Source organism: Pectobacterium betavasculorum (assembly GCF_000749845.1).
Lineage (GTDB): Bacteria > Pseudomonadota > Gammaproteobacteria > Enterobacterales > Enterobacteriaceae > Pectobacterium > Pectobacterium betavasculorum.
The window spans coordinates 115343-196785 of sequence record NZ_JQHM01000004.1 but is presented as its reverse complement, the minus strand read 5'-3'; the positions used below and the strand labels follow the sequence as shown (position 1 = coordinate 196785).

At 53.6% G+C, this 81443-nt stretch carries 70 protein-coding genes and 3 pseudogenes (1 of these 73 cut by a window edge); 29 read left to right on the top strand and 44 right to left on the bottom strand.

Features of this window, described 5'->3' with window-relative positions; translation table 11 throughout:
* Window positions 1-22 precede the first annotated feature (22 nt).
* The 3 genes and pseudogenes from KP22_RS12995 to KP22_RS12985 form a co-directional block, all read left to right on the top strand.
* Window positions 23-522 (top strand): annotated as a pseudogene (locus tag KP22_RS12995) (tyrosine-type recombinase/integrase); the annotation flags it as partial.
* A gap of 38 nt (window positions 523-560) precedes the next feature.
* Window positions 561-1063: pseudogene (locus KP22_RS12990) on the top strand (TetR/AcrR family transcriptional regulator).
* A 62-nt stretch (window positions 1064-1125) separates the two neighbouring features.
* Complete coding sequence (locus KP22_RS12985) at window positions 1126-2286, top strand: IS30 family transposase (RefSeq protein WP_039324627.1); 1161 nt, start codon at window positions 1126-1128, stop codon at window positions 2284-2286.
* Window positions 2287-2519: 233 nt separating this feature from the next.
* Here KP22_RS12985 and KP22_RS12980 read toward each other — a convergent pair whose 3' ends face one another.
* Window positions 2520-3170: a TetR/AcrR family transcriptional regulator gene (locus KP22_RS12980; RefSeq protein WP_039324626.1), complete on the bottom strand. Its 651-nt coding sequence runs from the start codon at window positions 3168-3170 to the stop codon at window positions 2520-2522.
* Between the two features lie 729 nt (window positions 3171-3899).
* Between KP22_RS12980 and KP22_RS21770 the strand changes: the two genes are divergently transcribed.
* Both KP22_RS21770 and KP22_RS12970 read left to right on the top strand, forming a co-directional pair.
* Window positions 3900-4091 (top strand): hypothetical protein, encoded by a 192-nt coding sequence (locus KP22_RS21770; RefSeq protein ID WP_244880029.1) that lies wholly within the window; start codon window positions 3900-3902, stop codon window positions 4089-4091.
* A gap of 377 nt (window positions 4092-4468) precedes the next feature.
* Window positions 4469-5332, top strand: a complete 864-nt coding sequence (locus KP22_RS12970) for a class I SAM-dependent methyltransferase (protein WP_039298598.1) — start codon at window positions 4469-4471, stop codon at window positions 5330-5332.
* 104 nt (window positions 5333-5436) lie between these two features.
* Here the strand turns inward: KP22_RS12970 and KP22_RS22430 are convergent, their stop codons facing one another.
* The gene (locus KP22_RS22430) at window positions 5437-5604 is read right to left on the bottom strand and encodes a hypothetical protein (RefSeq protein ID WP_156103702.1); all 168 of its coding nucleotides are present in this window, start codon (window positions 5602-5604) and stop codon (window positions 5437-5439) included.
* On the opposite strand from KP22_RS22430, the pseudogene KP22_RS22780 reads away from it, so the two are divergent.
* Window positions 5562-5837 (top strand): annotated as a pseudogene (locus KP22_RS22780) (hypothetical protein); the annotation flags it as partial. The gene KP22_RS22430 and the pseudogene KP22_RS22780 sit on opposite strands and share 43 nt — an antisense overlap.
* On the opposite strand, the gene KP22_RS22950 reads toward KP22_RS22780, so the two are convergent.
* The 5 genes from KP22_RS22950 to KP22_RS12940 all read right to left on the bottom strand — a co-directional run bounded on the left by KP22_RS22950 (window position 5790) and on the right by KP22_RS12940 (window position 9342).
* Window positions 5790-5945: an AraC family transcriptional regulator N-terminal domain-containing protein gene (locus tag KP22_RS22950; RefSeq protein ID WP_342342027.1), complete on the bottom strand. Its 156-nt coding sequence runs from the start codon at window positions 5943-5945 to the stop codon at window positions 5790-5792. The pseudogene KP22_RS22780 and the gene KP22_RS22950 overlap by 48 nt on opposite strands.
* Window positions 5946-6451: 506 nt before the next feature.
* Window positions 6452-7342: an oxidoreductase gene (locus KP22_RS12955; protein ID WP_039298591.1), complete on the bottom strand. Its 891-nt coding sequence runs from the start codon at window positions 7340-7342 to the stop codon at window positions 6452-6454.
* Window positions 7343-7411: 69 nt separating this feature from the next.
* The gene (locus tag KP22_RS22185) at window positions 7412-7687 is read right to left on the bottom strand and encodes an EamA family transporter (protein ID WP_231566819.1); all 276 of its coding nucleotides are present in this window, start codon (window positions 7685-7687) and stop codon (window positions 7412-7414) included.
* A gap of 154 nt (window positions 7688-7841) precedes the next feature.
* Window positions 7842-8516, bottom strand: a complete 675-nt coding sequence (locus tag KP22_RS12945; RefSeq protein ID WP_039298588.1) for a glutathione S-transferase family protein — start codon at window positions 8514-8516, stop codon at window positions 7842-7844.
* A 79-nt stretch (window positions 8517-8595) separates the two neighbouring features.
* Window positions 8596-9342 carry an SDR family oxidoreductase gene (locus KP22_RS12940; protein WP_039324624.1) on the bottom strand — a complete coding sequence of 249 codons (747 nt, stop codon included), beginning with the start codon at window positions 9340-9342 and terminating at the stop codon, window positions 8596-8598.
* Window positions 9343-9479: 137 nt separating this feature from the next.
* On the opposite strand from KP22_RS12940, the gene KP22_RS12935 reads away from it, so the two are divergent.
* Entirely contained in the window at window positions 9480-10382 is a 903-nt protein-coding gene (locus tag KP22_RS12935; RefSeq protein ID WP_039298582.1) for a LysR family transcriptional regulator, read from the top strand.
* 153 nt (window positions 10383-10535) lie between these two features.
* Here KP22_RS12935 and KP22_RS12930 read toward each other — a convergent pair whose 3' ends face one another.
* From KP22_RS12930 to KP22_RS12910, 5 genes are all read right to left on the bottom strand, one after another.
* Window positions 10536-11780, bottom strand: a complete 1245-nt coding sequence (locus KP22_RS12930) for a multidrug effflux MFS transporter (protein ID WP_039324623.1) — start codon at window positions 11778-11780, stop codon at window positions 10536-10538.
* 124 nt (window positions 11781-11904) lie between these two features.
* Window positions 11905-13194, bottom strand: coding sequence for a beta-ketoacyl-ACP synthase II (fabF, locus tag KP22_RS12925; protein ID WP_039324622.1), 1290 nt, complete (start codon window positions 13192-13194; stop codon window positions 11905-11907).
* Window positions 13195-13270: 76 nt separating this feature from the next.
* On the bottom strand, window positions 13271-16360 hold the full coding sequence (locus KP22_RS12920; protein WP_039298575.1) for an efflux RND transporter permease subunit: 3090 nt from the start codon (window positions 16358-16360) through the stop codon (window positions 13271-13273).
* Window positions 16357-17466: an efflux RND transporter periplasmic adaptor subunit gene (locus tag KP22_RS12915; protein ID WP_039298572.1), complete on the bottom strand. Its 1110-nt coding sequence runs from the start codon at window positions 17464-17466 to the stop codon at window positions 16357-16359. Before KP22_RS12915 ends, KP22_RS12920 begins: the two co-directional genes overlap by 4 nt.
* A 76-nt stretch (window positions 17467-17542) precedes the next feature.
* Window positions 17543-18157 carry a TetR/AcrR family transcriptional regulator gene (locus KP22_RS12910; RefSeq protein WP_039324621.1) on the bottom strand — a complete coding sequence of 205 codons (615 nt, stop codon included), beginning with the start codon at window positions 18155-18157 and terminating at the stop codon, window positions 17543-17545.
* A gap of 86 nt (window positions 18158-18243) precedes the next feature.
* Here KP22_RS12910 and KP22_RS12905 point away from each other — a divergent pair, with 86 nt between their 5' ends.
* From KP22_RS12905 to KP22_RS12895, 3 genes are all read left to right on the top strand, one after another.
* Window positions 18244-19716 carry an efflux transporter outer membrane subunit gene (locus KP22_RS12905; protein ID WP_039298568.1) on the top strand — a complete coding sequence of 491 codons (1473 nt, stop codon included), beginning with the start codon at window positions 18244-18246 and terminating at the stop codon, window positions 19714-19716.
* 78 nt (window positions 19717-19794) lie between these two features.
* Window positions 19795-20580, top strand: a complete 786-nt coding sequence (locus KP22_RS12900; protein ID WP_039324619.1) for an SDR family NAD(P)-dependent oxidoreductase — start codon at window positions 19795-19797, stop codon at window positions 20578-20580.
* A 396-nt stretch (window positions 20581-20976) separates the two neighbouring features.
* Window positions 20977-22476 (top strand): SulP family inorganic anion transporter, encoded by a 1500-nt coding sequence (locus KP22_RS12895; RefSeq protein ID WP_039324617.1) that lies wholly within the window; start codon window positions 20977-20979, stop codon window positions 22474-22476.
* On the opposite strand, the gene KP22_RS12890 is transcribed toward KP22_RS12895, so the two are convergent.
* The 6 genes from KP22_RS12890 to KP22_RS12865 are packed head-to-tail and all read right to left on the bottom strand — an operon-like array spanning window position 22462 to window position 29075.
* On the bottom strand, window positions 22462-23412 hold the full coding sequence (locus tag KP22_RS12890; protein ID WP_039324615.1) for an ABC transporter ATP-binding protein: 951 nt from the start codon (window positions 23410-23412) through the stop codon (window positions 22462-22464). The genes KP22_RS12895 and KP22_RS12890 overlap by 15 nt on opposite strands.
* Complete coding sequence (locus tag KP22_RS12885) at window positions 23409-24404, bottom strand: ABC transporter ATP-binding protein (RefSeq protein ID WP_039324613.1); 996 nt, start codon at window positions 24402-24404, stop codon at window positions 23409-23411. The genes KP22_RS12890 and KP22_RS12885 overlap by 4 nt, the downstream gene beginning before the upstream one ends.
* Window positions 24405-24406: 2 nt before the next feature.
* A complete protein-coding gene (locus tag KP22_RS12880) occupies window positions 24407-25270 on the bottom strand; it encodes an ABC transporter permease (RefSeq protein WP_039324611.1) in 864 nt (287 codons plus the stop codon).
* 1 nt (window position 25271) lies between these two features.
* Window positions 25272-26228: an ABC transporter permease gene (locus KP22_RS12875; protein ID WP_039324609.1), complete on the bottom strand. Its 957-nt coding sequence runs from the start codon at window positions 26226-26228 to the stop codon at window positions 25272-25274.
* 12 nt (window positions 26229-26240) lie between these two features.
* On the bottom strand, window positions 26241-27806 hold the full coding sequence (locus tag KP22_RS12870; RefSeq protein WP_039324606.1) for an ABC transporter substrate-binding protein: 1566 nt from the start codon (window positions 27804-27806) through the stop codon (window positions 26241-26243).
* Between the two features lie 51 nt (window positions 27807-27857).
* Complete coding sequence (locus tag KP22_RS12865; RefSeq protein ID WP_039324605.1) at window positions 27858-29075, bottom strand: M20 family metallopeptidase; 1218 nt, start codon at window positions 29073-29075, stop codon at window positions 27858-27860.
* A gap of 397 nt (window positions 29076-29472) precedes the next feature.
* Between KP22_RS12865 and KP22_RS12860 the strand changes: the two genes are divergently transcribed.
* Complete coding sequence (locus KP22_RS12860; protein WP_039324604.1) at window positions 29473-30654, top strand: mandelate racemase/muconate lactonizing enzyme family protein; 1182 nt, start codon at window positions 29473-29475, stop codon at window positions 30652-30654.
* A 346-nt stretch (window positions 30655-31000) separates the two neighbouring features.
* Entirely contained in the window at window positions 31001-31834 is an 834-nt protein-coding gene (locus tag KP22_RS12855) for a transporter substrate-binding domain-containing protein (RefSeq protein ID WP_039324602.1), read from the top strand.
* A gap of 35 nt (window positions 31835-31869) precedes the next feature.
* On the opposite strand, the gene KP22_RS12850 is transcribed toward KP22_RS12855, so the two are convergent.
* Window positions 31870-33279: an MmgE/PrpD family protein gene (locus KP22_RS12850; protein ID WP_081926246.1), complete on the bottom strand. Its 1410-nt coding sequence runs from the start codon at window positions 33277-33279 to the stop codon at window positions 31870-31872.
* Window positions 33280-33430: 151 nt separating this feature from the next.
* On the opposite strand from KP22_RS12850, the gene KP22_RS12845 reads away from it, so the two are divergent.
* Genes KP22_RS12845 through KP22_RS12830 form a run of 4 tightly spaced genes read left to right on the top strand, consistent with a single transcriptional unit; the run spans window position 33431 to window position 36546 of the window.
* Entirely contained in the window at window positions 33431-34108 is a 678-nt protein-coding gene (locus tag KP22_RS12845) for an amino acid ABC transporter permease (RefSeq protein ID WP_039324598.1), read from the top strand.
* Between the two features lie 8 nt (window positions 34109-34116).
* Entirely contained in the window at window positions 34117-34782 is a 666-nt protein-coding gene (locus KP22_RS12840; RefSeq protein WP_039324596.1) for an amino acid ABC transporter permease, read from the top strand.
* A 23-nt stretch (window positions 34783-34805) separates the two neighbouring features.
* Window positions 34806-35600, top strand: coding sequence for an amino acid ABC transporter ATP-binding protein (locus tag KP22_RS12835; RefSeq protein WP_039298527.1), 795 nt, complete (start codon window positions 34806-34808; stop codon window positions 35598-35600).
* Window positions 35601-35628: 28 nt separating this feature from the next.
* On the top strand, window positions 35629-36546 hold the full coding sequence (locus tag KP22_RS12830; RefSeq protein ID WP_039324593.1) for an aminotransferase class IV: 918 nt from the start codon (window positions 35629-35631) through the stop codon (window positions 36544-36546).
* A 40-nt stretch (window positions 36547-36586) separates the two neighbouring features.
* On the opposite strand, the gene KP22_RS12825 is transcribed toward KP22_RS12830, so the two are convergent.
* Window positions 36587-37843 carry an alpha/beta fold hydrolase gene (locus tag KP22_RS12825; RefSeq protein WP_039324592.1) on the bottom strand — a complete coding sequence of 419 codons (1257 nt, stop codon included), beginning with the start codon at window positions 37841-37843 and terminating at the stop codon, window positions 36587-36589.
* A 126-nt stretch (window positions 37844-37969) separates the two neighbouring features.
* Here KP22_RS12825 and KP22_RS12820 point away from each other — a divergent pair, with 126 nt between their 5' ends.
* Window positions 37970-38860, top strand: coding sequence for a LysR family transcriptional regulator (locus KP22_RS12820; protein WP_039324590.1), 891 nt, complete (start codon window positions 37970-37972; stop codon window positions 38858-38860).
* 407 nt (window positions 38861-39267) lie between these two features.
* Window positions 39268-39600: an EmrE family multidrug efflux SMR transporter gene (locus KP22_RS12815; protein WP_005969762.1), complete on the top strand. Its 333-nt coding sequence runs from the start codon at window positions 39268-39270 to the stop codon at window positions 39598-39600.
* A 337-nt stretch (window positions 39601-39937) separates the two neighbouring features.
* Here the strand turns inward: KP22_RS12815 and KP22_RS12805 are convergent, their stop codons facing one another.
* On the bottom strand, window positions 39938-41026 hold the full coding sequence (locus tag KP22_RS12805; protein ID WP_039324588.1) for an NADH:flavin oxidoreductase/NADH oxidase: 1089 nt from the start codon (window positions 41024-41026) through the stop codon (window positions 39938-39940).
* An 87-nt stretch (window positions 41027-41113) separates the two neighbouring features.
* Here KP22_RS12805 and KP22_RS12800 point away from each other — a divergent pair, with 87 nt between their 5' ends.
* The 3 genes from KP22_RS12800 to KP22_RS12790 all read left to right on the top strand — a co-directional run bounded on the left by KP22_RS12800 (window position 41114) and on the right by KP22_RS12790 (window position 44161).
* Window positions 41114-41419 carry an ArsR/SmtB family transcription factor gene (locus KP22_RS12800; protein ID WP_039298513.1) on the top strand — a complete coding sequence of 102 codons (306 nt, stop codon included), beginning with the start codon at window positions 41114-41116 and terminating at the stop codon, window positions 41417-41419.
* A 169-nt stretch (window positions 41420-41588) separates the two neighbouring features.
* The gene (locus tag KP22_RS12795) at window positions 41589-43136 is read left to right on the top strand and encodes an FGGY-family carbohydrate kinase (RefSeq protein ID WP_039324586.1); all 1548 of its coding nucleotides are present in this window, start codon (window positions 41589-41591) and stop codon (window positions 43134-43136) included.
* Entirely contained in the window at window positions 43133-44161 is a 1029-nt protein-coding gene (locus KP22_RS12790) for a 2-hydroxyacid dehydrogenase (RefSeq protein ID WP_039298506.1), read from the top strand. Before KP22_RS12795 ends, KP22_RS12790 begins: the two co-directional genes overlap by 4 nt.
* Before the next feature lie 13 nt (window positions 44162-44174).
* On the opposite strand, the gene KP22_RS12785 is transcribed toward KP22_RS12790, so the two are convergent.
* Genes KP22_RS12785 through KP22_RS12765 form a run of 5 tightly spaced genes read right to left on the bottom strand, consistent with a single transcriptional unit; the run spans window position 44175 to window position 49676 of the window.
* A complete protein-coding gene (locus KP22_RS12785) occupies window positions 44175-45116 on the bottom strand; it encodes a carbohydrate kinase family protein (protein ID WP_039298502.1) in 942 nt (313 codons plus the stop codon).
* 40 nt (window positions 45117-45156) lie between these two features.
* Complete coding sequence (locus KP22_RS12780; RefSeq protein WP_039298498.1) at window positions 45157-46155, bottom strand: ABC transporter permease; 999 nt, start codon at window positions 46153-46155, stop codon at window positions 45157-45159.
* On the bottom strand, window positions 46152-47144 hold the full coding sequence (locus KP22_RS12775) for an ABC transporter permease (RefSeq protein ID WP_039298495.1): 993 nt from the start codon (window positions 47142-47144) through the stop codon (window positions 46152-46154). Before KP22_RS12775 ends, KP22_RS12780 begins: the two co-directional genes overlap by 4 nt.
* A complete protein-coding gene (locus KP22_RS12770) occupies window positions 47141-48688 on the bottom strand; it encodes a sugar ABC transporter ATP-binding protein (RefSeq protein WP_039298493.1) in 1548 nt (515 codons plus the stop codon). The genes KP22_RS12775 and KP22_RS12770 overlap by 4 nt, the downstream gene beginning before the upstream one ends.
* A gap of 4 nt (window positions 48689-48692) precedes the next feature.
* Complete coding sequence (locus KP22_RS12765) at window positions 48693-49676, bottom strand: sugar ABC transporter substrate-binding protein (protein WP_039298490.1); 984 nt, start codon at window positions 49674-49676, stop codon at window positions 48693-48695.
* 237 nt (window positions 49677-49913) lie between these two features.
* Between KP22_RS12765 and KP22_RS12760 the strand changes: the two genes are divergently transcribed.
* Both KP22_RS12760 and KP22_RS12755 read left to right on the top strand, forming a co-directional pair.
* Entirely contained in the window at window positions 49914-50435 is a 522-nt protein-coding gene (locus KP22_RS12760) for a 1,2-dihydroxy-3-keto-5-methylthiopentene dioxygenase (RefSeq protein ID WP_039298487.1), read from the top strand.
* Window positions 50436-50519: 84 nt separating this feature from the next.
* Window positions 50520-50984 (top strand): YehS family protein, encoded by a 465-nt coding sequence (locus tag KP22_RS12755; RefSeq protein WP_039298484.1) that lies wholly within the window; start codon window positions 50520-50522, stop codon window positions 50982-50984.
* A 102-nt stretch (window positions 50985-51086) separates the two neighbouring features.
* Here the strand turns inward: KP22_RS12755 and KP22_RS12750 are convergent, their stop codons facing one another.
* The 8 genes from KP22_RS12750 to KP22_RS12715 form a co-directional block, all read right to left on the bottom strand.
* Complete coding sequence (locus KP22_RS12750; RefSeq protein WP_039298481.1) at window positions 51087-52019, bottom strand: Rpn family recombination-promoting nuclease/putative transposase; 933 nt, start codon at window positions 52017-52019, stop codon at window positions 51087-51089.
* 155 nt (window positions 52020-52174) lie between these two features.
* Window positions 52175-53008, bottom strand: a complete 834-nt coding sequence (gene cobA, locus KP22_RS12745) for a uroporphyrinogen-III C-methyltransferase (RefSeq protein ID WP_039298479.1) — start codon at window positions 53006-53008, stop codon at window positions 52175-52177.
* A 25-nt stretch (window positions 53009-53033) separates the two neighbouring features.
* A complete protein-coding gene (locus tag KP22_RS12740; protein ID WP_039324585.1) occupies window positions 53034-55742 on the bottom strand; it encodes a nitrate reductase in 2709 nt (902 codons plus the stop codon).
* Entirely contained in the window at window positions 55739-59926 is a 4188-nt protein-coding gene (gene nirB, locus KP22_RS12735) for a nitrite reductase large subunit NirB (RefSeq protein WP_081926245.1), read from the bottom strand. Before nirB ends, KP22_RS12740 begins: the two co-directional genes overlap by 4 nt.
* Before the next feature lie 19 nt (window positions 59927-59945).
* Window positions 59946-60740 carry an ABC transporter ATP-binding protein gene (locus tag KP22_RS12730; protein ID WP_039298473.1) on the bottom strand — a complete coding sequence of 265 codons (795 nt, stop codon included), beginning with the start codon at window positions 60738-60740 and terminating at the stop codon, window positions 59946-59948.
* Window positions 60741-60750: 10 nt separating this feature from the next.
* Window positions 60751-61665, bottom strand: a complete 915-nt coding sequence (gene ntrB / locus KP22_RS12725; protein WP_039298470.1) for a nitrate ABC transporter permease — start codon at window positions 61663-61665, stop codon at window positions 60751-60753.
* Window positions 61666-61677: 12 nt separating this feature from the next.
* Entirely contained in the window at window positions 61678-62937 is a 1260-nt protein-coding gene (locus tag KP22_RS12720; RefSeq protein ID WP_039324584.1) for a CmpA/NrtA family ABC transporter substrate-binding protein, read from the bottom strand.
* A 659-nt stretch (window positions 62938-63596) separates the two neighbouring features.
* Window positions 63597-64886, bottom strand: coding sequence for a nitrate regulatory protein (locus tag KP22_RS12715; RefSeq protein WP_039298465.1), 1290 nt, complete (start codon window positions 64884-64886; stop codon window positions 63597-63599).
* 146 nt (window positions 64887-65032) lie between these two features.
* Between KP22_RS12715 and KP22_RS12710 the strand changes: the two genes are divergently transcribed.
* Window positions 65033-65398: a YidH family protein gene (locus tag KP22_RS12710; protein ID WP_039298462.1), complete on the top strand. Its 366-nt coding sequence runs from the start codon at window positions 65033-65035 to the stop codon at window positions 65396-65398.
* 3 nt (window positions 65399-65401) lie between these two features.
* Window positions 65402-65728, top strand: a complete 327-nt coding sequence (locus tag KP22_RS12705) for a DUF202 domain-containing protein (protein ID WP_039324583.1) — start codon at window positions 65402-65404, stop codon at window positions 65726-65728.
* Between the two features lie 53 nt (window positions 65729-65781).
* Here KP22_RS12705 and fdhE read toward each other — a convergent pair whose 3' ends face one another.
* The 8 genes from fdhE to KP22_RS12665 form a co-directional block, all read right to left on the bottom strand.
* Window positions 65782-66711, bottom strand: a complete 930-nt coding sequence (fdhE, locus tag KP22_RS12700; protein ID WP_039324581.1) for a formate dehydrogenase accessory protein FdhE — start codon at window positions 66709-66711, stop codon at window positions 65782-65784.
* A gap of 394 nt (window positions 66712-67105) precedes the next feature.
* Complete coding sequence (locus KP22_RS12695) at window positions 67106-68545, bottom strand: aminotransferase-like domain-containing protein (protein ID WP_039324580.1); 1440 nt, start codon at window positions 68543-68545, stop codon at window positions 67106-67108.
* A 108-nt stretch (window positions 68546-68653) separates the two neighbouring features.
* The gene (locus KP22_RS12690) at window positions 68654-69376 is read right to left on the bottom strand and encodes a glutamine amidotransferase (protein ID WP_039324579.1); all 723 of its coding nucleotides are present in this window, start codon (window positions 69374-69376) and stop codon (window positions 68654-68656) included.
* Window positions 69377-69596: 220 nt separating this feature from the next.
* Complete coding sequence (locus tag KP22_RS12685) at window positions 69597-70073, bottom strand: YlaC family protein (protein ID WP_231566818.1); 477 nt, start codon at window positions 70071-70073, stop codon at window positions 69597-69599.
* A 158-nt stretch (window positions 70074-70231) separates the two neighbouring features.
* Complete coding sequence (locus KP22_RS12680) at window positions 70232-70861, bottom strand: NAD(P)H-binding protein (RefSeq protein ID WP_039324578.1); 630 nt, start codon at window positions 70859-70861, stop codon at window positions 70232-70234.
* Window positions 70858-71358, bottom strand: coding sequence for a heme utilization cystosolic carrier protein HutX (gene hutX / locus KP22_RS12675; protein WP_039324577.1), 501 nt, complete (start codon window positions 71356-71358; stop codon window positions 70858-70860). Before hutX ends, KP22_RS12680 begins: the two co-directional genes overlap by 4 nt.
* A gap of 14 nt (window positions 71359-71372) precedes the next feature.
* Entirely contained in the window at window positions 71373-72686 is a 1314-nt protein-coding gene (gene hutW / locus KP22_RS12670; protein WP_039298441.1) for a heme anaerobic degradation radical SAM methyltransferase ChuW/HutW, read from the bottom strand.
* A 392-nt stretch (window positions 72687-73078) separates the two neighbouring features.
* Window positions 73079-74671, bottom strand: coding sequence for an ABC-F family ATPase (locus KP22_RS12665; RefSeq protein WP_072012581.1), 1593 nt, complete (start codon window positions 74669-74671; stop codon window positions 73079-73081).
* A 117-nt stretch (window positions 74672-74788) separates the two neighbouring features.
* On the opposite strand from KP22_RS12665, the gene KP22_RS12660 reads away from it, so the two are divergent.
* The 4 genes from KP22_RS12660 (at window position 74789) to treC (ending at window position 80148) form a co-directional block, all read left to right on the top strand.
* Window positions 74789-75685 (top strand): PhzF family phenazine biosynthesis protein, encoded by an 897-nt coding sequence (locus tag KP22_RS12660; protein WP_039324576.1) that lies wholly within the window; start codon window positions 74789-74791, stop codon window positions 75683-75685.
* Between the two features lie 13 nt (window positions 75686-75698).
* Entirely contained in the window at window positions 75699-76274 is a 576-nt protein-coding gene (locus KP22_RS12655) for a GNAT family N-acetyltransferase (RefSeq protein WP_039324575.1), read from the top strand.
* Between the two features lie 698 nt (window positions 76275-76972).
* A complete protein-coding gene (gene treB / locus KP22_RS12650) occupies window positions 76973-78391 on the top strand; it encodes a PTS trehalose transporter subunit IIBC (protein WP_039324573.1) in 1419 nt (472 codons plus the stop codon).
* Window positions 78392-78456: 65 nt separating this feature from the next.
* The gene (treC, locus tag KP22_RS12645; RefSeq protein WP_039324571.1) at window positions 78457-80148 is read left to right on the top strand and encodes an alpha,alpha-phosphotrehalase; all 1692 of its coding nucleotides are present in this window, start codon (window positions 78457-78459) and stop codon (window positions 80146-80148) included.
* 181 nt (window positions 80149-80329) lie between these two features.
* Here treC and elaB read toward each other — a convergent pair whose 3' ends face one another.
* Window positions 80330-80641: a stress response protein ElaB gene (elaB, locus tag KP22_RS12640; protein ID WP_039298430.1), complete on the bottom strand. Its 312-nt coding sequence runs from the start codon at window positions 80639-80641 to the stop codon at window positions 80330-80332.
* Window positions 80642-80833: 192 nt separating this feature from the next.
* A protein-coding gene (nuoN, locus tag KP22_RS12635; RefSeq protein WP_039324569.1) for an NADH-quinone oxidoreductase subunit NuoN crosses the window boundary here: on the bottom strand, window positions 80834-81443 show its final stretch. 848 nt of this gene lie beyond the right edge of the window; 610 of the gene's 1458 nt are visible here — the last part of the coding sequence; the start codon falls outside the window, past its right edge; it ends in the stop codon at window positions 80834-80836.

Below are 81443 nucleotides of genomic sequence, written 5' to 3'. Positions count from 1 at the left end.
TCGATGACGGAGTGACCCCCAAATGTCTCTTAACGACTCAAAAATCCGCAACTTAAAACCATCAGCAAACGCTTCAAAGTTTCCGATTCTCACGATCTGTACCTTTTAGTTAATCCAGCCGGTTCACATCTCTGGTATCTCAAATATCGCATCAATAGAAAAGAATCACGCCTCGGCTTAGGTGCCTATCCTGATGTCTCTCTGGCTGATGCTCGTCAGCAGCGTGACGGTATCCGCAAATTGCTGGCGCAGAATACCAACCCCGCACAGCAGCGCTCTGCTGAAAGAACCACTTCCTCACCAGAAAAAACCTTCAAGACCGTGGCATTGAGCTGGCATAAAAGCAACCGCTCATGGTCAGAGAACCACTCCGCCCGTCTGCTTGCCAGCGTGAATAACCACATCTTCCCGACCATTGGACACCTGCCGGTCACAGAACTGAAAACTCGCCACTTCATCGACCTGCTGAAAGGGATTGAGAAAAAAGGTTTGCTGGAAGTGGTGGCCCGTACCCGACATTATCGTGGCGGAGCGTCAAAGAACAGGTTCGCGAAAACAGGATGCGAATTGTTGAAACAGCTTCAGAGCTTTTTCGTGAGCGCGGTTACGATGGCGTAGGAGTAGCGGAACTGATGTCAGCGGCAGGGTTGGGTTCTACAAGCACTTTGGTTCCAAAGCTGATTTATTGTCGGAGGCAATGAGCTGTGGTTTTACGCGATCCGCAAAAAGTACGGAGGATGTAGTTCGGGAAAAATTTGTTGAATATTACCTCTCCCGGCGACATCGTGATGACAGGAGAAAAGGTTGTGTGATGTCGGTTCTGGGTACTGATGCAGCGCGTCAATCTGAGTCAATCAAGGAGACGTTTGCGGCCGGAATTGAACACCAACTGGCAGTTTTAGGAAATGAAAATGGTACGCGCGCTGACCTGATAGATACCATCGCGCATCTTGTCGGCGCTCTGGTGCTGTCCCGTGCCTGCCCGGATAATTCCGTTCTGGTTGATGAAATCCTGGATGTGTGCCGCGCGCGTCTTAACAGACATGACGCCCGTAAGGATTGAAATTGCCGTGTGAGTTCAATGGGTCGATGCAACGCTATCCTTAATCAAGGGGGGACGTTGCCATGAAACGAAGAACTCGGATTAACTACACGCCAGAGCAGAAGGCGATTATCTGGGACAGATATAAGCAAGGTGATTCCCTGCATGATATCGCCAGAATGTTCGACAGATTTCATTCTTCTATCATGCCCACAATCCACCAGACAGGTGGCTACCGTCCTCCCGTGCGAAAGCGGCATCGATTAGCGCTTACGCTTGATGAAAGAGAGGAGATATCCAGAGGACTGGTAGCAAAACTCAGTATCAGGGACATCGCTGCCAAATTATCAAGAGCCCCCTCAACGATTAGCCGCGAGGTCAGGAGGCACGGAGGTGCCAGGCAATACCGTGCAGCAAAAGCCGATACTGCTGCGTGGGAAAATGCTCTGAGACCAAAACCTTGCAAGCTAATTGAAAGCCCCACATTGTGTAAAATCATTGCAGAGAAGATGCATCAGAACTGGTCGCCGGAACAGATCGCCGGTTGGCTGAAACGCTGTTATCCGGATAATCAGGAAATGCATGTGTCACACGAAACGATTTATAAAACGCTTTTTATACAAACCCGGGGGGCATTAAAAAAAGAGCTGCAGCAATGCCTCAGAAGCGGAAGAGCGGTTCGTAGATCCCGAACGTCATCACTTAAAGGGAAAGGATTAGGGAAAATCCCGAATGCGATACCTATCAGCGAAAGGCCACCGGAAGCCGCAGACAGAGCCATACCTGGTCACTGGGAAGGTGATCTGATCCAAGGCTCGAAAAACTCCTATATCGTCACCCTCGTAGAACGCCATTCCCGCTTTGTTATGTTGGCCAAAATCAGGGACAACAAGACCATAACGGTTATATCTGCACTCATCAGACAAGCCCGGGAATTGCCTGTTGAGCTTTATAAAACATTAACCTGGGATCGGGGAGCTGAAATGACCAGCCACACCCGGTTTACTGTAGCAACAGACATCCAGATTTACTTCTGTGATCCTCAATCTCCCTGGCAACGTGGCTCAAATGAAAATACGAACAGGTTGCTCAGACAATATTTTCCAAAGGGAACTGACTTATCGGTTCACAGTCAGCAGAGACTAAACAGCGTTGCCAGACAGCTCAACGAAAGACCGAGAAAAACGCTAGACTATGAATCACCCGCAGAACGGTTCAATAAGTGTGTTGCGTCCATCAGTTGAACTCACAGGGAGAAGCGGACATCACTTAAGTAATTTATAAGTTGAACAAAACACGAGAGAAGCGTCGCCTTCATCCTGATGGCAACCTGGACCTCGAAAAATACGTGCGTCTTCTTATTGTTGAGAGAAAAATGAGGTATCGCGATCGATGCCAGCTTCGACGCGCGTGACGACCCAATACGGCAAAGCATCAGGACAACGGATTAGAAGAAAATTAATTACTAAACAGGGTATTAACTACCTCTGCGATCGTTGCTGCCGTGCGCGGCTATGAACATGGCGACGGCCGACCGGCAATAGGATTCGATTTCGTTATGATCCTCTGCTTTCGCCTCATCGAAACGAGCGATCATCAGGAGATCGGAGCCTTTGAAAAGTGCGGCAAATAAGCGGGCAGACCGGAGAGGATCGGGCACGTTCAGAGCCGCCTTCGCGTGCAACTGACGCAACAGAGCCTCGATCTGGGCGATGACATAGGCGGGGCCAGCTTCGTAATGGAGCTTGCTTAACGACTTTTGATTCGTCTTGTCGGCCATGATCGTGGTTTCGACACGGCGGACGTCCGGGCTCAACAACGTGCGAAGCAGGGATGTTCCCACCGCCATGAGCTGATCTGCCGCCGAACCGCCGATGCCTTCAATAAGGGCCTGTGGCGCAAACTGATGGCAGTGGGCCGCGATGGCCGCGCTGAACAGCGTCTCCTTGTTCTCGAAATGCCGATAGATGCTGAGCTTGGATATCCTCGCTCGCTTGGCGACCTTGTCTAAGGTCGTCGCCTGAAAACCCAATTCCATAAAGAGTTCGCCAGCAACATCGACTATCGTTTTGCCAAGCGCCTTGTTGGCAGGTCGGCCACGTCGGCCCTGGCTGGTTTTTTCAGTCACAACAATTACAGTCCTTGGCAGTATCAAAATCAATCAATTATGATACCAGTTAGTTTCGCAATTTGTAAGTCAACGGGTGCCTATTTCTAACAGCTCCTTCTGAACTCGCCGTCCCGACTTGGTCCGGACGTGCAGGAGCGTGGCGTTGCAAAGGAGGCCTGGAGGTTGAACTCATGACGAGTCGACGAAGACTGCTTCAGCGAGGCTGTCCGGTCTCAAAAGCGTGCGAAGCAGGGATGATCCCATCGTCATGAGTCGAACCGGCGGAACCTTCAAAAAGTCTGCGGTGCGAACTTGGCAGTGGGCCACGATAGCCGCGCTGAACATCGCCTCCTGGGATAGATGCTGAGTCTGGATATCTTCGCTCACTGAGCAACTTGGTCTAGGGTCGTCGCCTGAAAAACCAATGCCACAGAGAGTTCGTGCGCGGTATCGGCTGTCGTTTGGTCAGGCGCCTTGTTGGCGGAGCGGCCGCACCGGGCCTGATTGTTTTTGCTCGCGCCAATTAGAGTCCTTGGCAGTATCATTAATTATTTATTAGGATACTACTCAGTTTCATAAGTGTGTATGCTTAAAACTGAATCTTATTCTGGCCTCCAAATCAAGCTTCCCTGAACCGTCCGCCGATATCGAATATGGCATCATCCGGCCGGTCAAGACGGTGATAGGCAACTTTCTCGCCGATCCCAAAGCCCAATCTCCTACATCCACAACCTGGAGTACAACACCATGAATGACGTTATCATCATCGGCGGCAGCGTTGCCGGCCACTCGCATGGCCTGCTCGGTCACGATCACAAGCCACCGCTGGATATCCGCCGAGGCTCGGCAGCAGCCTGTGCGCTATCCCTCGATCAGGCTGGTCAGTGCCCAGGCCGAGAGCGTCTCCGGCACCATCGACGATTTCTCCGTCCTCACTGACGATGGCGGCAGCCTCAGGACGCGCCGTCCCCAACGGCAGAGCCTTTCGACTTCGCTGCACTCACCAGCGACGTACTGGCGCTGATTGATCTCTGGTCTCTCGGGCGCCACGTGGAATTGATTGGTCACGACTGGGGTGCCCCTGTTGCAGCTTTACGGTGCCAACGATGGCTGCATCCTCACTGCTCAGGTCGATGACCGACATCGGTTCGCCTCACGACGCGTGATGGAGGTTGTTCCCAATGTAGGCCACTTCCTTCACATAGAGGCCCCCATGGCGATAGCAGAAAGGATTCAGTATGGTGCGATCAACGCCATTTCCCCCAGCCCCAATAAAAGGGTAGGTCATTGAAAGCGTATAAGAATAAGGGGAAAGCATGAAAGAGCAAAGTGCATATCAGGCCACCGACTGGAATGGCCAAAGTGGGGAAAGCTGGGTCACTAACCAGGCCCGGCTCGACGCCATGCTGGCGGTGTTCGGCCAGGCCGCGATCGAAGCCGTCGCGCCCGAGGCCGGCGAGCGCGTGCTGGACGTTGGCTGCGGTGCCGGCGCATCGAGTATGGCTCTGGCCGCCCGCGTCGGTGCGTCGGGTCAGGTGCTGGGTGTTGACATATCCGAACCGCTGATTAGCCGGGCTCGCGCGCTTTCACCACAGGAAACATCGACCCTGTTCCAGGTGGCCGATGCCAGCAGGGCCGAGCTGCCCGAGGGGGCGTTCGACATCCTGTTTTCGCGTTTCGGGGTAATGTACTTCGATGATCCTACAGGGGCGTTCCTCCACTTGCGACGTGCGCTCCGGCCCGGCGGTCGGGTCGCTTTCGTCTGCTGGAGGGGGGCGAGCGAAAACGACTGGGTACGCCTGCCCATGGATGCGCTCAGGAGCATCGTCCCGCCGATTGCCCTCCCCGACCCCGAAGCGCCCGGCCCATTCTCGTTCGGCGACCAGGAACGCGTGGCACGTATCCTGACAGCGGCCGGCTTCACAGATATCGCAATTGCGCCCTTCGATGCTTCCATCCCGTTTGGCGTAGGTGAGACGCGGGATGCGGCTATCGACGACGCGGTGAAGATGGCCTTCGAGGGCGGCCCACTGTCGCTTGTGCTCGCTGATCAGCCCGACGACATCCGTGTCCATAGCTGGGCCACAGTTCGTACAACCTTCGCGAGCCTATCCGGTGAACGTTCAGTAATGATCGACGGCGCGGCGTGGATCGTCATGGCAAGTAATCCGACATGCTGATATGTATTGGCATGGGAGACACACCCGCTCGGTTAAGCAGGTGTGTCTTTGGCAGATTGGATTTACCCCACAGCGGTTCCTTGACGCGACATGCAACAGATACGTCAGGCTATCGGCATCCCTTCAGAAGAAAATAGCCACCACTGAATCTTGCGGTCGTCGAGCAGGTGATTAATCAATGTCCGCTTCGCCCCCTGAGACATTCGACAAGCTTTTTTACGACATTCATCCGGTAGTGGAAAAGGAGCAACGGGCATCAGCCAGAGAACCATGGTTGATATTTACCAATACGGATAAATTCCCCCCTAAGAAAATCATGAAGCTCTACAGAGGGCTTTATCTCCACTATCAGGCAAACAGCGCTAAAAGCTGAAGGGTCATATCGTTTCTGACATTAGCGGGAAATGTATTGCGACATTCTCCGCGAATATTAAAGCGGGTAGTGTTGGTAAATATTTTAAACCAACTCGCCAGCACCTACCGAAGTATGGTGCTGGTTTATTAGTGGTGGATTTGTGGGGATCCCGCAGCCCTGCGGGAGAAGATAAAGCAATTCCCGTTCGAGCATGGGGCCAAGAACCGGGATATCGTCAGGCGTATCAAGCAACGCCATCACTTCGCTACCTTATTTAAGGACTCAAATGCTAAACGCTCAACTGACGCTCATCAGCTACCCTTTGTGCCCGTTCGTTCAGCGAGCGGCAATTGTACTGCTGGAAAAAACGTATCCTTCGAAAGGATTGACGTCAACCTCGAGGCGAAGCCAGACTGGTTTCTGACGCTTTCGCCGACGGGCAAGTTACCATTGCTCAAGGTAGAATTCGCAGATAATTCTGATATGGTCCTGTTCGAGAGCGGACCATTTGCGAATATTGCAACGAAACGCAGGCTGGAGACAGCCTTTCATAAAGCAGAATATCTCGATGCCCGCCGTGCAATGATGCAGTGATGGTCGAATTATCTGGATACGTGCCGGGTAGCCTATGTACCGCCGTATATCCCAGGCACGGAAATAACATTAAACTGCATAATTCTGGATAAAAGCCGTATCATTATCCTGCGTTCTTATTGAGGCTTGTGACAGAGCAAGGGGTGCCAGTTTATAATCTGTCAGATCGATCAGCCCGGCCCGTCGCTGCCTGCGGCAAGCAGCGGAACGATGACATCGCTGATCGGCGTTGGGATGCCATGCTTCCGCCCGTATCGCTGCACCACCCCGTTACGAACATCCCATTCAAGGGGGCGGTTCGCCTGCCTATCAGCAAGGATTGAGGTACCTAAATCAGCCGGAGCGCGATGGAATCCATCCACGATCTCCTGCGGAACATCAGCGCCCAACGTTGCACCTTCGGCACGCGCGACGGCAAGGCATTCATGCAAATAAGCCAGCGCAAGCCTGGTGATATCCGGACGCATATACATGCCGGCACGGCGATTCGCCAGCACCATCAGTCCTGCCACCGCGTTCTGGAGTAGCTTGCGCCAGGCGACAGAGGTGAAATCAACCGCCAGCTCGACGGTGCACCGGGTGCCGCTTAACGCGTTTAGCACTAGATTCGCCTCAGGAGAATCCGGCAGGGTGATGCGCGGCCTGGCCCGCAACCACACAGACGCATCCGGCTCCCGTTGTGCCGGGAACCAGACCACAGAAGGCAACACCGTGGCACCGCCAGCGCACAATGCCAGTTGGTTTCGTTGTTCGACGCCATTTTGCAGGGCGCAGACCACCGAATCTTTGCCACATAAGACCGCAAGCCACGGCGCTATCGCCTCAGTCTGCGTCGCTTTTACGGCAACAAAAATCAGATCAAATGGTCGGGTTATCTCCGTTGGATTGACGAGTACAGGACCCGGGACTACTATCCGTCCATCATCATGCCGTAGCTCTAGTTGAGGATATGCAGTACGACCGCAGAGAACGGGGGTTCGCCCCACTTCATGCAATGCCGCTGCTATGGTGGTCCCGATAGCACCTGGGCCAATAAGCGCAACAGATAGATTCAACGACATCGTTTTATTCTCCTTAGTATTTATTACTGAGCCGCTACAGTCGAGTTGCCATATTCTGGGCGGTAACCCTCAGCCAATCAGTATTGTACCGGTAACAATCATGGTGCATGCCATGATTTTCCTTATGGACCGAGATTCACCAAGAAACACATAACCTATCACTGCCGCAAATAACACGCTGGTTTCACGTAATGCTGAAACGGCCCCCATTGGTGCACCTGACATGGCGTAAATAACGATGCCATAGGCCAGCAGCCCCCCACAAAGCACACATCCACGCGGTGTAAGCAACTGGCTCACCGGATTGACGTGCGCCGAGACCATTAATAATGGTATATGCTGCAATAAAACATCCTGTTGCCAGCGAGTAGTAAAGACTCGGTATTACAAGCCTGCGGCCTCTGAAAGCAAGCAAAATAATCCCAATGGATATAAGCGCCACACCAGATAATGTGCTCTTGCCGAATTTATATATACAGCGGTTGCACAGTTAATAGCTTCAAGCAGCGAGAATTGCAGAATGCTGACGGAGATGATTTTGGAAAAGTTCTGCATAATCTGATGATACAGCGGCTTTTACGCTTTCCCTTTCCGCAAGTGCAGCTTTCCATGCGCAAGCACGCGGAAGTCCCTCAAAAATCGCCTCAGATACGGATGCATCGATGATGGAGAAGTAACGGAAAATAGGGGCGCAGGCCGCATCAACCATACTGAATTCAGCACCAGAGAAATAAGGCCCTAAGCTCAATTCAGATTCAATACGCTCAAGTTGCTCACGGAACACCGCGCGTTTGCTGTCTGCAATGGCCTGATCAGTCGCATTTAAAAATTGCCATGCATTTCCAAGCATTGATGTAGAGAACTCGATCCATGCGCGCTGTCTGGCCCTTACTAATGCATCGTCAGCATACATCGAATCACCGTCTTGCGTTTCATTAAGGTACTCGCCGATCGCCATGCTCTCGAAAATAATGGCATCTTCACCGTTTGCCTGACGCACTTTAAGTAGCGGTACCTTGCCAGTGGGTGACAGAGCAAGAAACCAATCAGGCTTCGCCGATAGGTCTACATTTACGCGTTCAAATGGCACATTTTTTTCGAGAAGAACGATCGCTGAACGCTGCACAAAGGGACATAGTGGGTGGCTAATAAGTGTTAAGTCATGGGTAGACATCTTAAACTCCAGATAAAATGATAGCCCGCCGCCATAAAAGATGGCGGGCTTGATGAACTGTAAATCTTATTTTGGTGGCTTAGATTGAAACGCCGCCGTCGATGATGATTTCTGAACCCACAGTCCAGGCAGACTCATCAGATGCGAAGTAAAGCACCGCTTGCGCTACTTCTTGAGGCTTACCAAAACGACCTGCTGGGATGGTAGCAACGATATCTTTCATCACTTGATCATGATATTCCACTGGAATCCCCGCCTTATCGTAAAGCGGTGTGTCAACTGGGCCTGGGCTCACTGCGTTGATACGAATTCCACGAGAAAGTAACTCATTAGAAAGTGTTTTTGACATGTTCAGCAATGCCGCTTTGGTTGAACCATAAACGGAAGAGTTCTCAGGCCCGGTGTGAGCATTTATAGATGTATTAAAGACCACTGATGCAGAGCTTGCGAACACTGGCAGCAGTGCCTGCATTAGGAAGTAAGGACCTTTAACGTTGATATCATAAATACGGTCGAACATCTCTTCTGTCCATACCTCGATTGGCATATACATTGATATACCAGCATTCAGGAAAGCGATATCCAGTTCACCAAAGTGTTCCTTAACCGTTTGAGCCAAAGCTTTCTGTGCATTCACATCAGCGGAATCAGCGCGCACTACTAACACATCATTACCAAGTTCTACTTTCGCCTTTGCGATAGAATCAGGGTTAACACCAGTAACAATTACGCGTGCACCTTCTGCAACAAACAGCTTCGCTGTTTCAAGACCAATACCACTTGTTCCACCCGTAATCAGTGCGCGTTTACCGTGTAATCTAGACATGTAAAAATCTCCTGTTAGTTTTAACAACTAATCGGCGAATGACCGATTTGATAGCCACTATAAGCTCATGCCCATATAGTGATAAGATTGTATTCTTAAATATGTTTCATGCATTAAAAGCATAAATGGGTTTCAGGATGGATAGATTACTTTTGATGACATGCTTTGTCCGTACCGCTGAAACAGGCAGCTTTTCCGCTGCCGGTAGGGATTTAGGCTTAGGGCAACCGAACGTGAGTCGTCATGTTGCAACCCTCGAAGAGCATTTGCAGACCAGATTACTTCACCGATCAACCCGCAAGCTTTCCCTCACTCCTGAAGGAGAACGTTATTATTTGGAAGCAAGGCGTATTCTGGAAGCCGTCGAAGAGTCAGAGTCTTCTTTCAGAGAAAATGTTACACCCACAGGACTATTACGCGTTGCTTGCCCCACAGCATTGGCTCACACATTCTTAGTCCCGCACATCCCAGATTTTTTAGAACGCTACCCTGAACTAACACTCGAACTACAGATTAATGACCGCTATATCAACCTCGTTGATGAAGGAGCTGAGCTGGCAATCCGCATTGGGCACCTGGAGGACAGTGCTATGCGTGCCCGCAGACTTGGCATGTATGAGCGAGTCTGTGTTGCCAGTAGCAAGTACTTAGCTAAACACGGAACCCCTAATACCCCAGAGGATTTAAAAAAACATAATTGTTTGATCTATACCTTGCTAACAACAGGAGCTACCTGGAGATTTCAGGATACCAATGTTCCTATTTCGGGTCGGCTCAGGGTCAATTCACCAGAAGCAGTACAGAAATTTGTCAATGCAGGGGTTGGGATCGCACAGGGCCCAGAATGGCTGTTCGAGGAGGGACTGGAAAATGGCAACTTACAATTATTACTGACTGATTACACTGCACCGCCCGTTCCCATTCAAGCCGTTTATGTTGCTAATCGACTTTTACCAAAACGGGCGATTGTGTTCATGGATTTTGTTGCTGAAATTTTTGAAAAAAATCCCGCATTCAAAGTTTACAACGCAATGAAATAAGCCTGAGAAAACGAACATATCTGAATCATTAGTAAAATTTTGTTAACACCATTCCGATGCAGGGAGCCAAATTTGAAAATCCCGCTTAAGGAAACTTAAGCGGGATTTCAGACTAATGACAAAGTCTGAGAAACGTATACTTAGGCCGGATATTTAAACACCGACATTATTCATATTTGCCTGTGAACGACAGCGAAATAATACCAGTGCAATCAGGCAGGCCGCTGCCTGTATGCCGCCCAGTGTAGTGACGGCGGGAAACGTCAGTACCGAGCCGAGCCAGGTTGTCATCGCAGCCATTCCCATCGTCAAAAAACCGAGCAGAGCAGAAGCCAAACCCGCTTCCTTGCCAAAGGGACCCATTGTAATCGCCGTTCCCAGTGGGTTGGCTAAGCCCATTCCCCAGAGGAACACGACCATGGACAAGGTATACCAGCTCAAACTCGGCGCTTCCGGCCCAACCAGTAGCAAGCACCCACCGACTAACGCGGCAGCGAGTCCCGCCGAAGCAATCCTTCGCGAGCCATAACGGCGAGCCAGTCGCGGCGCAGCCATGCCTGCCCCAAAGACAACAAATACGGTGGAAGCAAAGTACAGCCCGGTCTGAAGCGATGATAGGCCAATCCCAGTCATCAGAATCGCCGGTGCCGCACCAAAAGAAGCAAACAGTCCGCTCATCAACAGACTCATCGACAGCGCCGGGAGGATAAATTCACCATTCACAACCAGCTTGCCGTATGCAACTATCACGCTCGGAATTGAATATCGGCTCCTACGCTCCGCGGGGTGCGTTTCCCCCAGTCCATGAGCATAGAAAACCGCGATGACAAAGGCAGTAAGACCCACCAGTATAAAGATCGCTCTCCACCCCAGAGTAGTGGTCAGTACGCTACCCACTAGTGGTGAAAATCCGGGGGCCGCCGCCGTCGCGATCATCGTCAGAGATAGCGCACGCGCTAGCGTTTCACCGTCAAACAAATCACGTGCAATTGCGCGCGCTAACACCGCAGCAGCGCATATACCCAACGCCTGAATGACTCTTCCAACAACCAACGTTTCAAGTGAACCGGCAAGGCCGCCAACTACCGTGCCAACGATAAATATTGACAGCCCCCCCAACACAAGTTTCTTGCGTCCGTAGCGATCTGCCAACGGGCCGACCACCAACTGCGCCAGTGCGAAGGTGATAAAAAAGCTAGAGAGGGTAAGTCCAAGCTCGCGGGCAGATACTCCCAACTGCTCCCCGATATCCGAGAATGCGGGAAGAATAATGTTAGTAGACAGTATACTGATGGCCGAAAGCCCCGCCAGTAACGCGACAATTCTCCCAGTTAGCGGCTGCCCCTCTGACAAATGGGTCTCAGGCGCGATTACTGTGGGAGAGTTTTCTGGATTCATGATAAACGCTCATGAAAAGAAATCGACGATCTGAGTAAGAAAGACACGTCATTCACTGGATTTTTAACCGCCACCATATCTTCTGCTGCACGAGTAAAGCCCGGGATTAACCGATGAAACCCACTCATGCCGTCGCTTCCCATCGGCGAAAAAGCACACTTGCATTGACGCCACCGAAACCGAAACCGTTGGATAAAGCATACGTTATCGGAGCGTAGCGTGCCTTTAACGCGACAAAATCCAGACCACGTCCCGCCTCGTCCACGTTACACAGGTTTAGCGTGGGCGGAATAACTTGGTCACGCAGGGCAAGCACAGTAAATATCGCTTCAATGCCACCTGCCGCCCCCAGAAGATGGCCAGTAGCTGATTTGGTCGAACTGACCGCCACGCCAGATTCACAACCAAATACTGACTGAATCGCCGCCATCTCTCCTCTGTCACCTACCTGAGTCGACGTTGCATGGGCATTGATGTGCTGTATCTCATCGGCATTGATCCCTGCCTGGCCTAAAGCCAACGCCATCGCCCGTCGGGCACCGCTACCATCTTCCGGCCCGGCAGTCAGGTGCCATGCATCGGCACTGGTACCATATCCCACTAGTTCCGCCAGTGGCGTAGCACCGCGCGCCAGTGCATGCTCAAGGGACTCAATCACTAATAATCCAGCACCTTCCGCCATAACAAACCCGTCACGATCACGATCAAAAGGCCGCGACGCTTCTTCTGGCTTATCTGCAAACCCGGTAGAAAGCGCACGTGCAGCGGCAAAGCAGCCTAGCGTGACACGATCAATGGCGGCTTCTGTGCCACCGCAAATGGCAATGTCCGCTTCTCCACTTCTGATAAGGCGAGCCGCATCACCAATAGCCTGCACACCAGCCGCACATGCTGTAATGGGTGCGCCAAGCGGTCCTCTGAACCCCTGCTGGATCGAGACTTGGCCTGCTGCCATATTGGCCAGAAATGAAGGCGCGGTGAACGGTGACAACCTCCGAGGACCGCGCGTATCGGTAGTGCGAACGGCTTCAGCAATAGCACCAAATCCTCCCACTCCCGATGCGATAATTGTCGCCGTCCGCTGCCTATCCTGTTCATTAGCCGGGTGCCAGCCGGCCTGCGTCACAGCCTCCTGGGCGGCGATAAGGGCAAACTCTATGAAGCGATCCATTTTCTTGCGCTCTTTAGCCGGTATAAATCGCTCTGGCTCATAACCTGCTTCAGGGTCTTCCAAGAGCCCAGGAACCTGCCCTGCTACGGAAATACCTGTACCTTCACTGATATCAGCAGAAAGTGTTCTTATGCCCGATCGCCCTTCCAGCAGCCTGCGCCAGACTATCTCTGTACCGCATCCCAGAGGACTGATAATACCGCAACCAGTTACGACTATTCGCCTATGACTTTTTACCGTCATGGTTAAATCCCCATCATTTCAGTCGATGTATTTAGGGCCGCCGAGTCGTAGTACGGCGGCCACATCCGCGTCAGCGTCACGCCGTAGCCTGTTGTTCCGCACGCTTCTGGTCATCAGGACGTATTTTGAACCAGATGGCGTACATCGCTGGCAGGAATACCAGCGTGATGATAGTCCCACCAAATGTCCCGCCAATCAGGGTATAAGCCAGCGTTCCCCAGAAGACAGAATGCGTCAGCGGGATAAACGCCAGTATGGCGGCCATCGCCGTGAGCAACACTGGCCGGGCTCGCTGCACTGTCGCTTCCACCACCGCGTGGAACGGCTCCAGCCCTTCCTGCTCGTTGTGATGGATCTGCCCTATCAGGATCAAGGTGTTACGCATCAGGATGCCCGACAACGCAATCAGTCCCACAAGCGCATTGATGCCAAACGGCTGATTGAACAGCAGCAGCGTTGGCACCACTCCAATCAGCCCCAGTGGCGCGGTGAGGAAGACCATCACCATCGCCGACATCGAACGCACCTGCAGGATGATTATCAACAGCGTCATGGCAATCATGATAGGGAATAGTGGAGCCATCGCCCCGGTGGCTTTTGCTGACTCCTCAATTGGCCCGGCCTGCTCAATACGATATCCGGCCGGTAGTGTATCGATGACGGGCTGTAACTGTTTCAAAATCGTCGTCGAGACATCCGGCGGTTGCAGATTTTCAGCGATATCACCACGCACGGTAATGGTCGGGGTACGATCACGGCGGCGCAGAATAGGATCTTCCATATTCACACCGACATCCCCTATCTGTGACAAAGGAATTCGCTGACCAGCAGAACCCACCAGTGTAAAGCCTGCTATTTTTTCAGGATCGAGTCGAATATCCCCCGCAGCGCGCGCCATAACTTGCACCGAACGGATGTCTTCACGCACAAACGTGATCGGAACGCCCGATAGCAGGAACTGAAGCTGCTGAGCGACGGCATTCGATGTCAATCCTACCGCCTGGAGGCGGTCCTGATTAAGCGTAAAATGCAACGTCGGCACCTGCGTGCCCCAGTCAGTGTTAACGGTTCTCATCATCGGGCTATCCAGCATCACCTTTTCTACCTTGCTTGCAATCTCACGCAGTTGTGCCGGATCAGGCCCCATGACACGGTAGGCCACCGGATAGGGAGAATACGGGCCAAACACCAGTTGCGTCACACGAACCAACGCTTCAGGTACCAGGCCCTCAGCAACGACTTCACGAAGTCGGAACTTCAGCGCCTCGCGCGCTTCCGGGTTATCCGTACGCACAATAATCTTCGCAAACGACGGATCGGGGAGTTCTGGTGCCATGGCCAGGAAAAAACGTGGTGAGCCCTGCCCAATATAGGACGTAACGATTTTTGCCTCTTCCTGCTTTCTCAGCCAATCTTCTATCTTCGCCGCCGCCGCACCGGTCTGTTCAATGGAGGTGCCATAAGGCATCTGCACTTCGACCAAAACCTCTGGGCGATCGGAGGTCGGGAAAAATTGTTTTTTCACCAGTCCCATGCCTAAGATCGCGACAGCAAAGACGGCGATCACTGTGCCCGCCACCACCCATTTACGGGCAATGACGTGCGCCAGCAATTGGCGAAAGCGGTTGTAATGACGCGTGTTGTAGATGGCGGCGTGCCCACCTTCAACCGTTTTGATGTTTGGCAACATCTTCACGCCCAGATAAGGCGTAAACACCACCGCTACAACCCACGATGCAATCAGAGCTATACCCACAATCCAGAACATGTTACTGGTATACTCGCCAGCGGTGGATTGCGCGAAACCGTTGGGCATAAAACCCACTGCAGTCACCAGCGTGCCGGCCAGCATCGGTGCCGCCGTGTGGCTCCAGGCATAGGCAGATGCTTTGATACGGTCGTAGCCCTCCTCCATCTTCACCACCATCATTTCGATGGCGATAATGGCATCATCCACCAGCAGACCCAGCGCCAGGATCAAAGAACCCAGCGTAATACGGTCGAAGTTTTTGCCGGAAGCCTCCATCACCACAAAGACAATAGCCAGCGTCAACGGCACCGCTGCCGCAACAACAACGCCCACACGCCAACCCATACTGATGAAGCAAACCACCATCACCACGAGCAGCGCGACGAAAAATTTGATCATGAACTCGTCGACGGACGAACTGATATTCACTGACTGATCGGTGACTTTCGTAAACGTCATGCCAAGTGGCATACCTTCATTGATTTTGGTCGTCTCAGCATCCAGTGCCTTACCCAAATCCAGGCCATTCCAGCCCTCACGCATCACGATGCCCATTAACAGCGCTGGCTCGCCCTGATTACGCACGAAAAAGGTTGCAGGGTTTTCGTAGCCACGCTCAACTGTCGCCACATCTGAGAGTTTCAGTGTTCTCCCCTGCGCGACTATCGGCGTTTCTCGAATCTTCTCCAGCGTGTCAAAGGCACCATCCAGGCGGATAAAGACCTGCGGCCCGCTAGTATTAATCGAACCGGCAGGCGTCAGTACGTTCTGATTGTTCAGCGCGGAGAAAATATCCTGAGAGGAAATGCCCAGCGTCGCCAGCCGGTCATGGGAAAACGAGACAAAGATGCGTTCGGCCTGCTCCCCGATGATATTGACTTTTTTCACACCAGGGACATGAAGCAGGCGCTGGCGCAACGACTCAGCATCGCGGACGAGCAGGCGCTGTGGTTCCCCTTTCGCCTTCAGCGCAAAGAGCGCAAAGGTCACATCGGAGAATTCGTCGTTAACCATTGGTCCGATTACACCTGCTGGAAGATTCTTCGTCTCATCGCCAAGCTTCTTACGCGCTTGATAAAACTCTTCCTGCACTTGTGAAGGCGGTGTACCGTCCTGCAATGACAGCATGGTAAAAGCCAGCCCAGGGCGCGTGTAAGTCTCACTTCGGTCATACCACTTGAGTTCCTGCATACGTTTCTCAAGCGGTTCAGCTACCTGATCCTGCATTTCCTGTGCGGTAGCGCCCGGCCAGGCAGAAATAATCGTCATCTGCTTGACCGTAAACGGCGGATCTTCCGCTCGGCCCAGTTCGAAGAACGAAAGAATACCGGCCACGGTAATCAGGATGATAAGAAATAAGGTGATTGAGCGCTCGCGGACGGCGAGTGCTGAAAGATTGAATCGACCGTCGCTCATGGTTGGCTCCCGGCGACACTGACATCACCTTGTGCAACCGTTCGGACTGCCTCACCGTCGTGCAACAGATGTGCACCTAAAGCCACAATCTGTTCACCGGGCTGTAGGTCGCCAGTCACCCTCGCCGTGTCATCCCCCAATCCAATCACCTGAACAGGGTGCCACGATACTTTGGCTGGCTTGTCTAAAATACCCCATACCCCCGGCCCTTTTCCCGCATCATAAATAGCGGCGATGGGCACCTGAAGAACCTGCTCAGGTAACTTACCTTCAGCAATATTGAGTGTGACGGTGGAGCCAAGCGGTGCGCTCGCCAACGCGCCTTCAAGCACATATCTTGCTTCAAACGTGCGCGTCTGAGGATCGGCCGCGTCGGACAGCAGTCGCAGTTTCGCTGGAATTGACGGTTTAACGGCACCGTATAGCATTGCCATGGCCTCACTGCCGACCACCGGGCGTAGCGTCTCAGGCAAATGTACTACAGCCTCCCGTTGCCCCGCGCGCGCCAGTCGGACGACAGGCTGCCCTGCACTAACCACCTGCCCCGGTTCAGCCAGCGTATCTACCACCACGCCATCGGCGTCGGCCGTCAAAACGGCATACCCCGTAGCATTACGCGCCACATCGGCCTGTGCTTGCGCTGCGCTCAGGTCCGCTTTTGCCGTCTCGGCAGCAGCCTTTATCTGATCGTAAGCTGAAGCCGATATAGCACCTGCGGCAACCAGACCTCGATAGCGTGCTTCATCATCGGTAGCCTGTCTGGCACGAGCCCGAGCTGCGGTAACGGCCTGCTGCTGGGCTTGTGCCTGCAAGCTGAGATCGATAGGGTCCAAACGCATCAAAGGCTGGCCACGTTTAACGCTTTCGCCCGTATCGACCAGACGTTCAAGGATTTTGCCTTGTACCCGAAAACCAAGGTCACTTTGAATTCGGGCGACGACGACGCCAGTAAACGAGCGAGAAATCTCAGCGGCGCTCACCACAGTAGCCGCTCTCACCAGAGGAGGCAGATTGCGGGGATCGTCGACGTCAGAAGCGTCGCCACACGCCACCAAGGCGAGAGGCAACAGGCAAACAGCAATAGTGGCAGATTTGAGCCGAAGCATGGGTTCCCTTATCAAATTAGCAGGACAGTAACCACATTCTCTAGCCAGTGACTAAATTTGTCAATGGTCACAATTTTTAAGGTGCTAAGCTCCGTAATATCAACGACGGTAGTAACACCGCCGCTGTCGCTGCCGTATCCAAATTATATTGTAGTTGAACAGGACAAACATAAGGGCGCATGACCAGATAGATGGCATATGTCGCCTCATCCAGCGGCGTCTTGCGTTCAAATTCTCCGGACTGTCGCCCCTCAAGAAGAATTTGCTGAACAACCTGGCGTAGATTTTCTTCATATACCACTGCTGAAGGCCACCGGTCGCGAGAGGATACCGCGGCGATGTCATAAAGCTTGCGATCGTGAAAAAATAAGTCGCCGCCCGCGTCTATCAAGGCTTTGAACAGGCGTCGCAGTTTTTCTGAAGCCGTTGGCGCATCCGCAATCGCTGAATTGACAATATCCATAATCATTGCCAGTCGATTAGCGCAGATCATCTCACCGATCGCCTGTTTGGAATCAAAAAATTTGTAGATGTACGCCTTAGAAAACCCAATCGCCTTGGCCAGATCGGACACGGTTGTCTTCTCATAGCCAAAGTGTCCGAAGTGCTCAGTGGCAGCTTCCACAACCTGATCTCGGACGCTATGGTCCGACGGCCCACGTGGGGGATGTGTATTCATATGTTTAGTCATTTTTCAAGCTTATCTCACCGAGCCCTGATTGACAACAAGTGACCAATTGATAATATGGTCACAATCATTAAACTCAAGGAATTACTATGTTACCCCTTCGCACCCTTGCCTTGGTTGTGACCACTAGCGTAATGGCGGGTTGCGCGGTTGGACCGGATTATCATCGTCCGGACGCGCCACTCGCAGATCGTTATCAGGCGCAATCCGCCGCACAGCAATCCATCGCAAAACAAGGAAACACAAACCAGACTGCCAACATTGCCGTCTGGTGGGAAAGCTTTAGTGATCCCTTACTGAGTGAGTTAGTTTCAAGGGCTCTCGTACAGAATCTTGATTTAGCCCAAGCGTCCGCACGGATGACTCAGGCACGTGCTGGGCTTGGCGCGGCAACAGCGGCTCTGCTGCCATCAGGTAACGTCAGCGGACAGGCTACGCGTGCGTATCAGTCGGTTGAAACCGCACAAGGCCAGTTGCTCAACTCGGTTCCTGGCTATAATCGCTACGGGAATGCCTATGAAACCGACCTTAACGCAAGCTGGGAGATTGACGTTTTCGGCGGTCTGCGACGCGGTCGCCAGGCAGCTCTGGCTGACTATCAGGCCTCTGAGGCAGGCGTTGCCGCGACCCGCCTTGCCGTCGCGGCTCAAACTGCCGATATCTATATCACCCTGCGCGGATTACAAACTCGTCTTGCGGTAGCAAACAGGCAGGTCAACACACAGCAAGAACTGCTGGATAAGATACAGTTACTTCATAGCAAAGGGCTCGCCGCAGAGTATCAAGTCCGCCAGGTCGAGGGGTCGCTTTCACAAGTTCAGGCAACCGTGCCGATTCTCCAGACGGGTATCGATGCCGCGATGAACGCACTGGACGTTATGCTCGCGACACCTCCCGGCACCCATCGTACTCAGTTGGCTGCTTCGAGCACCATTCCACAACCCCCACAGCTCATATCAACAGGTACACCTGCCGATCTGCTGCGTCGTAGACCCGATATTATCGTAGCCGAACGTCATCTCGCGGCGTCCAACGCGCGCATCGGGGTAGCCATCAGCGAGTACTATCCTAAATTCTCACTCAGCGCATTACTCGGCAGCGCAACGTCAGTGTCGAGCGGCAACCTGTTCTCCAACGGTGCCAACCAATCGGCGGGCATATTGGGGTTGCGCTGGCGGCTCTTTGATTTCGGCCGCATTAACGCTCAGATCGATCAGGCTAAAGGGCAGGAAGCCGAAGCACTGGCAGCTTACCGCCTGTCAGTATTAAGCGCGACCGAAGACGTTGAGAACGCGTTCTCGGCACTGTTCAATCGCGAGACGCAGACAGCAACATTAATCACAGGTGAAACTGCGTTGGCTAGCGCACGCCAGTCATCTTTCATCGCTTATCAGAAAGGGACAGCTAGCCTGATTGACGTCCTGCACAACGATGAAACCTTGTTGCAGACTTCCGACGCCAGAGCGCAGGCCCAGACGGAATCTGCACGCGCTGCGGTCTCTGTATTCAAAGCGCTTGGCGGTGGCTGGCAGCCTCCAGAAGCCGCGGCGAAGATGCCCTAAGATCCCCATGTACCGATACGTAGATATGCCATCGACTAGCACCTGTACCGTTCACAATAAAAAACCGGAGTTATTGACATGACAGCAAAAAACAATGCATGGGTGCTCATCACAGGGGCTTCAAGCGGATTTGGTGAAGAGTTCGCGCGTCAATATGCCGCGCAGGGCAAATCACTCATTCTGGTGGCTCGGCGGCTCAATAAACTTGAATTGCTGGCAGCGGAATTGCGGGAGCGTTTTAACATTGATGTGCTGGTTGAACAGGCCGATCTTTCCGTGATGACCGCAATTAGCGATCTGCACAGTCGACTGCGGGAAAAAAATATTGTGGTTGATATATTAATTAACAATGCCGGCCATGGTTTGCAAGGCAACTTTTTGGATCAAACGCTCGATGACGCGCTGGACATGATTAATCTGGATATCGCAAGTTTGACAGCAATGACTCGGCTCTTTGCTGAAGATATGCGCGCCAGGCGTAAAGGACATATTTTGATGGTCGCCAGCCTGTTGTCCTATCAGGGCGTAAAGAATTTTGCCGTTTACTCAGCAGCGAAAGCATATGTGCTCAGGTTCTCCGATGCTCTGCATCGTGAGCTTAAAAACGACGGCATCATTGTCACCGCGCTTTGTCCAGGTATGTCTGATACCGGGTTTGCTGCAACCGCCAGGCAGAAACTCACTCCTGCATTAAAAGGGGTAATGATGCAGCCTAAGCCTGTTGTGCAAGCTGGCATCCGAGCGCTTCAGGCTGGGCGAATGAGCGTGGTTCCGGGTATGGGAAATAAGGCAATTACATTGCTGACCTGGGCCACTCCACGCTGGTTACATCAGGCCATCATGACCCGTGTGATGGGCGTATAAAGATAACACCGGAAAGCCAACAAGAGCGAACAGCCATCGTAATGGAATACACCTCTCTATCTTCGTGTATTGAATATACGCCAGTGCACCGCTGCGCGCGCTGGTTTTTAATTCACATTACGATCCCTATCAGGGCGCTATCATGCACGTGCATGATACAGCGCGGCGCGGGGAATTTATCAACATGCAATATCTCGATAACAGCCTCGTGGCACTTGATACCTAGTTATTGAGGGAGAAACACAACGAACGGACGGATAAGACAACATGCTATCCGTCCCTTCATTTCCCCACAGCTTTTCCTTGTCCGCCAACACAGGGCAGTATCTTTTATATTGCCGATAATTTATTCTCTCCCGCCTTTCTTCATTGACTATAAAAATTAAGCCTGCACCTATGATCTCATCATCCGACGCAACGCCGTCGCCGGTTCAATCAGCCACGTCAACGCTTGCCGCCTTACGCTCGCCTTCGCTGCTGATGCGTGAAATTTTAGCGGGCACCATCACCGCACTGGCGCTTATCCCCGAGGTGATCTCGTTTTCTATCATCGCGGGCGTAGATCCGAAAGTCAGCCTGATTGCCTCTATTGTCTTGTGCTTCACCATGTCTTTTCTCGGCGGTAGGCCAGCAATGGTTACCGCTGCCGCGGGCGCCGTGGCGCTGGTTATCGGCCCGATGGTGCACGCTCACGGTGTGGCCTATATTCTGCCTGCGGTGATTATGGCGGGACTGATCCAGATTCTGTTTGGGCTGGCTGGGTTGGCGAGAATGATGCGCTACATCCCCCGCTCGGTGATGATCGGTTTCGTGAATGCGCTGAGTATCCTGATTTTCGCCGCACAGGTGCCGCATGTTTTCGGCCAATCCTCACTGGTCTGGCTGCTGTTTGCGTTAACGGTAGCGATCGTTTTGCTGTTGCCTTATGTGGTGAAAAGTATTCCCGCCCCGCTGGTCGCGATTGTGACCGTGACGGCGATTGCCATGTTTACCGGCATCACGGTGCCTAACGTTGGCGACGCTGGCCCTATGCAGCCCGGATTGCCGAGCTTCACCCACTGGCTGGTGCCGTTCAATCTTGAAACACTGCGCATCATCTGGCCAACCGCGCTCAGTATTGCCTTCGTCGGCCTGATGGAATCACTACTAACCGCCAAACTGGTAGACGACATCACGGATACCCCGTCCAGCAAGCGCCGCGAATGCTGGGGACTGGGCGTTTCGAATATTTTCGCCGGATTCTACGGCGGCATTGCCGGGTGTGCGATGATCGGGCAAACCGTGGTCAACGTGGAGTTAGGGAAAGCGCGTACACGTATCTCTACCCTCGCCGCCGCACTGGTGCTGTTACTGCTGGTGACTGGACTGAGCGAGATCATGGCTAAGATTCCGATGGTGGTGCTGGCAGGGATTATGATGATTGTCGCGTTGAAAACGATGAACTGGCATAGCCTGCACCCCACCACGCTAAAACGGATGCCGCTGTCGGAAACGCTGGTGGTTATCGTGACGGTGATCGCCACCGTCTCGACGGGGAATCTGGCTATCGGCGTGGCGGGCGGCGTGATCTTTGCCATCCTGTTATTTGCACGTCGCGTGGCGCACGTCATTCACGCTGAGCGTCACGTAAGCGAAGACGGGCAGTCGGTGCACTATACGGTACGTGGGCCGCTATTTTTCGGCAGCAGTAACGATCTCTTCGAGCACTTCCTCTATGCACAGGACCCGCAGAACGTCACCATCGATCTGACGCATGCCCAGATCTGGGATGCCTCCAGCGTAGCCGCGCTCGACGCTATCGAAACCCGCTATCACCGCTACGAGGCGAACGTCTCGATCATCGGGCTGGATAACCACAGCAGCAAAATTCACCAGCGCCTGTCAGGGCATCTCTGATCGCACGCAGGCGACGCGATGCTCTGCATTAATCCAATATTCTTGCGTTGGATGTATGCGGCACCGCGCCAGTGTGCCGGGTGTGGGGTCGTCAAACTGACACTCGCCATCTTGCCTGGGCTGCATATCGACCTGAACAGTCCGTTTTAACCGTGGATGAGCCGGCGGAATCGATGCCAACAGAAAGCGCGTATACGGATGACGCGCCTGTGAAAAAAGCGTCGCCACAGGCGCTTCCTCGACAATACGCCCGCGATACATCACGCCAATACGGTCGGCGATATGGTGTACCACGCTCAGGTCGTGCGCGATAAACAAATACGCCAGCCCTTGCTCTCGCTGCAATGCCAAAAGCAGGTTCAGAATTTGCGACTGGATAGAGACATCCAGCGCCGACACCGGTTCGTCACACACAATCAATTTGGGCTCCAGTACCAGTGCGCGGGCAATCCCGATACGCTGGCGCTGCCCACCGGAAAACTCGTGTGGAAACCGTCTGGCATCCGCAGCGGTAAAACCGACTCGCGTCAGCATCCTAACTACCTGCGCCTTGCGCCATTGGCTGTCGTGTATGCTGTGGATAATCAGCGGTTCTTCAATGCTATACCCCACGCTACGCTTGGGATCGAGCGAGGAGAGCGGGTCCTGAAAGATCATCTGCATGTCACGCCGCAGTTGCCGCAGCGATTCAGCATTCTGCTGTCGGAGATCGTGACCAGCAAAGTGCAGTTCACCCGTATCAGCAGGCGTCAGCCCTAAGATGCTCCGCCCCGTGGTGCTTTTGCCGCTGCCCGATTCGCCGACCAGTGCGTACGTTTCACCGGGGAAAATATGGAAGCTGACATCATCCAACGCCACCCGCATTTTTTTGCGCCATCCCTGCCCAACCCGAAAGGTCTTACGCAGGTTTTTCACCCGCAATAACGGCTCATTCATATCCCACTCCCGAGGCTTTCCGCTTTCCAGCAACGCACGCGATGCCCCGATTCATCAGCAGTGGAAAGCACAGGCGGAGAACGGTGACAACGTTCATCCGCCAGCGGGCAGCGTGGAGCAAAACCACAGCCGGCAGGCGGATGGGACAACGGAGGAACACTGCCGGTTATCTCTGGCAGCTCGCTTTTACGCGGCGCATCAAGGTTAGGCACCGCACGCAACAGCGCCTGCGTATAGGGGTGACGAGCGTTGTCAAACAGCGTGAGCACATCCGCCTGCTCCACCACTTCCCCAAGATACATAACCAGCACGCGTTGACACATCTGTGCCACCACCGACAGATCGTGAGTAATCAGCACGATGCCCATGTCGGTTTCGGCTTTTAACTTATCCAACAGCGAGAGAATCTGCGCCTGAATGGTGACGTCGAGCGCCGTTGTCGGTTCATCAGCAATCAGCAACCCCGGCCCGCAGGCAATGGCGATAGCAATCATCACGCGCTGGCGCATTCCGCCGGATAGTCGATGTGGGTAGCTCACAGCACATGCAGAAGGGTCATGCATCCCCACCTGAGTAAGCAGTTCATGTACCCGCGCTTTCCGCGCCTGACGCGATAACGCAGTGTGCTGTCGTAGGCTTTCCTCTATCTGTTCACCCACGGTATAAACCGGATTAAGACTGGAGAGCGGATCCTGAAAAATCATTGCCAACGCATTACCCCGCAGGCGTCGTCGCTCCTCATCCGACAGCGACAGCAGCGGCTGACCGTTCAGACTGACCTCGCCGCCAACGCGGCTAGTACGTGCAGGCAGCAGCCCCATTAGCGCATCGGCGGTGACGCTTTTACCACAGCCAGATTCACCGATGATGCCCAGCGTCTCACGTGATTTCACCTCAAAAGAGATCCCTCGAACGGGATGCAAGAGGCCAGACGGTGCGGCAAACGTGACGCTCAGGTCTTTTACCGACAGTAGCGGTGTTTCACTCATCATATTCACTTTGAGGTCGTTGCCGCTTTCAGCAGACGGGTAATCCGGCGTGAAAGTGGCTTAAGCGTGGGGTCAGAGATATCGCGCAGGCCGTCTCCAATCATATTCAGAGACAGGATCAAAAGCACAATGGCAATACCGGGAAAAAAGGTCATCCACCAGGAGGTAAAAATCACTTTTTTCCCTTCTAACAATAAATTACCCAGACTGGGCGTTGGTGCAGGGATCCCCGAACCTAAAAAACTCAGCGCCGCCTCGGTGAGGATCGCGACCGAGAAGATCCACGACACTTGAACGATTAGCGGCGAGACCACGTTGGGCAGGATGTGCAACCAGATAATCCGGCGACTCGTTGCACCCTGAGCACGCAGCGCCTCGATGTAATTTTTTTCCTTGATCACCAGCGCCGCTGCTCGCATCACGCGAGCCACCGACGGCACATACACCAGCGATAGCGCCAGCACAACATTGGCAGGGTTGGGGCCAAGAATACCGACAATGGAAATCGCCAGCAGCAGAGAAGGGAAAGCAAACAGACCGTCACAAATCCGCATAACGATCGCATCGAGCAGACGATACCAGGTGCACAGCAGCCCAATCAGCGTACCAATTGCCCCAGAAATCAGCGCCACTGCTCCCCCAACGGACAGCGAGATCTGTACCGCAATCGCCACCCGTACGAACACATCACGGCCAAAATTATCGGTGCCAAACCAGTGCTGAAGCGAAGGTGAAGACAGACGAGCCAGAGGATTCAGCGCATAGGGATCGTAAGGGCTAAGAAACACGCCCCCTATCGCGACAACAAGGATAAGCAGCAGGATAGCGACACCCGTGGTCAGGAGTGAATTGGAAAACAGCGCTTTCATGTCACTCTTTCTCCCCTGATAGCGATATACGCGGGTCAACGGCATGCCCCAGAATGTCCACCACCAGATTAATCAGAACGTAACTGATGGTAATCAGCAGTACCGCCCCCTGAATCACAGAGAAATCGCGCCGCTCGATAGAATCCACCACCAGCGACCCTACGCCGGGAATACCGAACACGCTTTCAATCACAATCGTTCCCGTCACAAGTGAACCGAAAGATTCACCGCAGATGGTTAAAATAGGCAAGAGTGCATTTTTCAAACCGTGGCGTAGTAGAACGCGGTATTCCGATACACCTTTGGCACGGGCCGTTTTAATGTAGTTTTCGCTCAACACGTCGAGCATGACCGCTCGCGTCATGCGGGCGATCAGCGCGGCAATGCGCAGCCCTAATGCCAGCGCAGGGAGCGTCATATACCAGAGATTTACCAGCACATCGCCGCGCGTCGAGCTATATCCGACGACCGGAAACCAGCGTAACTGCACGGCAAAAAAGAAAATCAGAAACAGCCCAAGTAGAAAGCCGGGAATCGACATCCCCACCGCCGCTAGCCCCATAATCACACGATCCAGCAGCCGTCCCTGCTGCGACGCACTGAGCACGCCGGCAGCCAGACCAAGCAGTAGCGCTAACCCTTGCGCATAGAGCGCCAGTGCCAGCGTAGGTTGCAGATGCTGCAAGAAAAGCGACATTACGCTGGCATTCATGAACAGCGAGCGACCGAGATCGCCACGCAACACGGCACTAAACCACACGATGAACTGCGTCAGCAGGGGTTGATCCAGCCCCATTTGCTGACGCAACGCGGCGACATCTCCCGGACTGGCATCATTGCCCAGGATAACCAGTACCGGATCGCCCGGTGCCAGATGAACCAGACAAAACACCACGATAGAGACCACCAGCAGCACCGGTATCAACGCCAGCAGTCGATGGAAAATAAACCATCCCATTCACTTCTCCGCTTACGGTTTTGTGATGCTGACGTTCCACAGCACGGGACCGATTAAATCCCGGTAGCCGTGAACAGGGTGCTTGATGGCGACCGCATCAGGCGTGGTGCGTCCTAGCACAATGACCGGCAGATAGGTCCAGGTTTGAACGTGGAGTTTATCCACTAATCCTCTTGCTGCCTGTAGCGACGGCGCTTGCTTGATATCATCCAGCAACGCATCAATTTCTGGGCTGTTGCTCAGGCCGGGGAATTTGGCGCGAGAATCAAGGAAAGGATACTGATGCAACACCTGACGCATGGAGAATTCCAGCGCACACAGGTCGAAGTTTTTAGGATCCTGACGCCGTTGTAATACCGTGGCCCAATCGTAGACATCAAGACGAGATTTCACCCCAATCTGTTTGAGTACCTGCTGTGCGACAATCGCCAGATTGTACAATTCGGCGTATTCCTTGGTGGCGATGATCACCACTTCTTCACCGTTATAGCCGGATTCTTTCACCAGCTTTCTGGCCTCGTCCAATTTGTGCTGATTCCAATAAGGCTTACCGGCTTCACTGTGCCAGTCTACCTGCTCAGGAAAACCTAACGACGAATCTTCCCTGAAAAAGCGTGGATCGCTGTAGCCCGCCAACAGTACCTGATGGACATCAAGCGCCAAATTGAACGCCTGACGTAGTTTCACATCGGCAAACGGTCCCCGATTCTTGTTGAACAGGTAGGTAATAAGCGACCCTCCGGCTTCGGGGCGGTACAGCTTCACATCGCGGGCACTATTGAGCGCGTCAATATTGTCTTTCGGCAAATCAAAAATGACGTCATATTCACCAGTCAGTGCGCCTGCCAGTCGGGTAGACTCATCCGTAATATAGCGAAACCAGATGTCTTTCACTTCTGCCTTCTTCTGACCCGACAGGCCGTTCGCCGGCTCGCTACGCGAGACATAACCGTCATAACGCGTCAGGTGCAGATAATCTCCCTGTTTGAATTCCGCCAGTTTGTAAGGCCCGGTGCCAATCAGTTCACTGACTGGCTTCTTGCTGGCATTGGCTTCATCAATAAGGCGCTTGGGCATAATGGAAGGCAGGTTTTTCAAATCGGCCAAGACATTCAGGGTAATGAGGGACGGTGTCTGTACCGTCAGTTGCACCGTACGATCGTCAATCCGGCTAAACTGTGCGCCCGGCAGATTGGCTTTTCCCTGCGTAGAAACAGCCAGCCAGCGATTCATCGAAGCCACCACATCATCGGCTGTCAGCGCCTGACCATCATGAAAGCGAATACCATCGCGCAGCACAAAGGTATAAACCTTGCGATCGTCACTCAGCGAATAGCGTTCAACCAATTCCGGCACCGGTTCAAACCGATCGTTAATCGTAAAAAGCTGTTCAAAAATGTGGCGTACCACATCCGTGGTCGCGCTGTTGGTTGTCAGGTAAGGATCGAGCGTACCCGGTCGTTTACCATAAGCGATATTCAGCGTTGCCTCGCGATTGACGGTTTCCGCCAGCGCGATCCCCCAGGGTAAACTGGCCGCCAGCAAAAGTGCGGCAGCAGGAAAATGAAACCATTTCATTGATGGGAAACTCCACTATTTTTATGCTATTCAGTCAATTAAGACGCACGTTCAGGCAGCGTCAGTCACCGCATGCCGGCCCGCGAACTCGTCCTTGGCATCCTGCAACGCACGAGCATCCGTCAACAGTCGTAAACCGGTTCGAGCCAGAACCTGCGCGCCCGTCAGCAGCGCGGCGTAACCAAGTGGAGAATTTGCCGCTTCACGGAATGGCACGGTGTGGCCGATCAGATCGTCAGGGCCGATTTTAATGGTGGGGTGTGCCGTCGGCACCGCGTGACTGATATCTCCCGCGTCCGTCGAACCAATGCCCTCTTTCGCGTTTTGATCGACCACCTCCCCTGCGGCGGTGAACTCTTCCAGCAAGACAGCATTCAGCGTGTGATTGATCAGGAAATCGCGCGGGCCAACCTGATGTTCAATCTTTACCGTCGTCCCCGTCGCCAGCGCGACGCCATCCGCAATCGCGCGAATGCGTGGCTCCAGCGCCAGCACGTCTTCACGCGTTTTGGCACGGATGTAATAGTGGGCGGAGGCGTATTCTGGAATCACATTCGGTGCCTGCCCGCCGTTAGTGATAATGCCGTGAACCCGAACGCCGTCCGGCAGTTGCTGGCGCAGCACGCTGATCCCGTTGTAAAGCAGCACCAGTGCATCCAGCGCGTTCACGCCTTTATGTGGTGAACTTCCTGCGTGGGAGGGTTTACCGTAAAAATGGAAATAGAGGTGATTATTCGCCAATGACGGCCCGGTGAGCCGCGTTTTTCCGGCTGGATGCACCATCAGCGCGACATCGACCTTATCAAGGAAGCCATGTTCGACAAAACGCGCCTTCACGTTGCCATTCATTCCGCCTTTCCCGCGCAGGCCACCTTCTTCGGCAGGCGTCCCTAATACCACTACCTTGCCTCCGGTCTGATCGATTACCTCAGCCAACGCAATCGCCGCCGCAATACTGGTTACTCCGATGATGTTGTGACCACAGGCGTGGCCAATATCAATTAACGCATCGTATTCAGCGAGGTAAGCAATGGTCGGCCCCGATTTACCGCTATCCTTTTCGGCATAAAAAGCCGTTTCGTGTCCGGCAACATTCAGCGTTACCGTGAAGTGATGTTTCTTTAATAAATCCGTTAATAGCCCGCTGGCGTAATATTCATTATTTCCTGTCTCAGGATGCGCATGAATATCCTGGGAAATCGCAATATATTCTTCGCGATGCTGCTCAATACTGCTGGTAATACGCTGCTGTAATGCGTTAGTTCCCATCTTGCTCACCTTTCTATTTGTTATGGATATATCACGCAATAATCCTGCCTTTATTCCACACGTTTTAGAGATAAAGACGCCCGCCCGCCGATAGCGGCAGGAAATAACAATCAATTCAGCGTTGTTTACGATGAATACCCGCGATGCCGAGCATTTATCAAACGATGATCAAAATAATAAGCGTGCTTCTAATGACTTGTTTCACCATCACTATAACGGTAACCGATCATTTCCTTTATAGAGATTCAGGATAAGGATATCTGATAAACGGTATTGCCCGATTGTCTGGCTCGAACGTGCAACGCGCAGATGGCTGACTGACCAGCGCGCCATTGACAACCCGCACGTCGCTGTGATTAGACTCAATGCTAAGCAGGCTAACTTAAGGAAAGCATTGATGAAAATTACCGATGTGCGCGTAATTTTAGCGAACCGATATATGTTTGTTGAGGTCACCACCGACGAGGGGCTGACGGGGATTGGCGAATCCGGAGCATGGGGCTTTCTGGATGCATCCAAAGGCGCGGTGGAGGCATTACGCACTTATCTGATCGGGCAAGATCCGCTACGTATTGAGCACCATTGGCAATATATGTACCGCTGCTGGCATTTTCGTGGTGCCGCCATCATGGGTGCTATCAGCGCCATTGATATCGCTCTGTGGGACATCGCGGGCAAGTATTACGATACGCCGGTTTATAACCTGCTGGGCGGCCGCTGCCGCGACAAGGCGCGCGTTTATGCCCACGCGGGAGGACGCACTACCGAAGAAACCATCGCCAATCTGAAAAAAGCCAAAGCTGACGGTTTTACCGCGATTGGTCATCTGACGCCTTTTCTGGATGAATCGCGCGATACCCCCTATTTCACCACCCACGCCAAAGAGATCGGTGAAGCCATCGAGCGCATCGGCCTGTATCGGGAAGCGGTCGGTAACGATGTCGACCTGTGTATCGAAGTCCATCGTCGCCTAAAGCCCGCCGATGCCGTGGTATTCGCTCGCGGCATTGAGCAATTCTATCCGTATTTTATTGAAGACCCGATCGGCGCGGATAACTTCGACTCCATGGCGGAAGTAGCCGACAAAATCAATATTCCTATCGCCACCGGTGAACGCCTGAATAATCCGCAAGAGTTCGCGATGCTGATTCGCCGTAATGCGGTCGCCTATGTGCGTCCTGACGTCTGCATGTGCGGCGGAATTACCGGAGCGAAAAAAGTCGCGGCATTGGCAGAGGCCAACGATTTGATGGTCGTGCCGCACAACCCGCTTAGCCCCGTCTCTACCGCTGCTTGTTTACAGATCGCCGTCAGCATTCCGAATTTTGCACTGCTGGAGTATCCGGGGGATGACCAACCCGCGCTGTCGGAAAAATTTGGTGCGACGGGCGTCGAGAACGGCGTGCGGAAAAAAGATGTCGTGAAGAACACGTTCAAATGCGTAGAGGGATTTATGGAGATACCGACGCAGTCCGGTATCGGCATTGAGCTGGCGGACGATCTGGAGAACCGCTTCCCTTATCGTCGTCGCGGCCTGAAAACCCGACTGCACGTCGACGGTTCCGTCGTCGATCAATAAAGCGCAGCAACATCGCCATACACCGTCTGCCAGACAGCATGCCGCTGGTCAATAACCAATAATGAGAAAGCATAGCGAAATTATTGCTATGCCGTCTCCTCGGTGAAAAACACGGGAAATACTGCAATACTCATCCGCTCAATGATGAGACCAATGCCATCACCCCAGATTCCACGCCCTACGGCGAGGCACACCGCTGTGCAACACGGTTTTTGTCTTGCCTAACACTTATATTCATCTGGAATGAGATAAGGCGAAAAAGACTAATTTCGCTATAAGTATTTCGTTACTCTGCATGAGCGAAATATATCGCCTCGATTAAAGCTCAATCATCAGGGTAACTATTATGAAACGTTCTCTTCACCAGGTATTCATGGCGTTGACGCTGGTTAGTGCCTCCTTTTTCAGTCAGGCTGCGGAAACACAGCCATCAACATGGCAACACATCAAACAAACCGGTGAATTACGCATCGGCGTGGCACAGGGCGAGCCGTGGTATTTTAAAAATCCGTCGACGGGAGAATGGGACGGCATCGGCTATAACATCGGCAAAGAGTTAGCCAACGATCTTGGCGTGAAGCTGGTGACGGTAGAAACCACCTGGGGTAACGCCATTGCGGCCTTACAAACCGGTCAGATCGATACCATGCTGGTACTCGACCCGACGGAAGAGCGGAAAAAAGCGGTCGATTTTCCTGAACAGCCTTTCTTTTGGTATGCGCAAGGGGTGTTGATTCGCGACGGCATTGCCGTCACCAACTGGGACGATCTCAATCGGGAAGATGTCAAAATCGGCGTCACGCTGGGTTCCAGCCCGGATTTGATTCTGACCAAACGTCTGCCAAAAGCACAGCTAGTGCGTTTCCCGAATATGGATGAGGGCGTAGCCGCATTCTATGCTGGCCGTGTCGATGCACTGTCGTATTTCCATCCGGCTCTGGCGCTGCAACAGGCTAAAGTCGGCAAGGGAAATCTGATTCTGCCGAAGCCGATTATTGAAGTCAGCACCAGCGGCGCAATCCGTAAAGAAGCCGACCAGACCTTCCACAACTTCCTGAATGACGAGTTTGCCAAGCTGTATAAGTCTGGTAAAACCCAGCACTACTATGAACAAGCTCTCAAACTGCGTGGCGTGGACGTCAGCAAAGTGCCGTCAGTCATTAAAGAAGACTGGAAATAAGCGGAATTCGGATAACAGAACGGTCCTGAACGGATTCAGGACGTCTGCATCAGCGGCGTAACCAGTGCAGCTACATCCTTGCATTGTTCAATCTCAGAGAGCGCCGCTACTGCCTGTGCAATATCAGCAGGGGCAAGCCGTGACGAGAGATTCTCCGCAAATTTCTCCATGATGTTGCTTTCCGTAAGCGGGTGTTCCACACAGCCCAGCGGAAACGCAATGCGTTCACCTGCCACAACGTTTCCTCGCGTGACGACGTCAACCTGCAACACCGGGCGACGCGCCTGCGCCATAAGTTGGTCAAGCTCGGGAGAAACCTCAACGCGAACCTTATCGGCTAACGCCAGAAGCATAGGGTTGGTTAAGGTATCGTCCACACTCCAGCGGTGGCGCGGAATACGATAAGCCAGACAAGCCAGCGCAAACGGCAGGCTGAACTGCGCATCCGTCGCATTTTTCGGTCGTGCATCCATGAAATCAGCGGCCAGCCTCTGGCTGCCTTTGACCTGAATCCGATCAATAGCCTGCGGCGACAGCGCCAGATCGTGCTGTACGCGCTCGAAGGATTCCAGTGCGGTGTGTATCCAGCGGCAGGCCGGATACGCCTTAAAACTGGCATGCTGGATCGCCCACGCCTTTCCTAGCCCATCCAGCAATGCCGCTTCATCAAAGCGGTCAGACCCCATCATGCGCCAGAATCCCTGCTCGCCGGACAGCACATCTCTTGGGCCGATAATCCCGCCGTGGTGTAGCTCAACACCACGGACGCCCGCTTCTGCGGCTGGCGCGTTGTAATCCTTAAAGGAAACCAGCGGTCGCTGCTGCCAGTTGTATTTGTGCAAGCTGGGCAACGGCGTCAGCGACGCCGCCAGACCGATGGCGTTCTCTAATCCTTCGGCATCACACCCCGTGAGTAAACCGTAGGCCACTGCCGCCCCGATGGATTCATGCTGGCACACGCCATAGACCTGCTGAAAACGTGCCGGACTCGGCTGCTGAGACTGAATGATCCGGCCATTGATTTCATACGCCGCAGCCAGCGCACAGATCAGCGTTTCGCCGTCGATCGGCCGCTGTTCCAGCGCCGCCAGCGCGGCGGCAACCAGCGAGGCACCGGGATGCCCCATGCCACGTCCTGCCACTTCATATCCGTCATCGTAATCCAGCGCATTGATCGCCGCCGCATTCAAAAACGCCGCGCCGATGGCCGCCAACGGCGCGCCGCCATCCGATACCGGGCTATTGCCCGCCGCATAGTGCAGGCGGGTGACACGCGCGCAATCCTGCACTACCTGACTCTTTGCACCTGCAATGCCGCAGCCCAGACTGTCGATAAAATGCAGCGCAACCTTTCTTCTTAATGCGACAGGAATGTCCTGAATCGTCAATCGACAGGCAAAGGTCGCGAGGCGCAACGTCAGAGGGAGTTCAGCAGCGTGAGACATCGGCATACCGCCATTCTTTTATAAATAAAAGGAATATTAACACCACGTTTTATTATTTATTTATCATTTTTTCGACCTGCTAAGATGCAGAGGTTCTAACAAAATAAGAAATCTGTTTCCTAATTACGCTGTTTCCAGGGGTTCTGCATCTATGTCGTATCAGTGGGATTTTTCCGCCATCTGGCCTTACCACCAGTTGCTGTTGGAGGGGCTATGGGGAACGATAAAGATCGGTGCCACCAGCATCCTGATCGGAATGGTGGCAGGCATGGTGCTCGCCACGATGAAAATGTCGCCTCGGTTGCTATTGCGTCTGCCCGCCGTGATGTTGATTGGCTTCTATCGTAATACGCCCGCGATTGTGCATTTTTTCTGGATTTACTACGCCCTGCCCGTTATTACGCCCTTAACGTTTTCGCCTTTCACCGCCGCCGTCATCGCGCTGTCGGCACAGTCCGGTGCCTTCTATGCTGAGGTCTACCGTGGGGCGATTTCCTCTATTCACTCAGGGCAATGGGAAGGGGCAAAAGCGCTGGGCATGCTGCAATCGACGGCATTGCGCCGTGTCATTCTCCCGCAGGCGTTACGCAGGATGATCCCGCCTTTTATCGAGCGTTCGTTTGAACTCATCAAATCCACCTCGCTGGCTTCCTCACTGGCCTATAGCGAACTGCTTTATCAGGCGATGCAGCTAAACAGCCAAACCTACCGACCGCTCGAAGTCTACAGTCTGGTAGCCGTGATGTATTTCACCCTGCTGCTGCTGATTAGCCTGTTCAGTCAACATATTGAGAAACGGCTGTCGTTGGCAGACCGTCGGCTCGCGTAAGGAACATCATGCACTATCAATGGGATTTCTCACTGGTCTGGGACAACATTCCGGTGTTGCTGAAAGGCCTTGGCGTCACGCTCGAACTGTGGCTGATAGCAGGCGTGCTGGGAGCCGCTCTGGGGCTGGTTTTGGGTATTTTTCGCGTGTTTGGAAAGCGCTGGCTGTCATTGCCCGCCAGACTCTTTGTCGAAATATTCCGTAATACCCCCGTCCTGATCCAACTGATCTGGTTTTATTACGCGTTCCCAGTTCTGGTCGGTGTGCAGTTTAGTACCTTTGCCGCCGCCGCGCTGGCTCTGACGCTGTATAGCGCCGCGTACTGCACCGAAATTTTCCGTGCCGGACTGCAATCCATCGACCACGGACAGTGGGAAGGCGCAAAAGCGCTGGGCATGCGGCACACGGTGATCCTGCGACGCGTGGTTCTGCCACAGGTATTACGCAACATGCTGCCCGCCTTAACTAACCGGATGATCGAGCTGGCTAAGGTCACCTCGCTGGCCTCCATACTGGCCGTCAATGAACTGATATACCAAGGGCGGCTGCTGAGCAGCACCTATTATCGTCCGCTGGAAATCCTGACGGTGGTGGCACTGCTCTATTTCGTTTTGATCTGGCCGGGGAGCTACCTTGCCGCACGACTTGAACGTCGTTTCCGTTCAACCCCCTAGCCTGACAGCGACACAGGATTACTATGCGTGAAGATATTGCTTTAAGTGAAGATACCGTTCTGCGTATTCGCGGACTCCAAAAGCGCTTCGGTGCCGTTGAGGTGTTGAAAGGTATCGATCTGGATATACGACGCGGTGAAAAGATTGCCATTATTGGCGGCAGCGGATCGGGGAAAAGTACGCTATTGCGATGCCTGAATTTCATGGAAATTCCCAGCGCTGGCACCATCGAACTGGATGGTGTGGTTTTGGGAAAAACAGACGCTAAAGGTCAGCGCGACTACCCAGAGAAACAGCTTTGTGCCGTGCGGGAACGCGTGGGGATGGTGTTTCAGCAATTCAACCTGTTTCCCCATCTCACCGTGCTGGAAAATGTGCGTGAAGCACTGATATCGGTGAAAAAAATACCGCGACATGACGCGGATATCATCGCCAAAGCCCAGTTGGAAAAGGTTGGACTCAGCAATAAGCAAGACGCTCGTCCCAGCAGCCTGTCCGGCGGTCAACAGCAACGGGTGGCGATAGCCCGTGCGCTGGCAATGTCGCCTGAAGTGATGCTGTTCGATGAGCCAACATCGTCACTGGATCCCGAACTGGTCGGCGAAGTGCTGCACACCATCCGCGCGTTAGCGGACGAAGGTCGCACTCTTCTGTTAGTTACTCATGAACTGGGGTTTGCCTATCACTTCGCTGACCGCGTCGTGTTTATCGAAAATGGCGTGATCCATGAAATGGGCAGCGCCGAACAGGTGCTCAAAAACCCGCAGCAGCCCCGTACACAGGCTTTTCTTGCCCGCTTTGCCGAGCGAGCCTTTTAATTCATCATTCATATTCAGGGACACCACAATGCAACCGACGTTATCCAGCCAAAGCAGTCAGGCCTATTTGCAAGATCCGCGTAACAACGACGTACAGGTGTATGTGAATGGGGAATTTGTTCATCGCGACAACGCGGTGGTGTCGATCTTTGATTCTGGCTACGTGTGCGGTGACGGCGTATGGGAAGGATTGCGCCTGGTTAATGGCCGCCTGATTGCGCTGGATGCCCATCTGGATCGATTGTTTGACGGTGCTGCCGCGATCCGACTGGCTATCGGCCAGAGCCGAGAGGCGCTGACCGCTATTCTTTATAAGACATTGGCAGTCAACGGGATGACCGATGGCGCACATATTCGCCTGATGATTACCCGTGGGAAAAAGCATACCCCGAATCAGGATCCTCGCTTCATCATCGGCGGTGCAACCATCGTATGCGTGGCGGAATACAAGGTCGTCGATACGGCGGCGAAAAAGCGCGGGCTGACGTTGTTTACATCCACTTACCGCACCAGCACGCCGGACGTCTTCGATCTGCGACTCAATTCGCACAGCCGACTCAATCTTATTCAAGCGCTGCTACAGGCGTTGCAGGCTGGTGCAGACGAAGCGCTGATGCTGGATCCGCACGGTTTTGTCGCCAGTTGCAACTCCACCAACTTTTTTATCGTCCGCCGCGGTGAACTGTGGACGTCATCGGGGCGCTACTGCTTCAATGGTATTACCCGCCAGACCCTTATCGATCTCGCTCACGCCAACGGACTCACGGTCAAGACTCAGGATTTTACGCTGGCAGAAGCGCTCACCGCCGATGAAGCCTTTGTTACCGGCACGCTGGCAGGCATCACCCCGGTAAAAGCGCTGGATGGCCACTCGTTTAACGCCGAACATCGCCCAGTAACCGAGCAGCTTAGTCGCTGGTATGAGGCGTACCTGCACGCACAGTGATAGCGACGCATCGTCGTGATAACACTGACAAGTGAGGAGATTAGTGATGATTAGAACATTCCAATTCCAGGAATTCTGCAATCGCAGCCGTGACTGCCTGCGCCGCTTCAGTCGGAGGATGATGACCTGTTTTAGCCAAAATGAGTATACTCGCCTCAGCGATCAGAGAAGCTATCTCCTGACTCAGCTCAACAGGTGTTGCTGTATCCTGTTCCCCACAGATGATCAGTGTCGGAGCACTGATGTCAGCCAGTAGTCCTGTTATATCACCCCGTTCAAAAACAGCAGCATCCAATGCAAGCGCTAATCCTGTGCGATCGTGAGACAGCATAATACGACGCTCTCGGGCAGCCTCTCCCTGATTATTCTGCAACCACGCTTCATTATTGATATGACCCTGAATTTTTTTGAATAAATCTTCACGCGCATGTTCTGAACCGGTGAGCAGAATGTCACGCTGCCTGTGCCAGTTTTGCAGACGTTCAGGAAATTCCGCTCTGGCACTGGTGCCGATCAGAACCAACCCGGACACCAGTTGCGGATAATGGGCTGCAAGTCTGATGGCAACCATTCCGCCCTGACTCTGTCCAATAAATGTCACTTTGCCGAGTGACAGTTCCTGAATCATTAACGCTAAATCGCGGCTCAGATCGTCAAGTTTCCAACCAGCGGGATCGTATTCGCTCAGGCCGTGTCCCGGCATGTCCAAGACAATACAACGATACGACTGACTCAGTACCTGAAATTGTGCAGAGAAAATTTCATGATTTGCGAACAGTCCGTGAGCAAAAATAAGCGTCGGTCCTTCGCCAATATCGCGATAACGATACAGAGTGCCATTAATTCTAACCTGCTGAAGCTGCCATTCATCACTGGCATCAAAAGCCCTGCTAAGTAGAGCTGAATCTTCAAACATTTGATAACGGGTAATTTTCGACCCTGATACCTTAAAATGAATGATCATATCGCTGCCAACCGCATTTCCCGTACTCAGTACGGTATGACGAAAACGCCCCAGTACCAGAACGCTGTCATTATGGGCAATAATGTCACTGATGGAAAAATCCAATGGCCTGAAGTTCAGCGGGAAATTTTGCAGCCAGCGCCTGACCCGGCTCGACCCCTGTAACAGCCCAACGGTAGACACCCCTGGCTCACCATCGATATGCCACACGACATTGTCATCAAGCAGGCTGACGATATCATCCAACTTTCCTTCAGCAAATGCCGCCAGATAAGCCTCGACCGTCTTTCTTGCGCTCAGCCCCTGTATATCATGCGTATTTGTTGCTTCCATATTATTGTCCTATTTAAGAAATAATGCGTTGTCACTGGCAAACGCCATGAGAGAGAGTTTATTTGTTCCATATTTTGAAAACTATAGATAAAATCGACAAATTGTTTTCCAAAAATAGAAAACTTTATGCGTGAAATAAACATGGACTGGAACGACTTACGCTTCTTTTTGGAAGTCGCGCGAACAGGCAGCCTCACCAAAACTGCCACTAAGCTGAAGGTCAGCCAGTCAACAGTATCAAGAAGGATTGGCGCACTTGAAAGCAGTTTAAAGACCTGCCTGTTCCTCCATCATCAGACCGGATATTTTCTTACTGATGTTGGCAAGGAAGTTCTCAAATATGCTGAAGATGTGGAAGGTAAAGTAGGAACACTGGAGAAAAAAATCTCTGGACGGGATCTGGCTCCTGCCGGAATAGTCCGCCTGGCTACAGCAGTGACGCTGGCAAACCACCTGATTATTCCTCAGCTACCACGCTTTATGGCCTGTTATCCTGACATCATTCTGGAGCTCGTCACGGGTGTAAATACCGTATCAGTAGTACGAAATGATGCCGATATTGCGCTGCGGCTTGTCCGTCCTGAGCAGAATTCCTTGAAGATACGAAAGGTTGGTGTTGTGGCTTCTGCGGTGTACGGTTCAGAAACCTATGTCCGCGAGCATCCTGCGCCCGAAGATAACCCGATAATAGGCCGAAGTTTTATCACATGGGACAAGTCGTTCAGTCATCTCCCCTCTGCCAGATGGCTCAATGAACACGTCCCTGACAGTACGTCGAAATTAGCCTTGACCAGCCTTGTAACACAGATTGCCGCAGTAAACGCTGGCTTAGGACTCGCAGTTTTACCCTGCTTCATTGCCGCGCAGAACAGCGACCTGGTGGAGGTCATCCATACCCAGCGTGTGTTTTCTGAAGACCTCTGGTTGGTCAGTCATACCGACCTAATAGCATCTTCACGGATCAGGGTAGTGGCTGACTTTTTAATGGAAATTATCGCTGAAGCTCATCTGGCATGACCTTTCTGAGTTATTGCTATCAAGCTCAAAATGTCCGCTTAGGCACGAAGCAAACGTCATGCCTTTTGGGCCTGCAAGGTCCGAATATTCGCTTTCACACGATTACGATATGCCCGTTGAGTGACTCTGTTGTTTTACCATCACAGCGCTGTGGCACACGACTGTAATGATAGAAGTGCCACTATGCAAAACTCTCCAGTATCTGCTTTGCGTGAAGGTATTTGTAAGACGTAACTTAAATCTTGTTGTCACTAAGATCGCAGAAATACACGGACATAAATACATCGTGGTCACTGAAAAATGTGAAACACGTTTCGATGAGAACGGAAAACAGACCGCTCCCGGCCCTAACGGCTGCGTATTTCCGAAATGGGAGTATGAACGCTGATCTCTATGGATAAACTGCTATGAACACCTACATTCTTCTTGGCCTAGCCATCGTTGCAGAAGTAATTGGCACAACGATGATGAAATACTCTGAAGGGTTTAGCCGCTTATGGCCCTCCGTGGGGACAATTTCCTGCTATGCCGCCGCGTTCTATCTGCTTTCGCAGACACTGGCACACATCCCTACCGGGGTGGCGTATGCCATCTGGTCAGGTGCGGGGATTGTGCTGATCAGTTTGCTGGGCTGGTTGGTCAGCGGACAGAAGCTGGATCTGCCTGCCATACTGGGAATGGGGTTGATTTGCGCGGGTGTGCTGGTGATTAATATCTTTTCGAAAGTGGCACCGCATTGAGTGAGGTTATCTGGAGGCTGGTGCTTTCCATTACGCGCTGGCTGGGATAAAGATCAGTCTCAACATCTGCTCAGGGAGATGTTGTTACGTGGTGATGAGCGAGAATCGGCCGTCGTGGCGCCCGGATAGGTTGCATTTAGCGATTCATTATTACAGATTTCAGGATGATGCCTTTTCCATCAGGAAATTCTATGCTGACGATGACGTCTGCAACGGGTATAACAAGGAACGCTTTAAGGGCAGCATTATCGCCAAAAAAACCAGGTTATTAGAGCGCCAGCAATTGGGCGCCCTAAGTCGGTTGTGACACCAAGGCCACAGAGATACTTATCAGTAATTAATAGCGTTCCAGCCAGTGAGCGTACGGCGTTGGCAGCGTCCACGAGGCGCGCTCGATGCCCAGTTCGCGTGCAGCTTGATAGCTCCAGTGCGGGTTCGCCAAATGCGCTTTCCCTACCATGACCAGATCCAACTGACCCGATGCCACGGCCTGCTCAGCCAATTCCGGCGTCCCGAAGCCCCAGGCAGAAGACACAGGAAGATCGGCCTGTTCACGCACCTGTTGAGCAATCGGCCCCATAAAGGCAGGTGCCCATGGAATGTTGGCTTCCGGCGTAGAGAAACCAATGCTAACGCTCAGCATATCCAACCCTGCGGCTTTGAAGCGGCGCGTCAGTTCGATGGATTCCTGCAACGTTTCTTCATCGCGGCCGTCAAATTCAATCACGCCGAAACGGGCAGTCAGCGGCAAATGTTGTGGCCAGACATCGCGAACGGCAGCCAGCGTTTCCAGCAGGAAACGGCTACGGTTGTCAAAGCTACCGCCGTACTGATCGTTACGCTTGTTAGAGTGAACGGAGAAGAAACTCTGTGCCAGATAGCCGTGAGCAAAGTGCAACTCCAGCCATTCAAACCCAGCGTCCAACGCACGGCGAGCGGCAGCAACAAAGTCATCACGGACGCGGGCGATATCTTCCAGCGTCATTTCCTGCGGCTGCTTAGGCAAATTCGCACCGAAAGGCACGGCGGAAGGGGCAATCGTCTGCCAACCATTCGGCTCGCCAGCGGGGATATGGTCATCACCTTCCCAGGGAATATTGGCGCTGGCTTTGCGTCCGGCGTGCGCAATCTGAATACCTGGTACAGAGCCTGCATCCTTAATGGATTTGGCAACCTTGGCAAACGCCTGCGCCTGCTCATCGTTCCAAATTCCGGTACAGCGTGGAGAAATTCGGCCTTCGGGCGCAACCGCTGTCGCTTCAACGATAACTAACCCGGCACCACCGCGCGCCAGCGACGCATAATGCACTTCATGCCATTCGTTGATCAGGCCATCATTAGCGGAATAGGTACACATCGGTGGAACAGCAATACGGTTACGTAACGTAATATCTTTCAGTTTGAAGGGCTGGAACAGTGCGGACATAATATTTCCTATTTCATCTGTTAATTTCGATAATTCGATATTAATCGAACAATGGATTTTAGACAACCCTATCGCTATAATTCGTCTATGAGACCCTTTAAGCACCCGTCCCCTGAAGAATTTACTCTTGAGCGCGTCCTGTACGCCTTGAGCGATCCGTTACGCTTAAGCATTGTGCGGTGTCTATCCGTACAAGAAGAAGCGACGTGTAGCGAACTCGACGGCGGTCGCCCGAAATCCAGCGTGTCGCACCATTTTCGCGTTTTACGCGATTCGGGCCTGCTACATACCACCAACAGCGGTACCACCCACATCAACCGATTGCGCCGCAGCGAAATGCAGCAGCGCTTCCCAGGCCTGCTCGACGCGATTCTGTCTCAAGCCGACGAATAAACTTTCTCATCAATAACAACTATTTATGCCCTTTCACATTCATCTCCGTTCCACATACGCCGCTATTCCACAATTGACGCTTTGCTTTGCACTTCTATGAATATAGCGGTGGCTGTTTTTCCCTTATTCTGATGCTGATACGGGTTTTACGCAGCAGGGTCAGAACAGCATGGATTACTACATTGGCATAGATATCGGGACCTCAAAGGTTAAATCGGTGTTATTCGATGCCGATTTTAACGAGCTTCAGATTGCGTCAGCCAACACAGTGACCTACTCTCCGCTTCCCGGCTACGCCGAGCAAAATATGTCCCACGTGTGGGATGGGGTGCTTTCAACGTTGAAAACGCTGGCAACCTCACTTCGGTTGCATCACGGTCATGTACGCGCTATTGGACTAGCCGGACAGGGCGAAGGCGTCTGGCTAAGCGATCGTCACGGGCAACCGGTACGACAGGCCATCCTCTGGAGTGATACCCGCACGGCGGAACAGGTTCATCAGCTTAAACAGCGCCCGAATCTGGAAGCGACACTCTTTCCCGAAACGGGTTCTCCCCTGCTCCCCTGCAACAGCGCGCAGCAGTTACGCTGGCTGACACAACATCAGCCAGATGCGCTGAGCGACGCCGATTACTTCTTTTTTGCCAAAGACTGGGTACGCTTTCGGCTAACGGGACAGGCCAATCTGGAACTGACGGATGCGGGTACGTCGCTGCTGGATCTGCATAGCGAGACGCTGTCAAAAACCGTGCTGGATAAGCTGGATTTACACGCGATCAGGCCACTTTTTCCGCCGTTGCTTTATCCCGATGACATTGCCGGAACGCTTAGCGACACCGTGGCTGCACTGACAGGTTTACCCGTTGGCATCCCCGTTTGTGCAGGCGCGTTGGATGTGTCTGCCGCCGCGTTAGGCATCGGAGCCATTCACGATGGCGACATTTTTACTATTCTCGGCACCACCTGCTGTACCGGGATTGTGTGCCGTGGCTTAACTCAGGTGAGCTTGCAAACCCGCTTTGTCGCGCACGCCTGGCCGGGGCATTATCTCAACCTGTTTGCCATGCAGTCTGGTACGCCGAACATCGATTGGGCGTTAAGCACCTTAGCCGGCGATGCCGATTTTCAGACGATTGGGGCGCGTATTTCCCACGTCCCACCCGGCAGCGGCGGCGTTTTTTATCAGCCTTACCTTAATGGCGAGCGTGCGCCGTTTTATAGCACATCGGCGCGAGCGGGATTTTTTGGTATCGGGCAATCCACCACCAACACCGATTTACTCCGCGCAGTCTTTGAGGGACTGGCCTATGCGATTACGGATTCGCTCAGTGGTTACCCTGCACACGGCGATCTCTATATCGCCGGTGGAGGTGCCGCTTCGGCGATCTGGTTACAGATCATTGCAGACTGTACCGGACGACGAGTGATCGCCAGCTCAGTCAAAGAGTTGAGCGCATGCGGTGCTGCGCGTCTTGCCGCCCTGTCCGTTGGCGAAAGTGCCAACATGATGCCTTCATCCCACCCCCAGACACTGACGTTTTTCCCTGATGCCGACGCGCATCGACGCTATCAAATATTGTTTCCGGTTTTTCGCCAACTACGCGATCAGCTACAGCCGCTCTGGCAGGCACGGGCTCACGCGCTCAATGTACTAGATCATCACAACGCAGCACATTCACACACGGCATACACCTCACAGGAAAACATTGCCTCATGAAGATCGTGTTTACCGCCGAATATGGCGGCAGCCTTGATGCCTTTCAGGCGCTCGGGGAATTAATTGTGGATGGCTGGGCCATCGGTCAGCCCAAACTGAGCGAAACGGCGCTGATTCATCTGGCGGAGAACGCCGACGTCATTATCACCAGCTATGATGATATTACCGCCCGCGTTATCGAGGCTTGCCCTCATCTGCGGCTTATCGCCTGTACTCGTGCCAACCCGGTCAACATCGATGTTGAGGCCGCACGCCGCCGGGGTATTCCGGTACTTTACACCCCCGGTCGCAACGCCGATGCCGCCGCAGAATTAACGCTGGCACTGATGCTAAATGCCACACGCCACATCCCTCAGGCACACAGCGCACTGAAGCGCGGTGAGTTCACACGCGATAGCGACGCCGCCTTACAGACACAGGCGGGATTGCGACAGGATGTAGTATGGGATGTGGACAAACACAGTCCATATGAAATTTTCAAAGGCGGCGAACTGCGTAATAAGACGCTCGGTCTCGTCGGCTATGGCAGTATTGGTCGTCGCGTCGGGAAACTGGCACGTGCCTTTGGTATGCAATTGCTGATTGCCGATCCCTATGTCGCGGCCGAAGAAATTGATGAGCCCGGCGTGCGGAAAGCCACGCTGGACGAGCTATTCTCGCAATCCGACTTCGTCAGCCTGCACCTTAATAGCACGCCGCAAACCAAGGGGCTGGTCAACCTCGACAGGCTGAAGACGATGCGTTCTGGCGCCTATCTCATCAATACCTCTCGTGCTGCCGTCGTTGTCGAAGCTGACCTGATCACGGCACTACGTGAAAGATGGCTGGCGGGTGCTGCACTTGACGTTTACGACAGCGAACCCCTTTGGCGTCATCATCCGTTCATTACCGAATTTGATAATGTGGTACTCACGCCGCATATCGCTGGCGCGACACGAGAAACGCTGGTGAAACACACCGCAATGATCGCAACCGATCTACAGCGGTTCATCCGTGGCGAACCGCTGCTATATGAATGGAAATAGACGTAACACCGCTCTAATAGGTTGGCGTCTCAGCCATAAACCGCAGCGTGTGTTCCCAGTCAATCACACCCGCGTCAGAACCCAGTCCCGTGGCAACCAACCCTGAAACGGCCGAGCCGAGCTGACAGGCTTGTTCCACTTCCCAACCTTTTGCCAGGCCAGCAATAAAGCCGCCACAGTAACTGTCTCCGCAGCCCGTCGTATCTGATACCGGCACGCGATAGGCGGGAATACGCAACGAGAACTCTGGACCAAACACGTAAGAGCCTGCCGCTCCCGCTTTGAAAATACAGGTGCCGACGCCACGATCGAGAAAGAAAGCCGCGATCTCGGCCGGTATCGTCTGGCCGGAAATAAACGCCGCCTCTTCCAACGAGGGCATAAAGTAGTCGACGTCCGGTAGCAATGGCGTCAGCAGTGACAACGTTTCCCCATTCGGCGCAATCAGATCGAAGCTGGTCGTCAACCCCTTCTTTTTAGCGTGTCGAAGCAGGCGGGCGCTCTGCCCTTGATCCATTTTCGCCAGTAGACCCGTACCGCCGTGGTGTAAAAAACGCGCGTTGCACACGGCGTCAAAATTTTGCTCATCGATGAACAAATGATCCGATGCGCCACGATAATGCAGTGCCGGGCGTTCACCGTCCGGGCGAATAGCCAGAATTGTCGCTGACGTCGATGCCGCTGTCGTGCGCTGCACCAGCGAACAGTCAATGGCGAGTTTGTGATAGGCCGCCAGAATAAAATCTGCCTTTTCATCCTCGCCGAGACAGGCCACCGTCGCCGTGCTGATGCCAAGTTTGGCTGCATTCATCGCTGCTCCGCTAGCCGTACCTGCGGGATTAAGACGGATCTCGTCAATAAAGTGTACACCGCCCCCTTCAGGTAAGCCGGTGACGGGTCGACCGGCCACGTCCAGAATGGTTAATCCGACAAAAATCGCATCAAACTGACTCACGCTCACTCCTTCACATTCTATTTTTTTTGGTATCAGACAGTTATTGCCGCTGGCGCAGTCGCCCTTGCAGAAAAGAGAGGGCCAGCGCCAACACTAAAATCACGCCGCTTAACGCATCTTTTACGATGAAGTTCAGCCCCATCAAATTCAAACCGTTGGCAATCATGCCGAGAAACAACACGCCGATTAGCGTTCCCACCACGTTAGGCCGCCCCTGCGCGTGGAACGCGGTACCGATAAAAACAGCGGCAATCGCGTCCATCAGGTAAGCCTGTCCGGCCAGCGGCGTAAACTGACGCAGATTGGCGGATAACACTACGCCACCGACGGCACACGTCACCGACGTGACAATCAGTAGCCAGAACGTCATTCGCCGCACATTAACGCCAGCAATCAGCGCCGCAGGCGCATTCAACCCCATGGCGTGGATGCGTTTACCGGCAATTGTCCGTTCAAAAAATAGGTAATAGCTGAGCCACAACGCTGCCACAATCACAATCGGCACCGGAATGCCCCACAGATCGCCCACGGCAAGCTCGTGATACTGCGGTGCCATCCGGCGATAGGCAATTGGCCCGCCCCCTTCGGTATAAATACGTTCGATACTGCTGCCAATAAACCACGTTCCCAACGTCGCCAAAAACGGCTTAATCCGACAATGAATAATCAATATCGCATTAAGCAACCCCACCAGCGCCCCACCCACCAGTGCGGCCAACACCGCGGCCTGCCACGGCAGACCATAGACTTTGAGCGCTACCAGCGCGAAGGCTGCGCCAAAATCCAGTGCAACTCCCACGGATAGATCGATACCGCCAGCCGTCACGACCAGCGTCATTGCCAACGCCACAACCAGCAACACCGCACTGCCCTGGAGCAGGTTCCCCCAGTTATCTAGCGTCAAAAATATCGGATTTTGTAGCGAGAAAAACACCAAAAAAGCCAGCAGAATGACCAGAAAGCCATAGCGAATAAAGAATGACAGCCCTGACTTATTGCCCGGCAGCGCTGGCTGCACCGCCAAAGAAGGACTCTTCATATACGACCCCTTTGCCTGCGTAGCGAGGCGGCGGTCAGCACCACCAGAATCAGTATTCCCTTAATCGCCCCAACCCAGAAGATATCAACCCGTAACAGTGCCAGGCCGTTCGACAAGGCATTAACGAGTAACGTTCCCAGCAGCGCCCCCCAGATGGTGACCACTCGACGACGAGAAAACGCAGCACCGAGGAACGTCGCCAACACCATCTCCAGCAACAGTGGTTCGGCCGTACCGGGGGAACTGCCAGAGCCTTGCGCCACCAGTGTCAATGAGGCCAGTGCCGCCGCCAGCGCACCTAACAGATACGAACCAATTACCAACGGCGTATGGGAAATGCCCGACAGTTGCGCCGCCTCGCGGTTTCCACCAGCAGCCTGCAAATGCTGCCCCCAGCGGCTATGGTGAACGATAAACTGAAACACAAGGAAGACCAGCAGCATAAACCAGACCGCCAGCGGGAGACCAAGCAGGCTACCATCGCGAAATGCCACAATCACCGGATCGCTGACGCTGATACGCCGCTGCTGGGTCAGTAAATTGGTGAGTCCAATAACGGCCACGGAACAGGCTAATGTCGCCAACAGCGGCGGTAGCCGAATCGTCACCACCAGCACCGCATTCACTGCGCCTGCCAATAGTGCTGCGCCCGCTACCAGTAAAATTAGCCATGGATAGCTAATATTCGCATTCGTCAACCCGTCGCTGATTATCGCCACCGCGAGTACGGCAATTGCCGGCAGCGAGAGATCGATACCGCCAGAGACAACATCGTCACCGCCGCCCGTAATGACGCAGACCAGCCCGAAGCACAGAATCGCCAACGGTGCACTTTGCCGCAAAATAATGGTGATATTTTGCCAACTGAGGAAGTAAGGCGCGCTCAGGCAGAGAAACAGCAGCAGCGCCGCAAAGAGCAGTAAGGGGATATGATTGAGAAACCAGAATAAGCGTGATGCAGAGCGAACGGATTGTAGGGTACAAGTCATACCGCCTCCTGCGTTCGACCGCTGATAGTCAACGCCAGCAAAGTATCTAGCGAGAGGCGCTCGGTTGGCACATCGGCGATAAGTTCGCCGCGCCACATCACCAGAATACGATCGCAGAGTCCCAAAAGCTCACCGTCATCGCTGGAAGAGACAATGACGGCACGCCCCTCGGCGGCTAACTGCCGGGTAAGCTGATAAATTTCCGCCTTCGCGCCAATATCGACACCCAGCGTCGGTTCATCAAGCATGAATAGACGGGTGTCCGTCTTCAGCCAACGCGCCAGTATCACCTTCTGCTGGTTGCCACCGCTTAAACTACGCACGGGCAGGCTAACATCTCGCGGCCGAATATCCAGCGCCTGAGCAAGATGGTTCGCCTGTGCTGCGGCTTTTTTACGTCGTAGCCAGCCGCGCCAGGCGACCGCGGGCAAGGAAGCCAGATTGATATTGTCCGCCACGGATAACGGTAAAATCAGCCCGTCATGGCGACGATCGCGCGGCACAAGCGCCATTCCCTGTGCGATGGCCTGTACCGGTGAACGCGGCCGCAGCGCCTGACTATTCATCACGATATGCCCATCACGGGCAGGTGTTATGCCATAGAGCGCATCAATCAGCGCCTCACGTCCCGATCCCAGCAGCCCCGCAATGCCGACGATTTCACCTGCGGCGACCTGAAAACGTATCGGCTGAAAATGTTGTCGATCGGTGAGCTGTTCAACCTGCAACAGCGGTGCCTCTGTGAACGCCCTCTTTTCCCCTCTGGGAAACAGGCTGGCGATCTCTCGCCCAACCATCAAACGAATCATCGTGTCGATATCTTTTGTCTCGGGAAAATCCAACGTCGTCACGCTCTTGCCATTGCGTAAAACAGTGACACGATCGCAAATATCCGCAATTTCGTTGAGATAGTGGGAAACATAAATAATGGCGATACCACGTTGTTTCAGCGTCTGAAGCGTATGCAGCAACTGTGCAGCTTCACGAGCCTCCAATGGAGCCGTCGGTTCATCAAACACCACCAGGCGCGCCTTGCCATCAATCAGTGCACGTGCGATTTGTACCAGTTTGCGTTGCGCCAGACTTAAATCTCGAATGAGCTGGTTGGCATCGATCGTTAGGTTGAAGGTGTGCTGAAAAAATTGTTCCGTTTCACGTCGCATCGTCCGACGATCGACGCTCCGCCAGCGGCCAATACGTTCCTGACCGAGAAACACCGATTCCGCCACGGTAAAATGAGGAATCAGATGCAGTTCCTGATGGATAAAACGCACACCGTGCGCGTGGATTGCCGCAGGCGTCACGGGGGTCAACCGCACTCCATCAATGGCGATCTCACCGCTTTCTGGCGCATAAACGCCAGCCAACACCTTGATTAGCGTCGATTTCCCCGCACCATTTTCCCCGATCAGGCCAAGAATTTCGCCCGGTCGAACCGTCAGCGATACGTTGTCCAGCGCGGGAATACCCGCAAACAACTTGCTAATGTGCGCCATTGCCAGACCGCCGCCAGACGGCGACGGAGCAGAGTCATATCCCTCCATAGACTTATTTCAGTTCGCCGTAGCCAAGCTGCTTATAAACCGCTTTGGCTTCTGCCTCCCCGTTGACGGGCAACACGGGTACAAACGTCTGCGGCAAGAGTGTCGTCCCTGCGAAATAGCGTGCAACATTTTTCGCCGATGTCGTGCCAATCAAACGCGGCTGCTGCGCGACGTTGGCAACAAACGGGCTACCTTTTTCCGCCATAATCTCCAGCGTTTCCGGGCCAGCATCAATCGCCGTGACTTTCACATCCTTATCGCGTCCGGTTTCTTCCAGTGCCTGTACCACCCCGATTGCTGGCTGATCCCAGCAGGCAACGTGGATCGCATCCAGCGTGCCTTTCGGATGCTGACTCAGCAGCTCCAGAGTTTTCTTACGCGCGTCTTCCGGCGAGTTGGAATATTGTTCAGCCAGCTCAGGCTGAATGATTTTGATCCCCGGATAATCTTGCAGGACATATTTCCACAAATCATAGCGGATACCGCAGATTCGCAATGCATTGGAGAACGCGTTGAAAACGGCGATATTACCTTTCCCACCCAGCGCATCCGCCGTGTAGCGCCCGATTGTCGATCCGATCGCATAGTTATCCGACGTCGTGTTATTGACGGAATAAGACGAGACGTGATCGACCGTGAAAACCGGAATTTTCGCATCACGCAGCGCTTTAAATTTCGGTTCTACCGCGCTATCGCCGAGAATACTGATCACCGCATCAACTTTACGCGCCAGCAGGATGTCGTGATTATTGGCATGAACCTGATTATCACGCCCTCCATCCACGCCCACAACCTGCCCACCGAGTTTTTCTATTTCTTCGGTCGCCCCTTTGTAAGCTTCACGATCCCAAAAATGCTGTGTTCCTACCACGGCGACACCAATGGTCTTTCCCTTCAATGACAGAACCTCATCTGCCGCCTGAGCAGAGGTTATGCCCCCCGCAGCCAGTACACACAAAGCAAGACGAGAAAAGCGAATCTTCATCATTTTTATCCCGATTTTTATAAAATTATTAGCAGGGAAAGAGATTAGCAATGGGAAAAGTTAAATCGAAATAATAAAAATGATAATAGCTAGTGATTAAATAGAAATAGCATTGATAAACAGATGTAATGAATTTTACTTATTGAATTTTCAGGAATAAGTTATAAAAAAAAGCATCTTGTCTTTTATCCTTATAAAGAGAATGGTTAAGGTTCTTCGATCTCTAAGGGAAAGGCAGATATGACAACGCTATCGATTTACCACCGCCCGCACATCACACAGCCCGTCCAGCAGCTCACTGCGTTTAATGACATCGCTTCCCTGCTCGCCAGCGCGGGGATCCAACTAGAGCACTGGCAAACCGACGCACCGCCGCTTAATGCCAGCAGTGAAACGATTCTGACGCAGTATCATGCCGATATTGAGCGGCTTAAACAGCAAGAAGGTTACACCTCCGCCGACGTGATTAGCCTGACGCCAGATCATGCAGAGAGAAAGGTATTACGGGAGAGGTTTCTTCAGGAACACACGCACAGTGAAGATGAGGTTCGCTTCTTCGTACGCGGTAGCGGCGCGTTCTTTGTGCCGATTGGCGAGCAGGTTTTTCAGCTTACCTGTGAAGCGGGCGATCTCTTACGCGTCCCCGCCAACACACCGCACTGGTTTGACTGCGGTGAATTTCCTGATTTTGTCGCGATCCGTATTTTTACTAATCCAGAAGGCTGGGTTGGGCACTTTACCGGACGGGAGACGTTTCACTAATTCCACGATCGTTTCTGCATTTCTCCGCCGTTCCCTTTATACTGTGCGTTTTGTACCAAGACGAACGGCGAGACCCCCTCCGTAATGATGAATAACGATGTCCTGCGTAGCGTGCGCTATATGCTGAATTTAAATAATGACCACCTGCTGAAGATCCTGGCGCTGGTGGAGATGACCGTCCCTCCCCAGCAGTTGGCGAGCTATGTCAAAAAAGAGGGAGAGGAAGGCTATCAGCCCTGCCCAGACATCGTGATGAGCTATTTCTTGAATGGACTGATTCTGCAAAAACGTGGCCAGGATGAAAACCAGCCTGCGCCGCAGTTTGAGCGCAAGATGACCAACAATATTATTCTGAAAAAGCTGCGTGTCGCGTTTTCACTCAAAACCGATGATATTCAGGCGATCCTGCTGGCACAAAATTTTCGCATTTCAGTGCCGGAAGTGACTGCGATGATGCGCGCGCCTGATCATAAAAACTACCGCACCTGCGGCGATCAGGTGATCCGCTACTTTCTGAAAGGGCTGACGGCGCGAGTACGCAAAGGCTAAAACATCCCGTTAACGAAAAGATGCGAGCGTTGCCCGACTGGCCTTTTCTTATAAAGGCATCAGCAACGCTCGGTTTGTAGTACGGTATTGTTTCATACGGTATCAATGCTGCGTTTCATGCAGGATAGCCGTGACCAGTTGCTCCAGCTCTTCGTTTTCAAGCTGAGTGACCTGCTGCACGCTGTTCTTATCCATCCCCGTTAGCAATAAATTGCGTGCAATCTGCCTGGCACTGTTTTTCATACCCTGTTCTAATCCTTGCTGAAGACCGCGTTGGACTCCCTCATCGAATCCCATTTTTTTCAATTGTTCTGCAATCGTCATAATGTCCTCCTGACCGGTTGATAGCGGTGCTGCCAGTGCGTCAATGAAATCTGCGGGTTTGGATGTGTTTCCCGCTTGTGCAATATAAAATAACAGCGCCCGACGCTGCGTCAGCGGCACCGACCAGCGTTCAAATAGTAACCCAATCTCACGCGCCAACTCCAGCATATCACGGGTACGAATGTGCTTCTGTACCAGTTCCAGTAACGCCATACGTCGGTGCGTGCGAATCTCATCGTCCGGTATGATGGTTAAATCCACCAGTGGGAAAGGCTGTTCATACAGCGCTTGTGCCAGTACGGGATCGGCGAAGCTGTCCAGCCAGCGGAGACTGTAAGGATAAGGACGCGCTCTGCCATGGTAAAACAGCAGCGGCACCACCAACGGTAAACGATCGTGTCCCTGATCCAGATGTTGCTGCATGGCAGCCAGACAATAGCGCAACAGCCGGAAAGCCATCTGCTTTTCCGGGCGGCTTTGGTGTTCAATCACACAGTAAATGTACCCCTTGCCTGCGGTAGTGCGCAGCGAGTACAGCACGTCCGATATCCGCGCGCGCAGCTTTTCATCAATAAACGACGCGGATTCCAATTGCAGTGTACTGAAATCACAGCGTTTGCGGATTTCATCCGGCAGATGAATAGTCAGAAAATCTCGTGCGACCGCGATGTCGCTCAGAAACTGTTTGAAGATCGCATCATGCGATGGCATCTCGCCCCCTTCCCTGTAGACCATGGCTGAAAATTCAGTAGGGAGAGTAACGGGGACACGATAATAAAGCAGAAAACCGCGTAGAAAGTGGAAAGCGCCTCGAAGAAAAACCGGTTTATGTCGAGGCGCTGGTTGTAGGTAGGGAGCCGTTGCCATCAGGCGGCTTCATGTTTTTCCATCGTCAGCAGTGCGGGAGTGGCTTCAACACGCAGCGCAGAGTGACGGCAGAAACGGACAACGTCACCGACCACCAGCAGGCTGGGCGACTGTGGCTGATAGCGCGCCAGCAATGCTGGTAACGTAGCCAACGTAGCGGTCAGTAATCGCTGATCGGGTTGCGTGCCGCGTTCGATAATCGCTACCGGTGTCTGCGCTGATAGCCCGTGTTCGATAAGACGCTGGCACAGCCGACTGCTGTGACTCAGTCCCATATAAAACACCAGCGTTTGCTGGCTGTCCGCCAGCGTCGGCCAGTCCAGTTGCGGCTCGCCGTCGCGCGAATGCCCAGTGACGAAACGTACCGACTGCGCACAGGCACGGTGCGTCAGCGGCAGTCCCACTGCCGCCGCACAGCCCGTCGCAGCAGTAATACCCGGCACCACATGACAGACAATCCCCGCCTGCTGAGCATAGTCCATCTCTTCACCACCGCGACCAAAAATAAACGGGTCGCCGCCCTTGAGACGAATGACTCTCTGCCCAGCCTGCGCCAATTCGACCAACAGCTGATTGATTTTTTCCTGCGACAATCGATGGCAACCGCGCGTTTTACCGACGTCGATACACAGCGCCAGTTCCGGCACCAGATCCATAATCTCTGCCGACACCAGCCGATCGTAGACCACCACATCCGCCTGCTGGATCGCACGCAGCGCCTTCAGCGTCAACAGTTCCGCATCGCCCGGCCCTGCGCCCACCAGCCAGATTTCACCACCGAGTACGGGCTGACGCCGCTGACCCTGTGCCAATATTGATTGTGTTGTCATCATGTCACACCTCATTACGCCGCGGCGCTTAACCTGCTTTTTTCAATTCATTGACCGTTATTGGCACATGCTGGCTCAATAACGCCTTCAATTCGGGGATGCAGGAACCGCAGTTGGTGCCGCATTTCAGTGCACCGCCTAATGCCGCCACGCTGTGGCATCCTTGACGAATCGCGCCGACAATGCTGTCCTCACCAACGCTATAACAACTGCAAATCGTGGCCCCCTGCTTCACCTGCCCGTGCGGCGCCTGACCTGCCAACAGCGCATGGCGCTCATGTGGCAACTGTGGTGGAGCCATAAACGCCTGACGTACCGCATCGCTGTCGATGTTTAGCGACTGCGCACTGACATAGCAGGCCAGGACCACGCGGCCCTCTCGCCAGCCAATCAAGTGAAATACGCCTTTGCCCTGTGCGATTTGGCATTGCATATTTTCCAACCCATAGTGTTCCGCCAGCCATGCCTGCCAATCGTCTACCGGCGTGCGGTCGGCAAATAGATACTGTGTCACGCCCTCATGAGGGATCTTGCTCCAATAGGTCGAGGGCGGCGGCAGAACATCATGCTCAGCCGGTAACGCTAAGGGTGATGACATCGGTTCGTCGGCAAAGAATAGCGTGGCCTGCCAGGCGGTATGCCACGGCTGGATACGCACCCGACTGTGCTTGCTTTCCGGCTGACCGGAATAAGGATCGGTAATCGGAGCAACTAAACTGTCGGCCCGCGCCTGAGCGCTGAACTGCTGATTCCAGTGCATCGGTACAAACACACTACCGCGCGCTTGCCCGGCGTCGAGTCGCGCCCGCACCAGCATCCAACCATGCGCTGAAGACAGACGCACCAGATCGCCCGCCTGAATGTCATGCGTTTTCGCATCCTGTGGATGCAGTTCGCAGTAAGGTTCACTGATATGACGCATCAGACGAGCCGCTTTACCGGTACGTGTCATGGTGTGCCACTGATCGCGGATGCGTCCGGTGTTCAGCACCATTGGGTATGCCGTGCTCCACGGACTTTGCGGCAGTGATGGGGCAACCGCCACCAGATGCGCTTTGCCATCGGCATGCCAGAATCGACCATCGTCACCCAGTCGGGCGCGTCCGTTTGGGAATGCCGCATTCACCGGCCACTGTATCGGTTCCAACTGCTGCCACTGCTGATTGCTAAGCGCCGCCAGCCCGCTGATATCAAACGCACGACTGCCGTTATTCTCAAACCCGGACAGCGCCGCATGTTCACGGAAGATCTCTGCGGGATGCTGATAAGTAAACGCGTCGGCAAATCCCATGCGCTGTGCGACCTGACTTAACATCCACCAGTCGGCTTTGGCCTCTCCCGGCGCAGGTAGAAAAGCACGCTGACGAGACAATCGGCGTTCGGAATTGGTTACCGTGCCGTCTTTTTCTCCCCAGCCCAGCGCGGGGAGTAAGATGTCGGCGGTTTCTGCGGTATCGGTATGGCGCATCACCTCAGAGACAATCACCAGCGGGCAGCGTTCCAATGCCTGTTTCACCCGGTCAGCATCCGGCATCGATACCACCGGATTGGTGCCCATAATCCACACGGCTTTAATATCGCCACATTCAACCGCGCGGAATAGATCCACCGCATTCAGGCCGGGCTGTGTCGCCACGTTATCGCTTTGCCAAAAACGCCCCACACGCTCGATATCCTGCGGCGTAAAGCCCATATGACTGGCAAGCTGATTAGCCAGTCCACCAACTTCCCGCCCCCCCATGGCATTTGGCTGTCCGGTTATCGAAAAGGGGCCACTACCGGGTAAACCGATTTTTCCGCTCAGCAGGTGGGCATTGATGATCGCATTGCACTTATCACTGCCCGAAGACGACTGATTAACGCCCTGCGAATAGAGCGTGACCACCTTCTCGCGGGTGCTGAACAGGTGATAGAAACACTCAATATCCGCTTTATCTAACTGACAGAAATCCGCCACCTGCGCTACCGACCATGCCTGTGCTGACTGTAATGCTGCTTCCGCGCCGGAAAAACGCTCGGCCAACTCGGTGCGATCGATGCGTGGATCTTGTGCAATCCAATGCAGCAGGCCGTTGAACAGCCCGGCATCGCTGCCGGGTTGCAGCGGTAAATGCAGGTCGGCAATGTCGCAGGTTGCGGTGCGTCGCGGATCGATCACCACCACCTGCATCTGTGGCCGCTGCTGTTTCGCCTGCGCCAGCCGCTGATACACCACCGGATGTGCCCAGGCGGTATTAGATCCCACCAGCACCACCACATCCGCCAGCTCGATATCTTCATAATTACAGGGAACAGCGTCTGCTCCCAGCCCGCGCTTGTAGCCGATCACCGCAGATGCCATGCAAAGCCGCGAATTGGTATCCATATTGGCGACGCCAATGAAGCCTTTCATCAGCTTGTTAGCGACGTAGTAATCTTCCGTCAGCAGTTGGCCTGAACCATAAAACGCTACCGACTGCGGGCCGTGCTGCTGCATGGTCGCCAGTAGCCGTTCAGCCACCGTATCAAGCGCCCGATCCCAGCTAACGCGACGCCCTTCCACGAGCGGCCACAGCAGGCGGCCTTTTAGATCCAGCGTCTCTCCCAGCGCGGAACCTTTGACACACAGCCGCCCCAAGTTAGCCGGATGCGTCGGATCGCCACTGATTTTTACCTCACCTTGCCCATCGTGTTCTGCCAGCACACCACAGCCGACGCCACAATACGGACAGGTGGTCCGACAGACGCCCGCGTTCATGATGCTTTCGCCATGTCATTTTCTGCCATACCGACGCTTTCCGGCACGGCTAGCGGTTGACGGCATACCCAAATCTCGTCGTGTTCCACACGCACCGGCCAGGCACGCACGTACTGCGTGCTGTCATCCGGGCTGACACCATCCCGCAGCTTGAAACGTTTCTTGTACAGCGGAGAAATCACCACCGGTTCACCCGCGACATCGCCGATCAGCCCACGCGACAGCACATTCGCCCCGCTGCCCGGTTCGTGGTTTTCTAACGCGTACACCTGCTGCTCACTGCCCGGTAGGTGGAACAGCGCGATCTGCTGCTGTCCGAGACGGGCCGCCATTCCGGCATGACGCGGAATGTCACCCAGCGTTGCTACCTGTACCCATTCCGCTTCATGCGTGGCAGGCTTCAGGACTACCGGCTCTGGCGATACCGTTTTTTCATGTTCCTGCGCCGGACGAATCTGTCCACGCTCCGGCACCATCACTACCGCCTCATCTGGGCTATCGCTGTTCAGGAAACCGCGGAATAGCGCCAGACGTTCCGGGCTTTCCAGCGTGGTTTGCCATTCGCACTGGTAGGCATTCACCACGCGCTGCATCTCTTTATCTAACTCTTTACCGATATTCAGGCTGTCTTCCAGAATCACCTGGCGCAGATAGTCGATACCGCCTTCCAGATTATCCATCCAGGTACTGGTCCGCTGGAGGCGATCGCCAGTACGAATATAAAACATCAAGACCCGATCGATGGTGCGCAGTAAGGTTTCGGTATCCAGATCGCTGGCAAAAAGATCCGCATGGCGCGGTTTCATGCCACCGTTGCCGCACACGTAGAGGTTCCAGCCTTTATCCGTGGCAATCACACCGATATCTTTACTTTGTGCCTCCGCACATTCACGGGTACAGCCGGAAACCGCCATTTTGACTTTATGCGGCGAGCGCAGCCCCTTATAACGGTGCTCCAATTGGATCGCCAGCCCAGTGGAGTCCTGCACGCCGTAGCGGCACCAGGTCGATCCCACACAGGATTTAACGGTGCGCAGTGATTTTCCGTAGGCATGACCGGTTTCAAATCCGGCGTCGATCAACTCACGCCAGATTTCCGGAAGCTGTTCCAATCGCGCACCAAATAAGTCCACCCGCTGACCGCCAGTGATCTTGGTGTACAGGTTATAGCGCTGCGCCACCTGACCGATGGCGATCAAACCTGCTGGCGTGATCTCCCCTGCCGGAACGCGTGGCACGACGGAATAGGTGCCATCTTTCTGGATGTTGGCAAAGAAACGATCGTTGGTATCCTGCAACGGCAGGTGCTGAGGTTGCAGCAGATAGTCATTCCAGCAAGACGCCAGCATCGACCCCACCAGCGGCTTACAGACTTCACAACCTAAACCGTGCCCGTAACGCTCAAGAAGGCTGTCGAACGAGCGGATCTCATGCACGCGGATCAGGTGATACAGCTCCTGACGCGAATAGGCAAAGTGCTCGCAAATGTCCTTCTTCACTTCGACGCCCAGTTGCGTCAGTTCATACTCCATCACCTGTTTCAGTAACGGCACACAGCCGCCGCAGCCCGTCCCCGCCTTGGTGCAGGTTTTCAGCGCACCCAGTTCACCACAGCCACCCGCGACCGCAGCTGAAATGTCGCCTTTGCTGACGTTATGGCAGGAGCAAATCTGTGCGCTAGCTGGTAAGGCCGCCACGCCCAGCCCTTTCGGTGCATCGCCAGAACGCGCCGGTAAAATCAGTCCTTCCGGCTGTTTAGGCAACGGCATATCGTTGAGCATCATTTGCAGCAGCGTGCTGTAATCGCTGCTGTCGCCAATCAATACCGCACCCAGCAAATGCTTGCCGTCGGCAGACACCACGATTTTCTTGTAGACCTCGTTCGGGCCGTCCGTCCACTGGTAGCTTTGGCTTCCTGCCGTGCGCCCGTGCGCATCGCCAATCGAAGCAACTTCTACGCCCAGCAGTTTCAATTTGGTACTCATATCAGCGCCGGTAAACGGCGTATCGCGCTGCGCTAACGTATCTGCCACGCTGCGTGCCATCTGGTAGCCCGGTGCTACCAGCCCGAAAATCTGACCTTTCCACAGCGCACACTCGCCGATGGCAAAAATAGCGTCGTCTGAGGTCTGGCAGCGGTCATCAATCACAATGCCGCCACGCGGCCCTTTTTCTAAATCGCAGCTCTCCGCCAGCTTGTCACGCGGGCGAATCCCTGCGGAAAATAACACTAAGTCGGTTTCCAATACGCTGCCGTCGGCAAAGCAGAGACGATGCAACGCCTGCTCGCCGTCGGTGATCTCGCGCGTTTCTTTACTGAGATGAATCTGTACGCCCAGCGCTTCAATTTTACGCCGCAGCATGGCAGCCCCGCCGTCATCCAACTGCACCGCCATCAGGCGCGGTGCAAACTCCACCACATGGGTGTCCAGCCCCAGTTGACGCAGGGCATTGGCGGCTTCCAGCCCCAGTAAACCACCGCCAATCACCACGCCAGACTTGCCCTTTTTCGCCTGTGCTGCAATCGCATCCAGATCGTCTAGCGTGCGATAAACCAGACAGCCGGGGCGCGTATTGCCGGGAATCGGCGGAACAAAGGCATAAGAGCCCGTCGCCAGCACCAGTTTGTCGTAGGCGGTTTCTCTGCCCTGCGCGTCACACACGCACTGACGTTCACGATCGATCGCCACAATCTCGCTGGCGCTACGCAGTTCAATGCCGCTCTCGGCAAAAAAACCGTCTTTTACCAGTGACAGCGAGGCAGCGCTGCGCCCGGAAAAATACTCGGAGAGATGAACACGGTCATAGGCTTCATGGCGTTCTTCGCCAAATACCACGATGTGATAATGCTGGTGCAGGTCACGCTCAACCAACTGTTCAAGAAAATAGTGGCCGACCATACCGTGGCCTACGACCACTAAAATAGGTTTGCTCATGACAGGAATCCTTACAGCTTCAGGCTGTGAGTCAGAATCAAGGGAAGAAAGACCGAAAAGCAGCGTGGCTGGCGGTATCATCGCGCCCGCTGTCGTGCTCTCCATCGCGGCCAGCAGGCGCGGGCTGTCGTCGGTGTCGCCATACAGAAGGACACCGCTCAGTCGACCGTCACGCAGTAGCAGACGGCGATAGTGCTGCGTCTGCGGATCAAACGTGGTGTACACCTCATCATTCGGAGCAACGTTAATATCGCCGCCGCTGACCACGCCAATACCCGTGACTTTCAGCCGCGTCGTCGCCTGCTCACGCTGATAGTCTTGTGGTGCATGCCCGGCAAGGCGCTGTGCCACCAGCGTGGCATGAGCGAAGCACGGAGCCACCAGCCCGAACGTTTCGCCATTGAGTTCGCAGCATTCACCGATTGCGCTGATATGCGGGTCGGCAGTTTGCAACTGTCCGTCCACCAGCACACCGCGGTTACAGGGCAAGCCACACTCGCGCGCCAGTTGGCTAGCAGGAATCACCCCCGCGGTCACCACCACCAGTCCTGCCGGAATCATGCGGCCATCTGCCAGTTCGACCGCCGTTACGCCACGTGCGTTACCATGCAGCCCTGCAACCTGCACATCCGTCTCGCAGGCAATACCGCGAGCCCGTAGGCTGTCGCACAGCAGGTCGCTCGCCGTGGCGTCCAGTTGGCGCTCCATCAGAACCGGAACGCGATGCAGCAGCGTGACGTCGGCACCGCGCAGTTGCAGCGCCGCTGCCGCCTCAATACCGAGCAGCCCTCCGCCAATCACCACCGCAGGAACGGACTGGCTAATCGTCGCCAGCATCAGTTCAACATCATCCAGCGTGCGGAAGCCGCACACGCCTGCCAGATCGATACCGGGCATCGGCGGCATAAACGGCGTTGACCCCGTCGCCAACACCAGATGGTCGTAAGCCAGCTGCCGTTGCGTCGTTGTCACCTCTTGCTGTTGGCGATTGATATGGATTACCCGTTCACCCAGCAGATAATTCACCGGCAGCGCCGCATCGTCGTCGATAGCCGCAGGCGTCAGCAGCGTATCCGCAAACGCTTTTTCGCCGCTTAATACTGGCGACAACAGGATGCGGTTATAGCTGGCGCGCGGCTCATCCCCAATCACGGTGATTCGGTAACGCGTCGCAGTCAGTTGCCGTAGCACATCGACGAATCGCGCACTTGCCATTCCGTTACCAATCACAATCAGATGCGGTTTCATCATCGTTCCGGCCTCGTTATCAGGCTGCTTTAGGCTGTTTTTCATATAAGAAATGCAGTACCTGCTGACGGTAGTGGTGGTAGCGTGGATCGTCAGCCAACACGACGCGTGAGCGCGGACGCTCCAGCTCGACTTTCATGATTTCACCGACCGTCGCCGCGGGGCCGTTGGTCATCATCAGCACGCGATCCGACAGTAGCACCGCTTCGTCAACGTCGTGCGTGATCAGCACAATCGTGGTTTGCAACCGCTGCTGAATCTCCATCACTGCATCCTGAAGATGTGCGCGGGTCAGCGCATCCAGTGCGCCGAACGGTTCATCCATCAGCAGTACTTTCGGCTTCATGGCCAGCGCGCGGGCAATTCCCACACGCTGCTTCATCCCGCCGGAGATCTCATTCGGCCGTTTGTTCAGCGCGTGCTCCATATGCACCAGTTCAAGATTGTGGACAATCCATTCGTGCATTTCGTGCTTGTTCATCTGCCCGCGAAATACCTGACGTACCGCCAGTGCGACGTTTTCGTAGGTGGTCAGCCACGGCAACAACGAGTGGTTCTGAAAGACCACGCCGCGCTCCGGCCCCGGGCCGTCGATTTCACGGTTGTCACACAGCAGGCCGCCGCTGCTTGGCAGCGTCAGGCCGGCAATCAGGTTCAATAACGTGGACTTGCCGCAGCCGGAATGGCCGATCAGGCTGATCGTCTCACCGGTGTGAATATCAAAACTCACCTGATCCAGCGCCAGAAACTCACCGCTGGCGGTATTGAAACGCTGGCTCACCTTCTGCACTTGAATAATCGGTGTTGTACGCATCGTCGGCTCCTTAGCGGTTGTCATAGCTGAAACGGTTAGCAATCCACACCAGTCCCTGCTCAAGCAGCAGACCGATGACGCCAATCACCACGATGGCGATGATAATGTTTTCCACATTCAGGTTGTTCCACTCATTCCAAATCCAGAAGCCGATACCGACGCCCCCGGTCAGCATCTCCGCCGCCACAATCACCAGCCAGGCAATACCAATAGACAGGCGCACGCCGGTCAACACGTTAGGCAGCACCGCTGGCAACAGAATTTTGCGCATGATGGTAAATTCGGAGAGCTTCAGCACCCGCGCCACGTTCAGATAATCCTGCGGGATACGGCGTACGCCTTCGGCGGTATTGAGGATCATCGGCCAGATAGAACAGATGAAAATAGTCCAACTGGATGCCGGCTCCGCACGCTGGAACAGCAGCAGACCGATAGGCAGCCATGCCAGCGGGCTGACCGGACGCAGCAGCGAAATAATCGGGTTGAGCATGTTGGCCAGAAAGGTAAAGCGCCCAATCAGGAAGCCTGCTGGAATACCCACCAGCGCCGCCAGCCCGAAACCGATAGCCACGCGTTGCAGCGAGGCCAATACGTTCCAGCCGATACCCTGATCGTTCGGCCCTGCGATGTAAAACGGATCGGCAAAAAGGCTGAGCGCCGCGAGCCAGGTCGACCAAGGCGTTGGAAAGTTTTCACTGTTGAGCGCGGCAATTTGCCAGACGGCAACCAGCAGCCCCAGCCCCAGTCCCGCAGGGAACAGTTGTTGAAACAGCTTACGCAGCAGCGGGCGGTAGGCGAAAACAGGCGTTGCCGATGCTTTTTCAGGCGTCGCTGATTTGGTTGGCAGCGGCATAATTTCAGCGCTGTGCACGGGTTCCGGGACGTTGTCCGCAGTAATCGGAATAATTTGGGCCTGGTTTTTCATCATCAACCTCACTTATTTCTTCACGCTAAAACTGTTGGCATAACCCACCGGATCGCTACCGTCCCAGCGGCGACCATCGATGAGCACGCTGCTGCGCATGTCGCTACCGGGCAACGGCACATTCCCTACGGCATCAGCCGCCTGCTTGTAGATATCAATGCGGTTAACCTGCTTCGCGACAGCCAGATAGTCCGGTTCTTCAGTGAGCAAGCCCCAGCGTTTGTGCTGGGTGAGGAACCACATTCCGTCGGACAGATACGGGTAGTTCACCGAACCGTCATGGTAGAAACGCATCGCGTGTTCGTCTTTCCAGCTTTTCCCCAGCCCGTTTTCGTACTCGCCCAGCATGCGTCCGACGATGGTCTCTTCTTTGGCGTTGATGTACGCGCGTCCGGCAACCACGCCAGCCGTCTCGCGGCGGTTGTCGTCCGAAGCATCAATCCAGCGCGACGCATCGAGGATCGCGGCGGTCAACGCGCGAGCGCTATTCGGATTGGCGTTCGCCCAGTCAGCGCGAGTACCCAGCACTTTTTCCGGGTGGTCCGGCCAAATGTCTTGCGAGGTGGCGGCGGTAAAACCAATTTTTTCGCTGATAGCACGTTGGTTCCACGGTTCGCCGACGCAGTAGCCGACCATGTTGCCAATCTTCATGTTCATCACCATCTGCGGCGGCGGCACCACTACGGTACGAACGTCGTTCAGCGGATGAATCCCTGCGGAGGCCAGCCAGTAGTAGAGCCACATGGCATGCGTGCCGGTTGGGAAGGTTTGCGCAAAGGTGTAGGTGCCCGCCGGGCTGGCGGAGATATATTTTTGCAGTGCGGCGAGATCCGTGACGTTAGCTTCACGCAGTTGGTTCGCCAGCGTGATCCCTTGTCCGTTCTGGTTGAGCGTCATCAGTGCCGCCATGTTGCTCTGCGATCCGGACAGCCCCATTTGCAGGCCGTACAGTTGACCATACAGAATGTGTGCGGCATCCAACTCGCCCGATACCAGCTTGTCACGTACCGAGGCCCAACTAGCTTCTTTGCTGGGAACGAGGGTGATGCCATATTTCTTATCGAAACCTTTTACTGCCGCCATCACGACCGAGGCGCAGTCCGTTAATGGGATGAACCCAACCCGGATTTCCTTTTTCTCCGGCGCATCGGAACCCGCAGCCCAGGCACTATTCATCAACCCCGGCAGCATCAGGCTACCTCCTAGTGCGGCGCTGCCCAATAGAAACTGGCGGCGAGAGACGGTCATGCTCTTGGTTTTGGAATCACTCATCAACGACACCTTTTGCGCAAAATGCCTTTTCAGGCGGTAAAAACAAAAACGGCGTCCACAAGCCCATGCAAAATCTGCACGCTTATGGACGCCGTTGTCCGATTAACACCTTCCGCACCGCCGTTGGCCCGAAACGCATTATGAATGTTTGGTTGTTGCTAGTGAGTTAAAGCAAGGTTTGTGCCAGATGTCACAGTTTTACATATTGCCGAGGGGCATGCTTTGATCGAGAGGTGAATTGAAATTTCGATAACAATATGTAATTTAAGGTTATTATTTCGTGCGCCAGAATATTGCCATTTCTATGCTACGTCGTAGCACGCGCCCGACACGGGGCGCTCAGTCGCCGCCGCCCCGTGACCCGCGGCTTTCCGCGAGAAATAACGTCGCTACGCGATACCTTCAGAAAAAACAGCCTCTTAACGGACCGCCGTTGACGCGTTCCCGACGCGACAACGGCTTTCGCGGCTTCCCTGCCGCTCATCCTAAGCCTGTTTTTTCTTCAGCGTTATTTACGCTCATCACAACACAACAACAGCGAAAACCAGCTACGCACGAAACCACCACCCACAACCATTGACTCCGCGATTTCCTCTTCACAAGACAGAGTTTTGCACCGCCAGCTGGCAGAACACGCACAGTTCATGTGCATATACCTCTTAAGGGGTATCTCCGAATACGTCTGCCACCGCGAGCATTGCAGCGGCGATTTCAATGAGCTTTTTATTCTGGCTCATCGCCATACGCCTCAAGGTTTTGTAGGCGTCTTCTTCACTTAATCCTCGGTGCTGCATCAGCAACCCCTTCGCACGATCGATCTGTTTTCTTTCATTCAACGTGGCACGCAGGGCGGTCAATTCATGATCCAGCACTTGTAAGCGCCGCGACTGTTGCTGAACCAGAGAAAGCAGCGAGCGCCCCAGCTGTGGGCTGACGCCATCGCTATGTAGCCAACCGGGCTGCGCGTTTTGCCCTTCCATGTCGTGACCGGCAATAAATATCGAATAGCCTGGTTCGTCATTTTCCTGCTGCGCCATCAGCTCTTCGAGATCCGCCCGCTGATCGCTACACGCCTTCTCCGCTGCCGCAATACGAGTACGGCAGCGCTGCATCAACGTCTGCTCCAGTTCATCTTCCATCTGTTTCATTTCGTCGATACGCCGTGTGGCAATCGAAAACCAGTGCAGACTATCGGTTTCCGACAGTTTTTCTATCGGGCTGCGAGTGCACACAATACGGCGCAGGCGCTCAAACTCGCTGTCTGCCGCGATAGCACGCCAGCGCTGCTGGTTTTCTTCATCACTAAAACTCAGAAAAGTATCGAAACAACGCTCCTGCCGCTCGATCAAATCCAGCAGCTTTTGTCGAGTGTCCTCATCGACACTCCCCGCCGCATAGGCCGCCGCACCAATAGCACGCTCCTGCCCCGCTAGCTCTTTGCCCTGCATGAAGCTGAACATGGCAATCAACGCGCGGGAAATCCCTGGGTCGGCAGCCGTATCCGACACCTCAAATACCAGCGCCAGCAGGTTACGAATAATGTCGTTAAAGAATGTCATCGCCTGCGGCTGAGGCAGCAAACGCTGGCTAATCCGCTGGCGCAGCGCGGGCAGTAGGCTCAGCGCATAGACTACGCTGGCGACGCGGCTGAATAAACGGCTCGCCTGCGGCAATTCCGCCGTCATTTTTTCCAACCCGGCCAGATGCGTCATCAGATGCGTCTGCGCCGCCTGTACGTCTTTTTCACGTAATACCAGTTCATCGGCGAAGAATCGGCCATCGGAACAAAGAAACAGGTTGGCCGTTCCCCGTTCACGCTGCAATAGATGCACAAGCTGGCTGATTTTTCCCACCAGCTCACCACTTTGCAGCAGGTAACGCAGGCTGTTTAGCTCACACTGGCGCGAGGCAAGTAAAAATCGAATTGTCGTTGAAGGCTCCGCTACCATCGCTGTCTCTCCTGAAAGTTTTCAGGGAATAAGCAAATAACGATCCAGTTCGCCTTTTTTATCTACTGGCAAAGACGTTAAACTATACAGGGTGATATCTGAGCCGCTACGGTCTTCCATTCCTTCATTCAGAAAAAGACAACGACATGACGCTCCCTAAGCAGGACAACTCTCGGTGGTGGAGTCAGGGGAAAACCCCGGACTACCGTTTTTCATTAGCGAATGAACGCACCTTTCTGGCATGGATCCGCACCGCGCTAGCGTTTCTGGCAGGTGCGGTGGGTATCGATCAATTTACCGTGCATATCGATCCGCTGCTGCGTCAAGGGCTATCGTTGTTACTGGTCGTCAGTGCGGCGCTGTTGGGCGGCTTGGCCTATCGTCGGTGGGTCAGTAATGAAAAAGCCATGCGACAGGAAAATGATATGCCGTACACGCCGATGCTACTGATCGTGACGCTGTTTATCACCCTCATTGCCATCGCACTCGCCGCCATGATTCTGCTCGGATAGCGTATGCAGACCACTCGCGATCCGGGGTTACAGCCACAGCGAACCGGCATGGCGTGGTCCCGTACTCTGTTTGTGATGCTGATCAATAGCCTGCTGTGTTTTCGCCTCAGTATGGTAGACGATAGCCGCGCGGTGTTTGCCTGCGCCATGCTGCTGTTATGCGTTTCCGCTCTGATGTCGGTGCTGGCGATTGTGCGTTATCGTTTTAATGTCAGTTGCCAGTTGGTGCTATCACACATTAGCCACGGGCTGATCGTGCTGACATCCGCGTCAATTGTGATCACTGCGCTGGTATTGCTGCTACATTTCAGCGGTGTGTGGCAAAGGTAGGTTTTCTGGAAGAAAGGCGGTGAAGCTCAAACGCGCTTCACCGATGAGATAGGTTATTCGATCGAGCTTTCTGGGAACAGAAACGGGTTGATGCTACTGCGAGAAAAACCTTCCTCCTCCATTTTCACATCCAGCACCAGCGACGCCAGATCGTCGGCGACGGCTTCCACGCGGTGATCTTTTTCCTGATATAACAGCTTCATATATGTGCCGCAGTGACCACAGCTTTCCGCTTTAATCGCAGCGTTTTCGCTATCCAACGACCAGTAATTGAGCTCACTGGACTCTTCACAGTTGCTGCATTTCACCCGCACCATGTGCCATTCGCTCTCGCACAGATTACAGTGCAGATAACGCAGTCCGCTGGACGTACCTAGCTGCACCACGCCAGAGACGGGAATACTGCCGCACACGGGGCAGAACTGGCGATGTTCACCCGGTATGGCGCGCGCTTTGCCAGGCAGTTGGCCTGCCATCTGCGCCCAAAACAACGACAGTGCCGCCCAGATGAACGGGGCTTTATCGTTGTTTTCGGCACGAAACTCATGTTGCAGAAGTGCCGTCGCCTGTTCTTCCAGCTCTTGATCTGAGACTTTTTCCAGATTTTCCAGCGTGGATAATACCTGCCCGCTGGCGTCCGGTTTCAATTCTTCGATCAACGCACGCAGCAGCGTGTGCCAGTGCGGATCACGCGGAAACACCGCGATATCGAGCGGCGGGCGTTCGCCGGACTGTTTCAGCACATCACTCAGATCAAGCTCCAACGGGTGATCGTGCAACACCTTCTGCTGGGCTTCCACCACGCCTGCGGCGAAGGTGAGATAATCTCCCAGCGGGTGGTCTTCAGCTAACTGACGCAGGCGCTCCGCGCGACTGCTGTATAGGCTTTTCAAATTGGCAAAAAGCAGCGGAGGGATATGCCCTTCCCGCGTTGACTGTTCATTCTGTTCTAACTGTTCCTGAGGAACAATGCGAATACTCATCAGGGGATTCTTCCTGTTGTTTACGTTGTCTATCCGATAGATTTCGGGGTGCGGGAAGGCTGCCTGCGTGGTCCGAAAGATAGCGGGTATCGCTTAACGCCGATCGTTTAAAGATTGAGATACACGGGGCGACCACAGGGTGAGGCGTCCCTACGGGAACCTTCCCCTGTGTTTTCCCTAAAAACGGGCTTAAATAACCAGCATTCGGGTATCACTCACCTTTGATAGGGATTATACCCATCGCGCCGAGCGACTTCCTGATTTCTGGCAAGGTTATGCCTGTTTTTAGTCATCAATGCCTTTCAGCCATCAATGCCGTGGCCTCCCCACTTTCTGCCATAACGGGAACAGTAGCAGAAAAGCGGCAAATCTCTCCACACCCATAAAGGGGTGCTCAGGTCATACGAGAGGATAGCTGCGCCCGAATCAGCGAGGCTAAGGCGATCACGCTTTGTTCGCAGCGCTCGTCCCAGTCATAGGACGCGTTGAAACGGAAGTAGCGATCGTATTTGTCGCCAGTCGTGAACATTTTACCCGGTGCAATGCTGACGCCGCGTTCCAGCGCACGACGGTAGAGTTCCGTGCTGCTCACACCTTCGGGCAATTCCAGCCAGAGAAAATAGCCGCCTTGAGAATGATTAATGCGGACTTCACCCGGTAGATGTCGATGTAGCGACTGTAGTGCCGCGTGTTTTCGTTGCTCCAGCGCCCGTCGCAGGCGGCGCAGGTGGCTGTCATAGCTGCTGGTCGCCAGATAGTCCGCAATCGCCAGTTGCATCGGTGCGCTGGTTGATAATGTACTCATGAGTTGTAAACGCTGAATACTTCCCGCATAGAGTCCGGCCGCCACCCAGCCGATGCGGAACCCTGCCACCAGATTTTTAGAAAAGGAGGAACAGTGCAGAATCGTGCCTTTTTTATCCAGTGCCTTGGCAGGCAACGGGCGTTGCAGACCGGTGTAAAGCTCGCTGTAGACGTCATCCTCTACCAGCCCAACGCCGTGGTTTTCCAGCATCGCCACCAGCCGCTGTTTCTTCTCCCAGGACAGCGTACAGCCGAGCGGATTATGAAAATTAGTCATCAGCCAGCAGGCTTTGATCGGGTAGTCATTCAATGCCTGCTGTAGGGCGTTAAGATCGATGCCCTGCTGCGGATCGGTCACAATCGCAATAGCTTTGAGCTTAATGCGTTCAATGGCCTGTAGCGCACCGTAAAAAGCCGGAGACTCGATCACCACATAGTCACCCGGCTCCGTCAGCACCTGAAGGCTGAGATTGAGGGACTCCATCGCCCCTGCCGTAATCACAATCTCATCAGGCGAAATGGCAATGCCCTGCAACGCATAGCGCTGGGCGATATGCTTCCTCAGACTTTCATTACCCGGTGGCAAATTATCCAGCGCACTCTGCGGCTGCATATGACGCGCCACCGAGGCCAGTGAACGCGTCAACTGACGCTGTGGAAAGAGCTGCGGATCGGGAAACGCCGATCCGAACGGCATCACCGACGAATCTTTGCTGGCCTGAAGCACGTCAAAAATAAACGCATTGACGTCTACGTCTTCGGTCAACTGAACACGTTCCTGCTCCACTGGCGAATGCAGGTTATCTGCGGGTAATGCGGACAGCTGCGGTGCAGCGTAATAACCCGATTGTGGACGCGACACAATCAACCCCTGACTTTCCAGCAGTTGATACGCATGCAGCACGGTCATCAGGCTCATACCCGAATGCAGTGATTTTTCACGCAGCGAGGGCAGTTTGTCGCCCGGCTGCCAGATCCCTTCCTGAAGCTGCTCGCGGATCTGGTGAGCAAGCTGTTCAAACTTTGCCATAGCGCTACAGTTTCGCTGGGTGAGTATGTCATTACTTTGGATTCGATCATCACCGATGGGTGGCGATCGAGCAGGACACGTTATCGAGACCGCCGAGTTGAACGCGTGCTATTTCGCCGCGTAACGCTGTACAAAATCCAGCAAGATCTTACGCGCCCAAACCGGCTCTTGTTGAATATCCATCATCCGATCGACATCCCAACCGCCCTGTCGTAACGCGGTTTCATTATAACGCAGGCACGTCAACATAACGTCAACGCTGAATTCTGGGTGGAACTGCACGGTCAAGACTTTGTCGCTATAGCGGATAATCTGGCAGCCGTCCATCTCTGAACTTGCCAGCACCTGTGCACCTTCAGGCGGTTCCAGCACGGACTGTTGGTGGGTCAGATAAGCGCCGAACTGCGATGGATAGTCACGCAGTAAGGGGTCTTGTGCTGCGGCATCGTGGGTTGTCACAACCTGAACGCCAACTTCCTTGCCGTTCGGGTTATCGCCTACTTTGCCGCCCAGCGCATCGGCCAGCAACTGATGCCCATAACACACGCCAAGCAGTGGGACATCCGCGTGATACGCCTCGCGCAGCCAGCCCGCGGTATATTCACTCCAGTCCAGTCGATCCGTTACCATCGACCACGAACCGGAGATAATCACGGCTGCCAACGCGTCAAACGGCGGTAGTGATTCGCCAAGATCGGGGCGAACCACCTGTACTGGCTGAGAGTTATCCTGTACCGCATCGCTAAACCATTTCCCCTGCTGCCCAACCTGAGAGGCAATACCTTCCGGCGGTTGGCCCAACTGAATCACCAGCAATACCTTTTCACTCATCGTCTTGTTCTGCCCATATCGAAAAATCATCAGTCTGAAAAATCAAAAGAAATGCTACGTTCGTCGCTTACAACGAACGTAGCACTCTGTTTTTATGAAAACCAGTCTTTATGAAAACGAATCCCTGAGCAATCCAGACACCATGCAAACCTCAGCATGGTGAAAACGACGGGATGATCTGGTCATTAGGAAAGTGGATGGTCGGAGGGGAGATCGCTGGCTATGCCGAAGGCTGTTGCCGATAGGCCAACGAAAAAACGTCGTAGAAATCAACGTCACCTTTGGTACGCTGAATTTTCTCTATCCCTGCTTTCACAGCGGGCGGCACCTGCTCGTTGTGTAGCAGTTTATCCAGCGTGTTCTGCGATACGTGGCGGATCGTAAACCACTCACCGTTGTAGCAAACACGTAAATCCAACGTATCAATGTCTTCAAAGCGATAGGTCGGGTTGATATCTACCGAGAGCGCCAGCGTCATCACCAGCAGGAAGACGGTAAAGCCGATCAGGTACGGCAAACCAAAATAAGAGGCATAAAAGAGGATAATCGCAACCGGCACGTAGCTCGCCAGCATCGCGGCAAACAGATAAGGGTGTGACTGCATGAATTTGCGGCTAAAACGTATTTTATTGTCGCGTTTTTCTTCCCGATTAATACGTTCGATCTCTTCGGTCAGAAGGCGTTTTACTTCATCCATCGTCATCACCATCATGCTTAATGAATACAACACTGCTGGCGTCGATTAGAACATAGCCATATGAAAGATAACAGATACAGTTTTCGACAGATTAACTATAACAGTTTGCCTGCTGCGGGATAACGGCTCCAGCAGCATTGATGGCAAAATGACGGCAATTATGGAATCGCGGGCATGGTGAGATCGGGATCGATCAGATTGTAGATGTGATTGCCAAACACGGGCTGTTGCAGCAGTTGATCAACCGCCAGCGCCACATCTCTGCGTGACACCAATCCCAACGTAGCAGCCCCTTGCGTCAGTTTCGCATTGTGCGTCGCCACCACGTCCAGCAGGCCGCCGGGACGGACGATACAGTGATCCAACGTGCTGCTTTGCAGCCAGCTTTCTGCCAATGATTTCTCACGTACCGCAAAGCCAAACGCGGCTCTGGCGCGTGCCGACAGCAGCGGCCAGCTATCACCGCACCCCAGTGAGGTCACCAGTAGCATACGCTTGATACCAGCCTGCTCTGCGCCGTCAATCACCGTTCGGTGCCCCTGATAATTTACCGTGCCGCCCCCCATTGTCGATACCACAATGGCGGACGGCCCAGCGACACGACAGGCTTCAGCCACCGTTTCTGGGTCGCAGGCATCGCCTTCTACCACCGTCATACCCTGCCCACGCCAGTGTTTAGCCTGTTCAGGGTTGCGTAATACCAGCACTACTGCCTGCTCGCACTCAATGGCGCGCTGTAATAAGCAAGCGCCAACCCCATTGCCTGCGCCGAAAAGTAACCACGTCATACCTGCTCCGGTTGTAATTCACTCGCCAGCGCACGGAACGCGTCAACCTGAGCGCTCAGCAACTGGCGGTGGCTGTCTCGTCCAAGGAAAATTTTAAACATCGCCGCACCACTGGCATTAAAGAACACCACAGACGCCGTGTCCATCCCCATGAACTTACGCTCGATAAACGCAATATGCTGACAATTCGTCGCGCGGATGTGTCCACTCAGGCCATTTTTGCCACGCAAATTAAAGTAACCGTGGCGGTGCGTCCCGGTTGGCAGCTCGCTCTTAAACTCCAGAATCGCATCCGCCGTGTGGCTAATGAGCGTCACTTCCCCCCAGGTCGCAATCGTGTCCCACACCCGATCGAAACGCTCACCCGTCGCCAGCGTACGCTGAGCCGCGGGTAGAGCCTCAACGACGGCAAACAGCGAGGTATTGTACTTTCCGGCAATCTCTTCCAACGTGCCATCAGGGTTGGTTGCCAGTAATTCATTCAGTGTCATGGTCATGACTGCGTCTCCGGTTAGTGGGCATGCTCTTCGGCATTAAGCTGAGGGATAATTTGTTGTAATGCCTGCATCAGGTTATTCGCCCAGAAGCGGCCATCGTTGGTCAAACGCAGGCAGGTGGAATCGTCACAGGTCAAACCGGCCTGATGCCACTGGCTCAGCAAGGGCTGAAGTTCACGGGCATGCTGGGTCAGTTGAGGCAGTTTGATGCGCCCAACCTCAATACCCGCCTGAAGCTGATGTTGCCATGGTCCGGTAGGACTGGCTGGCGTCATCATCATGATCGGTTTTTGCCCTTGATCGATCTGCTGGTAATAGCGTTCCAGACTGCGTTCCATCATGTAAGCCTGTCCGTTGATATTACCGCCCGCCCCACTCCCCATTGCCAGACAATCCGCGCCTTGCTTAATCAACAGGTTGTACAGATTGCGTTCACGCGTGGTGCGCGCCCAGTGGCTGTTACTAAGCTGGTGCCAGCCCGCATCGGCCAGAAATGCCGCGCCAGTCCGATAAAAGTCACGCCGAGCGACCACATCAGGTAGCGCAACACGCTGGTTTTCAGCCGCTTTCGCCAACGGCGTTGTCGGTAACAGATTAAGTGCATACAGATCGACGCCGTCTAACGGTAAATCGCTGACAATCGCCAGATCTTCACGCCAAATTTCTGGCGTTTGTTCCGGTAGGCCGAACATCAAATCGCATACCACTGCGGCTCTGTCCCGCCCACATAAGCGTTCAAGGAAGCGGATTGACTGCTGCTTATCCGACGTACGCGCCATACGCTGACGAATCCGGGTATCAAATGTCTGAATTCCGATGGAGAAACGGTTCGCCCCTGCATCCAGACAGGCATCAATTCGCTCATCGTCAAAATCCATCGCCCGCCCTTCTACCGTAATTTCACAGTCTGGTGCTAAGGGCAGCGAAGTGCGAATCGCACGAATGATTTGCGACAGTTCATCAGCCGCCAGCGCCGTTGGCGTACCGCCGCCAAAGTAAACCGCGTGAATGGGTGCAGACTGATGTAACGGGCTGTCCGCTTCCATCGCTAATTCCTGCAATAGATAGCGGGTATAGGTCGCCGTACTGTCATCACGCAGTTTGTTTTGGTAAAAACCGCAGAACGTACAGTGCGTCGCGCAGAAAGGAATATGCAGATAGAGCAGACGCTTATGTGCAGGCACACTCTGCTGCTTTAGCGCCTGCCAACCGGCCGGAATTTGTTCTGGTGAAAGTGGCACATGGTTGCGCCAAGGCATTGCCATACGTCGGGCGCTAAAAGGCTGCTCACCGGGCTCGGCATAATACGGCGTCAAATCGATGTTCATTAACGGCCCCCAAAGAATCAATAAAATAAATTAAATGATAATTATTTTTATTTATCAATGTGGCGACATCATAAATGGATGTGCGGAATTTGAGTGAGGTAAAATAACGAAATGGATTAACAAATTATTTTCTTTTATGCAAACTAAAAACCATACGAGGGGAGATAGTTATCTTTTAGTTTCAAATGGTTATGCTATATGATTCTTTTCTGTTTTAACAATTCCAAAAAAATACCGCATTTATTAAAGTTCGTTAATTTAGATAATAAACAGGCGGATAAGTGAGTATTTCCGCCCAATACCGACATAGGCAAGAAGAGATAAAAAGAGAGAAGAACTGAGAATAGCCGTCCCCGTCCTAAACAGTGATTAGGACGGGGACGGCTTGTGGCTTACTGAATCCCCTGACTGCGCAGGTAATCTTCATAGTTGCCGGTGAAATCGTTCACTTTATTTGGCGTCATCTCCAAAATACGGGTTGCCAACGAGCTAACAAATTCACGGTCATGAGAAACGAACAGCAGCGTCCCTTCATACATTTCCAGCGCCATGTTCAGCGATTCAATGGATTCCATATCAAGGTGGTTAGTCGGCTCATCCATTACCAGAATATTCGGACGCTGCATCATCAGTTTACCGAACAACATGCGGCCCTTTTCACCACCGGATAACACTTTCACTTTCTTCTTGATATCATCCTGGCTGAACAGCAAACGACCCAGCACGCTACGTACAGCTTGCTCATCGTCTTTTTCCTGTTTCCACTGGCTCATCCAGTCAAACACCGTCAGCGTCTCATCGAATTCGTATTCGTGATCCTGCGCGTAGTAGCCAATTTTGGCATTTTCTGACCACTTCACGGTGCCGCTATCGGGTTCAAAATCACCAACCAGCGTTTTCAACAGCGTTGATTTACCAATACCGTTGGTACCCAAAATGGCGACTTTCTCACCGACTTCAACCATCAGACCCAGTTTGCTAAACAGCGGGCCGTTATCAAAACCTTTACTCAACGCTTCAACTTCCAGCGCATTACGGAACAGTTTCTTATCCTGATCAAAACGGATAAACGGGTTTTGACGGCTGGAGGCTTTCACTTCATCCAACTGAATTTTATCGATCTGGCGTGCACGCGATGTCGCCTGTTTGGATTTAGAGGCGTTGGCGCTAAAGCGGCTAACAAACGATTGCAGTTCGGAAATCTGCGCTTTCTTTTTGGCGTTATCGGCCAGTAAACGCTCGCGAGCCTGCGTCGCGGCCGTCATGTATTCATCATAGTTACCGGGATAAATACGCAGCTCGCCGTAGTCCAAATCCGCCATGTGCGTACAGACCATATTCAGGAAGTGACGGTCATGCGAGATAATGATCATGGTGCTGTTACGCTCATTCAGCACCTGCTCCAGCCAGCGGATAGTATCAATATCCAGGTTGTTGGTAGGCTCGTCGAGCAGCAGAATATCAGGATCGGCAAACAGCGCCTGCGCCAACAGAACACGCAGTTTCCAGCCGGGAGCAATCTCACTCATCAAGCCATAGTGCTGCTCAACAGGGATCCCCACGCCGAGTAACAGTTCGCCCGCCCGTGATTCTGCGCTGTAGCCATCCATCTCACCGTATTCCACTTCCAGATCGGCAACTTTATAGCCGTCGGCTTCGCTCATTTCAGCCAATGAGTAGATACGGTCGCGCTCTTCTTTTACCGCCCACAGCTCACCGTGGCCCATGATAACGGTATCCAGCACGCTGTATTTTTCAAACGCGAACTGATCCTGACGCAGTTTACCCAGACGTTCATTAGGATCGAGGAAGACGTTACCACCGCTCGGCACCAGATCGCCGCCTAGAATCTTCATAAAGGTGGATTTACCGCAGCCGTTCGCGCCAATCAAACCGTAACGGTTGCCACCGCCAAATTTAACGGAGATGTTTTCAAACAACGGCTTGCTGCCGAACTGCATGGTGATATTGTTGGTACTTAACACAGCACTTATACTCGAGTCGGAATGTGATTTGGCGCGCATTATGCCACAAGCGCGCGATAGGATCGCGGTTAGTTTTGAGTAATATTTAAGCGATAGCGCATACAGGAGAGAAATGCGATGCCTATACTACGCCGTTTCAAACAGGTCGACGTTTTCACCCAGCAGCCTTTCAAGGGCAATCCGCTTGCCGTCATTATGGAAGCGAATGGGTTAACCGATGCGCAAATGCAAGATATCGCTCGTTGGACAAACCTGTCAGAAACCACGTTCGTCCTGCCAGCTACCGATCCTTTAGCGGATTACCATGTTCGTATTTTTACGCCAGAGTCGGAAATGCCGTTTGCCGGACACCCGACGCTAGGCACCGCACATGCCCTGCTGGAAGAAGGATTGCGCCCTAAATCCCCAGGTCAGTTAGTGCAACAGTGTGGCGTTGGCTTAGTGCCCATTAATATTAATGATGACGGCAGTCTGGCTTTTCACGCGCCGCAGGCCACCATGGTTCCGTTTGGTGACGAGCACGCGCCACTGCTGGAAAAAACGCTGGGCATTACTGGTTTGGGTAGTGCCGCTATCGATAACTGCTACCCACCCACCGCGGTACACATGGGCATTCGCTGGCTTGTGATTCGCGTAGACAGCGCCGACACCTGTCTGAACATCACACCGGATGCAGAAGCACTCGCCGCCGTGGAAAATCTCAGCCAGACCAACGGCATCGCCATTTATGGCCCGCACGATAACGTGACGCCAGCCGATTATGAAGTTCGCACGTTCTACATAGAACGCGGCCATCTTAAAGAAGATCCCGTGACTGGCAGCGCCAATGCCTGTCTGGCAGCGCTGCTTCGTCAGCAGCATTCCACAAATATCATCACCGCACCGCTCAGCTATCTTGTGCGACAAGGCACGATGCTGCAACGTGATGGCCGTATTACTGTGACTTACCTGAACGATGAACCTTGGATCGGCGGGCACAGCGTCACGATCGTTGATGGAACATTGCAGCGTTAAAGAGAGGGATGTTATGGAAACGCCGATTGTAGATACGTTATTTGCAGACAACGTATTTGGGGACAAGCTGTATGAGCTACGCCATCAGCCCCATCTGCGCCTAACGATACAGGAAGAGAGCGACGCCGAGGCGCTCTTTACCCTGATTCAGCAGGAAAAACCGCGTCTGCGGCGAACGTTGCCTTGGCCGGATTCCGTTAAAAGCGTCGATGACACGCGAGAAACCATTCGCGACAACAGAAGGACGTTCTTCGACAAAACGGCCGCGGTATACGTCATCCGCTGGGACGACGCACTCGCCGGTATTGTGTCCTTCAACACGATTCAGGATAAAGAAGGCGTCATCGGCTACTGGATCGCCGAAGAATTTGAAGGTAAAGGCATTGTTTCTCAAGCGGTCAGCACGCTGATAGCGGCCTATGCCGATGCAAACCTCGTTGAACGCTGCATCATCAAAGCGTCAACAGCCAACACGCGTAGCAACGCCGTCGCCCAACGGCTTGGCTTCCGTTTTCATCACACCGAGAAAGATGCCGAGCAGATTGGTGAGCGGTGGTTCGATCACAATATTTATCACTATTGCGCCTGATACGATCTCATATTTCATTCCCTCACCTGATTCGCGGCCTATCGTGCGCGCATCAGGTTCTTTTCGCTCCCCGGTGTATTACGTTTGCCAATTCGTTATATTTTTGTGACCAAAATCACAAAAATATTGAAATCCAATTTCATCTTCGCTAACATTAAAAAACGTGATGAACATCACATTTAATTAACCCGTTAGAGGAGTCTGATAATGACTATGCTTCGTAAAATCAGTAAATTCTTTAAAAGAATGGGAGACGTTTATGTCAGCTACTGTGAACGTATTGGGTCAATCATCAGCCCGTTCTGATTGTGATATAAACAATCTCTAAAGCCGCCTCCAACAGGCGGCTTTTGTGTTTCTCCTGTTCCCACATTCCATTCCTCCCCTTTCTTTTTTGTCTACTCGCACATCACCGATTTGTGCAGCACGCCGCATGCCTGAACATTCTCTTTTAAAAACAGCCCAATGCATTTTCCTCTCGCGGCAAAATCATCATTAACAGACTATGCTTTTCTGTAGCCGTACTTGCTTCGCGTCCCCGACGTCTGCGCTAAAAGAGATACCCTAAATAATTCGAGTTGCATGAAGGCGGCAACCGAGCGAATCCCCAGGAGCTTACACAGGTAAGTGACTGGGGTGAGTAAGGACAGCCAACGCACAAGCAGCTTAAAGTATGACGGGTATATAAGGACATGACTATGAGTAAAGTTAAACAACAGGATATTGACCGCCTGATCGAACTGGTCGGCGGGCGTGAGAACATCGCGGCGGTCACGCACTGCATCACCCGCCTTCGCTTCGTCTTGCACGACGCTTCCAAGGCGCATCCCAAAAACATTGAAGAAATGCGTATGGTGAAAGGCTGCTTCACGAATGCCGGACAATTTCAGGTCGTGATCGGCACCGATGTAGACGAGTATTACAAAGTGCTGCTAGCCACCACGGGAAAAGGGGAGAGCAATAAGGAAGAAGCCAAAGTCGCCGCCCGCCAGAATATGAGCTGGTTTGAGCGTAGCATTTCACATTTCGCCGAGATCTTTTTTCCCCTGCTTCCCGCGCTCATCAGCGGAGGCTTGATTCTCGGGGCGCGTAACGTGATCGGCGACATCCCGATGCGTGACGGCCAAACGCTGGTACAGCTTTACCCTATCTGGCAAACCGTCTATGATTTCTTCTGGCTACTGGGCGAAGCCATCTTCTTCTACCTCCCCGTCGCCGTCTGCTGGTCAACCGTACGCAAAATGGGCGGAACACCGATTCTCGGTATCGTGCTGGGCATAACACTCGTGTCACCGCAGTTAATGAACGCGTACCTCATCGGCCAACAAACGCCTGAAGTATGGAATTTTGGCTGGTTCACGATTGAGAAAATCGGCTATCAGGCACAGGTTATCCCTTCCGTATTAGCCGGAATGGCGCTGGCGTTAATCGAAATACGGCTGAAAAAAATCGTGCCCGATTACCTCTATCTGGTGGTCGTGCCCGTAACCTCACTGATTCTAGCTGTTTTCCTGGCACACACGTTGATTGGTCCATTTGGTCGTATGATTGGCGATGGCGTCGCCTGGGCCGTTAAAGCGGTTATGACAGGCAGCTTTGCCCCGGTTGGCGCTGCGTTGTTTGGGTTCCTATACGCGCCGTTGGTCATCACAGGCGTGCACCAAACGACATTAGCGATTGATATGCAGATGATTCAGAGTATGGGCGGCACGCCAGTCTGGCCACTCATCGCGCTGTCCAACATTGCGCAGGCGGCTGCCGTCGTCGGGGTGATTATTGTCAGTAGGAAAGCCAACGAGCGCGAAATCTCTGTTCCCGCTGCGATTTCCGCCTTTCTTGGCGTGACCGAGCCAGCCATGTACGGTATCAACCTCAAATACCGCTTTCCGATGCTGTGCGCCATGATCGGCTCCGCCGCCGCTGCGCTCATTTGCGGCCTGTATGGCGTAACAGCAAACGGCATTGGCGTCGGTGGATTACCGGGCATCCTCTCCATCAAGCCACAATTTTGGGGAATATTTGCTCTGGCGATGCTGGTTGCCGCCGTCATTCCAATTGTGCTGACCGTGCTGGTCTATAAGCGTAAAAGCCGGAATGGCACACTGGATCCTGCATAACCGTCCTAACATCTATTCAGCCGCGTCTGTTAAGCCGCGGCGATACCGTTGCTGGAGGATTTTTCATGAGCACATCACTCCCCTGGTGGCAAAACGGTGTGATTTATCAAATCTATCCGAAGAGCTTTCAGGACAGTACAGGAAATGGCATTGGCGACATCGCTGGTGTCACCGCCCGACTCGATTACCTGCAACAGCTGGGCGTAGACGCTATTTGGCTGACTCCGGTTTACCTTTCTCCTCAGGTTGACAACGGCTATGACGTGGCCGACTACTGCGCTATCGACCCGGCCTACGGCACGATGGCCGATATGGAAACGTTGATCGCCGAAGCACATCGACGTCGTATTCGTATCGTCATGGATATGGTGTTCAACCACACCTCTACGCAGCACCACTGGTTCCAGAACGCTCAGGATCGCCGCAGCCCCTATCGTCATTTTTATATCTGGCGTGATGGTAATGACGGCGCACCGCCCAATAACTGGCGTTCAAAATTTGGCGGCCCAGCCTGGCAGTGGCACGCGGAAAGCAAACAATACTATCTGCACCTTTTCGCCACCGAACAGGCCGATCTGAATTGGGAGCACCCGCGCGTACGGGATGAATTAAAACAGGTCTGTGGATTTTGGGCGGATAAAGGCGTAGATGGGCTGCGGCTCGATGTAATCAATCTGGTCTCCAAACAGCAGGATTTCCCGTCAGACACTCAGGGCGATGGACGCTGTTTCTATACCGATGGGCCACTTATCCACGATTACTTGCAGGAATTCAGTCAGGATGTTTTTCAGCCTCGCAGCTTGATGACCGTCGGTGAGATGTCATCGACCTCGCTGGAACACTGCCGTCGCTATGGCGCACTGGACGGCAGCGAACTCTCCATGACGTTCAATTTTCATCATCTGAAAGTCGATTACCCTAATGGGGAAAAATGGACGCTGGCAGAACCTGATTTTATCCAACTCAAGCAGATTTTTAATCACTGGCAGCAGGGTATGCACAATCACGCCTGGAACGCGTTGTTCTGGTGTAATCACGATCAGCCACGCATCGTGTCGCGTTTTGGCGATGAAGGGGAATTCCGTGTGCAATCCGCCAAGATGCTGGCGATGGTGCTTCACGGTATGCAGGGCACACCCTATATTTATCAAGGTGAAGAGTTCGGCATGACCAATCCCGGCTATACGCAGATTGCACAATACCGCGATATTGAAAGCCTGAATCAATTTGCCGAACAGCGCGATCGGGGTCAGGCAGATAAGCAAATCTTAGCCATCCTCGCCAGCAAATCACGCGATAACGGTCGTACGCCAATGCAATGGGATGACAGCGTTCATGCTGGATTTACGACCGGCACACCGTGGATAACGCCATGCCAGAACTTTCCCCACATCAACGCAGGACAGGCGCTGGCGGATAAAGAGTCCGTTTTTTACACCTACCAACAGCTTATCGCCATGCGTAAAGCCCTTCCACTGTTAACGCACGGCGATTATCAGGATCTACTGCCAGACCATCCGGCGGTCTGGTGCTATCAGCGTATCTGGGAGGGACAACGGCTTCTGGTTCTGGCAAACCTCAGCAAGCAGCCCCTGCTCTGGCAGCCACCAATTGATACTCATGACCGCCGCTGGCGACTATTACTCAGCAATTACCCTGACGCGCAACCTCAGCCCGCAATCCTAGAGCTACGCCCGTTTGAAGCCATCTATTGGGTACAAGGAATGCCGGAGAAAGAGGATAAAATTCAGGAGTAGAGGATGAAGATGTAGCGGGTGACCCCGCTACATTGATTGTCAAACGTCTCACATAAATTCTTTAGAAACGCGCCTAAGCCTTGCTCGCCGTTACCAAGCGATGTCTACAGAATAAAGGGTTACAGAGCAATATGCCGCAGAGCGACGTTGACTCGGCATGACGGAAACTAGATGACGGAAACTAGCGCTTAGCAAGCAGTATTCCCAACACCAGACCGACGGTGGCACCAATACCAATGCCGTGCCAAGGTTTATCATGCACATAAACATCGGCTTTATCAGCTACCTGCTTTGCACGCGCATAATAACTGTCAGTTACACCAATACGGGCTTTAACTTCCAGCAGCGCTTTTTCTGCTCCCTTCTTCAAATCAACATAGGCTTGGTCTGCCTGATCGCCCGTATAGCGTAATACTTCATCCAGTGTTTCAGACAGAAGTTTTAAATCATCATCGACACGAATTTCTTCAGGCTGTTTTTTTGTCGCTGCCATATAAAGTGCTTCCTTCTGTTATGAAAAGTCATTAGTTATAAATCGTTGCCTTATTAACTATAGACAATTTTGTGCGACTTCTACGGCTTCAACAGACCAGATCATTCCTAAAACATACTTTATTAGTATGAAAAACGCCGTTGATTCCCATCAACGGCGTTTTTCATGACTCAACCTAACTCTCGTTAGTGGTTACATCATTGGCTGAGCCAATTGCACCAGAGAGATAAGCGGCTGCGGGTACAGACCAAAGAACAACACCGCAATGGAGGAGATCAGTACAACCACACCACCAGCGGTTAGTGCCCAGTTACTTGGCGTATCACGCTGCAACACCTGCGGCGCATTCAGGAACAAGCTGACCATCACACGCAGATAGTAGTACAGACCAATGGCACTACCCAGAACGACCGCACCGGTCAACCACCATAGCTCAGCATTAACACCGACAGCCAACACGTAGAATTTACCGAAGAAGCCCAGCGTCATCGGAATACCCGCCAGCGACAGCATCATTACCGTCATCACCGCAGACAGAATCGGTTTATGCCAGAACAAACCACGGTAAGAGAACAGTGAATCGGCATCTGGGCCACGGTATGGGCTAGACATCAGGCTAACCACACCGAACGCACCCAGGCTGCTGAACAGGTAACCGACCAGATAAACGCCGACGGTTTCCAACGCCAGTTGATGGCTCTGAACCGCGATCAGGGCAACCAGCAAGTAGCCCAAATGCGCGATAGAGGAGTAACCGAGAAGACGCTTGATATTGGTCTGCGATACCGCCATCACGTTACCG

What these genes read in the sequence shown, in the direction of transcription:
- KP22_RS12985 (WP_039324627.1), top strand. Translation starts at nt 1,126, where the DNA reads ATGAAACGAAGAACTCGGATTAACTACACGCCAGAGCAGAAGGCGATT.
- KP22_RS21770 (WP_244880029.1), top strand. Translation starts at nt 3,900, where the DNA reads ATGAATGACGTTATCATCATCGGCGGCAGCGTTGCCGGCCACTCGCAT.
- KP22_RS12970 (WP_039298598.1), top strand. Translation starts at nt 4,469, where the DNA reads ATGAAAGAGCAAAGTGCATATCAGGCCACCGACTGGAATGGCCAAAGT.
- KP22_RS22430 (WP_156103702.1), bottom strand. Translation starts at nt 5,604, where the DNA reads ATGGTTCTCTGGCTGATGCCCGTTGCTCCTTTTCCACTACCGGATGAA.
- KP22_RS22950 (WP_342342027.1), bottom strand. Translation starts at nt 5,945, where the DNA reads ATGGCGTTGCTTGATACGCCTGACGATATCCCGGTTCTTGGCCCCATG.
- KP22_RS12955 (WP_039298591.1), bottom strand. Translation starts at nt 7,342, where the DNA reads ATGTCGTTGAATCTATCTGTTGCGCTTATTGGCCCAGGTGCTATCGGG.
- KP22_RS12945 (WP_039298588.1), bottom strand. Translation starts at nt 8,516, where the DNA reads ATGTCTACCCATGACTTAACACTTATTAGCCACCCACTATGTCCCTTT.
- KP22_RS12940 (WP_039324624.1), bottom strand. Translation starts at nt 9,342, where the DNA reads ATGTCTAGATTACACGGTAAACGCGCACTGATTACGGGTGGAACAAGT.
- KP22_RS12935 (WP_039298582.1), top strand. Translation starts at nt 9,480, where the DNA reads ATGGATAGATTACTTTTGATGACATGCTTTGTCCGTACCGCTGAAACA.
- KP22_RS12930 (WP_039324623.1), bottom strand. Translation starts at nt 11,780, where the DNA reads ATGAATCCAGAAAACTCTCCCACAGTAATCGCGCCTGAGACCCATTTG.
- fabF (WP_039324622.1), bottom strand. Translation starts at nt 13,194, where the DNA reads ATGACGGTAAAAAGTCATAGGCGAATAGTCGTAACTGGTTGCGGTATT.
- KP22_RS12920 (WP_039298575.1), bottom strand. Translation starts at nt 16,360, where the DNA reads ATGAGCGACGGTCGATTCAATCTTTCAGCACTCGCCGTCCGCGAGCGC.
- KP22_RS12915 (WP_039298572.1), bottom strand. Translation starts at nt 17,466, where the DNA reads ATGCTTCGGCTCAAATCTGCCACTATTGCTGTTTGCCTGTTGCCTCTC.
- KP22_RS12910 (WP_039324621.1), bottom strand. Translation starts at nt 18,157, where the DNA reads ATGACTAAACATATGAATACACATCCCCCACGTGGGCCGTCGGACCAT.
- KP22_RS12905 (WP_039298568.1), top strand. Translation starts at nt 18,244, where the DNA reads ATGTTACCCCTTCGCACCCTTGCCTTGGTTGTGACCACTAGCGTAATG.
- KP22_RS12900 (WP_039324619.1), top strand. Translation starts at nt 19,795, where the DNA reads ATGACAGCAAAAAACAATGCATGGGTGCTCATCACAGGGGCTTCAAGC.
- KP22_RS12895 (WP_039324617.1), top strand. Translation starts at nt 20,977, where the DNA reads ATGATCTCATCATCCGACGCAACGCCGTCGCCGGTTCAATCAGCCACG.
- KP22_RS12890 (WP_039324615.1), bottom strand. Translation starts at nt 23,412, where the DNA reads ATGAATGAGCCGTTATTGCGGGTGAAAAACCTGCGTAAGACCTTTCGG.
- KP22_RS12885 (WP_039324613.1), bottom strand. Translation starts at nt 24,404, where the DNA reads ATGATGAGTGAAACACCGCTACTGTCGGTAAAAGACCTGAGCGTCACG.
- KP22_RS12880 (WP_039324611.1), bottom strand. Translation starts at nt 25,270, where the DNA reads ATGAAAGCGCTGTTTTCCAATTCACTCCTGACCACGGGTGTCGCTATC.
- KP22_RS12875 (WP_039324609.1), bottom strand. Translation starts at nt 26,228, where the DNA reads ATGGGATGGTTTATTTTCCATCGACTGCTGGCGTTGATACCGGTGCTG.
- KP22_RS12870 (WP_039324606.1), bottom strand. Translation starts at nt 27,806, where the DNA reads ATGAAATGGTTTCATTTTCCTGCTGCCGCACTTTTGCTGGCGGCCAGT.
- KP22_RS12865 (WP_039324605.1), bottom strand. Translation starts at nt 29,075, where the DNA reads ATGGGAACTAACGCATTACAGCAGCGTATTACCAGCAGTATTGAGCAG.
- KP22_RS12860 (WP_039324604.1), top strand. Translation starts at nt 29,473, where the DNA reads ATGAAAATTACCGATGTGCGCGTAATTTTAGCGAACCGATATATGTTT.
- KP22_RS12855 (WP_039324602.1), top strand. Translation starts at nt 31,001, where the DNA reads ATGAAACGTTCTCTTCACCAGGTATTCATGGCGTTGACGCTGGTTAGT.
- KP22_RS12850 (WP_081926246.1), bottom strand. Translation starts at nt 33,279, where the DNA reads ATGTCTCACGCTGCTGAACTCCCTCTGACGTTGCGCCTCGCGACCTTT.
- KP22_RS12845 (WP_039324598.1), top strand. Translation starts at nt 33,431, where the DNA reads ATGTCGTATCAGTGGGATTTTTCCGCCATCTGGCCTTACCACCAGTTG.
- KP22_RS12840 (WP_039324596.1), top strand. Translation starts at nt 34,117, where the DNA reads ATGCACTATCAATGGGATTTCTCACTGGTCTGGGACAACATTCCGGTG.
- KP22_RS12835 (WP_039298527.1), top strand. Translation starts at nt 34,806, where the DNA reads ATGCGTGAAGATATTGCTTTAAGTGAAGATACCGTTCTGCGTATTCGC.
- KP22_RS12830 (WP_039324593.1), top strand. Translation starts at nt 35,629, where the DNA reads ATGCAACCGACGTTATCCAGCCAAAGCAGTCAGGCCTATTTGCAAGAT.
- KP22_RS12825 (WP_039324592.1), bottom strand. Translation starts at nt 37,843, where the DNA reads ATGGAAGCAACAAATACGCATGATATACAGGGGCTGAGCGCAAGAAAG.
- KP22_RS12820 (WP_039324590.1), top strand. Translation starts at nt 37,970, where the DNA reads ATGCGTGAAATAAACATGGACTGGAACGACTTACGCTTCTTTTTGGAA.
- KP22_RS12815 (WP_005969762.1), top strand. Translation starts at nt 39,268, where the DNA reads ATGAACACCTACATTCTTCTTGGCCTAGCCATCGTTGCAGAAGTAATT.
- KP22_RS12805 (WP_039324588.1), bottom strand. Translation starts at nt 41,026, where the DNA reads ATGTCCGCACTGTTCCAGCCCTTCAAACTGAAAGATATTACGTTACGT.
- KP22_RS12800 (WP_039298513.1), top strand. Translation starts at nt 41,114, where the DNA reads ATGAGACCCTTTAAGCACCCGTCCCCTGAAGAATTTACTCTTGAGCGC.
- KP22_RS12795 (WP_039324586.1), top strand. Translation starts at nt 41,589, where the DNA reads ATGGATTACTACATTGGCATAGATATCGGGACCTCAAAGGTTAAATCG.
- KP22_RS12790 (WP_039298506.1), top strand. Translation starts at nt 43,133, where the DNA reads ATGAAGATCGTGTTTACCGCCGAATATGGCGGCAGCCTTGATGCCTTT.
- KP22_RS12780 (WP_039298498.1), bottom strand. Translation starts at nt 46,155, where the DNA reads ATGAAGAGTCCTTCTTTGGCGGTGCAGCCAGCGCTGCCGGGCAATAAG.
- KP22_RS12775 (WP_039298495.1), bottom strand. Translation starts at nt 47,144, where the DNA reads ATGACTTGTACCCTACAATCCGTTCGCTCTGCATCACGCTTATTCTGG.
- KP22_RS12770 (WP_039298493.1), bottom strand. Translation starts at nt 48,688, where the DNA reads ATGGAGGGATATGACTCTGCTCCGTCGCCGTCTGGCGGCGGTCTGGCA.
- KP22_RS12765 (WP_039298490.1), bottom strand. Translation starts at nt 49,676, where the DNA reads ATGATGAAGATTCGCTTTTCTCGTCTTGCTTTGTGTGTACTGGCTGCG.
- KP22_RS12760 (WP_039298487.1), top strand. Translation starts at nt 49,914, where the DNA reads ATGACAACGCTATCGATTTACCACCGCCCGCACATCACACAGCCCGTC.
- KP22_RS12755 (WP_039298484.1), top strand. Translation starts at nt 50,520, where the DNA reads ATGATGAATAACGATGTCCTGCGTAGCGTGCGCTATATGCTGAATTTA.
- KP22_RS12750 (WP_039298481.1), bottom strand. Translation starts at nt 52,019, where the DNA reads ATGCCATCGCATGATGCGATCTTCAAACAGTTTCTGAGCGACATCGCG.
- cobA (WP_039298479.1), bottom strand. Translation starts at nt 53,008, where the DNA reads ATGATGACAACACAATCAATATTGGCACAGGGTCAGCGGCGTCAGCCC.
- KP22_RS12740 (WP_039324585.1), bottom strand. Translation starts at nt 55,742, where the DNA reads ATGAACGCGGGCGTCTGTCGGACCACCTGTCCGTATTGTGGCGTCGGC.
- nirB (WP_081926245.1), bottom strand. Translation starts at nt 59,926, where the DNA reads ATGAAACCGCATCTGATTGTGATTGGTAACGGAATGGCAAGTGCGCGA.
- KP22_RS12730 (WP_039298473.1), bottom strand. Translation starts at nt 60,740, where the DNA reads ATGCGTACAACACCGATTATTCAAGTGCAGAAGGTGAGCCAGCGTTTC.
- ntrB (WP_039298470.1), bottom strand. Translation starts at nt 61,665, where the DNA reads ATGAAAAACCAGGCCCAAATTATTCCGATTACTGCGGACAACGTCCCG.
- KP22_RS12720 (WP_039324584.1), bottom strand. Translation starts at nt 62,937, where the DNA reads ATGAGTGATTCCAAAACCAAGAGCATGACCGTCTCTCGCCGCCAGTTT.
- KP22_RS12715 (WP_039298465.1), bottom strand. Translation starts at nt 64,886, where the DNA reads ATGGTAGCGGAGCCTTCAACGACAATTCGATTTTTACTTGCCTCGCGC.
- KP22_RS12710 (WP_039298462.1), top strand. Translation starts at nt 65,033, where the DNA reads ATGACGCTCCCTAAGCAGGACAACTCTCGGTGGTGGAGTCAGGGGAAA.
- KP22_RS12705 (WP_039324583.1), top strand. Translation starts at nt 65,402, where the DNA reads ATGCAGACCACTCGCGATCCGGGGTTACAGCCACAGCGAACCGGCATG.
- fdhE (WP_039324581.1), bottom strand. Translation starts at nt 66,711, where the DNA reads ATGAGTATTCGCATTGTTCCTCAGGAACAGTTAGAACAGAATGAACAG.
- KP22_RS12695 (WP_039324580.1), bottom strand. Translation starts at nt 68,545, where the DNA reads ATGGCAAAGTTTGAACAGCTTGCTCACCAGATCCGCGAGCAGCTTCAG.
- KP22_RS12690 (WP_039324579.1), bottom strand. Translation starts at nt 69,376, where the DNA reads ATGAGTGAAAAGGTATTGCTGGTGATTCAGTTGGGCCAACCGCCGGAA.
- KP22_RS12685 (WP_231566818.1), bottom strand. Translation starts at nt 70,073, where the DNA reads ATGGATGAAGTAAAACGCCTTCTGACCGAAGAGATCGAACGTATTAAT.
- KP22_RS12680 (WP_039324578.1), bottom strand. Translation starts at nt 70,861, where the DNA reads ATGACGTGGTTACTTTTCGGCGCAGGCAATGGGGTTGGCGCTTGCTTA.
- hutX (WP_039324577.1), bottom strand. Translation starts at nt 71,358, where the DNA reads ATGACCATGACACTGAATGAATTACTGGCAACCAACCCTGATGGCACG.
- hutW (WP_039298441.1), bottom strand. Translation starts at nt 72,686, where the DNA reads ATGAACATCGATTTGACGCCGTATTATGCCGAGCCCGGTGAGCAGCCT.
- KP22_RS12660 (WP_039324576.1), top strand. Translation starts at nt 74,789, where the DNA reads ATGCCTATACTACGCCGTTTCAAACAGGTCGACGTTTTCACCCAGCAG.
- KP22_RS12655 (WP_039324575.1), top strand. Translation starts at nt 75,699, where the DNA reads ATGGAAACGCCGATTGTAGATACGTTATTTGCAGACAACGTATTTGGG.
- treB (WP_039324573.1), top strand. Translation starts at nt 76,973, where the DNA reads ATGAGTAAAGTTAAACAACAGGATATTGACCGCCTGATCGAACTGGTC.
- treC (WP_039324571.1), top strand. Translation starts at nt 78,457, where the DNA reads ATGAGCACATCACTCCCCTGGTGGCAAAACGGTGTGATTTATCAAATC.
- elaB (WP_039298430.1), bottom strand. Translation starts at nt 80,641, where the DNA reads ATGGCAGCGACAAAAAAACAGCCTGAAGAAATTCGTGTCGATGATGAT.